Consider the following 115,343-nt stretch of genomic DNA (forward strand, 5'->3'; position numbering starts at 1 on the left):
ATTGTTCCCCTCCTTCCTTTTTATGTATGGCCGTTTAGTTGATACACATAGGCCAAAACTTCAGCTACCGCTTCAAACATCTCTTCGTTGACTTGGTCATTTACTTGTAAGTTTGCATACATCGTACGTGCAAGCCATACATTTTCAACCATTGGTATGTGATGTTCGCGGGCAATCTTTTTTATTCGTTCTGCAGCATAATCCATTCCTTTAGCTAAAACGTAAGGAGCATCTGCTTTAGCTTGATCGTATTTAAGCGCAACAGCAAAATGAGTCGGGTTTGTAATAATGACGTCTGCCTTAGGAACATCTTGAGCCAATCGCGCCATCGACATTTCCAGTTGCTTTTGCTTTCGTCTCGCTCGAATTTTCGGATCTCCTTCACTCGTCTTGTGCTCATCACGAATATCTTTTTTCGACATTCGTATTTGTTTTTCATGATCGTACCGTTGATAAAGGTAATCGGGTATAGCTAGAATGAGCAAAAGAATAGCAGCAACAATCCCCATCATTAAAGCAAGTTCCCCTACTGTAACAGCACTCACTTCAATATTTTTTTGCGACAACAATAAAACATCTTCAATGTTCATATACAAGACAATGATGACGGCTGCTCCAACAAAAACAATTTTCAGAATGGATTTCGCTAGCTCCACTAATGCTCTCGCAGAAAAGATTCGCTTAGCCCCTTTTATAGGGTCGAGCTTTTCCAGCTTAAGCTTTAGGGGGTCTGTTGTAAAAAGCGACCCTACTTGTAGAAAGCTTCCAAAAGCACCAGCAAGAACTGTAATAGCCATGAGTGGCAACACAAGTATGGCCATGTTCCACGTTAACGTTCGAAACAAACTAGCAATGTTCGGCGTAGTCACATCCATATGAAGAAAGCGTGAAAGGCTATCAAGCATCATCCCTTGTAAGCCACTAAAAATAGCTGGTCCAGCAAACAGCCATAAGATGATAAACGCTACAAAGAGCATAAGCGCTGTATTGACATCTTGACTCTTTGGAATTTGGCCTTTTTTTCTAGAATCTTGCCGCTTTTTCGGTGTTGCTTTTTCGGTTTTTTCATCAGCAAACCATTGTAAATCCATCACAAGTCTACTGTTCACCCTGATCCACCGAACCCTTCTAACAACTCCCGCATGGCAAGAATCATTTCTTTAAACAAATAGTTCATACTCATAAAGAAAACGCCGATATAAATAAAGAGAATAATAAGTCCAGCCATTAGTTTAATCGGCATACCAACGACAAACACATTCATTTGTGGAACGGTTCTAGAAACAATTCCTAAGGCAATATCAACTAAAAATAAAGAACCCACTACCGGAAAAGCCATTGAAACGCCAAAGGCAAATAGAAATCCCATTAACATAGCAACCTGCTCTACTACCGACTCTTGCGCCAGAGGTAAGAACAATTGGTCAATTGGGACAAACTCAAAGCTATACACAGCGCCGTCTAATAATAAGTGGTGACCGTCAATAATAAGTAAGTATAGTAGTGCGAATACGTATAAGTAGCTACCAGTGAGCGGACTTTGCGCACCGGTTTGTGGATCAACAACATTTGCAAGCATAAAGCCCATATGAAAATCAATTAATCCCCCGGCAATTTGCACAGCATACAAAAGCATCATTGCGACTAATCCAGTTAAAAGACCAACGAGCGCTTCTTTTATAAGTAAAATGGCGTACGTTGCATCAATTGAGACAATCGGAAAATCAACTGACATAACAAGCAGTAACGCAACCATACTAGCGATGCCGACTTTAAATGGTAGTGGAATCGTCCGGTAATTGTATAGCGGAAGCACAAGAAAAAAAGACGCAATCCGAACAAAAACAAGTAAAAACGTCGGATACAGTTGAATAAATACGTCCATTTAGCCAATATACCTAAATAAGTTGCTATAAATGCTATAGGTCATTTCCGTTAATTGCGATAGCATCCATGGCCCAAGAATGACTAACCCAACTAAAACCCCAACAATTTTTGGGATGAAAGCAAGTGTTTGTTCTTGAATTTGTGTTGTGGCTTGAAAGATACTTACGAAAAGACCTAAAGCTAACGCAATAAGTAAAAGTGGTCCGGCAACAAGCAAGACCGTCCATACACCGCTTTGAGCTAGGTTCGTTACCGTTTCAAGATTCATGAAACACGCTCCTTCCTATTGATAGCTAATGAGCAGACTCTGTACGACGAGATACCAGCCATCGACGAGAACAAATAACAAGATTTTAAAAGGTAAGGCAATCATAACTGGTGGTAACATCATCATCCCCATAGACATTAGAACACTCGCGACAATCATATCGATGACAAGAAACGGAATAAAAATAAGAAATCCAATTTGAAAGGCTGTCTTTAATTCACTAATAGCAAAGGCAGGAATAAGCGCTGTAATCGGCACATCTTCTAACGTTTCAGGTTGCTCATAGCCGCCATAGCCCATAAACAAAGCGAGATCCTTTTCTCTTGTGTGTTGTGCCATAAATTGTTTTATTGGTACAATCGCCGCATCAAGTGCCTCTTCTCCTGTAAGCTCACCCTCGGTTAACGGAATATAAGCTGTTTCATACACATCTTGTATTACTGGCGCCATAATAAAAAATGTCATAAATAGAGCCAGTCCAATTAATACTTGATTCGGTGGCGTCGTTTGTGTAGCTAACCCTTGCCGAACAAAAGAAAGAACGATAATAATCCTAGTAAAGCAAGTCATTAAAATTAATATTCCTGGTGCAATTGACAAGATCGTTATGAGTAAAACAATTTGTAGCGTCGTTGCAATGCTACCTTCATTTGTTAAGTCGACATTTAAAAACGAAAGAATAAACAAATCCATCATAGAGAGTTCGGACCTTTATCATGCATTTTTACTTTCTTTTTCAACCCTTGATTTTCTAAATTTAATCGAGAAGTCAAGATGTCTTGAAACGTTGAAGACGATTGTCGTTGGTTATCTGTCGTCTTTAACCAAGGTAAGATTTGCGTTAGTCCACCTTGTTCTCCGTCAGGCTGTTGCTTTTTAAGTATGGCTTCAATTTCATCTGGATCGTCTATTGTATCCAATAACCGCACTTGATCACTTACACCAATTACAAGCAGCTTTTCCCCAATTCGTACTAGCTGTATCGATCGATTTCCACCTAGTGAGACACCTGAAAGCAAAGACAATCCCTTTGATTCTTGAAAAGACCGTGAGCGTTTGTTTATAAACTTCAATAGTGTTACAAGTAAAAAAATAACAATAAGCAGTGCACCAATCATCTTTAAACCACTAATCCATGGAGACTCGTTAGCTACTACCGTCTCCTCCTGCTCAGCATCAGAAGAAGCACATGCTTCTGAATCCATTGCTTCCTGTACACTACAATCTTTCGCAAAGGCGTGCTCGTGCTCTACAAGGGCAAAGCAAAGCACGACCACTACGAAAAGAAACCCCTTAACCGATTGCTTTAGAAATGGCATCAATAACTCGATCAGCTTGGAAAGGTTTTACAATAAAGTCTTTTGCCCCTGCTTGAATGGCATCAATAACCATTGCTTGTTGCCCCATTGCCGAGCACATAATCACACTTGCGTTAGGATCGTACTCTTTAATTTCTTTTAGTGCGCTTATTCCATCTTTGTCAGGCATTGTAATATCCATGGTTACTAAATCTGGAGAAAATTCTTTGTATTTCTCAAGCGCTTCGTTTCCATCGTTCGCTTCAGCTACAACCGTAAAACCGTTCTTTTCTAAAATATCTTTTAACATCATTCTCATAAAAGCTGCATCATCTACAATTAAAATTTGTTTCGCCATCGTTGTTTTCTCCCTTTTTCTCAACTAATTCAAGTGATTAATTCGTTCTTTTTTACTAACGATATCTGTAATTCGAACGCCGAAATTCTCATCAATAACGACTACTTCTCCTTTAGCTATAAGTCGATCGTTTACGCGAACATCGACAGGTTCACCAGCTAACTTATCTAGCTCAATAATAGAGCCTTGTGAAATTGTTAAAATTTCTTGTATCGTTTTTTTCGTCCTTCCTAGTTCTACCTTTACTTCTAAAGGGATATCTAGGAGCATATCTAAATTTTTCATCTCGCTATCCGGTAAGTTTGGTTTTTCAAAATTAGAGAAAACCGCTTTTTCGACAAGTTGCTCTTTAGCCATAGTTGGCGTTGGTTGTTTAACACGATTTGGTTCCTCATGTTGTTGAAAGTACGTAGGTTCTTTTATTGATTCCTTTTTTTCTACATGCGTTTCTTCAGCTTCATGTGTTTCTCCTAGTAAGGCTTGCGCGTAACTTTTTCCAAATGGCACATTTATAATTTGTAATAATTGAGAGTCAATTAATTCCCCTAACTTCAATGAAAACGAAATGCCGATAAGATGATCGCCTTCCGGAACATACTCAGGCTTTTTTTGTGTATTAAAGTCGACAATTTGCACCCGAGGAGGGGAAATATCAACTCTCCTGTTAAATAATGTAGACATTGATGTTGAAGCAGATCCCATCATTTGATTCATCGCTTCTTGTACAGCACTTAAGTGCATGTCTGTTAGTGTTTCATCTGGTTTCTCACCAGTACCACCTAACATTAAGTCTGCAATAATAGCAGCGTCTTTGGTCGTAATAACAAATAAATTAGAGCCTTCAAAGCCCTCTGTATAATCAACATGAACAACGACGTGAGGATGAGGAAACAAATCATGTAGTGTAGATTGATCTATTGACGTAACAGTCGGCGTTGTGATTTCCACTTTTTGATTTAACAAGGTGGATAACGCTGTCGCAGAGCTACCAAAAGAGATGTTCCCTATTTCCCCAATGGTGTCTTGCTCCATTGGTGTAAGGATGTCAGTAATTTCAACGGTTTCATGCTCTTGGTCATTTTTCTCAGGCTCAGATGGTTCGTCTTCTTTTAACCCTTGTAATAATGCATTAATTTCGTCTTGAGAAAGAGGTCTATCACTCATCTTCCGTTCCTCCTACAATATCTGTCACCTGAATAGCCATTCTGTCTCGCTGTAAGCCTGGTTGACCCTTAAATTTCAATGCGCCACCGACATTCATATGTAAAGGTGATGATAGTTCTTGGTCTAGCGTTATTACATCATCAATGCTTAATTTTAAAAACTCTTCGATTGTAATAGCAGATTTCCCTAAATCTACAGAAACATCAATGGTCGTTTTTTTAAGCTGTCGATTCATCATTTCCTCTTCTTCTGGTGAAATGGAACGTCTTTGCTCTTGGAACCAATGATGATTCGTCAACTTGGGTAAGACATCTTCTAAAACAACATGTGGTAAACAGATCGTCATTAACCCAGACGTCTCGGCAATACTCGTCGCTAATGAGATGACTACAACCGTTTCATTCGGTGAGACCATCTGCAAAAAGTGTGGGTTAACCTCTGTTACTTCTGAAACCGGTTCAAGTTGAACGACAGATGACCACGCTTCTGCAAAACTTCGAACCATTGAATCAAACAGTCCGGACAGAATGTTCTTTTCAATATCTGTCAAATTATCAATTTTGTTAATGCTTGTTCCTCTGCCTCCAAGAACACGATCAAACATCGCATAAGCAATATTAGGATTTGTTTCAAGCAAAAATCGACCACTTAACGGTCTTGGTTCAACTACATTTAAAAACGTCATCGACGGTATAGAACGAACATACTCTTCGTAGGGCACTTGCTCCACAGAGGCAACTTGAATCTGTACAAGTGAGCGGAGCCTTGCTGAAAAATAAGTTGTTAAAATGCGTGCGTAGTTTTCATGAATGCGTGACAAGTTTCTCATCTGGTCTTTGGAAAAACGAAGGGCGCGCTTAAAATCATAGGTTCGCACCTTTTTCTCCGCTTCAACCTTTAATAAGTCTTCTGCACTCTTTTCACCGGTTGTTAATGCTGAAAGAAGTTCGTCAATCTCCCCTTGTGACAATACATCTGCCATAAGCTCACCTCTTCTCTACTGAACAACTTTAGTCGTAGTATATACCGCTTCCACACTCCCTGAATCGAGGTGCTGGTTTAATTGAGTCTTCATTTCTTCTTCTAGCTCTTGGATGCCTTCTGCACCTAACAAATCTTCTGCTGTTGTCTCAGCTAACGCTAATAAGACAACGTGCTTAACTTGAAAATTTCGCTCTTCAAGTTCTGTTAATGTGGTTGCATCATCAAGCTGAATACGAAATTGGGCGCGGATAAATTCACCGCTTTTTAAGTTTGTCGTAATTTCTTCTGTATCAAAGGAGCGTTTATTAATGTTTTCAATAGAGGCACTTGCTTGTTCTGTGCCACTTTGAAACGGACCTATCCCTAAAAGATACAGCCCTCCTACTAGAAGAGCAGCACCCATAACAATACTGAGGAAAACACCTATAATCCGTTTACTCATTCTTCATCCACTCTTTGCTGCTTATAGGAACCAACGAGTCCAATTTCTTTCATAGCTTGATTGATGTTGTTCCCTACCGTTTCTATTGAATCAGCAACAACGATTTTCTTGCCACTCACGAGTGTAATCGTTGTATCAGGATGCGCTTCAATATGCTCGATTAATAATAGATTTAAGAGCATGGAACGCCCGTTTAATCGCGTAACCGAAATCATAGTTATCTCCTATCTCTTTAGATTAACAATTTCTTGTAATATTTCATCAGATGTCGTGATTACACGTGAATTTGCCTGAAAGCCTCGTTGTGCCACAATCATTTCCGTAAATTCATCCGTTAAATCTACATTTGACATTTCTAAAAACCCACTTTGAACTTCTCCAGCTCCGTTTGTATCCGTTATGTTCGGTGCTCCAGAAGCTGCTGTAGCTGAAAATAAATTACCGCCTACCTTCGTTAACCCATCAGGATTTGCAAAAGTTGCAACTTGTAACGTTGTTCCAGGTGCATCCGAACCAACAAAGTTAATCGTTCCTTCAGAATCAATCGTCACTTCCGTTGCATCCTCTGGAACCTCAATTCGTTCACCTGCTTGATTGAGTAAATACGCTCCAGAACTATTGACAATATTATTGTTAGAATCAATATAGAAGTTTCCAGCTCGTGTATAGTACGTCTCACCATTAGATTGGACTGCGAAGAATCCAGCACCATTCATCATTAAATCTAGGCTACGACCGGTGTATTGGGCAGGGCCCTCTCCATGAACCGTATCGATAGCTCCTACAGTTGAACCTGTACCTACTTGCTGAGGGTTTACACCACCTTGGTTCGCTCCTGGTGCAAGAGCTGACTGCATCTGTTGACTCATTAAGTCTTGAAACATAACCCGCCCTTTTTTAAAACCATGGGTATTAACATTGGCGATATTATTACCGATAACATCTAACTTTGTTTGAAACCCTTTCATGCCAGATATGCCTGAATACATTGATCGAATCATGCTTATCGCTCCTTTTCTGTTTGCGTAGCTTGTGTTATTTGTAGCAAATGACCTGCTTTAATCCATTCATCACGATTAATTTCAACGATTAGTTCTCCGTTTTTATCATACTTAACAGCAGTTACTTCACCACTGCCTTCCTTGTCTTCATTTTTCCAAGTCACATGTTTGCCAATTAATTCACTTAAACTCATAAGCTGCTGACTTTTTTGATCTAAATACATATACTGCATAGTCGCATTTAGCTGAGTTAACTGTTCTAGCTGAGAAAACGTTGCTAATTGTGCAATGTATTCACGATCTTCCATCGGATTTGTTGGGTCCTGATGTTGGAGTTGAGTGATTAATAGTTTTAAGAACGCTTCTTGACCTAACGGATTGGATTGTGACTTCGCTTGTTGTTTCTGTGAAGAAAGCAATAGACTTGGATCAATTTGGGTCATATTCTTTCACTCCCCTACTTAATATAGTAGACATCCAGTCTTGAAAATCAGTTGTGTTTTTCTTTTGAGCCGCCTCCAGCAATCGTTGTTTCCTTGTCTGGTCATTTTCTTCTTGGCGCTCTTGCTGCTTTTCTTGGTCAGGTAAATCATCTTCCATCTTCACCACTTCGACTTTTGTGTCCTGTAAAGAACTAAGCTGACGAAGTTGATGAAGAGATCGATCTAAGGATTCTTTCGCCGTCTGACGTTCAGCAATAATTTTCACTACGAATCCTTGGCCTTGCTGCATAAATTGAATGGTCACTCTTCCAAGAGACTCAGGATGAAGCTTCACTAGCACCTGTTGTTGTCGATCAGCCGTATAAGTTGTTTTAGCTGCTCGAATGATTCTTAGAAGTTGTCGGGTTAATAGCGTATCGTTGGACTCTTGTCGTTTTACAGCCTCTGCTCCTACTTTGTCTGCCACCTGCTTGTCGACTACGTATCGTTCACCCGTGTGGATATAATCCTCTTTCTTTGTCGATTCTGGCGTCACTGTAGGAGGTTGACGAGGCGTTCCTGATTGAGACAACTCTTTTTGCACATATTCTTCTGTTAAGGGATGCTTCTCCATGTGGAGAGAACGAACATCCTCTCCACCTGCTTCTTCAACTAGTCCACCATTTGAATTGAAAGCCTTCTCGTCTATCGGTCTCTTACTACCAACATCTGGCGTCACTTGTTTCAATGAAGCTTTCTCAAAGTCTTGTTGCTTTTCGTTTTCTTTTTGTATCCCTTGTTGTTTACTGTTTTCTTGCTTTATGTTTTCTATTTGTATCTCTTGTTGTTTACTGTTTTCTTGCTTTGAAAGCAACTCTTCTTCCTGTTTTTCAATCATGTTCGCAGAAGCTTTTTGGGCGCGCTCATCTACTACTTGTTCAATCAATTGATTAACGTCTCTATTCAATTGTGTTGCGTCATCTTCAGTAATCAGCATAATTCCATCGGATTTATTTAATACCACTGGTTCACTAAGTTGTCTGTCAAACTTAACTGGGCGTATCTCCGTCTCTTTAGACTGCCCATCATCAACTTCCAAAGTAGACTTTAGCGTTAGTGTTGATTGTTCCAGCGTTGAATCTTGTATTATTGGACGTTTAGAAGCATTAACCGCCTTGCCTTGCTTCATTTCAATAGAGGTTTCGCTCATTTCTGCTGAAGAAAAAGTTTCCTTTTCTACTAAACGCGGTTCAGAATCTACAAGCTTATCACCATTTTTGATTGTGTCTCCCTTAAATGAATGGTTTGAAAAAGTGGATTCCTGTTTTATTTCTGTCTGGTAAAACATGTTGACCAGTTCAATTTCTTCTTGCAACGGTATTTGCGAATCCTTGTCGTATGTACTTGTTGCTTCGCCGCTGTCAAGTTGCTCTTCCTTGTTATGACTTTCCATTTGGGATGATACTTGTTCCTTGTATAAATCCATTGTTGTCGAAAATAAAGCCGTTTTTATAGATTTTGGCGAACCACGTTTCGTAAGAATAGAGCCAACTGTAGTTGAGCGGCTTTCCGGTACCGTATTTGTTTGGTGCGTCATTTTCTTAGCCACCCTCATTCGCTAATCGTTCTATTAATTCAGCTCCTTTTTCAGCTGGCAAACGTCCTATAATCGAAGCTCTAAGCGACTCATCCATGGCTTGTACATGCGAGAACGCTTCTTCAAAAGGAAGTTCATCAATAATTGCTGCCGCTCGCTTAGATGACATTTCCTTATAGGTATTAACAACAGAACGTAGTCGGTTCTCTTGATCTGTGGGACCATTCATTTGCGACGGAACGGAAGCTGATTCTTGTACACCCGTTTCTTCTTCTGACTGTTGGGAGGCACTACTCATTACCGCTAATTCATTTTCTGTTTCACGAAGTTGTGTTTGTAACTGAATAATTTCTTGTTCCAACTCTGCTATCGTTTCTTCTACTGCCTGATCCACACCCGAACGATTTTCTTGGAACAGCGATCCAACGCTTGGTAAACCAAATAATGGACCTATATAAATATAGCCAACAATAAGCAGTAGAACTAACGGTACAAGTGTAGAGACAATAAGCAATTTTGATTGTTTTCGCTTGTCTTTTTTCATCCGATTAATACCCGATTAAACTGATTTACACTTATTTCGTCCATTTGTTGCTGTTCACGTTTTCGTTCGTCCTGCTCGTATTGCTGTGCTTGTCTCTCTTTTAATCGCTCAAACTGCTTATGTGAACGAGCAGTCAATTGAAATTGCTCTTCTCGTTTTTGCATTTCCATTCGTGCGTGATCTGTCTCTTCTTTCATTTTCAAAATGACCTTCTCTAGCTGTGAAAGATAAAGGGCCGTTTGTACACATTCACTCACTTTCATTCCTAAAGCTTGATTCGATTGAACTGATTTTTCAAGGGTCTCCTTTTCTTTCAATCGTTCATATAAAGACGTTGCTGTACGTTCAAAGGAATCACGTGCCAAGTCAACTTGTTTTTTTGCTTGGATCTGGTCATGTTTCTTCACATCCATTACTTGCTGAAGAGAAAATGAAAATGTCATTATTCTTTCTTCACTCCTTCCACTAAGTGCATCATTTCAGCGAATGTTGACGAAAAATCATAACTTTCGCCAGAGCGTTGCGACAAAAACTGCAACAACTGCGGCATCGCTTCAATCGCACGGTCAATTGCCGGCGACGCACCCTGCTTATAGGCACCAAGCTGTATTAAATCTTCTGTTTCTTCATAATCAGCAAGCCAGCGCCTCATTTCTTTAGCAGCTCGTGCATGTTCATCGCTTACCAACTCACTCATTAAACGACTAACACTTTTTAACAAATGAATAGCTGGAAATTGTCCTTTATTTGCTAAACCACGATCAAGAATAAAATGACCATCTAAAATACCACGAACAGCATCAGCAATTGGCTCATTCATGTCATCCCCATCAACTAAGACAGTATAAAAGGCGGTAATTGTTCCTTTTTCGCTTGTACCTGCTCGCTCTAACAATTGCGGTAACTTGGCAAACACAGATGGTGGATACCCTTTTGAGGTTGGGGGTTCACCAATCGCTAGTCCAATTTCTCGGTGTGCCATAGCAAAACGAGTAACTGAGTCCATCATTAAGTTAACCGACATACCTTGGTCACGAAAGTATTCTGCGATAGCTGTTGCAGTTAAGGCACCTTTTACTCGCTGCAAAGGTGGCTGATCAGACGTCACGACAATTAGTACAGATTTTTTTAATCCCTCTGACCCAAGATCTCTTTCAATAAAATCCCTTACTTCCCTGCCTCGCTCACCAATAAGGGCTATCACGTTTACATCTGCATCGGACTGCTTTGCAATCATTGACATTAACGTACTTTTCCCAACGCCACTTCCAGCAAAAATGCCTACTCGTTGACCTTTACCCATCGTTAGCATACTATCAATTGCTTTCACTCCAACGCTCATTGTTTCACTAATTCGAGGTCGCGTCATTGGTGGAGGCGGTTCACTATCAGCTGGATAAAACATGTCAAAAGAATCAGTAAACCCATCAGCCGAGTCAAACGGAGTACCAACACCGTCTACTAATTTACCAATCAATGCAGGTCCTACTGGAATGGTTAGGGATTGTTTTGTTGTTTCAACTAAGCTACCTAGTTCTATATGATCAATTCGATCAAGAGGCATAAGCAACACACGATCATGGTCAAAGCCAACTACCTCTGCACGAATCTTCTTTTTTTTATCTTGCCCAGTCCATATATAACAAAGTTCACCGATAAAAGAACGTGGGCCAGAAGATTCAATCGTTAGTCCCGTCACTTTCTTCACTTGTCCGTACCATTTATAAAGTGTACTAGCCTCAACTTGATCAATTAGTTGTTTCCACATAGTCTTTTCCTATCACACGGGTTAGTTGTTGTTTTAGCTCAAGAAGTTGTGTATCTAAAGAAGCATCAAGCCGACCTGCATTTGTAACAATGACACATTCTGTTTCATTCCGTTGACCATCTGGTATAATTCGGAAATCCTGACATGCCGGTAGCTGTTGTTGGAGCTCTTCTTTTGAATGAACGAGCTTTTTGTACCATGAAGGATGTACATACACTTTGACTAATTCCATATCTTTCACTTCTTGCAAGATTTGAGCAACCATTGTAGCAAGGATACCTTCGTGTTCTAACTCACTTTTTAGTACGCGTCTTACGATGGAAAGAACCAGTTCAATTAAGAAGGGTTCATTCTTAACAATTGACTGCTCTACTTGGTCTTGAGCTTGTTCCAATAAATGATGAGCCTCTGTTAATTTCCCTTCATAAATGGACAGCGCCTGTGATTCGCCAGCACTAAAACCGGTTTCATATCCCTCTGACTGCGCTTGTAGCTTTCGCTCTTCCCATTGTTGTTCCAATTGGGTTGCTCGTTCCGCTAGTTCTACTTCAATCTGTTTAGCCCGTGCTCTTGCTTCCAGCAGAATAGACTCTGCTTCTCGGTTCGCTTGAGCTACAAGCTGCTTGCTTTCATCGAGCAACGTCTTCTCTACTTCTGTCTCCGAAACGGTTTCACTTACAGATGGTAGGTCCTGTTTGATTTCCTGGATCCCAATGGCTCGTTTTTTTGACAACTCTGTGCTTACACGAATAACATTAGACAAGGATGTCCTCTCCATTCGTTCGCGCTAAAACGATCTCTCCCATATCTTCAAGGTCACGGATTTTAGCAACAATTCTAGACTGTGCTTCTTCTACATCTCGTAAACGAACCGGCCCCATATATTCCATTTCATCTCTAAACGCCTCAGACATACGCTGTGACATATTTGAGAAGATCGATTCTTTCACATCATCACTCGCTACTTTTAAGGCTAACTGTAAATCATCGTTTTGTACGTCTCGAATCACACGCTGAATGGCTCTCTTTTCAAGAGTGACAATATCTTCAAACACAAACATCCGTTTTTTAATTTCTTCTGCTAGCTCTGGATCTTGGATATACAGGCCGTCAAGAATTGTTCGTTCTGTTGATCGATCGACTCCATTTAATACTTCTACAACGGCTCCAATGCCACCAGCCTCTGTATAGTCTTGAGTAATCGTTTGTGATAACTTTTCTTCTAATACTTTCTCGACTTGAGAAATCACTTCTGGTGAAGAGCGATCCATCATCGCAATTCTCCGCGCCACATCGGTTTGTATCATTTCTGGTAAGGATGAAATAATTTGACCGGCTTGCTTTGACGGAATATATGCTAGAACAACAGCGATTGTTTGAGGGTGCTCATGCTGTATAAAATTTAAAATTTGCGATGGATCTAGTTTTCTTGCAAAATCGAACGGTCGGACTTGAATTGTTGCCGCCAAACGGTCAATAACAGACGCTGCTTCTTCTTCACCTAACGCTTTCTCTAAAACAGATCGGGCATATCCAATGCCCCCTTGGGATAGGTATTCTCTTGCATCAACAATGGCTTTAAATTCATCTAGCACGTTCGCCTGCGTCTCTTTATCAATTTTTCGCACTGCAGAAATTTCAAGTGACAACAATTCAATTTCTTCTTCTGATAAATGCTTGTATACTTGTGCAGCTGAATCTGGACCAAGCGAAATTAACAATACTGCCGCCTTTTGTTTTCCAGTTAATTGTACGATAGCCAAGCGATCACACTCCTTTACTAATCCTCAGACAACCACGTTCTAAGTAATTTAGAAAATTCTTCTGGGTTTTGATTCGCTAATTGATTCAACTCTTTCAGTTGCTTTTTCTCTTCTTTTTCTTCTTTCTCAGTAAAGCGAATTGGCTCATCTTCTTCTATATCTAGATGGGTGCTTTGATCTTCTAACGCTATGGCATCCACTTGTTTACGGGTCCGAAGTAAAAGAACAATAAGCAAGATGATAAACAGAAGTAACGCTACAGCAGCAATGATCATCCACATTGGCACGCCTTGTGCTGGTTGCTCGTTTTCAATTTGGGCTGATTCAGCGAACGGAACCGATGAGATAGAGACTCGATTCGTTGCTGCCGGTGCCTCTTCTACTGTTGCTGGTATCGTTGTCTCAACAATTGTATTGAGCATTGCTGATAGATTGTCCATTTGCTGAGCCGGAAGTTGCATCATCCCTTCAGGTGGATTCACCATCGCCTGTATACTTACATCTCGAATCCGATAGGGGCTTTCAATAATTTCTTTGTGGATTCGATTAAATTCATAATTAATTCGTTCTTCAGTACGTTCTGACTCGCTATCTCCACCAGCAACTGTTCCCGTGTAGTTTGGAATCTCATCACCGGTACCGGTTACACCACCTTCACCGGCTCCAGTACCTTCATAAAATTCGGTAATTCGTTCCGCACTAACGGCTAGCCCTTCCATGTCCTCTTCATTAATAGGCTCTACTAAGTCTTCTGTTCGTTGTTCCTGTGTAAAATCAATGTCTGTTGTGACAGAGACAATAGCATTATTCGGTCCAACAACAGCATGAAGAAGTTGCATAATAGTTTGTTCTAAGTCTGCTTCAATTTGTTGTTTAATTTCTCTTTGAGACTCGAACGAACCAGCTGCGTATGATGAATCATCTTCTTGATATGTATAACTCGTAAAATTTGAATCTGATAAAACAATGTTTTCTACTGGTAGATTTGGTACGCTTCTTGCTATTAAGTGATAGAGTGCTTTTACTTGAGTTTGATCGAGGGATGTACCCGGAGCTAAATCCAATACAACAGCGGCTGTAGCTGACTCTTGACCTGAATTTAGCCACACGCTGTCTTCCGCCAACGTAATGACAACATTGGCATTTTGCACACCTGATATGCTGCTTATTAATCCTGCTAACTCTGTCTGCATGAGAGAGCGTTCGATGACGGTGAATTCATTGTCCGTCATACCAAATCCCATTTGCTCTTGAAAGAAACTATAATCAATGCTCCCGCTTTGCGGTAACCCTTCAGCTGCTAAATCTACTTTTAATCGATCCACTTCTCGCTCTGGAACAAGGATGGTTGTACCATCATTTGCTACTTCTGTTGTAACCCCTCTACTTTCAAGTACTTCTTGAATTTGACCAGCCTCTGCTAAAGATAGGTTGCTGTACAAAGGGGCATAATTTGTTCGAAAGCTGAGCGCAATAAGCGCAGCAATCAGTAGCATTAGGACGAATACACTTGCCACAAGTAACAGTTTCTGTGTTTTTGTTCGCTCATTCCAGTAAAGCTTTGCCTTATTTGCTATGTTCGTTACTTTTTCGTTCATGACGCCTCCACATAGGGTTTCATTATACTTGCATGCGCATCATTTCTTGATAGGCTTCTATTACTTTATTCCTTACTTCCAACGTACCTTGCAAGGCAACAGATGCTTTATTTGCCGCAATCATTACTTCATGAAGATCAATGGGTTCTTTTCTTGCCATCGCTTGTGTAGCAGCAGAAGATTGCAATTGAGCTTCATTTACTTTTGATAATGCATCCGTCAATACTTGTTGAAACGACTGATTTATAGGCACATTTTGCTTGGTAGTCGTTTTTTCATCAATTCCTAATTGAAACGGTGATTGCATGGAATGGATTTGCATTAAATTCGCTTACCTCCCAATTTCTAGTGACTTCATTAGCATCGTCTTACTTGCTTGAAGAGCTGTGACATTCGCCTCATAAGAACGAGTAGCGCTAGTCATATCAACCATCTCACGAGCAATATCGACATTTGGCTTGGCAACGTATCCTAATTCATTCGCATCAGGATGAGCAGGGTCATAAACAAGACTTGAGGGTGTTTGGTCATTAATGATGCCTGTTGCCACTACCCCTTCGCTCAATTGTTCTTTTGCTCGATTTAAGTGGCTGGAGAAAGATTGGGACTGTTGGACAACCATCTTTCTTTGGTAAGGCTGCCATTCACCATTAACAAGTTCTGCTCTCGTCGTATCTGCATTGGCAATGTTACTTGATGCTACGTCCATTCTTAAGCGTTGCATCGTTAAAGCAGAACTCGAAACGTTCATACTATCGAACATCTTCTTTCCTCCTATCTACTTCCTTTTATAGCAGTTTCTAATGATTGGAAATTACTAGATATTCGATCTACAAGTGCCTGATGGTAAAGTTGATTCTCTGCCATCTTACTCATTTGTTTATCAATATCAACACTATTGCCATTATGGTTATATTGCTGCAAACGTTCATGTAAACCTTGTGTATGAGATTGCGGCAAAGGGAAAGCCAAGTGACGTTCATTTGTTTGTTTCGCTTGAAACTCATTAGAATTTGACTGCGCCGTTTGTAGGACATTTTGAAATGAAACTGACTTCTCTTTGTAATCTGGTGTATCAACATTAGCAATATTAGACGAAATGACTTTCTGCTGATTAGCCGCAAAGTGAAGCGCCTCTTCTAAAACCGAAATCGATTGTGTTGTAAACATCATACCCTCCAATCACGTTAAAAAAGACCTACAACTTTTAAAATAAGCATATTTTTCCAGTTGCTCTACATATGATAAAATTTTACTAGTTATTTTATCTTTTGTCTAAGTACTTTTAGTTTTTTTTTGATTTTGAGCAAAAAGAACTAAGTGCAAAAAGATTTAATAAAACTAAATGCCTATAAATAAATAAGGGTACACGTCTAAAAACCTATATAAAATTTTCTATCTCTGCTAAAATAATGGGAATTATACTATAGGGATGGAAATAGGTTTTATTTTCCACCTTCTTTTTAATCCCATTAAAAAAGCGCTACAATCATTTGATTGCAGCACTCTGACTTTGACGATTTAGTTTTCTTTTAAACGATCCAATTCAACTAAGAATTTATCATTTAATACTTTAATGTACGTTCCTTTCATTCCTAAAGAACGAGATTCAATAACACCAGCACTTTCTAACTTACGTAGCGCATTGACAATAACAGAACGTGTAATACCAACACGGTCCGCGATTTTGCTTGCAACAAGTAAGCCTTCTCGACCATCAAGCTCTTCAAAAATGTGCTCAACCGCTTCAAGCTCACTGTAAGACAATGAACTAATAGCCATTTGAACAACCGCTTTGCTTCTTGCTTCCTCTTCAATTTCTTGGGTTTTCTCATGAAGGATTTCCATACCTACAACGGTAGCACCGTACTCAGCTAAAATTAAGTCATCATCACTAAAATGGTTTTCTAATCTCGAAAGAATAAGAGAGCCAAGACGTTGCCCGCCACCTTTAATTGGTACAATCGTTGTTAAACCATTTTTGAAAATGTCACGATTTTCAACAGGGAACGCTGTGTATTCACTGTCTACATCAATATTTGCTGATGTTTCTTCAATTTTGAACAGCCCTTCTGTGTACTCTTCTGGGAATTGACGCTCATCTAGCATTTTTTTCATGCGATCATTTTCAATTTCTTCTTCGATAGAAAAACCAAGAAGTTTCCCTCTTCTACTTACAACAAAGACATTTGACCCAATTGCTTCTCGCAATGTGATCGCCATTTCTCTAAAGTTTACGTGCTGACCACTTGTTTTTTGTAGCATTTCGTTAATTTTCCTAGTTCTTGTTAATAAATCCATTAAAATTCTCTCCTTAAATGTCTATAATATGAATTGACTTAAATCTTGATTCTTGGCAATGGTTCCGAGTTTCTCTTCAACATACTGTTCTGTAATTTCTAGTTGTTCCATGTTGATGTTCGGTGCTTCAAACGATAGATCTTCTAGCAGTTTTTCTAAAAGCGTGTGCAGTCTTCTTGCGCCAATGTTTTCTGTTTCTTGATTTACTTGACTTGCAATCGTCGCAATCTTATGAACAGCTTTGTCTGAAAAATGAATTTCTATACCTTCCGTTTGCAAAAGAGCTTGATATTGCTTTGTTAACGCATTATCCGGTTCTACTAGAATCCTCACAAAATCATCAACGGATAGGCTTCCGAGCTCGACTCTTATAGGGAAACGACCTTGTAGTTCAGGAATGAGATCGGATGGTTTAGCCATATGGAATGCCCCTGCTGCAATAAACAAAATATGATCTGTTTTTACAGCTCCATATTTAGTTACAACGGTTGAACCTTCTACAATTGGTAAAATGTCACGTTGTACACCTTCTCGTGAAACATTTGCACCTTGATCATTCTTCCCCGCTACTTTATCAATCTCATCTATGAATATCATGCCTACTTGTTCGGCACGTTTAATGGCTTCTTGCGTCACATCATCCATATCAATTAGCTTTTGCGCTTCTTCTTCTGTCAAAACGATCCGCGCATCAGCAACAGACATACGTCTTTTTTTCTTTTTCTTTGGAACCATATTCCCGAGCATTTCTTGCATGTTCATGCCCATTTGTTCCATACCGGCTCCACCTTGAAACAAATCCATGAAGCCTTGCGACTGTTCAGAAACTTCAATAGTCACTAATCGTTCCTCTAGTTCGCCATTTACAAGCTTATCGTACATTTTCTTTTTCAAGTTTGCACGATTTACATCTTCTTCTTCCTTCTTGTTCTCATCTTCGTCTTCTTCTTCGCCTGGAGATTGAAACAACATCTCAAACGGATTTTTATAACTGCTTTCTTTCTTTAAAGATGGAACGAGAAGGTTAATTAATTTTTTATCGGCTAGTTCTTTTGCTTGTTCACGAACGAGACCTACTCGCTCCTCTTTAACAAGCCGGACGCTAGATTCAACCAAATCACGTACCATGGATTCCACATCTCGTCCTACATAACCAACTTCTGTAAACTTTGTTGCTTCCACTTTAATGAACGGTGCACCAACAAGTTTTGCCAGCCTTCTAGCAATTTCTGTTTTTCCCACTCCTGTAGGACCAATCATTAAAATGTTTTTCGGCGTAATCTCATCTCTCATATCTTGATCTAAAAGAGTCCGTCGATAGCGATTTCTTAAAGCAATAGCAACAGAACGCTTAGCGCCTTGTTGACCTACGATATATTGGTCCAGCCGTTCCACAATTTGACTCGGTGTTAGTGAACTAGTCATCTACAGCGCACTCCTTTGTCATGATTAAGATTTAAAGCTCTTCAACAATAATTTGATCATTGGTATACACACAAATCTCTGCCGCTGTCTTTAAAGCTGCTTCTGCAATCTCTTTAGCCGATAATTGTGGAGCAAACGTTTTTAAAGCTCGACCAGCACTTAAGGCATAGTTTCCACCGGAACCAATTGCTAGAATACCATCATCAGGTTGAATAACTTCTCCAGTTCCAGAAACTAACAAAAGATCGCTTTTATCCATTACGATTAGCATAGCTTCAAGCTTTCTAAGAACCCGATCACTTCGCCATTCTTTTGCAAGCTCTACAGAAGCACGCTGTAAATTCCCGTTGTACTCTTCAAGCTTTGCTTCAAACTTTTCAAACAATGTAAATGCGTCTGCAACAGAACCAGCAAAGCCTGCAATCACGTTCCCCTTAAAAAGTTTTCTCACTTTCCGGGCAGTATGTTTCATAACAACAGCGTTTCCAAGCGTCACTTGACCATCACCAGACATAGCAAATTGTCCTTTATGTGAAACAGCAAAAATCGTTGTTGCGTGAAAAGATTCCATTGTTTCGCGCTCCTTTTTTCGCACTAGGCTCTCGGATGAGTATGTTTATAGACTGTATATAAACGCTCTTTACTGACATGCGTGTAGATTTGTGTGGTCTTTAACGATTGATGACCCAACAATTCTTGTACCGTTCGTAAGTCGGCTCCCCCATTTAACAAGTGTGTAGCAAAGGAATGTCGAATAGCATGAGGACTTATTTTTTTTTGTACAGCTGTTTGTTGAATCTTTTTTTCCACAATCTTCCGAATGCTTCGATCACTTAATTGATTCCCTCTATTATTAAGAAACAAAGCGGTTGATTCCACGCCTTCTTTTAACAATTTCGGTCTCGCTTCTTGTAAATAATCATGCAAAGCCTCTTCAGCTTTTTTGCCAAAAGGAACATAGCGCTCACGCCGGCCTTTCCCAAACACTCGAACCGTTCCACTTTGCCAGTGAACTTGTTCAAGGTGTAACAAACTACATTCTGACACACGAATACCCGTAGCATAAAGCAATTCGATAATGGCTTTATCTCGTCTATCATAAGGAGTAACTGTTGGTAGCAAGCCTAACCAATGATCCATCTCCTCTTCGTATAAGAAACGAGGCAGCTTCTTATCCTGTTTAGGAGAATACGCATGTAAAAAAGGATTTGTCGTGAGAAATCCTTCTCTTTCTAAGAATTTCCCAAAGCTGCGCAACGATGATAGTTTACGGGCAATCGTACGTTTTGAATAGCCTTCATCAACAAGATGACTAACGAAATAACGAACATCTTGATGAACAAGTTCTTCTAAATGTTTAGATGTTTTTGTAGACAAATAGGTAAATAACTGTTCAATATCTTTTGAATAGTGGGTAACTGTCCATGCTGAACAATTTTTTTCTACTTCTAAATATCGAACAAACCAACTCAGCCATTGCGCTTCCTTGGACTCCACCACATTGTCCTCCTTCTTAGAACTTATAAATTTTAACACAAGTGCGGATCATGAGGCAACAAAAGTCACATATCTTTCATAAAATTCTGAATTGACCCTAATGCCCGTTGAGCTAACGCTTCGTAGCGTTCTTTTTTGTCTTTAATCCGAACATTCATCGGCGGAACAAGACCAAAGTTCGCATTCATTGGTTGGAAGTTGTCTGGGTTTGCTGTAGTAATATACGCTGCCATACTTCCAATCATCGTTTCTTCTGGGAAAGGCACTAGTTTTTCGCCAACGCTTTGCTTGTACGCATTGATGCCAGCAGTCAACCCTGCTGCAGCTGACTCTACATATCCTTCTACGCCAGTAATTTGACCAGCGAAGAACAAATCGTCACGCATATGGGTTTGGTAAGTTGGACGCAACAGTTTTGGCGAATTCAAAAATGTATTTCGGTGCATCACACCATAGCGCACAATATCTGCATTTTCAAGACCTGGTATCATTCGAATGACTTCTTTTTGGGGTCCCCATTTTAGATGGGTTTGAAAACCAACCATATTATAAAGGGTACCAGATGTATTATCTTGTCTTAATTGAACGACTGCATAAGGTCGCTTCCCTGTTTTGGGGTCATCTAAACCTACTGGCTTTAATGGACCAAAGAGCATCGTTTTTCTTCCTCTTCCAGCCATTACTTCAATAGGCATACAACCTTCAAAGAAGATTTCTTTTTCGAACTCTTTTAATGGTACAGTTTCTGCCGCAATAAGCGCTTCATAAAAGCGATCAAATTCTTCTTCAGTCATTGGACAATTCAAATAAGCAGCCTCGCCTTTATCGTACCGGCTTTTTAAATACACTTTGTCTCGGTCAATCGTTTCAGCATCAATTATTGGTGCTGCCGCATCATAGAAATAAAGCGATTCTTCCCCTGTTAAAGCTTGTAGTTGTTCAGATAATGCTTTAGATGTTAAAGGGCCCGTTGCAATAATGGTTGGTCCATCTGGAATTGTTGTTAGCTCTTCATTAACAACGGTTACATTTGGGTGCTCCTTCACGTACGTGGTTACTTTTGCTGCAAAATCATGACGATCAACAGCTAGCGCTCCACCAGCAGGAACAGCAGCTTCATCAGCTGCTTTAATAATAACTGAATCCAATCGACGCATTTCCTCTTTTAACACACCGACGGCATTTGCAAGCGAATTCCCTCTTAACGAATTGCTACATACGAGCTCTGCAAATTGATCAGTATGGTGAGCAGGCGTTTGCTTTACAGGTCTCATTTCGTACAACCTTACTTTACCGCCACGTTGCGCGATTTGCCACGCCGCTTCACTCCCTGCCAGACCAGCGCCAACTACATGTATTTCTTTTCGCTCTGTCATCTTCATTCCCCTTTAATTCATAAAAACTATAACAGTATGTACCTTCTTATATCTTCAGTTATACCTGAAGAAATGAACAGTTATTCGTTCATAGAAACGCCTCCACTCTTCGGCAGAGTGAAGGCTTATTTGTGATCGTACTCATATCATAGTCTCTTTAGTCACGAATTTCAACTAATAGCTACTATAAAACGATGAATTTCGACATTTTACTGTTTTTCTTCCTCATAATCACATGAAGTACATGCGACGAATACACCTTTTTTTGATTTCTTTTCCACTAAAAGGCTTTCGCATTTCGGACAAGGACGGGCGATTGGTTTATCCCATGAGACAAATTCACACTCTGGATAACGATCACATCCATAAAAAATGCGACGTTTTTTACTTTTTCGCTCGACAATATTCCCTTCTTTACATGTCGGACATTTCACACCAATGTCTTTTACAATGGCTTTTGTATTTCGACAATCAGGGAAATTAGAACAAGCCATAAATTTGCCGTAGCGCCCCATTTTATAGACCATTTCATGGCCGCACTTCTCACAGTCTTCACCTGCTGGCTCGTCCTTAATTTCTACTTCTTCCATTTGTTCTTCTGCTACTTCGAGTCGCTTCTCAAAGCTTTTATAAAATTGATCAATAATCTCAATCCAGTTATCGCGTCCGTCTTCAATACTATCAAGATCTTCTTCCATTTTTGCTGTAAATTCAACATCCAAAATCTCTGGGAAAAACTCAACGATTAAATCTAATACAATTTCCCCTAGCTCTGTTGGAACAAAACGCTTTTCATCAAGAGCCACATAGCCTCTGCGCTGAATCGTATCAAGGGTTGGTGCATACGTTGATGGGCGTCCAATACCTAGTTCTTCTAACGTTTTTACCAATCGTGCCTCAGTGTAACGCGGAGGCGGCTGGGTAAAATGTTGGTTTGGATTAAGCTCTTGTTTCTCAACCATTTCATTTTCTTGTAAGTCAGGGAGAAGACGATCTTCTTCTTTTTTGTTATCGTCATTTCCTTCAATATACACTTTCATGAAACCTGGAAATTTAAGCTTAGACCCATTTGCGCGAAAAATTACACCGTTATTTTCTAAATCTACGGTCATGGTATCCATTACAGCAGGCGCCATTTCACTTGCAACAAGACGTTCCCACACTAAACGATATAGGCGTAGTTGGTCTCGAGACAGATATTCTTTCATCTGCTTAGGTTCATACATAACAGACGTTGGGCGAATGGCTTCGTGGGCGTCCTGGGTTTTCTTATCTTGCTTTTGTTTTTGCACTTCTTTCTTTGTATACTCTTCACCGTAATTTTTTTGAATATACTCAAACGTCTCTTGTTTGGCGGTATCAGAAATTCTAGTAGAATCTGTTCTCATATAAGTGATCAGACCAACTGTACCTTGCTTTCCTAAATCAATACCTTCATAAAGTTGCTGGGCAATAAGCATGGTTTTCTTTGCTCTAAAATTCAGCTTGCGAGCAGCTTCTTGCTGTAAGGAAGAGGTTGTAAATGGCGCAACAGGATTTCGTTTGCGTTCGCGTTTTTTCACTTCAGCAATACGAAAATCGGCTCCACTCAATGTATCAAGAACATGATGAACGTCTTCTTCTGTAGAAAGTGTCTCTTTGTTACCATTTATACTGTGGAATCGAGCTTCAAATTGTTCTTGCCCATAAGAAAATTGTCCTTGGATACTCCAATACTCTTCTGGTACAAACGATTGGATTTCTTTTTCTCGGTCCGTTATTAATTTAACAGCGACAGATTGAACACGCCCTGCGCTTAGTCCTTTTTTTACTTTCTTCCATAATAACGGTGAAATATTATACCCCACTAATCGGTCCAGAATTCGTCTTGCTTGTTGTGCATCAACGAGATCCATATTAATAGGTCTCGGCTGCTTAAAAGCATCTTTAATAGCATTTTTCGTAATCTCATTAAAAACAACACGACAGTCAGAGTGCTCATCAATATTTAGACTGTGAGCTAAATGCCACGCAATTGCTTCCCCTTCGCGATCCGGGTCAGCCGCAAGATAAATGCGTTTCGCTTTTTTTGCCGCAGTCTTTAATTCTTTTAAGACTGGTCCTTTACCACGTATTGTAATATACCGAGGTTCATAATTTTCTTCTACACTAACGCCCATTTGGCTTTTAGGCAAATCTCTCACGTGACCCATAGAAGCTTTAACGACATACTTCTTACCTAAATACTTACCAATGGTTTTGGCTTTAGCGGGAGATTCCACGATTACTAAATAATCGGACATGTAAAGCAACTCCCTCATCTTAGTTTCTCTATTTATGAATTAAATCTTCCTCATTATTAAACAGACTTTCCCCGTTTGTCAAACCGAACTTCATTTAATTAAGAAAATCGCTTTCGTTCGATCGATTTCGACATAAAGTTTGGCATGTATTCAAATAGCGTTTGTTCATTGTATAGACAGTATGCTCCTTGACTAATAAGCCAATTCGTCCCCTCTGATTCTGGAGAAAAAATTGACCCTGGCACTGCAAAAACTTCTCGACCTTGTTCAAGAGCTAGATCAGCTGTAATAAGAGAACCGCTTTTTCGCTTTGCTTCTATAATAATGGTGGCATAGGATAAGCCACTAATGATTCGGTTGCGTGTAGGAAAGTGCCATTTTTTCGGCTTTACGTGAGGGGGGTATTCACTGACAACGAGTAAAGACTGTGGAGAGGTATCAGTCAGAAAAGCTTGATGCTCAGGTGGATAAGGATGGAAAAAGCCTGAAGCAGTAACCGCAATTGTACAACCGCCTGCCTTTATAGCGCTTTGATGAGCTTCTATATCTACTCCTCTAGCCAGACCACTGACAATCGCACTACCTGTTTCTACAATGACCGTGGAGAGTCTTTTGACTACTTGTTTACCGTAAAGTGATGGGGTACGAGAACCAACCATCGCTACTTTCTTCATCGTTAATAAATGTTGATTTCCTTTACAATATAATAAAATAGGGGGATCGTAAATATGTGAAAGAAGGGTTGGATAGTGGGAATCTTCAATTGATAGTGGGAAAATATTGTGATGTTTCAACATTGCAACGTATTCGAAGGGGTTAGATTGGTTAAGCCACTGAACGAGCCTTTTAGCAGCTCCATCGCTTATTAAGAGGTTTTTCTTTATTTCGTTTGCGGAGGCGTTATAAATGTTCTGAATGGTCGGGTCCCAAGCTACTAAACGTTTCCAGACACTCGTTTGGCTATAAAGAAGGGCATGTACATGAATCATGCGAACATAACGATCGATGGCACTCAGTCCTTTCTAGAAATGTAGAGAAAACTCCTTACACGTATGCAAGGAGTTCATATTCTCTTAATGGGTAACGCTTTTATCGTAAATATCATTTGCTTTCAAAGATTCAATGAGTGTTTCACCCATAACAGATGGCGTTGCAGCAACACGAATGCCACATGCTTCCATTGTTTTAATCTTTTCTTCTGCTGTTCCCTTACCGCCAGAGATAATCGCGCCAGCATGGCCCATACGTTTACCTGGAGGAGCTGTTTGGCCACCGATAAAGCCAACAACAGGTTTCGTCATATTTGCTTTCACCCATTCAGCCGCTTCTTCTTCAGCCGTTCCGCCAATTTCACCTATCATAATAACCGCATACGTATCAGGATCATCATTGAAAAGAGATAACACATCAATAAAGTCTGTTCCGTTTACAGGATCTCCACCGATACCAACAGCAGATGATTGACCAATACCAGCTGTTGAAAGTTGGTGAACCGCTTCATACGTAAGTGTTCCTGAACGAGACACAACACCAATGTGGCCTTTTTTATGAATATAGCCTGGCATAATCCCAATCTTACATTCTTCTGGCGTAATGACACCAGGACAGTTTGGTCCAATTAGTCTCGTTTTCTTACCTTTCATATAGCGCTTAACGTTTACCATATCAAGTACAGGAATACCTTCTGTAATACAGATTGCTAGATCAAGCTCAGCATCTGTTGCTTCCATAATAGCATCCCCTGCAAATGCAGGTGGTACATAAATAACGGTTGCGTTCGCACCAGTCGCTTTTACTGCTTCGTCAACAGTATTAAAAACGGGAACACCTTCAATTTCAGTGCCGCCTTTTCCAGGAGTAACACCACCAACTACATTCGTACCATATTCAAGCGCTTGCTTCGTATGAAACAAACCAGTAGCGCCAGTAATACCTTGAACAATCACTTTCGTATCTTTATTAATTAAGATGCTCATTTGTCTAGCTCCACCCTTCTATTTCACTAAAGCTACAATTTTTTGTGCGCCATCGGCCATTGAATCAGCAGCTGTAATATTTAAGCCTGACTCTTTTAATAGTTGTTTTCCAAGCTCTACGTTTGTTCCTTCTAAACGAACGACTAACGGAATCTCAAGACCCACTTCTTTTGTAGCTGTAATGACGCCTTCAGCGATAATATCACATTTCATAATTCCACCGAAAATGTTTACAAAAATACCTTTTACATTTTCATCTGATAAAATGAGTTTAAATGCCTCTGTTACTTTTTCCGCTGTTGCACCGCCCCCAACGTCAAGGAAGTTTGCGGGATCACCATTGTAATGCTTAATGATATCCATTGTAGCCATAGCGAGGCCAGCTCCATTAACCATGCAGCCGATATTTCCATCTAGTGCAATATAGTTTAAATCATGTTTAGAAGCTTCAATCTCTTTTACATCTTCTTCTTCTAAATCACGTAATTCGACAATATCTTTATGACGGTAAAGCGCATTGGAATCAAAATTGAATTTCGCATCAAGCGCCATTACTTTGCCATCTCCTGTTGTAACAAGAGGGTTAATTTCTGCAATGGATGCATCTTTGTCAACAAACACTTTGTATAGACCCATCATAAATTTAACCGCTTGACCAACAAGCTCTTTCGGTATGTTTATGTTAAATGCAACACGTCTTGCTTGAAATCCTTGTAAACCGACAGCTGGATCAATGACTTCTTTAAAGATCTTTTCAGGAGTCGCTTCCGCAACCTCTTCAATCTCTGTTCCACCTTCTTCAGAGGCCATAAGAACAACGCTTGATGTTGCACGATCGACTACGAGTCCGATATAGTACTCTTTTTGGATGTCGCAACCTTCTTCAATTAGTAAGCGCTTTACTTCTTTACCTGCTGGTCCTGTTTGGTGTGTAACAAGTGTTTTCCCAAGAATTTCATCCGCATATGTACGAACGTCATCCAAATTTTTTGCGACTTTTACGCCACCTGCTTTTCCACGTCCGCCTGCATGTATTTGCGCTTTTACGACAGACACAGAAGAACCAAGTTCCTTTGCCGCTTCTACTGCTTCGTCAACAGAGAATGCTACTTTACCGTTTGGAACGGCAACTCCGTAAGAACGAAGAATTTCTTTACCCTGATACTCATGGATATTCATTCTCTCTCCAGCCTCCTGTTATATCATACACTCGACTCTCGTGTACGAGAATTTTCGTTACTAAGACGAAATCCTTTTTCATTTTAGCATTTTTTTTCATGCTTGTGGAGGGGTAAACGCTATCATTCCGACAATTTCATTTCTTTTCTTTATTATTTTTCTTTTTTTCGTTTTTTTTCTCGTCTTTGTCACCTTTTTCAAATAATTTCTTTAATCCTTTTGCCTGTTGATCTTGTTGAACTTGAGGGAACAATTGGCCAAATTCTCCTGAAAACTCTTCTTCATGATTCTGTTTGTTCGACATATACACACCTCCATTTTTCTTTTTAATATGGTTAAAATGAAAGCTTTTATGTACGTTGAACTAAATTCGTAAGTCCAATGAGGATTTTTGCATTACTTGCCTTTGCTTTAATGCAACGTATGCAAAAACGCTCCTTTTAACGAGGTCTGTCGACATATCCCAGTTATGGTTAGTCAAGCACGTATAGGTAGCTTGAATCATTGTTAAAGATTGCTCACCAACTCTCATCATATTTCCACTTTCTGGAAATTGATTTAGTTGCTGAACAATCCTATCCTGTGTTAACGGTTGCTGCTGAAGTGCATGAATCCATTTAAGATGCTCGTCTGTTAGAGACAAGTTCCACTCTTTCACGCAAAGATGAATAATGGTTTTAAAGGTAGTTAAGCTCATGCTCAATTGTTTTTTCACGGTGAACAGGTCCCGAATAAGGCTATGACTAATGGGACTTTGGCTATTGTAATAGATGTTTAGAAGCCACTCGTCTATACGAAAATATGCTGCTACAGCCGAAATGGATGAATCTGTTTGAAGAAGACGCAGTGTTAGAGCTGGTGCAGGCTTTGTTAGTTGAAACCAATAACTTTTTCCTACTACTAATTCTGCATCTATATCAGCAATAAGCTGTTGATTTTGAATGCGAATCATCGCTCGTTTTTTTTGCGGATAAAGGGCGACGATTGTTCCGAAAACGAGCTGGTTCGTCCTCCAAAGGATATTCATTTACTGATCCTTAGGATGGATACGAGACTTGCCTCGCTCAAGGACAGGCCTGAAGGTCCGACGATGTTCACTTGTCATGCCGTGTCTTTCTAATGCGTCTAAATGCTGCTTCGTTCCGTAACCAGCATGTTGCTCAAAACCATACTCTGGATAAACATGCGCTAGTTTTTCCATATAGTCATCACGCCATACTTTAGCCAGTACCGAACTCGCTGCAATGGATACACTTCTTGAATCGCCCTTAATAAGTGAACGTTGGGACGTTCCGATTGGAAGTTCAATTGCATCAAGTAATAAATAATCTGCAGCAACCCGCAATTGTTGAATCGCTTGCATCATCGCTCTTTTTGTTGCCATTAAGATATTTGTTTCATCAATTTCTTTTGCAGACAAGCTGACAATTTGATAATCTACCGCGTGCTCTTTTATGTATGCTGCATACTGTTCTCGATTTTCTTTTGATAATTTTTTGGAATCCGTTAAACCGAGCAATTTAAAATCGGTTGGCAAAATCACTGCAGCAGCTGTCACAGGACCAGCCAATGGTCCTCTTCCTACTTCATCTACACCGCAAATAGCTTGATAGCCTTGTTGACGTAGTTCAAGCTCATAGGTGCTCATATCTAGATGCATTTGCTCAATGGAAGCCATCCGCATTTGAGTGGCATCGTATCGTTTTAGTAGCGCCTGTACACCTTTGCGTTGATCTTCTCTTAGTTCGTTTACCTGTTCTCTCGTTAACTCATTGTTCGCCAATTGGCTTTTTATGGTTGTTATTGAAATCACGTTCTTCTTCTCCTTTTTATCTTTTCATCTATGATATAGTAGGAATGCACGTTTTATAGAGTAGGAGTTTATATGTATGGCATTGGCAGAAGTGATTATTCTTATTGTTATCGGTTTTATAGCCGGAGTCATTAACACCGTTTCAGCAGGAGGTTCTCTATTAACATTACCTTTACTACTTTTTATTGGACTACCTGCAACAGAAGCAAACGCTACAAATCGAGTGGCGATCGTCGCTCAAAGCATTACGTCTATCATTACTTTTAAACGAAAGCAATCGCTTCAATTAAGAAAAAATGCGACGATTTATTTAACGTCTGCTTTTGGCGCTATTTTTGGTGCTTTTTCAGCTTTGTCGATTAGTGACCGTACGTTTATCTTTATTTTAGCCCTAACGATGGTTACATCGATTTTATTTTTAATTTGGAACCCACTTAAAGCTGTCAATCGCACTGTTACACTAACGCCCTTTATGGCGTTTATAGGCGGTGCACTATCTATGGGGATCGGCTTTTATAGTGGTTTCATCCAAGTTGGTGTCGGTTTTTATATTATGATTCTCGCTATCTTACTTTATAAAAAATCATTTGCTGAGGCAACGCTTATTAAAATTATTGTTGCTGGTGTATCAGTGTCTCTCTCTCTTTTCATTTATGCAGCTAATGGACAAGTTAACTGGCTCGTCGGCATTGTTCTCGCATTAGGAAATATGGCTGGTGCACTAGTAGGTAGCCGTATTGTTTTAGGAAAACAAACTAAGTGGATTCGAATTGTTCTCATCTGTACCATCTTGTTGATGGCCGTTCGCTTGCTGTTCGAACTGTATACGTAATCCTTTCAAACACACAAAACCGAGAATGGCCATTATGTCATTCTCGGTCTATACCGTTCACTCATTCAGGCGTTGGTACACGCTCTAGCGTAATACGGCCAATTGTGCCACTTCTGAGCTCTCTTAATAGCAGTTCAGCCGTACGATCATAATCAACAAGTCCTCCACGCAACATACAGCCTCGTTTACGACCAATCTCATCAAACAGACGACCTACATCTTCACCATCTACATCATCATCAAGCTGATAACGTTTTTGTAAGAGTTCGGGATAAACGTCGAGACAATAGCGCAAAACGAATGCAGCGACATCACCATAATCAAGCAATTCATCTTTAATTGCGCCAGTCGCAGCTAATCGAAAACCAACTTCTTGATCTTCAAATTTTGGCCATAATATTCCTGGAGTATCAAGTAGATCTAAGCTTGTACCAACTTTAATCCACTGCTGTTGCTTTGTAATTCCAGGTCGATCGCCTACTTTCGCTTGCCGCTTATTGACGAGACGATTAATAAACGTGGACTTTCCGACATTTGGAATACCAAGAATAACGGCTCGAAGCGCCCGAGGCTTCATTCCTTTCGATTCCCATTTCTTATATAAATCTTTTGCTAGTGCTTGGCATGCTGGTACAATCTTTTTGATTCCTTGACCGGTTTGGGAATTCACTTCAACGACTGCATGACCTTGCTTTTCAAAAAAATGCTTCCAGCGCTCTGTTTGTTTCGGATCTGCTAAATCTGTTTTATTTAATAAAATAAGACGAGGCTTCTGCTGAACAAGCTCATCAATTACAGGGTTTTGGGATGATACGGGTATGCGCGCATCTAAGAGCTCAATGACAACGTCAATCATAGACAATTTCTCATTGATCTCTCGTCGTGCTTTTGCCATATGCCCTGGATACCATTGAATGGTTTTCATGTCTACACCTACTTACTATTCTACAATTGATATATTTTCAAATGGATAAAAGATGACATTTGCTTTTCCAATGACGTCCTCTTTTGAAACAAGTCCGATGGCACGGCTATCTTTACTTAAGCGTCGATTGTCCCCCATAACAAAGTATGATTCTTCTGGAATGGTGGTACTACCAGTAATCTCTTCCAACGTAAAATCGCCTGTTAAAAGTTGACCTTGTTGTACGCTTTTCTTTAAGCTTTCGAGATAGGGTTCTTCTACAGCCTCTCCGTTAATGAACAGGGTATCCTCTCGATAAACTAATTCATCACCTGGCACACCAATAACTCGTTTAATATAATTTTTCCCTTCAGGAGCATGAAACACAATGATATCAAACCGCTCTGGCTTCGAAAATGTATATTCAATTTGATTCACAATCATTTTGTCACCCGAATCAAGTGTTGGCTGCATTGAATGACCGTCTACCACAATTGGCGCCAACAAAAACATGCGGACGAAAACAGTTGTAATTAAAGCAATGCTGAGGATCTTTGCCCACTCTACAAGATTTGTGCGACTTTTCATCTCGTGCCCCCCTTCCTTCTATCATACCATGTTTTTTCCCATCAGGCATTTCGAATATTGAAAAGGGGTTTTTCTCATAAAAGCGTAGTGAACAGTCCCATTGTCGTACGTCATTTTTAAAAAATAGACGCCCTATTAGACGCAAAAAGAAGCGCCCCTCAAATCGAGGAACGCCTCTTCTTTAGTGGTTATATGGACTACAACCACAAATGGTACATTAACGACGAATTTCTTTAATACGTGCTTTTTTACCACGTAAGCTACGTAGGTAATAAAGTTTCGCACGACGTACGCGTCCTTGACGCTTCACTTCGATCTTTTCGATCTTTGGTGAATGTAATGGGAATGTACGTTCAACACCTACACCGTAAGAGATTTTGCGTGCAATAAACGTTTCGCTGATACCAGATCCACGACGCTTAATAACAACACCTTCAAATAACTGAATACGCTCACGAGTACCCTCTACAACTTTTACGTGAATAGAAAGAGTATCTCCTGGACGAAAATCAGGATGATCAGTACGCAACTGCTCTGTAGTGATTTCTTTAATAAGGTTGCTCATCGTATTGTTCCCTCCTTCCCTACAGACATTCTTGCTTAATCAAGCAGCAGCGGAATATCGTAATCTTGCTAATGAAAGCTCATTAGTCACAACTATTATCATAGCATAAACCATTGCCTTAGACAACCAAACAATTAAATTCTTTCAAGCTTTGGTAGCCCTAATATAGAAAAAATCATTTCTAATTGTTCCTTGACGAGCTCTGTTAGTTTTAGCCTTCTCTTTTGCTCGTCTGGTGTTGCTTTAATGACAGGACAAAGGGCATAGAAGCGATTGTATAAACTCGCTAATTCAAATGCAAATGTACAAAGTAAGTTCGGCTCTAGCTCACTAATCGAACGTTCAAATGTCCCATTCCATCCAGACACATGTTTAAGGATCGCTCGTTCAGCGTCATCTGCATCGGCAAATGACCCATCAGTTGATGTTAAATGAGCTGCTTGAGCTTTTTGCAAAATGCTATTTGCCCGTGCATATGTGTAGATTAAATAGATTCCTGTGTTGCCTGTTACTTGTGTCGCCTCGTCTAAATCAAAAATAATATCTGATGTTGTATTATAGCGCAACATATTGTATCGAATCGCAGCAAATGTTAGTGCTTCAATTGTTTCTTCATTTGCCTCTGGGCTTTGCACACGTATAGCTTCCTTCATTTCTAAAATAAGCTCACTAATTTTAATGCCTATTCCTTTTCGACCAGACATCGCATATACTGCTTTTCCTTCTACTGTTTCTAAACCTAGCTTTGCTGCCGTATTCTTACTAAGTGACACGACTCCGTAGGAAACGTGCTTTAATTGTGCAGCTTCCTTCTCATAGCCAGCCGCGTGCAAAGCTTGCTTCACCACTTTCTGTGGATACTCTTGACGGTAATCTATGACATTAATGACTGCATCTCCACGTCCAAACGGTTGTGATTGCCCGACTGCACTAGTTGTCCAAAGAGTCTCTGTTTTTGGTTTATACAAGAAATCATTCTCGAGTAAGCCAAATTTCCACATATGATAAGCAATATCTTTTACCGTATACGTTAACACACCATTAGAACGAATTAATACTTTGTCTGCTTGGTGTTCAACAGACTCCTCGCTTGCCTCTTGCTTTTCATTTGTTCGAATGACCCAGCAGCCAGCTTGAGGACCGTGCTCTTGTTTAAAAAACACTTCGCTTGTTTGTAATTTTTCAAAGGCACGATCCCAAAATCCATTGGCAACAATGTCTCGCTCCCATACTAATAAATCGTAGGTAATATCAAACTGTCCCATTTCCTCTACGTGCTCGGCAGACAACTTATCTGCGACTGCGTAGCCTAGCCAAGATATGCTGTTATTTCCTTCTTCAAGCTTATGCAATACGTCATCACGCTTATCTGTAGACAACTCCCCTTTATCGTACAACTGATTTAAAGAGGAATACACATCCCAACAATAGTCACCAAAGCGTGTTGCCGGTTTATTAGATTCTGTATGTAAAAGAGCCGTGAGGGTATCTGCTAACTGATTACCAAGATCATCTATGTAGTTATGAGTCTCAACTTCTTGATGATCCTGTTTCATCATTCGAGCTAACGTATCACCAATACATGCATTACGTAAATGACCAATATGCGCTGATTTGTTTGGATTAATCGATGTATGCTCAATGACAACTTTCTGTTTATCCACTTGTTTAGTCGTTGATGAAAAAAAATTCACCCTATCCCATGCAATAAAAAAATTAATAAACCCTGGTCGAACAACATCTATTTGTTTAACTGGCAACTCTTTCTCCACAAGCTTCTCTTTTAAATCAAGTGCAATCTCGTATGGATTTTTTTTCGCAACTCGTGCAAGCTTCATCGCAATATTCGTTGCATAGTCTCCATGAGCGAGTTGTGCAGGTTGCTCAATTTCTACCTGCACATCACCATCATACGTTTTCACAATGTCTTTAATGGTTTGCTGAAGAATCTGGCCGATTTCCATTCTGTTACTCCTTTGTATGATTATTCTGTTTCGCTTTTTAGCTGTTCAATAAAAGCTGCTTCTTCTTTTGTTAATGCATACCCTTTTAATAAATCTGGACGCCGCTTAAATGTACGGCGCAATGATTCTTCTCTCCGCCATTTCTCAATGTTTTCATGGTGACCAGATAATAGAACATCTGGTACCGCTAAACCTTGAAATGTTGCCGGTCTTGTATAATGAGGGTGCTCGAGTAATCCAGTAGAATACGAATCGGTTACGGCAGAATTTTCATTTCCAAGCACACCTGGAAGAAGACGTGTGATACTGTCAGTAACAACCATCGCCGCCAATTCGCCACCAGTAAGAACAAAATCCCCAATGGAAATTTCATCTGTGACAAGTGACGTTCGCACACGTTCATCGAATCCTTCATAATGCCCGCAAAGGAAGACGAGGTGGTCTTCTTTGGAGAGTTCTTCTGCCTTTGCTTGCGTAAAGCGTTCCCCTTGTGGGCATAGGAGCACAATTCTCGGTTTCTTTCCACCTTGTTCCGTCACATGGTTTACTGCATCAAAAATCGGCTGTGGGGTGAGCACCATGCCAGCACCGCCACCGTATGGATAATCATCTACTTTCCGATGTTTATTCGTCGTAAATTCACGAAAATCAATGGCTTGATACGTAACGAGGCCTTTCTCCTGAGCCTGTTTTAAGATAGATGACCCAAACACACCTGTAAACATTTCTGGAAATAGGGTTAAGATATCGATTCTCATACATCATCCAGTCCTTCAAGAAGATGCACTTTGACTATACCTTCGTTTAGGTTCACTTCTTTAATGACATCTTCTATATAAGGAAGCAATAAGTCTTTCTTGCCCTTGCGTTCTACAACCCATACATCATTTGCCCCAGTTTCAATAATCTCTTTAATCATTCCTAAAGAATGACCATCTTCATCGATAGCCTGACAACCAATAATTTCATGGTAATAAAATTCATTTTCTCCAAGCTCGCTTAATTGTTTTTCGGAAACGTACATATACTTCCCTTTAAATTCTTCCACTTCATTCATATTCGTATAACCTTCAAAGGTTAATAAGTCAAAATTCTTATGTTTCCGATGGCTCTTCACTTGAATTAATGTGCCTTTTTCATCTGGTGAAGACGCAACTTTTAACTGGGAGCCAATTGCAAAGCGTTCTTCGCCAAAATCTGTATTCGATAGTACACGCACTTCTCCACGAACACCATGAGTGTTTACTAATCTTCCGACATTAAACCAGTTTGTCATGTTTCTCTGTTCTCACTTTCTCTTATCTCATGAATAACACCGTCTTTAACCACAATCGTCAGCGCATTCTCAGCAGATACCCACTTTGAACCAACTTCGACATCGATGAGGACATCTGTCATTTCAAAGAACAACTCACTTCCTTCTGTCAAATGATTAAGCTGATCCATTTTAAACTGAAGCGATTGTTGTTTTTCTTGACGCCTGTTAATTTCATGATCGAATTTTTCTTTTAATGAAGGAACCATTTGCGAGGGTGTTTTCTTTTGCGCATGATGATACTGAAATTCTAACTGTTTTATTTCACGCTCTAACTGCACCTTTTCCTCTTCAAATGATCGGGTCAGTTCAGCTCGTTTCGTTGACGTTAACACGTGCTTAACAGACGCTTTTCGAATGCATTTCATCACACATTCCTCCTATGCAAAAAAAGGGTGAGGTTTCCCTCTCCCTTTTCAATCAGCAATATCGAGTCGCACACGCTCATGTTGTTTGTTCGCAGCATAAAGCACTGAACGAATCGCTTTTGCTGTTCTTCCTTGCTTTCCAATCACTTTCCCCATATCATCTGGATGTACAGAAAGACGCAAGACGGTTGTTCTTTCCTCATGGGCTTCTTCAACTTGCACAGCATCAGGGTAATCCACTAATGATTTCGCAATATGTTCAACCAAAGCTTTCATCCATTTGATCCTCCTCGGGAGTGATTATTTTGCGTTCTTTTCGTTGTGAAGCTTCTCCATAAGACCCGCATTTGAGAACAAGTTACGAACAGTATCAGATGGTTTTGCACCTTTTAACATCCACTCAAGTGCTTTGTCCTCTTTAATGTTCACTTGTGCTGGTTGAGCGATTGGGTTATACGTTCCAATTTCTTCAATGAATCGTCCATCACGTGGGAAACGAGAATCTGCAACTACTACACGGTAAAATGGGGCTTTTTTAGATCCCATACGTTTTAATCGAATTTTAACAGCCATTAGCTGTACACCTCCAAATAATATTAAACACAATTTTTAATCATATCACTAATGATACGTTCGGACAAGGTTTTTTTAAATCATTTACGATTTAAAATGGGAGTTTAAACCCACCAAGACCTTTGCCACGTTTCTTTCCTTTACCTGCCTGCATCCCTGTCATTTGTTTCATCATCTTCTTCATATCTTCAAACTGCTTTAGCAAACGATTCACATCTTGAATGGTCGTGCCGCTTCCTTTCGCAATTCGTTTCCGACGACTTCCATTAATGACAGCGGGATCACGCTTTTCGAGGGGAGTCATTGACTTCACAATCGCTTCCACTCGAACGAGCTGGTGTTCATCAACCTTTAAATCTTTCATCCCTTTTTTGTTCATTCCAGGCATCATACCAAGCAAATCTTCTAAAGGGCCCATGCTTTTTACTTGCTCAAGTTGTTCTAGGAAATCATCAAATGTAAAATCCATCGTCCGCAATTTTTTCTCAAGCTCTTTTGCTTTCTCTTCATCTACATTTGTTTGCGCCTTTTCAATTAAAGAGAGTACGTCTCCCATCCCAAGAATACGGGACGCCATACGTTCAGGATGAAACGGCTCAAGCTGATCAATCTTTTCACCCATACCTGCAAACTTAATCGGTGTATTGGTGACGGCTTTAATGGATATAGCCGCACCACCACGAGTATCCCCATCAAGCTTCGTTAACACAGCTCCGGTAACATCAAGCTGTTCGTTAAAACTCTCTGCAACGTTCACGGCATCTTGACCAGTCATGGAGTCAACAACAAGCAAAATCTCGTCCGGTTTAACCATTTCCTTAATATCGGTGAGCTCTTTCATTAACGTTTCATCAATGTGTAGACGACCTGCTGTATCAAGGATAACATAATCATGATGCTCTTCTTTTGCCTTTTGAACCGCTTGTTTTGCAATTTCAACTGGGCTCACTTGATCACCTAGAGAAAACACAGGCATATCCAGCTGTTTACCAAGGGTCTCTAATTGTTTAATGGCGGCTGGACGATAAATGTCACATGCCACTAAAAGAGGCTTTCGGTTATGATTTTTACGCAAATGATTTGCGAGCTTTGCTGTGGTTGTTGTTTTACCAGCACCTTGCAAGCCAACCATCATGACAATCGTTGGGGCCTTAGCTGCCACAGCAATTTTACTTTGTTCAGAGCCCATTAGCGCTGTTAACTCTTCATTAACGACTTTTATCACTTGTTGACCTGGCGTTAGACTTTTCATAACCTCTTGTCCTAACGCCTTTTCTTTTACACTCGCAATAAACTGCTTCACGACTTTGAAGTTAACATCTGCTTCGAGAAGGGCGAGGCGAACTTCACGCATCATATCTTTAACGTCTTGTTCACTTACTTTCCCTTTTCCGCGGATTTTGGTTAACGTATCTTGCAGGCGTGCGGCGAGTCCTTCAAAAGCCAATCCAATCGCCTCCTACGTCCTAATCAAGTTTTTCTAATTGATCCGTCAGTTCATTCAACAGTTGCCTACGATCGTCGTTTTTGGCATAGTCGCGCAACTGGGCAAATATAGAGCGACGGGCTTCAAACTTCTCTAGCAGACCAAGCTTTGCTTCATAATCTTCAAGCATGGTTTCTGTTCGTCGAATGTTATCGTACACTGCTTGGCGACTTACTTCGTATTCATCTGCAATTTCACCAAGGGAATAGTCATCTAAATAATAACGGGTCATATAGTTTTGCTGTTTATCCGTTAATAAGGGCTGATAAAAATCAAACAAGTAGTTCATGCGTAACGTTTTATCGAGCATGGTCAAATCTCCTTGTTAAGTCAATTCCCTTTACGTTTAAACATGTTACTACATCAAGCTTCTACTGTCAAGATTTTATCTTAACAACATTTTTAAGCCTCTTTTGTTTCAATCATATCTTTAAATAATCCATAGACAAATTGCTCTGCGTTAAACGGCTGGAGATCATCTTTTTGTTCTCCTAAGCCAATGAACTTCACCGGTATATCAAGCTCTTGTCTTACCGCAATCACAATTCCGCCTTTTGCTGTTCCATCAAGCTTTGTTAACACTAATCCGGTAACATCTGTTGCTTGTCCAAACGCTTTTGCTTGCGCTAACGCATTTTGTCCTGTAGTGGCATCAAGTACGAGCAATACTTCGTGCGGAGCGCCTGGCACTTCTCGCTCAATGACTCGCTTTACTTTCGCTAACTCATTCATTAAGTTTACTTTATTTTGCAGTCGTCCCGCCGTATCGCAAATAAGCACGTCTGCTTTGCGAGACTTTGCTGCTGCCACCGCATCATACATCACCGCAGCCGGATCAGAACCGGCTTGTTGTTTAATCACGGGTACACCAACCCGTTCTCCCCATACGTCAAGTTGCTCAATGGCCCCAGCACGAAATGTATCTCCCGCTGCAAGAACGACTGATTTCCCCTCGGTTTTCAAATGGTGGGCAAGCTTTCCAATAGACGTTGTTTTACCAACTCCATTTACGCCAACAACAAGAATAACCGTTAAGTCTTGCTCCTGTATGTTTAAGGATGTATCATCGCCATCTTTTTCAAGCAATCCAGCTAACTTCTCCGAGATAACCGGCTGGATATCAGCAGTATCTTTAATGTTGCGAAGCTTTACTTCCTCTTTGAGCTCATCCACCAACTCCATTACGTTCGAGACACCAACATCTGCACTAATGAGAAGCTCTTCAAGCTCTTCGAAAAAATCTTCATCTACTTTACGGTAGCGGGCAACAAGCTCATTCATTTTTCCTGAAAAGTTTGTTCTTGTTTTTTCAAGCCCTGTCTTAAATTTCTCTGTCACATCTGTTGTTTGTTGTGTCATTTTCTCTTTTAATTTTTTAAAAAAACTCATCGGCTCACCTAACTTTCTAGTAATTGTTTTGACTCCTCTAATCGAACAGAGACAATTCTCGAAACGCCTGATTCTTCCATCGTTACCCCGTATAACACATCTGCACCTTCCATTGTGCCCTTACGATGCGTGACGACAATAAATTGAGTCCGAGTCGAAAACTCTCGTAAATATTGAGCAAATCGGCTAACATTGGCTTCATCTAAAGCCGCTTCAACTTCATCCAGCACACAGAATGGAACTGGGCGAACCTGCAAGATTGCAAACAGCAACGCAATGGCGGTTAACGCTCGCTCTCCTCCTGAAAGCAAACCGAGCTGCTGTTTTTTCTTTCCAGGAGGTCGTGCAACAATATCAATCCCGGTTGTTAACGGTGCATTTGGATCAGTTAAAATCAGGTCTGCATCCCCACCACCAAATAATTTCACGAACACTTCTTGGAAATGAGTACGGATACTTACAAAAGTCGTCATGAATCGCTTACTCATCTCTTCATCCATTTCGTCAATTGCTTGGTCAAGAGATTGGCGCGCATCAAGCAGATCGGTTTTTTGAGCCGTTAAAAATTGATAGCGGCCATTAATTCGATCGTACTCATCGATGGCACCTAAGTTAATCACGCCAAGCTCTTCTATGGAGCGCCTTAGTAAAGCTAATTGTTTGCGGGAATCGTCCAAAGGCTCTCTTAACGAGTACTGTTGTTTTGCACCTTCATATGAAAGCTCATACTCTTCTCTCAGTCGATTTAAGCGATAATCTAAATCGACATCAAGACGGTTCACGCGAACTTCTAATGCCTGACTTTTTGATAGAACTGTTTCAAGCTCGTCTTGATTTCGTTTATTCTCCAATCCTAAACGTTCATACTGCTCGTTATAGAGTCGCTCTTCTTCCTGTAATGACTGGAGCTGCTTGGAAAGTGCTTCTTTTTCAGCGTTCGCATCAGCAATCAATGTTGTTAACGATTCTTTCGTTACGATCTGTTCTCCTGCAGTAGAATGCAGAAGTTGATAGTTTTCTGTTTCGATTGCTAGAACACGCTTCACTTCATCGAACTGTTTAACCGTTTCTGCTAGCTGTGTCTGGTGATACGTTAATTGTTGTCTAATTTCAGCACGCGCTACTTTTAATTCAGTTAATTCTGCTTGCCCTTTTTCTTTTGCAAGTTGTTCATGATCAAGCTGAAGCTGGAGTTCTTCGATACGCTTTTCTAATTTTGATGCCTCGGCGGCGGCACGCTGTTCGCCTGCCTCAATTTCCTTCAGACGATTTTTCGTCGCATCGCCTTCTTGCTTTTCGCTTGCTTTCAATCGTTCTAGACGTTCATACTCTCGCTTCGATTGAGTCATTTCCAGCTCTTTGTTTTGGTAACGTTCTCGTACTCGGTCGTACTCTATTGTTAAGGTTTGCTCTTTCTTTTGGAGCTCTTGAATGTTCTGTTGTTTTTCAATGCGCGCTTCTTTTAAGTTTGTTACTTGTTTTTCAAGGGATTCAATCGCATGATCAAGTTGTTTTTTCTTTCCATCAAGTTCTTCTTTTTCACGTTTTCGGCTTAACAAAGAAGATTGATTTTGTTTAACACTTCCACCTGTCATAGAACCACCAGGATTAACAATGTCCCCATCCAATGTCACGATTCGATAACGGTGATTGAATTGCTTAGCAATGCGATTTGCAGACGTTAGCTCTTCTACAATAATAGTTGTGCCAAGTAATGACTCAATGATAGGGCGATATGAATCCTCTACTTCTACAGCTTCAGAAGCCAAGCGAACAAATCCTGGTTGTCCTTTTAATCCCGTAGCAACTGCTTCAGGGATTGTACGTGGCTTAATCGTGCTCACAGGCAAGAATGTTGCTCGACCGGCGCGCTGTTCTTTTAAATAGCCAATAGCGGCACGAGCAGCCTGCTCCGTTTCAACGATGACGTGCTGCGCTTGTCCACCTAAAGCAATATCAATGGCTTTTTCGACTTTTTGCGGTACATGGATCAGTTCTGCAACTGCACCAACAACACCTGTTAGACGCTCTCTCTGTTTTAAAACTTCTTTTACACCGTGGAAAAAACCAGAAAAATCATCTTCCATTTCTTGCAACGCTTCTCTTCGGCCATCTATTTTTTGCAGGAGTTTGTACGCTTCATACAGCTTTGTCTCTTTTTTAAATAATGCTTCCTTTGCTTCTTCTTCTGATTGCAAAAGTGTACGTAAAGCATGTTTGTGTTCATCCAACTGCTGTTTCGTTGATTCAAGCTCAGTTTTGTCAAGTTCTAACCTTTGTTCTCCTGACTCAAGTAACTGTCTTACCGTTGCAAGCTCGCTTTCACTTTTATCCGAGAAACGCTGTTTTTGCTCCACTTGTTCATTTAAATAGCGACGTTCATTTCGTAAGGAAGCCTGTTCATTTAACCACTCAATATAATCCCCTTTTGCATCTTCAATATCTGCAGCAATGGTTTCCTTTGATTGAGAAAGGGACTGTTCCACCTTTTGATAGGCAGAATCAATGTCTTTACTTTTCGCCTTTAACGATTGATAGGTTTTTTCGAGGTCTTCTTTCTTTTTAGCCAGCTGCTCTTGTTCCGCTTCTTTTTGAATGAGTAACTGCTTGCTTTGCTCTTCATCCTTTTGCTTACTTCGCTGTTTCTCTTCTAAAATGCCTTTACGGCCTTCATTTTTTTCTAATTCTTCACTAACTTGAAGATAGCGTTGCTGAATGGAGGAGCTTTTCTCTCGACTCAAGCGCTGTTTTTCTCGAATCGATTCTAATTCGTCTTCGTTCACTGCAAGCTGTTTGCGTTGTTCTCCAATCATCGCTTTTAACTTTTTAAGTTCCTCTGATTGACTTTCCCACTCTGTATGTAACTGAGAAATCTCTTCTGTTGTGACAGCTATGTCAAGGTTTTCTTGCTCTTCTTTAAGGCGTATAAATTCCTTGGCGATTGCCGCCTGTTCCCGAAGAGGCTCAACCTGATCTTCTAATTCATTTAATATATCGTTTACACGATGCAAATTTTCTTCCGTTTGGTTTAACCGTTTTTCTGCTGTCTGCTTCCTAGTTTTATACTTTAATACACCTGCAGCTTCTTCAAAGATTAAACGTCGTTGTTCTGCTTTGCTACTTAATATTTCTTCAATCTTTCCTTGCCCGATAATGGAATAGGCTTCTCTCCCTAATCCAGAGTCAAGGAATAAATCAGTCACATCTTTTAAGCGACAGGTTGTTCCATTAAGTAAATATTCACTGTCGCCAGATCGGTATAGTCTACGAGTCACTCGCACTTCACTATAATCAATCGCCAAATGTTCATCTTCGTTATCTAATACAAGCGATACTTCCGCTACATTAACTGCTTTTCGCGTATCGCTTCCTGCAAAAATAACATCTTCCATTTTCGCTCCACGCAGCGACCGTGCGCTTTGCTCGCCTAATACCCAGCGGATTCCATCGGAAATATTGCTTTTTCCACTTCCGTTTGGCCCAACCACGGCCGTAACACCTTGGTCAAAATCAACTTGTATAGGCTCGCCAAAGGACTTAAAACCTTTGACTTCTATCCGTTTAAGGAACATAAACTTCCCTGCTTTCTTACTCCATACTAACTCGTTTGGTTCATTATGAACCACCCTATTCTATCATATAAAGAACCTCTCGTAATCCAGAAAACCAATTCGTAGTTTTGTTTATAGAGAAAACATGGTATCGTAAGTTTATTCTTACTAAGGGGGACTATAAAATGAGTCAATCTCTATCTATAGATGAAGTCGAGGCTTTACTTAATGATATGAAAAAAAAGCTAAACATTGTTAATGCTAGCGTCATTAAAGCAGACGCTGTTCACGATCGTAAACATCAGGATCTACTTGCCTTACATACGCACGTCATGAGACAACCATCCTTTTCCATTAGTGAACTAGATGAAATTGTTCAAGAGCTTGGCCAACTTCGGGAAGAAGAATAAAAGAAAGCTAGAAAAAAGGAGCCGAACCGCTTCTTTTCTCTAGCTTTTTTTCCAATTGAGCGCATCCAATGCTTGTTTTGCTGCTAACTGTTCCGCTTCTTTTTTGGAGCGGCCGGTTCCACTTCCGATCGTCTCATCATTTAAGCGGACGTTCGATACAAACTCACGATCATGAGCTGGTCCACGCTCTTGGACAATTTGGTATTTAATTTGACCACGATTATCTCGCTGTACAAATTCCTGAAGCTGGCTCTTAAAATCCATTTTATGGGTAAAGGCACCTTCTTTTATTTTCGGGTACATAAACCGTGATAAAAATAAGAAAACGGCATCTAGCCCTTGATCGAGATACAAGGCACCAATAAACGCTTCAAACACGTCAGCGAGTAACGCCGGTCTCGTTCTACCGCCAGTCACTTCTTCTCCTTTTCCAAGTAACACAAGCTGACCAAATTGAAGCTCTTCTGCAAACATGGCGAGAGACGGTTCACATACAATGGAAGCACGCAGCTTCGTCATATCTCCTTCACTCATCGATTTATATGTTTTAAACAAATACTGTGAAACTGCAAGCTCTAATACAGCGTCGCCAAGAAACTCCAGCCGTTCGTTATCTGATGAAGAGAAGATACGCTGCTCATTCACATAGGAGGAATGAGTAAATGCTTGAATCAACAGTTTGCGATTTTCAAATGTTAATGAAGTCCGTACGAGTAAATCGTCGAATTGACGTTTCTGAGCTTCTGTCAATTCTAAACGACGTTGCGTACGTTTTCGATCATTTGGTCTTGGTTTTCTTTGAAATTTAGATGGTTGTACCATACACTTACCTCCAGATGCTGGAGCTCAAAAAGTAAAAAGAGTTCGTTCTTCTTATTTCTTTCTCCTGTCATCATTTTAACAGATTCTTGCTGATCTTTATATGTAAAGATGTGTTAAAGAGCCCTAACAGGTTCGCTGAAAGGGCTCTCTTCAATCGGTTATGCGTTGTTATTTATGTAATCGACAACATCCTTAACCGTTGCAATTTTTTCTGCGTCTTCATCAGCAATTTCCATGTCGAACTCATCTTCAAGCTCCATTACAAGCTCCACCACATCAAGTGAGTCAGCTTTAAGGTCGTCTTTAAAAGATGCCTCAAGCGTTACTTCTGATTCTTCTACACCTAAACGGTCAACGACGATTTTCGTTACGCGCTCCATTACGTCAGCCACACTAGTCACCTCCTTTCAAAAGTACTGGCAAAGTAAAATTGTACTGACACAAGTCGTACGTGTCAAGTAGCCTTTTACGGCATTGCCATTCCACCATCTACATGAAGAGTTTGTCCAGTCATATACTTTGCATCGTCACTTGCTAAAAAGCGCACAACACGAGCAACGTCGTCTGGTTCTCCTAACATACCTAACGGGATTTGTCCAAGTAATGCCTCTTTCGCATCGCCACTTAATTCATCGGTCATATCGGTTGTAATAAAGCCTGGCGCAATGGCATTCACTAAAATATTTCTAGAGGCAAACTCTTTCGCTAGTGTTTTTGTCAACCCTATAACCCCAGCTTTTGCTGCAACATAATTGGCTTGACCTGGGTTTCCAAGCACACCAACAACCGATGCGACATTAATAATGCGTCCAGAGCGCTGTTTCATCATTTGGCGACTGACACCCTTTGCGCAAAGAAATACACCTTTTAAATTTATATCTAGCACATCGTCCCAATCGGATTCTTTCATTCGCATGACTAAATTATCTTTTGTGATCCCAGCGTTATTTACTAAAATGTCAACAGACCCAAACCGCTCTACCGTTTCCTTAATCATGTTCTTTACTTCATCTTCATTTGCAACGTTTGTTTGGATGGCGACTGCTTCTTGACCAATAGCGTTAATCTCACTAACAACTTCTTCAGCTTTCGCTTGATTTCCTGCATAGTTTACAATAATATTGGCACCGTTTTTCGCCAATTCAAGGGCTATCGCTTTACCAATCCCTCTTGATGCACCCGTCACAATTGCTGTTTTTCCAGTAAACATGGCTATTCCCCTTTCAATATTCCCAATACGTTGTCGAAGGAAGCTTGATCCTGGACAGCATGGGCTTGTACTTGGCGATTGATTTTTTTCACAAGCCCCGTTAACACGTTGCCTGGACCAATTTCAATAAATGTATCCACACCTAGCTCAATCATGCGGTTAACGCTTTCTTCAAATCGAACAGGTGAATAAAGCTGTTCTGCTAGAAGGGCTCCAATAACTTCTGGAGCATGTATTTCATCTGCCGTCACGTTCGCAATAACCGGAACCATTGGCATGGTAATGGTTGCACTATGTAAGTCACTTTCAAATTGTTCAGAGGCTGGCTTCATTAGAGAAGAATGAAAAGGACCACTAACCGCAAGCGGCAATGCTCGTCTTGCTCCTTTTTCTTTTGCCAAAGCACTTGCTTGTTCAATACCTGTCGCTGTACCTGATAAAACTACTTGGCCTGGGCAGTTTAAATTTGCCACATTCACTGCGTTACCCGCTGATGTCACCTCTTCACATATAGATTGAAGAGTGTCTTGGTCAAGCCCTAGAACAGCAACCATAGCCCCTTGACCATTAGGTACCGCCTGTTCCATTAAAGTCCCACGCTTATGTACAAGACGGACCGCCTCTGCAAAAGGCAACGCTTCACTTGCTACAAGAGCTGAATATTCACCTAAACTGTGGCCAGCAACATAGTCAGGCTGAATGCCTTCATCTTTAAATAATTGCAGCAAGGCCGTACTCATTGTCACAAGTGCAGGCTGTGCATATGCCGTTTGCTTTAACGTGTCCTCTGGTCCTTCTTTCATTAACTCACTAATGGAAAAGCCTAAAGCGGTATCCGCTTCATTTACAATAGCCGCAGCTTTTTCATTTGTTGCAAAATAATCCGTACCCATACCGACTTTTTGCGAGCCTTGACCAGGAAACAAAAAGGCTATTTTACTCATTTTCCTGCCTCCTATTTAGTAATAAATTGGCTTCAATGACAGCTACTACGTCTTGATCTACCATCTCTTTTGCCTGGCGGATTGCGTGAAAGAATGCATTCGAATCTGAAGAACCATGCGCTTTAATTACCGGTGCTTTTAAACCAAACAAGCCTGCACCACCGTATTCCGAGTAATCCATTTTCTTTTTCAAGCCGGTAAGCTTCGGTTTAAGCATTCCTGCCGCTAGCTTCGCTGAAATCGAGCTAGTTAGCTCTGTTTTCAACATTGAAAATAGCATTTTTGCTGTTCCTTCTATTGTTTTTAAAACAAGATTCCCGGAAAACCCATCACAAACGACAACATCGCAAACACCGTCAAGTAAGTCTCTCGCTTCGACGTTCCCGACAAAATGCAATGTGCTTTCATCCAATAAACGATAGGCTTCCTTCGTTAGCTCTGTTCCTTTCCCTGCCTCCGTGCCTACATTTAACAAGCCAATTCTTGGTTTTTCCACTTGATGGATTTTTTGCATATACGCATCACCAATTACAGCATACTGAAGAAGATGTTCTGCTTTTGCTTCCATATTGGCACCAACATCCAGCAACAAAAATCCATTCCCATCCTTTGTCGGTAACATAGGGGACAAAGCTGGTCGATCAATTCCTTTTTGTCGTCCAACGTAAAGCAAGCCTGCCGTCATAAGTGCGCCTGTATTTCCTGAAGAAATGCAGGCATCGGCATGTTGTGCCTTCACTTCATTTACAGCTAACACCATTGAGGCATCTTTCTTTCGTCTAACGGCCGTTGTAGGTTTATCTGTATCTAAAATAGATTCCACAGTGTGGACCATTGAAATTCTGTTGTGGGAATCCGTTAGCAACGGCTTCATTTTCGTCTCGTCACCAATTAATGTAATTTGAAGATCCGCGAACTCTTTTACAGCACGAATTGCTGCTTCTACTTGTGCATGTGGCGCATGATCGCCGCCCATTGCGTCAATTGCAATTTTCATTCATGATCAACCGCCCTCTTCCTCTGTTTCATGTTGCTTAAACATGACAAAGTCTCCATCGAATACGATTTCTTGATTCACTTTACTTGTAACTGTTACTTTTGTTCGATCTCCATGGGTATCGACAACTTCGGCCTTTGCAATGACACGTTCTCCAAGACGTACTGGTCGTTTAAAGTGAATATTTGCCTTCGCTGTTAAAACCAGCTCATTGTCCATTAATGCAACTGCGAGCGAATTCGCTTGTGCAAATAAATGATGACCGCGAGCAATACCATTTCGAGCAAATACGTGCTCTTCGTTTACTTCAAACATGGAAATCGCTTGTTTTTCAAGGACAAGATCAATAATTTCTCCAATGACTTCATCTGGGGAAAGCGAGATAACCGTATCTCGGTGCTGATAAGCAACATCTTTAATCCGTTCTCGTAATTCAGGTATATTCTTTTCCATCCGGTCTAAACGAATGGTTTGTATACTAACGGAAAAATGCTCAGACAGTGCTTCATCTGTCATAAATGGATTTTCGTTTAACAATTTACTTAATTGTAGTTGTCGTTCTTTTTTCTTTAATCGCATCGTTTGCTTCTCCATCCGTTTATCTACCATTCGTTTTATGACTAGGTACTAAGACTAGTATAAAGTTCTTTCAACAAACCTTCAAGGGTTAATCAATTTTTTCTCCTTCATATGCGCCAATTTCTTTTAAATAGCGGGCTAAATGCGCATACTCTTCATCATGCTCAAGAACATTTGACGAAATAATGACATCAGCATCTTGTCGAGCCGTTTCTAACGTCCGATAATCGTGAACCACATCTGCTAGCTTGAAGTCTGGCAATCCACTTTGTTTAGAACCAAAGAAATCTCCTGGACCTCGTAACTCCAAATCACGTTCAGATAGTACAAAACCATCTGTTGTTTCAGTCATAATACGCATTCGTTCCTTACCGACTTCTGATTTGGGCTTTGCAACTAATATACACGTTGATTGTGCGTCTCCACGCCCTACTCTACCTCGTAACTGGTGCAATTGTGCTAAACCGAAGCGATCAGCGTCATAGATCACCATAACTGTTGCATTTGGAACATTTACACCAACTTCAACAACCGTTGTAGACACAAGGAGCTGTGTGTCATTTTTAGCAAAAGCACTCATTACATCCTCTTTTTCCGCAGCAGACAAGCGTCCATGCATTAACCCTACCTGAATATTTCCTTGATAATGGTTTGCGAGCATTGTATAGAGGTCAATGGCATTCTGTACGTCAAGCTTCTCTGATTCTTCAATAAGCGGACTAATGACGTACGCTTGATGTCCGGCCATCACTTCTTTTTCAATAAATCCAAGTACTCGTTCAAATAAATCGTGAGTGACCCAATAGGTCTCAATTGGTTTTCGACCTGCTGGCAGCTCATTAAGCACCGATACATCCATATCACCAAATACTGAAATAGCCAATGTTCTCGGTATTGGTGTGGCAGTCATAAACAGCACATCAGGACTTTCCCCTTTACTTCGTAGCACTCGCCTTTGCTCGACTCCGAAACGATGTTGTTCATCAGTGATAACGAACCCAAGATTGTGGAAGAAAACATCTTCTTGTATTAATGCATGTGTTCCTACGACAATATCTATCTCACCTGTAGCAATTTTTTCAAGAAGTACTGTTCGCTTTTTGCCCTTTACAGAGCCAGCTAAGAGGGCAACAGATAAACCTAAAGGCTCAAACCAATCCGCTAACGATTTCGCATGCTGCTCTGCTAAAATCTCTGTTGGGGCCATTAAGGCGCTTTGGGCTCCAGCTTTTACAACAGCATACATACAGGCTGCTGCAACAGCAGTTTTTCCCGAACCTACGTCTCCTTGTAACAGACGATTCATTCGATAAGGAGAAGAGATATCTGCTAAAATATCGTCAACTGCCTGATTTTGTGCCCCAGTTAATGAAAATGGCAATTGTGCAAAGAATGGATCTAGTTGATCACGACTAACAATAAGCTGTCTTCCTGTTTGCAATTCACGGTGTTGTTGCTTAAATACTCGCATTCGTAGCTGGAAATAAAGCAATTCCTCATAGACGTAGCGTCTTCTCGCTTGTTTAACCAACTCCGGATGAAGCGGATTGTGGAGATGTCGAATGGTTTCTGTTTTATTTAAAAGTTTATACCGTTCCCTTATGGTTGCTGGGAGAGGTTCAACAATCTGATGTTCATACATCTCCAACGCCACTTTTATCCAACGTTGCAGTTGTTTACTTGAAATGGTGCTTGTTGCATGGTAAACAGGCTCGACGTTGCCTTGACGCTCGATTTCACCAAACTTCAACTCACTTCCGGTTATCGTTAGTCGATGGGCATCCCATTTTCCTGTTACCGTCACTGTACTCCCTAGTTGAATCTTTGTTTTTAAAAAAGCTCGATTAAAAAAAATCACCTGAACGAGCACACCATCAACAACCATACGAAAACTTAAGCGATTTTTTTTCTTACCGAAGTAGCGGACAGAAGGCTCACTTTGAATGGTTCCGATCATCGTCACTCGGTCTTCGTGAGCTACGTCTCCTGGAGATTTAAGGGAATAATCTTCATAGCGAAATGGAAAAAACTCTAAAAGGTCTTGGACGGTATAGATCCCAAGACCTCCTAACGCCTTAGCGCTTTCCTCGCCAATGCCTTTTACTGTATCTACACGTAACTGAGACAAATTCACTTCGCACGTTCAGCTGTCTTTCCAAATACAGCTGCCTCCAGTCGACGTCCAGTAGGCGTCGCAGCAAGTCCACCTTCACCTGTTTCTCGCAACGATTCTGGCATCGTCTGACCAATTCGATACATCGCTTCAATTACTTCATCACACGGAATTCTACTTTCAATTCCAGCAAGGGCCATATCAGCAGCCGTAATCGCTAGAGAAGCACCGGCGGCATTTCGTTTTACACAGGGTACTTCAACAAGTCCAGCTACAGGATCACATACCAAACCGAGCATATTCTTTAATGCAATGGCCATCCCATGAGCAGATTGCTTTGGTGTTCCACCTGCAAGCTCTACTAAAGCTGCTGCTGCCATTCCAGTAGCTGATCCTACTTCCGCTTGACAGCCTCCAGCTGCTCCTGAAATAGACGCATTATTGGCGACAACAAAGCCAAGAGCCCCACTTGTAAATAGGAAAGCAAGCTTCTCATCTTCAGTTGGATTAAATTTCCCTTCTACACCGAACAGTACACCAGGAACCACACCGGCAGATCCAGCAGTTGGGGTTGCGCAAATCGTTCCCATTGCAGCATTGACTTCATTTGTCGCCATAGCATTCGCCACTGCTAGTAGGGTTGTTTCACCACCAATCATGTTTCCTTTACGAATATATGCTGCAAGTTTCTTTCCATCGCCCCCTGTTAAACCTGAAACAGAAACGACATCTTCTTCAATCCCACGTTTTACAGCCGCTTCCATTGTGGCTAAATTAATACGCATTTTATTTAGTATTTCTTCGCGGGATTTACCTGTCACATTCATCTCTTGTTGAATCATCACTTCTGAGATTGAACACTGTTTTTCTTCTGTTAATGCAAGTAGCTCTGACACATTTCGAAACATTCGTACCCCTCCTTAGTCGTGTATTTTAGTCACATGGGTAATATGAGGTAAGTTTTCTAAAGGATGTAATATAGACTCGTCCACATTTTGATCTACTTCAATAACCATGAGCGCTTGCTCACCTTTTTCCTTCCGAGAAACCTCCATATGCCCGATGTTCAGCTGGTGTTTTGCTAATAAATTACTTACAGCAGCAATGACGCCATACCGATCTTGATGAACCACAAGGATAGCAGGATGATTCCCTGATAATCGAAGCACGAAACCGTTCAGTTCAATAATTTCAATTTTGCCTCCTCCAATGGACACACCTACAAGTTCAAACGTCTCTTCTCCTTTATACAGTTTAATGCGAACTGTGTTTGGATGGTGATCAATGGCACCTTCTTCATGAATCGAAATCGTCAGCTTTGCTTTTTCCGCTTCTTCATAGGCTTGACGAATTCGCTCATCATCCGTTTCGTAATCAAGTAGTCCTCCAATAACAGCAACATCTGTCCCATGTCCTTTATACGTTTTCGCAAATGACCCATAAAAATGTAAGTCGGCATGATCCGGCAACTGACCAAACAGCGTTCGTGCTACTTTTCCAATACGCGCAGCGCCTGCTGTATGTGAACTAGATGGGCCAATCATAACTGGGCCAATAATGTCAAACACCGTTCTATACTTCATCGTCTCGCCTCCATTAAAGAACCAAAAAGGTTGCCATCAATGACAGTTGGCAACCTTTTTGTTACTTAGAATCTACTTTTGTCATTGATAAGGAAACCGTTCCTGGCCCGACATGTGCACCAATAACCGCGCCAATCTCAGTTATGACCAACGAGTCAACGGTAAAAGCTTGCTTAATTTCTTCCGCTAATTTTTGCGCAAGCTCTTCATTAACTGCATGTGATATTCCTACTTGAACAGAGTCGCTTCCAAATTGTTCTTGCAGCAATGCCATCATCCGAGACACTGCTTTTTTCTGCCCTCGCACTTTCTCATGTGGGTATACCTCACCATCATCATTGAGAGACAAGATAGGCTTCATTTTCAAAAGGGAGCCTAACAATGCAGAGGCTTTCCCAATTCGCCCATTCTTTTGAAGAAATTCAAGCGTATCAACCATAAAATAAACATTGGTATCGTTCAGCATTTGCTCTAAACGAGCTTGACACGTTGCAAGGTCCGCACCTTGAGCCGCTAGTCTCGCAACCTCCACAACGATTATTCCAATGGCATAAGAAGCACGCTTCGAATTACACACATGAATTGTTAGTTCATTTGCTAGCGCGTCTTTAGCAATTAATGCAGCTTGTACCGTCCCACTTAATTGAGCTGAAAGATGGATAGACAAAATAGCTGATGTGTCCTCGTCTGCAATGGAACGATACAAATCTTCAAATTGCTGTGGTGATGGCTGTGATGTTTTCGGCATAACGTCTGTTTCTTTTAAACGCTTATAGAAATCACGAGGTTGAAGAGTGACGCCGTCTTCAAATTGCTCATCGCCGAAATGGACATTTAACGGGATAACAGAAATATTTAGTTCGTCAACAAGAGCGTTTGGAATATCCGCTGTTGAGTCAGTCACAACTTTCACTTTCGCCATTGAACGTTCCTCCTCATTTATTATTCAACAGAAAAGATATAGGAATAGAGTGGCTGTCCGCCTTCAACGATATCAATCTCTACATCCTCTGCATGCATTTGAAGATACGTTTCTAGTTGTTCTGTCACTTCTTCACTAGAACCCTCTCCAGTAATAATCGTAACAACTTCTGAATCATCGTCTACCATTTCACTCAGGAGGTTTGTTGCTGTTTTTACAACATCTTGACCGTTAGCCACGATTTTCTTATTAAAAATACCCATAAAATCGCCTTTTTTAATGGATTGACCGTCCATTTCCGTATCACGAACTGCATACGTCACTTCACCAGTTTTAACATCCATCATCGCCGCTTCCATCGCCGCTGCGTTTTCTTCAATATCACGACCTGGATTAAACGCTAGTAATGCAGCTAAGCCTTGTGGAACTGTTTTCGTCGGCACAACAACACAATGAACATCAGCCACTTCGGCAGCTTGTTCAGCTGACATCACAATGTTGCTATTGTTGGGCAAGATAATAACATTTTTAGCGTGAACTTGCTTAATGGCTGATACGATGTCTTCTGTACTTGGGTTCATCGTTTGACCGCCTGCAACAACCTCATTTACCCCTAAACCTTTAAAGATCTTTTCAATACCAGCACCAACAGAAACAGCTACCATAGCAAACTCTGCGAGCTCTTTTGGCTTAGAAGCTTTCTCTGCTTTTTTCATCGCATGAGAATCAGACAAATTTGACTGCTGTTCACGCATATTTTCGACTTTCACTTGAACAAGGGAACCGTATGCTTGCGCCTCAGTTACGACTTGCCCAGGGTACTCTGCATGAATGTGTATTTTTAATAAGTCATCATCTGATACAACTAATAGTGAATCGCCATACTCACTTAGCTTTAAACGAAACTGATCTTCATCATATGGGTTATGAGCCAACTGTTCGGCGTCAAACTTCACCATTACTTCTGTACAATAACCAAATTCAATCTCACTTGGATCCATGTTTTCATGCCCATCATGATGGTGTTCAGCACGAATAAAATCGTCCATTTTCGGCTCTTGTAAGATTTGTAACGATTCTCCACCTGTAAGCGCTTGTAGAAACCCGACATAAATATATAATAAACCTTGTCCACCAGAGTCAACCACACCAACTTCTTTTAAAACAGGAAGCAAATCTGGCGTACGCGCAAGGGATCGTTCGCCTTCTTTTATAACGGATGTTAAAAACAATTCAAACGCTGTTTCTTTTTTCGCTAGTTTCAAAGCGTGCTTCGCCATCTCTTTTGCAACGGTTAAAATGGTACCTTCCACAGGCTTCATGACTGCTTTATATGCAGTCTTTACGCCTGCTTCCATCGCCTCAGCAAATTGCTCCGTCGTTAATTCTTTTTTTCCCTCAAGTTCTTTTGAAAACCCGCGAAAGAGTTGCGATAGAATGACACCTGAATTTCCTCTTGCGCCCATTAATAAGCCCTTTGCAAATGCAGCTGCCACTTTACTCGCTTCATCAAGTGATGCTTGACGCACTTCCTTTACCCCTGAGGTAATGGTTAAGTTCATATTCGTACCAGTGTCTCCATCGGGTACAGGAAATACGTTAAGCGAATCTACAACTTCCGCTTTTTTCCCGAGCTCATTTGCCCCTTCTATAAACATGTGCGCAAGCTCTTGACCTTTCAGTTTCCTTGTCACCTTGTCTTCCCCCTTTACTCCTATGGATTCGTCACACGAACCCCTTGTACAAAAATATTGACTGATTCTACATCAAGTCCGAGCATTTTTTCCAAATGATACTTAACTTTTGATTGGACGTTATGCGCAACCTCAGATATTTTTGTACCATAACTGACGATAATGTACATATCTATATGGAGTTCATCTCCGTTTTCTCTCGTAATAACACCACGTCTGAAATTCTCTCTACCAAGTAGGTCACTTAACCCATCTTTAAATTGTTTTTGTGAAGCCATTCCGACAATCCCGTAACAATCGATTGCGGCACCTCCTGCAATAGTTGCAACGACATCTTGAGACACATCAATTGTGCCAAACTGAGTTTTCAATTCAATAGTCATGGTTTGCCTCCTTCAATAAAATACAGTGTGCATACGTATCAATATCTTACTATATCACCTACCATTTTAAAAGTCATTTTTTAGTCAAGGAGATTTACTTGTCTTTACTTATTGCTTTCTGTTGATGGCTATGCTAAGATACTTGGGTGACTAAGTCATCGTGATGAAAAACGAGACTGTTTTTAAGGAGGTGCCACTGACATGGCTCGTGAATGTTATATTACTGGTCGTAAAGCGCGTTCTGGAAACAAGCGCTCTCATGCAATGAATAAAACAAAGCGCCGTTGGGGTGCAAACGTACAGAAAGTTCGTATCATGGTAGATGGAAAACCTAAACGTGTATACGTTTCTGCTCGTGCACTTAAATCCGGAAAAGTAGAACGTGTTTAATCAAAAAAAACGCCTTGCAGTTGCAAAGGCGTTTTTTTTGATTAGTCTTTTTTAAACGAGCCAAGCATAACTCTAACAAATCCTCCCAAAAACTTCGGTAGCTTGATCGTATAGAATTTCATAGATCCTCCTCCTAAAGAGCATTTGAGCCGGCCCTTGCTCTAGAAATGTCGTTCGAGTACACATTACGAATAGATGAAGGTCTGACGCACCTGCTAGAGCCAATCGCCTCACTAGCTCTTTACCTATGCATAGAACTTTTTCTATCACCGAACGTGTCCACCCGTCGTTACTCTAGCGTATGCGGGAGAAAAGAAAATCAGACCTACTTTATCCTCGAATTTCTGCAATCGCTTTCTCATAGTGATCGGCTTGAAAAATGGACGACCCTGCTACTAAAATAGTCGCTCCTGCATCTACGCATGCTTTTGCCGTTTCCACATTGATACCCCCATCAACTTGTATATCGACAGGTAGTTTGTATTCATCAATTAAAGCCCGTAGACGTTTAATATTCGTTAACGTCGTTGGAATAAAGGATTGTCCGCCAAAGCCAGGATTCACCGTCATTTGAAGCACGAAGTCAACATCCTGAATAACAGGAATAATGACGTCTGCATACGTGCCTGGATTTAAGACAACCCCTGCTTTAAGCCCTGCCTGTTTAATCGAGTGAATCGTTTTATGTAAATGATTAGTTGCTTCAACGTGAACACTTATACAATCTGCTCCTGCTTTAGCAAAAAAATCAATTTGATTTTCAGGGGCTTGAACCATCAAATGAACATCAAGGGGCAGGCTAGTTAACGGGCGAATCGCTTCTACCATTTGATGACCGAACGTAATCGGTGGTACAAATTGACCATCCATTACATCTATATGAATCCAATCAGCTCCTGCATGCTCCATTTCTTTAACATTATCACCCATTCTTGAGAAATCACTGGCTAAAATAGACGGGGCTATTTTTATCATCTTTAATATCTCCTTTTCTGACTTTTTACTTCTTCTAAAAACTGGAGATAGTTGGTGTATCTCGATTGCTGAATCTCTCCCTCTTCCAACCCTCTCTTCACACCACAACCTGGCTCTTTATCATGCAAACAGCCGCGAAATTTACATTCATCCATTGCTTCAACAAATTCAGGAAAATAAAAGCGTAAATCTTCTTGCTCCATTTGCTCAAAATCTAGTGAGCTAAATCCCGGAGTGTCGGCTATTAAGCCTTGCTCGATTTCAATTAATTCGACATGGCGAGTCGTATGTTTCCCACGCCCTAAATGACTTGAGATTTCATTAGTCTCTAAATTCATCCCTGGTTTTAATAAGTTAAGTAAGGACGATTTTCCGACTCCTGACTGTCCAGCAATTACAGTTACTTTGTCTTTAATAAGTGGTGTTAACTCACTAAAGTCCAGCTCTACTTTTGAGGAAGTATACCGTACTTGATAGCCAATTTTTTCGTAAAGCGAGACAAATGATTGAATAGTCTCCTTCTCATCATCTGTAAGTAAATCCATTTTTGTTACGATTATGATTGGCAAGATCTCTTGTCTCTCTATATGAACGAGAAAGCGATCTAGAAGTGCTGCTGAAAAATCAGGTTCTTTAACAGAGAACAGTAAAAACGCTTGGTCAACATTGGCAATCGGTGGTCGCACAAGTTCATTGCTTCGTTCTTGAATATCCATAATATAGCCATCTGTTGTATTTTCCGCTTGATATTCTACATGATCTCCAACAAGGGGTGAACGCTTTTGTTTACGAAACACACCTCTTGCGCGACACTGTATGATGGTTCCTTTGTCATATACGTAATAATAGCCTGCCAATGCCTTCATAATCAATCCATTCGGCATGCAACTCCTCCTTAAAAAGGCGCGAGAAACGCGCCTTTATTCTTCATATTCATACACATCCGATTCTCGATTAAACTCATCATCGATAAAGACTTCATACGAACCTGGGTAGCTTGGGCTGACCCGTAAATCAATCGTAAAATCTGTTGTCGTCGTAATGGTTTCTTCAATAACAACCCGCTCATCACCTTGGGAATTAGCATCTGTTGCGACGATTCGCACAGCAAAGCTACGTTCCTCTGATTGATGTTCTTCTGAAACAACAACTGTTTGTGTAACTCGATAGACCGAGCTTGGCTCCTCTTCTTCTGTAGGATCTTCTACAGGATCAGCGGCTACCGGGTCCTCGACTTCTCCTTCAGGTTGTTGTGGAACTTCAGGGGTTTCATCTGGTTGATTTGGTTCAGGTCCTCGGGATAACACTATTTCAACACGATCACCTTGTTCCATTGTTGTTAAAGGTTCAGGTGATTGTCGAATAACGCGTCCTGCCGGTATATCCTCATCATGCTCGCGTTCGAACGTACCTCTTAAGCCCTCTGCATTAAAATACGCCCGAACATCTTCTTCAGTTTGATTGACGAGGTCATCTAGCTGAATGGTTTCTGGAACAGCAACAGTGAGTACCACCGTCGTATCGGCTGGAACAACGCTTGAACCATTTGATGGGCTTTGTGAAATGACGGTTCCTTCTTGGGCACTATTATCTTCTCTAGACTGCTCTTCCACTTCAAAACCAAGCTGCTCAAGCAAACGCTCCGCTTGTGTAAACGTATAACCAGAGTAGTCATCTAACGTTACTTCTTCTCTCGATGCTACGACATATAGAGTAACTTCCGATCCTTCTTTCACCGTACGACCAGCTCGTGGAGATTGATTTGCTACTTGTCCGGGTTCATATTCATCTGTTGAGATCGGCTCAACGTTTGCTATCAACCGTTGGTTTTCGATTTCATCAATTGCTTCGTTCTCTTCCATTCCTTCCACATCAGGTATGGTTGTTTCTTCTACAAAAAACACTCCACTCCACAACGTTAGCGCTAGGATAAACGCCCCTATTAATACACCAATGCCAATAATACTGATCCACAGCCATTTCTTTTTCTTTTTCGCTGGCTTTTTTGTTTGTTCTGCTTCCTTTTTTGGATCTTCTTGGTTGACTGCCTCTATTGGGACACTCTCTTGTTTTTGTACTGGAATTTCAATCGTTTTATCTTGATCTTCATTATTCGAAAAGCCAGCTACAATTGGTAGTTCTTTCGTCTTTTCTTCATCGGCCTCTTCTGATTGAGTATGCAACTGCAAGGATTGATTTGGATCTAACGCCATATCACAAGCCCAGATGACGTCTTCGGCAGAATTAAACCGTTGTGACGGGTCTTTCATCGTTGCTTTTTTTATAATGTCTTCCACACTTTGCGGAATACTCGATACTAGTTCCTTAGCCGATGGAATGTCGTTTTGCAAATGCTTAATTGCAATAGATACAGCAGTATCTCCAGAAAACGGAATTCTTCCTGTTACCATTTCAAATAGAACAATCCCTAACGAGTATAAGTCAGAACGGTACGTCACATGACCGCCACGAGCTTGTTCGGGAGATAGATAGTGAACAGATCCCATGACTGAATTTGTATGAGTAATTGTCGTGGATGTCATTGCACGAGCAATCCCAAAGTCAGTTACTTTTGCTTCCCCATCTTCGCTAATAAGAATATTTTGCGGTTTCATATCACGATGGACAATTTGCATAGCGTGGGCATGTCCTACGCCATGCAAAATTTGTTTGAAATAGTCAAGGGCAGTGGCAATATCTAAAGGACCATCTTCTTGAATGACTTCTTTTAGCGTACGGCCCTTTACATACTCCATGACAATATAATAAAGATCTTCTTCTTCTCCAACGTCAAAAATATTGACGATATGAGGATTATTCAAACTTGTTGCTGCTTGCGCTTCTCTTCTAAAGCGCTTAATGAACTGTTCGTCTTTTGAGAATTGAGGCTGAAGTACTTTTACTGCGACATGACGATCTAAAATAACATCAAGTGCTAAATAGACATTCGCCATCCCACCTCCGCCGATGCTGTCCAAAACGACGTAGCGGTCGCCAATTCGTTCTCCAATCATGCTACTCAAGCTCCTCTGTAAATCGTACTAACGCAACAGAAATATTATCTTCGCCTCCACGGTCATTCGCCCGTGCTACTAGAGACTTAGCAATTTGGGACAGCTCATCCTCACGGTTTAATTCTGTAGCTAGTTCAGTATCTTTTACTTTATCAGAAAGGCCATCAGAACAAATCATTAACAAACGAACAGCGTCAGCGGCTATGGTTTCTGTATCAACTTTCACAACAGATTCTGTGCCGAGCGCTCTTAAAACGATGTTTTTTCGCGGATGATCTTCTGCTTCCTCATGGGACAATTGACCATTTTTCACAAGTTCTGCAACAAGGGAATGATCCATCGTTTGCTGCTTTAATCCTTCTTCTGTTACTAAATACAAGCGACTATCGCCAACATGAGCGATGGCAATATAGTCTTCAGTACAAAAAGCAGCAACAGCCGTCGTCCCCATCCCTTCACAATCTTTATTTTCTTTAGCATGGGTATAGATTGCTTGGTTCATTTCAACGAAAGTTTCTTGTAGAAAAGCCTCTGCTTCTACTGCAGACAACGAAACCGGTAATTCATCCCAATTCTTCTTCATAATTCGAAGGGCTATAGCACTCGCCACGTCACCAGCTGAATGGCCTCCCATACCATCAGCAACAAACGCTAGTGTTCCCGATGAAGACGTTAAAACTGCACCATTATCCTCATTGTTCGAGCGAACTTTTCCAATGTCAGTTAAAAATGCCGTGCTCTCTACCAAATCCATCACCTCAATTTTTGAATGGCTTATCCTTGTACAACGATTACACGTGCTTTAAAGCAACCATAAAGAATCCATCTGTCTGAAAATCTTGCGGAAGAATGGTTAAACCGTATTGACCAAAACGACCCCTCTCTCTTACTTGCTTCGGTAAACGGTCAAACGCCGCCTCATCTACAACAAAAGGATGATTTGAAAGAAACGCTTCAACAACACGTTCATTCTCTTCACGGTCAACCGTGCACGTACTATACACAAGGGTACCAGTAGGCTGCACAAATTGGCTGGCGTTTGCTAAAATAAGCTGTTGTGTATGTGTAATGCGATTAATATCTTCTTCAGTTTTTGACCATCGAATGTCTGGTTTACGGCGAATAACACCTAATCCGGTACAAGGTGCATCAACAAGAACCCGGTTATAAGAATGGTCTATTCGATCTGTTAACTTTTTGGCATCTTGTGTATCTGCCGTTACATTCGGTAACTGTAAACGCGTCACCTGTTCATGAATGAGTTTAATCTTTTGCTTATGTAAATCAAAAGACGTCACACTTCCTGTTCCATTTAACGTTTCTGCTAGGTGAGTCGTTTTCCCTCCAGGAGCAGCACATGTATCTAGTACATCCATATTTTCTTCTGCTCCTACAAGAAGGCCAACAAGCATAGAAGCTTCATCTTGCGCTGTAAAATAGCCGTTCTGATAAGCGGCTGTTGAGAATGGATTGCCTTTTTTTACGATAACAGCAAGATCAGGCAGGAGCACTGAAGGAACGACTTCCACCCCTTCCTCATCTAACTTACGAATGACTTGTTCCACTGTCGCTTTCATTCGATTTACTCGCAGACTCGTTTCAGGTGGCTCGTTGTTTATGAACGCCATTGCTCTTGCCTCATCATAACTATACTGTTCTATCCACTTTTTTAATAGCCATTCAGGATGGCTTGTTTCAATGGCTAAGCGAGCCACTTCATCTTTTATGGCACTAAACGTTGGAAGGCCTTCGCGTTGAATGGAGCGCAATACACCATTTACAAGTCCACTTATTCCTTTATGTCCTCGTTTATTGGCAATGGTCACTGCTTCATGAACGATGGCCCGGTCTGGAATACGGTCTAAATAAACCATTTGGTAAACAGAAAGACGCAGTAACACATCAACCCACAACTCTCGCTTCTTCTTGCTTTTCGTTAAAAATGGCGCTAAGTAATAATCGAGTGTTAACCGTCGTGCAACCGTTCCATAAACAAGTTCTGTTAATAAACCTGTATCTTGATGGCTTAGTCCTGCTTCTTTTAATGTATGATTAACGAGTAAATGGCTATAAGCTTGGTTCTTCTCGATCTTAACTAGCGCATCCATTGCGACTTCACGTACGGTTGCTTTATCCTTCGTCATGCTGTACTCCTAAATGATTTGAAATAGTGAATTGATGCGCAAGTAAGCTGGCATCAACTGCTTTTTTTCCTGCAAGCTGAACGTTTTGTAAACAAAGAATCGTTCCTTCTCCACTTGCCACATAGATGCCTTCTTTTGATGCGCGAATAATGACCCCTGGTTGTTCTGATGTTCGTTCATCCGTTGCCATAGCTGCCCACACTTTTAAACGTTTTCCATCCATCCACGTAAATGCACCTGGCCAAGGCCGCATGCCTCGAACTTGATTAGCTAGCTGCTGTGCGGTTTTGTCCCACTGTAACTCTTCTTGTTCACGACGAATGTTTGGCGCAAAGGTTGCTTCTTCATGCACTTGTGGAACAGGATTTGCTCGTTTTTCACGTAAGTCTTCTATTGTCGGGATGAGCAACTCAGCCCCTAACTGACTAAGTTTTGCATGCATCGTGCCTACATCATCTTGGTCATGAATGGGAATGGCTTTTTTGGAAATAACATCACCAGCGTCTAGTTTTTCTTCCATATACATAATCGAGATGCCCGTTTCCTTTTCTCCATCTATTATCGCTTGGTGTATAGGCGCTCCACCGCGGTATTTTGGAAGTAACGATGCATGAACATTAATACAGCCAAGCTCAGGTGCATCAAGTAGGGCTCTCGGTACAATTTGACCATAGGCGGCTGTAACAATGAGATCTGGTTTTAAGGCTACAATGTCTGCATAGTCGTCACGAATTTTTTCTGGTTGTAATACCTGAATACCGTGCTTTTCCGCCTCTACTTTTACAGGGCTAGGTGTAAGCACACGCTTTCGTCCAACTGGACGGTCAGGCTGTGTAATAACTGCTATAACCGTATAATGGTCAAGTAATGTTTTTAAAATCGGGACTGAAAAATCCGGAGTCCCCATAAAAATAATGTTCACATTCGTCACTCCTGTCCTTACATAAAAAAGTACGGATGGACATCCATACTAATTGATAACCGTTTCGTTGTCGTATCCCGTTGATAATGGTTTAATACGGTCTCTAACGTCTCATATAATTTCGGCTCATGTTTATATTTTATCACGCATTGATAGCGATATCTATCTTTGATACGGGCAATTGGCGAGACAACAGGGCCAAGAACGACCGTATCCTTGCTTAGGGTACGTTTTAAGTATTCCGCTATTTTCCCGGATGTTTTTATTACTGTGGCTAAATCTTGATCAGAGATCGTTAGAAGAGCCATATAATAATAAGGGGGATAGCCACCTTGCTTACGTATTCTCATTTCACTTGCGAAAAATTGCTCGTAGTCGTGTTGCTTTACAAGTTGAATGCTGTAATGCTCTGGGGTGTATGATTGAACAATCACTTCTCCTGTTAATTCTGCCCGTCCTGCTCGTCCTGCAACTTGTTCTAACACTTGAAATGTCCGCTCTGCACTTCGAAAATCTGGAATATGGAGCATTGAATCTGCAGCAAGGACACCGACTAACGTGATGTTTGGAAAATCAAGCCCTTTTGCAATCATTTGTGTACCAAGTAAAATATCGCCTTTGCCTTGTCCAAATGCATCGAGTAATGCCTTATGAGAGCCTTTCTTTCTTGTTGTGTCGACATCCATTCGAATAACGGTCGCCTCTGGGAAATGTTTATACAGCTCTTCTTCGACTTTTTGTGTACCTGAGCCGAAGAATCGAATGTGTTCACTTCCACACTCCGAGCATGTTGTTGGCATTGGTTTTTCATCGCCGCAATAATGACATTTTAACGAATGCCCTTTTCGATGGTAGGTGTATGAGATATCACAATAATCACATGATGCCACATAGCCACAATCTCTACACATAACAAATGTTGAATAACCACGTCGATTTAAAAATAGCACCGATTGTTCTTTTCGATCCAACCGGTCTCGGATGCCTTGAAGCAACGCTCTAGAGAACATTGAACGATTACCATTGCGAAGCTCCTCACGCATATCCACAATTTCTACTTCAGGCATCGGCCGTGCATTTACTCGTTCTTGCAACGAAACCAACGTATAGTTGCCTTTCTTTGCACGAGCGAACGATTCAATTGATGGGGTCGCACTTCCTAATATGACTGGCGCTCGATGGATCTCTCCACGGTATTTCGCAACATCTCTTGTATGGTAACGTGGTGCTTCTTCTTGCTTATAACTTGATTCATGCTCTTCATCAACAATAAGTAAACCGAGGTTTGTAAATGGTGCAAATACAGCGGAACGAGCTCCTACAACAACACTGACTTCTTTTCTATGAATTTTCCGCCACTCGTCATATTTCTCCCCATTGGACAAACCAGAATGCATAATGGCTACTAAATTGCCGAAACGAGCTTTAAAACGATTCACCATTTGTGGAGTAAGCGAAATTTCAGGAACAAGCATAATAGCTTCTTGCCCTTTTTCCAGTACTTTAGCAATTGCTTGTAAATAGATTTCCGTTTTTCCACTTCCTGTGACACCGTGCAGTAGAATCGTTTCATATCGGTCTTCCTCAATGGGACGTGAAATCATGTGAAGTGCTTCTTGTTGCTGTGGCGTTAATAAAAGCGGCTCTGATTTGTTAAACGTATCATTGCTTGTCGGATCCCGGTACACTTCTTGTGCCCACTCACGAACCAACCCTTTGTCAAGTAATGCGTTTAGCGTCGCACGACTCGTTTTCGTTTCGCTCATCGCTTGCTGTGATGGGAAAGGCTGCTTTTTTTTCTTCAAGTATTGAATCAATTCAAACTGCTTCTTCGCTTTTCGCTGAACGGATTCAAGCTCTGAGTCAGATACATCACTAACCGTAACAACTCGTTCTGTTTTCATTTTCGTATGCGCTTTTGTTGCATATTCAATTTCAACAAGACCCGCTTCTATAGCCTTTTTCATTGTAAGAAGATGACTTGGTTCCCCTTTTTTTAACGAATCCCAATCCAATTGATTCCCATTACCAAATAAGATACGTACCTGTTCTGGCAGCTCCGTTTTTTCAACCCTTACTTGAATTTTTTTAGAGACTTTTGTCTTTAATGCCGCTGGTAGCATCGCTTGAAAAGCAGTAACTTGAAAACAAATCGTTGCCTTTGCTAACCACTTGCCAAGGGCTAGCAATTCATCGCTCAGCACCGGCACAGGATCCAGTACTTCAATGATGGCTTTCATATTTTTCACGTCACTTGTATCAGTTCGCTCCATAACAAAGCCTTGGATTTTACGCGGTCCAAAAGGTACGACAACCCGAATACCTGGCTGAACAAGCGTATCCCATTCGTTTGGAACTTTATAATCAAAGAGTCGATCTGTTTGTGCGGTAGGTACGTCTACAATAATACGCGCAATCACAAGACATCGCTTCTTTTCATATAGGCTTCAATTTCATCAAAAATATGAAGAGCCACATCTTTCTTTGATGCAAGTGGGTAACGTTTCTCATAGTGATCTTTTGCATAAACAGTCACGATATTTGTATCATGATCAAACCCTGCGCCTTCCGTTGTAATATTATTCGCAACAATGAGGTCTAGGTTTTTTCTTTCAAGCTTGTCTTTTGCGTAGAATTCAACGTCTTGCGATTCAGCTGCAAATCCAACAAGCACTTGGCTTTGCTTTAACTCACCTAAACGCTTTAACGTGTCACGGGTTTTCTTTAGCGGTAAAGACCATTGATCTGTTTGTTTCTTCCGCTTTTGATTTTCGACAATTTCAGGAGCATAATCTGCTACTGCAGCAGACTTCACAACAATATCAACGTCATTAAATCGCTTTGTCACTTCTTCATAGAGGTCTTCAGCTGATTGTATCGGCACAACATCTACACCGCTAGGAGGCTTTAAGCCTGTTGGACCCGTTACAAGCGTTACATGAGCCCCACGGTTTCTCGCTTCTGTAGCAAGGGCATAGCCTGTCTTGCCAGAAGAATAGTTCGACAAATACCGAACAGGATCGATTTTTTCCCGAGTTGGTCCTGCTGTAATCAACACCCGCTTTCCGGTAAATACAGTTTGATCTAAGCACATCAGTTGAACGAGTTCCAATAAGTCTTCTGGCTCTGCCATTCGACCTTTGCCGACCCATCCACAGGCTAAATAGCCGGCATTGGGTTCAATCACTTGAAAGCCGTACGCTTTTAATTGCTGTAAATTTCGTTGTGTGGCTGGATGGTCATACATATTAACGTTCATAGCCGGGGCAAACACAACAGGTGCTTTCGTTGCTAATAACATCGTCGTTAACATATTATCGGCAAGTCCATTTGCTACCTTTGCCACTGTGTTTGCGCTAGCAGGCGCAACAAGGACAAGGTCGGCTTGATCTGCAAGATCGATATGTGCAATTTTTGTTGAATCAGGCTCATAAAATGTATCTGTATAGACTTCGTTTCTAGACAGTGCTTGAAATGTCGTAGGGGCAATAAATTGCTTTGCAGAGTCAGTCATCACGACATAAACATTTGCCCCAGCTTGTGTGAGTTTGCTAACTAATGCCGCGCTTTTAAAAGCAGCAATTCCTCCACTTACTCCAATAACGATCGTTTTATTTTTCAACACTTTGGTCACCTCGCATAAAAAAAGCTGTCTCCTCTACTAATCACTTACTTTACAAAAGAAGTGCTTTTTAGTCTACGAAGACAGCTTGCTATTTAGTATTTACTCTTTATTGTCCATTTCGTCTTGTGACGGAACGCGATGGGTTAAACGATCTTGCACAATTTCCTCTAAAGCTAATCCAACGAATTTATACGATTTCGGTTGAGTTGCTAGAGGTACTCGACTAGCTACTTCTTTCATTTCTCGAGCACGTCTTGAAGAGACGGTCACAAGTGAGTATTTTGAATCGAGTTTTTCTAATAAGCTATCAATGGATGGATAAAGCATTATTTCTTCACCTCAACTAATTCTTGGTATTTTAATCGCTCACGACGACAGTGTTCAGCTGTAACAATTGCTTTAATGCGCTCGACAGCAAGCTCCACTTCATCATTTTCGACAACGTAGTCATACATGCGCATTAAATCAATTTCCTCTTTCGCCACATGCATCCGTTCATTAATAATATCTTCTGTTTCTGTACCTCGACCAACGATGCGATCCCGTAGTTCCTTTAAGCTTGGAGGAGCTAAGAAAATAAAGACACCTTCCGGGAATGCTTTGCGAACCTTTTGTGCTCCTTGAACTTCGATCTCTAAAATAATGTCTCTACCTGCATCAATCGTTTCTCTCACATAATCGATGGGCGTTCCATAAAAATTACCTACATATTCTGCCCATTCAAGCAACGCGTCATTTTGAATCATTTCTTTAAACTCTTCTCTTGATTTAAAAAAATAGTTGACTCCATGTTCCTCTCCAGCTCTTGGCTTTCTCGTTGTCGCAGAAACAGAGTATTCAATCGCTGTATCTTGTTTCCGAAGAGCGCCACAAACCGTCCCTTTGCCAACACCAGCTGGACCTGATAGAACGATTAATAGCCCCTTTTCTCGCTTCATCAAAATGGTTTACCTCCCGCTTTTAAGCCTCGTCAGCTTCTTCGTCTTTCGTATGTAATCGTTGAGCAACCGTTTCTGGTTGAACCGCACTTAAGATTACATGGTCAGAATCTGTCACAATGACAGCCCGAGTTCTTCTTCCGTATGTCGCATCAATTAACATATTCCGTTCTCGAGCTTCCTGCATAATGCGCTTGATTGGTGCCGATTCTGGACTGACAATCGAAATAATTCGATTTGCGGAGACAATATTGCCGAAGCCAATGTTGATTAATTTAATGGTCATTCTTCAATCCTCCATAAAAGTAAACGAGCTGCTATTCTATCACTCATTATACCAAATCTCTCTATTGTTATACGGGTAAATATCCGAGAAACTCGTACAAGATTCATGTAAGTACTAATTTTACCTTATTTCGCATGTGCCGTAAAGATCACGAAAAAGGCTGCCTGCCAAAAGAGTTATACGAAAACCTCTTGGAGCAACCTTCGCTATCATTATTGAGCAGTACGTACGTCTTGCTTTTTAAACAATTGAAACCCACCGAGAACAACGGTTGGTATAGCGGCCATACCCATAACGAGTAACCACTCTTGTAAACCTAGAGGGACAGTATGGAAAATGGGTTGAAGCTGAGGTACATAAATGACCGCAATCATGAGAAGAACTGAGATGAATACAGCTCCTACTAAGTATTTGTTTTCAAATAAATTTCTGTGATAGATGGAGTATTCGCTGCGACAATCAAACACATGTATTAATTGCGCCATCACGAGTGTTAAAAAGGCAACAGTTTGTGCTAAAATAAGTTGTTCAGGATTATTGTTGTACGTAAGTGCAAAAGCCGCGATTGTTACAACACCAATCATAATGCCCCGGCTAATAATTTTCCAACCAAGCCCACGTGCAAAGACACTTTCATTTTGTTTTCGAGGCTTCCGTTTCATAACATCTCCTTCAGCCTGATCCATACCTAATGCAATCGCTGGCAAACCATCTGTTACGAGGTTGATCCATAGTATTTGTATCGCTACTAGTGGCAGTGGCATGCCTAATATCATGGCAAATAACATCACTAAAATTTCGCCGACATTAGATGCTAACATGTAGCGAATAAACTTACGAATATTTTCGTAAATATTACGCCCTTCCTTAATCGCTTCTTTAATTGTTAAGAAATTATCATCGGCTAACACTAATTCAGACGCTTCTTTTGCAACATCTGTACCGGTGATTCCCATCGCAATTCCGATATTGGCGGCTTTTATAGCCGGTGCATCGTTTACGCCGTCCCCTGTCATTGCTACAATATGATCACGTTTTTGGAGAGCTTGAACGATCTTTAATTTATGTTCTGGCGATACTCTAGCATAAACGTAAATATCTTCTACCCTATTTTCAAGTTCTTCGACAGAAAGTGTATCAAGGGTCTTCCCATCGATGACAAGACCCCCTTCTGGTAAGATGGTTAGTTCTTTTGCTATCGCTGCTGCTGTTATTTTATGATCTCCAGTGATCATAATCGTTTTAATCCCGGCTTCACGACACTCTTGGATGGCTTGCTTTGCTTCTTCTCGTGGAGGATCGATCATACCTTGAATACCAATAAGGGTTAGATTCGACTCTGCTTCTGTCGTTGTTTTGCACGTTTCGCCTACCTTTAAAGGACGATACGCAATGGCAATCGTTCGTAGCGCTTTACTTGCCATACTATCAACAATTGCATTCACTTGCTTTCGCTCTGTCCCTGTTAAGATGTCATCTAACGTCCCTTTCTGAATACGTTCGCAATGAGCAAGAACAACGTCTGGTGCCCCTTTTGTAATAACAAACGATTGCCCCTGCTTATCCTTTACAACAACTGTCATCATCTTTCTTCCCGAATCAAAGGGAAACTCTTGAATTCGATTAAATTGCCCTTGCAAACCTTCTTGTGAATAACCTGCTTTTAAAGCAGATAAAAGGAGTGCACCCTCAGTTGGATCCCCATCTAACACAAGTGTTGTCTTCTTTTTGCGTTTTTCACGCACTTCCTTTTCTACAAGCGTTGCATTATTACAAAGCACTCCATAGCTTAATAGACGACTTACGGTCGGTTTTTTATTGGGTACTACGATCAATTCTTGTTCTTTAAACTGCCCTTCTGTTTCAAAACCATTTCCGGTAACAGTGACGTGTTCACTAGCTGTCCAAAGCTCTTTTACTGTCATTTTATTTTGTGTAAGTGTACCAGTTTTATCTGAACAAATAACAGAAGCGCACCCTAGTGTCTCAACAGCAGGAAGCTTTCGAACGATACCTCGTCGCTTGATCATTCGCTGTACTCCTAGAGCTAATGCAACCGTCACAATAGCAGGTAATCCTTCCGGAATAGCTGCGACAGCCAACGACACCCCTGAAATAAACATCGTTTGCACATCGTGACCTTGTATAACACCAATGCCAACAACAAGAGCTGTTAGTAATAGCGCAACAGCGATTAACGTCTTTCCAAGTTGCTCTAAGCGTCGCTGCAATGGTGTAACAACATTCGTTGTACCTTGAAGAAGGTGAGCAATTTTTCCCATCTCTGTCTTCATTCCTGTAGCAACTACAATGCCTGTTCCACTACCTTGGGTAACCATTGTCCCCATGAAAGCCATATTTTCTTGATCTCCTAGTGAGACGTCTGTATATTCGATAGCATGCTCATGCTTATGAGTTGGAACAGACTCACCGGTTAGAGAAGCTTCATCAATTCGTAAACCGGATACAGATATTAACCGAAGATCAGCTCCAACACGATCTCCAGCACTAATTTTCACATAATCTCCAGGTACAATTTCGCTGGATAGCACTTTCACCCATTCACGATTTCGCAAAACATTCATTTGCGGTGCCGACAGTTCTTTTAAAGCATCTAGTGACTTTTCTGCTTTTCGTTCTTGCACAAAACCTAGAATTGCATTCAGGAAGACAATACCCATAATTGTCACAGCATCAAGCATTTCGCCTATTAATCCAGATATTAACGTTGCGGCGAGTAATACGAGAACCATAAAGTCTTTAAATTGCGCCAAAAAGGTTGCCAAAGCAGACGCCTTTTCGGCTTCTTTAAGCTTGTTCAATCCATACGTACTGATTCGCTTCTTCACATTCTTATCCGTTAGCCCGTCTGACAAGCTTGCATTGGTTTTATGCTCCACTTCTTCATGCTTCATGTTATACCATTTCATGAATACACCTCACACATCTACATCCATCCTTTGTCCTCATAAACTGTACATGCTATACTTACAAGCCATCTTATTCAGCAAGTCCGAAAAACATGCTATACTTTATCAAGGAAACGAGTTGTAGAAAGTAAAGAGGTGATCACATGTCTTATGATGGCATGATGACAAGAGCTATCACATATGAACTTCAACACTTAATAGGTGGGCGAATATCAAAAATTCACCAACCATATAAAACAGAATTAATCATGACGATACGAGCAAAAGGAAAGAATCACTCACTGCTCGCTTCTGCCAATGCTCAATTCGCACGTCTTCATGTAACAACTGAAAAATATGACAACCCAAGTGAACCACCAATGTTTTGTATGCTACTACGTAAGCATCTTGAAGGTGGCTTTATTCGTTCGATTAGTCAAGACGGCTTTGATCGCGTCATCCGAATGGCTATCGCAAATAAAGATGAACTTGGCGACCAAACAGAACGCATATTGATCTTTGAAATTATGGGACGTCATAGCAATATCATTCTTACCAACCCCCACTCAGAAACAATTTTAGATAGTATAAAACACGTTCGTTTTGACCAGAGTAGCTATCGAACGGTGGGACCTGGACAAGTCTATAAAGCCCCTCCCGCCCAAGATAAAGTAAATCCATTTCAAGCGGATGCATCTGATGTTGTAAAACACCTTGACTTTAATGCTGGTAAAATGGACAAACAGCTGGTATCAGCATTTGCAGGTGTCTCTCCATTACTCGCTAAAGAAATTGTCCATCGGGCAGGCTTTGCAAACAAACAAACGGTACCACATTCGTTTGTTACGATTATGGAAGAGATTCAAAATCATCAGTACACATTCACCTTGCGAAAAGGTGCAAAAGAGACTTTTTCATACCTTTCTCTTCATCATGCAGAAGGAGAAGAACGAGTGTTTCCGACTGCTAGCGAGCTACTGGATGCGTATTACTACGGCAAAGCTGAGCGAGATCGGGTGAAACAGCAGGCTCATGATTTAGAGCGACTGTTGAAAAATGAATACCAAAAAAATATTCGTAAACAAAAAAAACTTGAGCAAACATTAACCCAAGCAGAAGAAGCGACTCAGTTTCAAAAAATGGGTGAACTGCTTACAGCGAATATTTTTGCGATTAAGCGTGGAATGACTGAAATCGAAGTTGTTGATTATTACGATGAGGCAGGCGGAACGATTATCATTGAGCTTGATCCACAGAAAACTCCTTCTGAAAATGCCCAATGGTATTTTAAAAAATACCAGAAAGCCAAAACCGCTCGATTAGAAGTTGTTGATCAGCTAGCAAAAACAGAACAAGAATTAGCGTATTTAGAATCCCTTATTCAACAAATGGACTCTGCTTCTCCACGAGATGTTGAGGAAATTCGTGAGGAATTAATGGAAGAGGGCTATGTTAAAAAGCGTCAGCAACAAGGGAAAAAGAAAAAAAAGCAAGCAGCTAACCCAACTCTTGAACGGTATCAATCTTCAACAGGAATTGAATTTCTTGTCGGCAAAAATAACCGTCAAAATGACTATCTTACGAATCGACTGGCTCGCCAAAACGAGATTTGGCTGCATACAAAAGAGATTCCAGGCTCACATGTTGTTGTTCGAGATATGAATCCTGACGAGACAACGCTAAAAGAAGCCGCTCTTATCGCTGCTTTTTTCTCTAAAGCACGGGATTCAAGCTCCGTCCCAGTTGATTATACGAAAATTCGCTACGTAAAAAAACCAAGTGGCGCTAAACCTGGTTATGTCACATACGATAACCAAACAACCCTTTTCGTCACACCAGATGAAGACATTGTGAAACAATTGAAGCTGTAATAAAAGCTCATCTGTGGCATAACAACACCATGCACAAAAAAACAAAAGAGCGCAAACGACTTCTGATTACTCGTCGTTTGCGCTCTTTTTATTCGTTTTTAATAAGCTTTTGTCAATAGGCCGAGCCCGTCAAGCACCGGTTCATGATCAATGGTGAAATAACCAGCTTCTTTTAACAATTGTGTTAACTGGTGTTCACTTTTGCGATGACGCCGCTCCGATACCGTTGCCCATTTTATAAGAAAGGCGGTTTCCTTTTCCGAAAATTGATGAGTGCTCGCATATGTATTTGCCGCTGCTATTGACATATGAGGAGCAGGATTTAATAAAAAAAGATTGCCACCAGGAGTCGTTGCTTTTCTTAGCTCATGGAGCCCTGTCTCAATAGAAGGTAGTAAAAATAGCGCACACGTTGAAAATACAAGATCATAAGTAGTGCCATTTAAAGGTAAATTCATGGCATCACCTTCAACTGCTTTTGCCTTATTCTCCATGTTAGCTTCTTTAAACAATTCATTTGCTTTCTTAACCATTTCCCTGGAAATATCTATGCCGGTTAACAATTTCGCTTCATGAGCGCCTCTAAGCAGCAGTCGACCCGTTCCGCATCCTACGTCTAAAACCGTCTTGTCTTGCCACGTGCCTGAGAACGCTTTTAGCTGTTGGTGAATCGTTGAAAGCCATTTTGTAGAAACCATTTCATCAAAAAACTGAACCAATGGATCAAATTCGCTTCCTTCCATTTTTCTCACCAGGCTACACCGCCTTTACTTTATCATTGCACCACTAGCCACTCTTCGTTTTGAGGATTGTCCCGCCATAACTCAAGCTTACGTTGCTCTTGTTCCGATATAAATCCTCTTTGTTTTGCTTGTTCAATCAGCGTTTCGTACTCACTTAACACATGGTAAGGCAGGTTCGCTTCTTGAAACTGTACTTCTGCTGCTTGCAATTGGTACGAAAAGATTGCTGCAACAAAGCAAACGTCTCCTCCACTTTCACGCACTGCTTCAGCAGCAGCAATTGAGCTTCCACCTGTAGAAATTAAGTCTTCAATAATAACTACTTTGCTAGCGGCAGCTAAATGTCCTTCAATTTTATTTTTCTTTCCATGCCCTTTTGCACTTCCTCTTACGTAAATCATTGGTAAATTGAGTTCGTCTGCTACCCAAGCAGCGTGTGGAATGCCTGCTGTAGCGGTTCCTGCAATGACTTCAGCATCAGGAGCATATTTCATTATTAATTGCGCTAACCCTTTAGCAATGTCTTTACGCACATTAGGATAGGAAAGTGTCAAACGATTGTCGCAATAAATCGGTGATTTTATTCCTGAGCTCCAAGTAAAGGGTTCATTTGGCGATAATGTTACCGCCTTGATATCTAGTAAGTGATTGGCAATTTTTTGACTCATCGTAGAGCCACTCCCTTCCAGTCTGCATTCATTTCTTTGTATACATGTAACGGATCATTCACTGTTGTTAAACTTCTCCCGACAACAATCCCCCAACTTCCAAGTGCTCTTGCTTCTGCCGGTGTGACAACTCGAATTTGATCACCATGATGATCCGTATGTCGACGAATACCTGGTGTGACAGTTAGAAAGTCAGCCCCACAGCCTTTCTGGATCAAAGGAACTTCTTTAGCGGAACAAACAACCCCATCTAAACCAGCCTCTTTGGCAAGCTGGGCGTACGAACACACAACGCTTTCTAGTGAGCCCTCAATGTGCAACTGTTGCTTAAGCATTTCTTCATTCGTGCTTGTTAGCTGTGTCACTGCAATCAGTTTCGGTCGTTCTTTTCCTGGTCTTGTACCCGCCTCTAATCCTTCAATGGCGGCTTCCATCATCACTTGACCTCCGGCAGCATGCACGTTCACCATTGAGATTTCCATTTCAGCTAACACACGCATCGTTCGGTTTACAGTATTAGGAATATCATGAAGCTTTAAATCAAGAAAAATTTCATGACCAGCGTCTTTTAATTCCTCAATCACTTTTACCCCTTCTCGATAAAAAAGTTCCATCCCAACTTTTACGTCGATTTGCTCATCTTGAAAATGCTCTAAAAATTGGCGTCGTTTTCCTCTATGATTAAAGTCTAGTGCAATGAAGAGTGGGTTTTGCATTGTTTCCAGCTCCCTCCTATAATATCTGTCACTGTATTCATTTCCAACTCATCTAACCATTGTGGCAGTTCGTCAATGATTGTCGGGCATGTATATGGATCGACGAAATTTGCTGTTCCTACTGCTACACAGCTTGCACCCGCTAGTAAAAACTCAATTACATCTTGAGCCGATTGAATCCCGCCCATCCCAATAATCGGAATGTCTACTTGCTGACTTACTTGATGAATCATACGGAGGGCTACTGGTTTAATGGCTGGTCCAGACAAGCCACCATACGTATTAGCTAGAATCGGCTGTCGCGTTTTAACGTCAATTCGCATACCTAAAAGGGTATTAATCATTGATAGACCATCTGCACCTGCGTGCTCAACTGCTTTTGCCATAGCAACAATATCACTCACGTTTGGAGACAATTTTACATAGACAGGCACTTGAGAGACAGCTTTTACTTCTCTTGTTAATTCGGCTGCTGTTTCAGGTATAGTACCAAAAGCGATGCCACCCTGCTTGACATTCGGGCACGAAATATTCAGCTCAAGGGCATGGACATTCGTTTCTGAAGAAAGCTGTGCTGCTACTTCAATATAATCGGACATTGTAGACCCGGCAATATTAGCAAGAATCGGCACATCATAGTCGTTAAAACGTGGTAATTCCTTTTCAATTACGCCAGCTAAACCAGGATTTTGTAGTCCGATGGCATTTAGCATTCCAGCTTTTGTTTCCGCTACTCGAGGAGTAGGGTTTCCAAACCGTGGCTCTGGCGTTGTTGCTTTAATGGCAATGGCTCCTAACTCATTTAAATTAAAAAATTGCGCATATTCTTTACCAAATCCAAAGCAACCAGACGCAGGCATAACCGGGTTTTTCATTTTTAGCCCTGGTAAATCTACTCGTAAACGATCCATTTACAACACAACCTCCCCTACTGGAAAAACAGGTCCATCGGTACAAATTTTTCTGTATTCGTATGCTTCACCCTTTTCAACTGCACACACACATGCAAAACAAGCGCCAATTCCACAACCCATTCGTTCTTCGAGTGAAATAAATGCTCGCTTCCCTCGATATCGCTCTGTTAGCACCTTTAACATTGGTGTTGGTCCACAAGAATAGAGAATATCAGACACTAGCTGTTTGTCATCAATTGCGTTCGTTACGAAACCCTTCATTCCATAAGAGCCGTCTACTGTCGTTACGTAGACGTCACCAAGTTCTCGAAAAGCATCTTCATAGAAAACGTCTTGTTTAGAGGCAAAACCGAGGACGGTTTTAACCGTTACGCCTTTTGCGACAAGCTGTTTAGCCAGATAATACAAAGGTGGCACACCAATACCACCACCAACTAATAGCGCAACATCGCCTGTTTTCGCTTCATTCACAGGAAACCCTTGTCCAAGTGGTCCCATTACATTTAATGATTTGCCTGTTTCATAGGTTGCTAGCCGTTTTGTTCCTGCACCACTAGCACGATAGATCATAGTCACTCGTTTTTTACTGAGATCGACATTTGCAATGCTGATTGGCCGACGTAAAAGCAAGTCTTCTGTTTCGTCAACTCGTACATGAAGAAATTGACCTGGCTCCTTCATCTGCCCAACTGTTGGTCCTTCAAGTACAAGTTCATAACTATCTTTTGCAACCTGTGTTTGGCTAACAACCGTTAGCTTGCCGTAACGATCTCTCATCTTTGTCACTCCTTCATGATTTCATGGAAAGAGTCACTTGCCTGAGGCAGTGACTCCCACGTTTTATACGGGTTGTGGCATACTTTCTGCAGCAAATGTAATGGATTCAAGTACGCTTAGTAGCGCTGCTGCTGTATCAATCGACGTAAGACAAACGACACCATTTTCAACAGATTCTCGTCGAATTCTAAAGCCATCTCTTGCTGGTTGTTTGCCTCTTGTTAGTGTATTGATTACAAACTGCGCCTCACCTTGACGAATAAGGTCAAGTAAATGTGGCTTACCTTCGTTAATTTTATTAACAATTCGAGCCGGAATTCCTACTTGTTTGAGCTTTTCCGCAGTTCCTGAAGTTGCCATAATGCTAAAACCAATTTCATGAAAACGTTTAGCAATCTCAATGGATTCTTCTTTATCTTTATCCGCAATAGTAAACAACACAGAACCATGCGTTGGAATATTCATTCCTGATGCGACCAGACCTTTATAAAGCGCCTTTTCGAGGGTTCGATCACGTCCCATCACCTCTCCAGTTGACTTCATCTCAGGTCCAAGAGTAATGTCGACACGTCTTAATTTCGCAAATGAGAAGACTGGTACTTTCACTGATACTTCCTTCGCTTCAGGGTGATAGCCTGTACCATACCCTAGCGAAGCTAATGTCTCTCCTAACATGACCCGAGTTGCAATATTTGCCATAGGTACACCGGTAATTTTACTTAAAAAGGGAACCGTACGGCTCGAACGCGGATTCACTTCTAATACATACACATCATCCTGGTGCCACACAAACTGAATGTTCAGTAGACCTATAATGTTTAGCCCACGAGCAATTTTTGTTGTCCGCTCAATGAGTCGTTCCTTTAAGTAATCAGGTACCGTTTGTGGAGGATAAACAGCGATAGAGTCCCCTGAGTGGACACCTGCTCTTTCAATGTGCTCCATAATCCCTGGGATATAGACATCTTCTCCATCCGATATAGCATCAACCTCAAGTTCTTTCCCTGTTAGATAGCGGTCAATTAAAACCGGGTGCTTCGGGTTCACTTTAACAGCTGACTTCATGTACCGTAGCAATTCCTCTTCATGATAAACGATTTCCATTGCTCGACCACCCAGCACATAAGAAGGTCGAACCAGTACAGGATAGCCTATATCCGTTGCAATTACTACTGCGCCTTCCACCGATGTTGCCGTTTTACCAAGTGGTTGAGGAATGTCCAGCTGCATAAGGGTTTGTTCAAATTTATCTCGATTTTCAGCTCGATCCATATCGTCTAGTTGAGTTCCAATAATCGTCACGCCTCTTGCCGCTAAATCAGCAGCAAGATTAATTGCCGTTTGACCACCGAATTGCACAATAACCCCTTTCGGTTGTTCTAGCTGAATAACGTTCATGACATCTTCAATCGTTAATGGTTCAAAATAAAGCTTATCCGATGTTGAAAAGTCAGTTGACACCGTTTCCGGGTTATTGTTCATAATGATTGCTTCATAACCAGCTTCTTTGATCGCCCATACTGTATGCACCGTTGCGTAATCAAATTCAATACCTTGACCAATACGGATAGGACCTGAGCCTAACACCAAAATGCTTTCTTGTTCCGTCACACTCGACTCGTTTTCATGTTCGTAGGTGCTGTAAAAGTATGGCGTAGGCGAAGCAAACTCCGCCGCACACGTATCCACCATTTTATAGACAGGCTTTACCCCGGCTGCATCTCGTAACTCGTATACAGCTTGTTCTTCTGTTTTCCATGTTGAAGCGATAAAGGAATCTGAAAATCCTGCTCGCTTTATTTTTCTTAACACATTCTCATTTGTTCGTGCTTCTTCTAACTGCTCTTCCAAGTTGACAATTCGGGCTAGCTTTCTTAAGAACAACCGATCAATCTTAGTCGTTTCATAAATGTCTTCTATGGATATGCCTTTTCGAAGGAGTGCACCGATGGCAAACAAGCGCTCATCATCCGCTTTTGATACTTTTTGAAGTAATGCATCCGCTGTTTGCTCTTCTAACGTTGAATCAATGAGATGATCGTAGCCTGCCTCCAAAGAGCGAACCGCTTTTAAAAGCGATTCTTCAAGAGATCGCCCAATCGCCATCACTTCACCGGTTGCCTTCATTTGCGTTCCTAATGTTCGATTAGCGCTTTCGAATTTGTCAAACGGCCATCTTGGAATTTTGGAAACAACATAGTCAAGAGCAGGCTCAAAGCTGGCGTACGTTGTTTCTGTTACAGGATTTTTTAATTCATCGAGATGATAGCCAACTGCAATCTTAGCGGCAATTTTAGCAATTGGATAGCCTGTTGCTTTTGAAGCAAGGGCCGAAGAACGACTAACCCGTGGATTCACTTCAATAATATAGTACTGGTCGCTGTGAGCATCGAGGGCAAATTGCACATTACATCCACCTTCAATTCCAAGAGCTCGAATAATTGAGAGGGAAGAGTTACGCAACATTTGATAATCTCGATCTGATAACGTTTGGCTTGGAGCAAAGACGATTGAATCGCCTGTGTGTACGCCTACCGGATCAAAGTTTTCCATATTACAGACAACGATGGCCTCGTCTTGAGCGTCACGCATTACCTCATATTCCACTTCTTTAAACCCAGCTATACTTTTTTCTACAAGACACTGAGTTACCGGGCTATACTTTAAGCCACTCGCAACAATTTCTTGTAAATCTTCTTCATTGTAAGCAATTCCGCCACCTGTTCCCCCTAGGGTGTAGGCAGGTCGAATAATAACAGGGAAACCAATGTGCGCTACAAATTTTTCCGCTTCGGCTAATGTATGAACGATTTCACTTTCAGGTACAGGCTCGCCAAGTAAATTCATGAGCGCTCGGAATTGTTCACGATCTTCCGCTTGTTCAATTGCACTAAGTTTTGTGCCAAGCAATTCAATATCGTATTGTTCGAGTACACCTGCGTTTTTAAGTTCTAACGCCATATTAAGACCGGTTTGTCCTCCTAACGTTGGCAGGAGACCATCTGGACGCTCTTTGCGGATTATTCTCGTTACAAACTCTAATGTTAACGGCTCAATATAAACCTGATCTGCCATCGTAGTGTCTGTCATGATGGTAGCTGGATTAGAATTGATAAGAATAACTTCATACCCTTCTTCTTTTAATGCTTGACACGCTTGAGTGCCTGCATAATCAAATTCCGCTGCTTGACCAATAACAATCGGTCCTGAACCAATCACAAGAATCTTTTTTAAATCTGTACGCTTTGGCATATCAACACTCTCCCCTATCTCAATTAAACAAGTACGTTTGTTTTCGCTGTATTCATCATCCCTATAAATCGATCAAACAAGTCGTTTGCATCGTGGGGTCCTGGATTTGCTTCCGGATGGTATTGAACACTAAACGCATCAGCGTAGCGATGTTTCAACCCTTCAACCGTTCCATCATTAACTGCTTCATGAGTTAACATAAGTTCAGTGCCTTCAATGGAATCTAAATCAACTGTATAGCCATGATTTTGGGCTGTTATATCGATTCGTCCTGTCTCTATCTCTCTTACAGGGTGATTTGAACCACGATGACCAAATCGTAATTTACTCGTTGTCGCCCCACACGCTAAAGCAAGTAGTTGATGGCCTAAACAGATGCCGAAGAGAGGAACTTCTCCAATTAAGGTTGCAACAGTTTGAATGGTTTCAGGGACATCTTCTGGATTGCCTGGTCCGTTTGAAACGAGCACGCCATCTACACCTAGACGTTTAATTTCTTGAGCTGTTGTATCATAAGGCACAACAACAACATCGCAGTGGCGTTCAATGAGCGATTGTAAAATGCCGTGCTTCATACCACAATCAATTAATGCAACCCGTTTTCCTTTTCCAGGAACATGATAAGCAGTATTAACAGACACTTGAGATACTTGGGTTGTTAATAGTGGCGAATCCTGCAACATTTTAACAACGTCTTCCACTTGAACGGATAACGAGCAAATGTAGCCTTTTACTGTTCCATGAGCACGTATTTTCCGTGTAAGCATTCGTGTATCAATTCCAGCTATTCCAGGTATGTTTTTGGCTACTAGTAAATCATGGAGAGATTCTTGCTCTCGGTAGTGACTTGGCTCGTGCTCAACTTCTCTTACAATGAGCGCAGCAATGGCTGGATTTAATGATTCAAAGTCATCTCGATTAATTCCGTAGTTTCCAATGAGTGGATACGTGAGCATCACCATTTGTCCACAGTAAGACGGATCGGAAAGAATTTCTTGATAGCCGGTCATTCCTGTATTAAAAACCACTTCTCCACTTATCTCGACATCAGCTCCGAAGCCTTCACCGATCAATACTGTTCCATCTTCCAAGATTAGTTGTTTATCCATTGATGATCCGCTCCTTTGTAAAAACCGCTTTTCCAGCTACATAGGTGGCTTGAGGTACACCTGTTACTTCCCAATGTGCAAATGGTGTATTTTTCCCTTTACTAAAGAACGTTTCAGGGTTAATAGTTTCTTTTTCCTGCAAATCAATAAGCGTAAAATCGGCAGGTGCCCCAACTGCTAGTGAGCCGTAAGGAAGGTTAAACGTTTCCGCTGGTTTCACCGTTAACCAATTAAGTAGCTGAGTTAACGTGAACCGACCAGTTTTAACAAAATGGGTATACAAGAGTGGAAAAGCCGTTTCAAGTCCAACAATTCCAAAGGGTGCTCGGTCTATAGTTGATCGTTTCTCTTCTTCTGTATGTGGCGCATGATCCGTTGCAATAAAATCAATCGTTCCATCCAACAGTCCATTTATTAAGGCTTGCTGATCTTCCTGTGCCCGCAGTGGCGGATTCATTTTAAAGTTCGTATCTTGTCCTTCAATGTCATCTTCGCATAGTAAGAGATGATGGGGTGTTACTTCTGCCGTTACGCGAATGCCTGCTTTTTTTGCATCTCGAATCGTTCGCACAGATTCTTTCGTAGAAACGTGACAAACATGGTAGTGACAATCCGCCGCCTCTGCTAGTAGCACATCTCTAGCGATATGTACCGATTCACATACCGAGGGAATACCGTTCAAGCCTTCTCTTCTTGAATAGGACCCTTCATGCACGGAGCCGCTGTTAATAAGGGAATTATCTTCACAATGGGCAACAACTGCCATATTAAGTTTAGCAGCTTCTTTCATCGCTTGAAGCATCATACCTGCTTCTTGTATACCGACACCATCGTCTGTGAAAGCGAACGCACCTGCTTCTTTTAACGCAGTAAAATCCGTTAATTCTTTCCCTAGTTGTCTTGTAGTAATGGAGGCATATGGTAAAACACGCACAAAAGCTTTTTCTTCTATACGGTTAACAAGATCCCTCATCGTTTCTTTTGTATCTGGCACTGGGCGTGTATTCGGCATAGCTGCAACCGTTGTGAATCCTCCACGAGCTGCGGCTTTTGTGCCTGTTTCAATCGTTTCCTTTTTCTCTCCACCAGGCTCTCGTAAGTGGATGTGTACATCGACAAATCCTGGGCTAATGAGACATTGACTTGCATCCACTTCTTCTGTGACGTCTGCTGTTTCTCCTACAAAATAGCCATCTTTTATATAAATGTCTTTTTGTTCCTTTTCTCCAGCTTGGTTTAGAATAAATCCGCCACTAATTTTTGTTGTCATCTCTCATCATCTCCCTTATATGCTTCACATGTTTAACGATTAAATGCTCTTTTTAATACAGCCATTCGAATGGCAACACCGTTTGCACTTTGTTTATAGATTCTTGAACGTTCACATTCAACGAGTTGGCTATCAATTTCCACACCGCGATTCACGGGTGCTGGGTGCATAATAATACTATCCCGCTTCATTTTTCTTTCCCTGTCCAGAGTTAAGCCATATTGCCCGTGGTACGCTTCCTTAGAAAAAGAATCTCCACTTCCATGTCGTTCATGTTGCACTCTTAATAACATCATGACATCTGAGCCTTTTACCGCTTCATCCATCGTGACATAACGGTAACGAGTCTGGAAGTCTCCCATCCATTCTGTTGGTCCTGCTACCGAAACCATGGCCCCTAACCGGCTTAAAATTTCTGCATTTGACCGTGCAACTCTACTATGATGTAAATCTCCAACAATGGTAACGTTTAGGCCGTCAAACTCACCGAACTCTTGCTTAATCGTTAACAAATCGAGAAGTGACTGTGTAGGATGATTCCCACATCCATCCCCTGCATTAATAATTGGAATGTCAATGTCTTTTAACTCTTCATAAAATTCATCCTTTGAATGGCGGATTACGACGGCGCTCGCTCCGATCGATTGTAATGTCCGAACCGTATCGTAAAGCGTCTCTCCTTTTTGGGTACTTGAAGACGCACTATCAAATTGCAAAATGTCGAATCCTAACTTCCGTTCAGCAACCTCAAAACTAAATCGAGTTCTTGTGCTAGGCTCGAAAAACAAATTAGCGACAAACGTTTGTTTTTTAGGGTGCCATGCTTCTCCAGCATGAAATTGTTCAGCTTGGTGAAGAAGCTCATATACCTCATCAATTTGCAATTGAGACATTGTATAGAGGCTCTCATTATGAGAGCCGTATAATTGAACCGCCATTCTTGTCAGCCTCCTTTTATTCGCTCTTTATCCCTTCTTGTTCTTGAAACAGTGGTTGTGTTCCATAGCTTACTTTTTTGTTTGGCAAAATGGCATGTAAGAGTAAACCAATAATTGTTGCTAATGACATCCCGGCTAGTTCAAACGTATCTGAGAATTGAACGGTTGCTCCTCCAATCCCTACAACCAGTATGATCGAGGCAACGACCATGTTTCTCTTTTCACCCATATCTAGCTGATTGTCAACGAGCATTCTTATTCCTGCTGAAGCGATGATGCCGAACAGCATAATTGAAATTCCTCCCATAACGGCTTCTGGAATGGAACTAATCAGTGCGGCCACTTTACCGATAAAAGCAAAGGCGATGGCTAACACGGCTGCTCCTCCGATGACAAACACACTAAATACGCGCGTTATGGCAATGACGCCGACATTTTCACCGTATGTTGTATTCGGTGGTCCACCAATACTTGCGGCAATGATTGTAGCAAACCCATCTCCCATAACCGTTCGATGCATGCCTGGTTTTTGCAGAAAGTCTTTACCGGATATTTTGCTTAGAACCATAAGCTGACCTGTATGCTCTGCTAGTGTTACAAGGGCCACTGGCGCCATAATGGCTACGATTGCCCAATTTATTGAAGGTTCATACGTATAAAACGGTATGATTAACTCTGGTACGGCAAACCAATTTGCTTCTCGTATAGGTGTTAAATCAATTAATCCTTGGCTTAAGGCGAACAAATAACCAGCGATTAAGCCGAGTAAGATAGGGATTAAATTTAGAAATCCTTTAAAGTACATGGTTGCAATAACGGCTACCGCGAGGGTAATGCCTGCAGTAGTAATATGGATCAAGCTGTACTCATCTGTACCTGGTAAATACATGGCGTTACCAACTGCAGTTGTAGCTAAACTTAAACCGATGACCATAATAACTGGCCCAACAACAATTGGTGGTAAAACTTTCTTTATCCATCCTGTTCCAGCCGCTTTAATGACAAGGGCAACGATTCCGTAAATTAACCCTGCAAAGAAACTACCGATCATGGCTCCTTCTGTACCACCAATCGCTTGTGCCGATAGGATCGGAGCGATGAAGGCAAAAGATGAACCTAAGTATGCAGGTACCTGCCCTTTTGTAATAAGTAAGAAAGCGAGCGTTCCAAGTCCACTTGAGAGAAGGGCCGTGGCAGGGCTCATATCAATTAAAAATGGTACTAATACAGTTGCACCAAACATAGCGCATAAATGTTGCAAGCTAAACAGTAGCCATTGATCAGCTCTTGGTACTTCTTGAATTCCTAATCGCATGTTTTTATCGTTCATGTCGTTTCTCCTTTTTTCCCCTCGTACTCCATAGAAAAAGCCTCCTAGTATGTCTAGGAGGCGGCAAGAAAGAAGCACAAATCAACTACTTTGTGATCTTTTTCCTCTTGCCAGCCTCACAGGACCATCTTTAAAGAGGATCTATACAATTGTTACTTCATCGATTTCATCGACTTCTTTTAATTTCGCAGAGATTCGCTCTTGCTTTGACGTTGGCACGTTTTTCCCAACATAATCAGGACGAATGGGCAATTCCCGGTGTCCTCGATCAATTAATACAGCCAGTTGGATAAGTGACGGTCTCCCTAAATCAATTAACGCATCAAGAGCAGAACGAACTGTTCGCCCTGTATAAAGAACATCATCCACAAGAATGACCGTACGACCATTGATATCAACTGGAATATCCGTACCTTGTAATATCGGTTCGTGATCACTCGTTTTCGGTGTTAAATCATCTCGATAAAGGGTAATATCCACTTCACCAACAGGAACGTCTTGCCCTTCAATTTCTTTAATTCGCTGAGCCAACCGATTGGCAAGATAAATGCCTCGTGTTTTTATTCCGACTAACACACAATTCTCCACGCCTTTGTTACGTTCAATCACTTCATGTGACATCCTTGTAATAGCCCGGCGCATTGCATCCTCATCAATAATCATTCTTGCCATCTAATTCCCTCCCTACGAAAAAATCCCTAGCTGTCCTTAAAGGAGCAGCTAGGGATTTAGACAGACGCATCCAAATTCACCGACTCCTTGCTAGCCTCACAGGACTATGCTTAAAGGACATTTTCTCTTCTTACGTAGTATGCATCATTTGTTTCTTTTTGTCAATCTTGTTTTCGCAAATCTTCCAGTAGTCCAACCATATCTGCAGGCAACGGAGCAGAGAAAAGACAATTCTCGCCAGTGCGCGGATGAACGAAGCCGAGTGTTTCAGCGTGTAATGCTTGGCCTTCAATTGGTAACGTCTTTTTATAACCGTATTTTGGATCTCCAGCAAGCGGGTGTTCAATATAATGGAAATGAACACGAATTTGGTGAGTCCGACCTGTTTCTAGTTCACACGTTACATACGAATATGCTTGGAACGTCTCTTCAAGGGTAAAATGGGTGACAGCTGGTTTGCTGTTCTTATCGGTAACAGCCATTTTTTGCCGATCCTTTTGATCTCTTCCAATCGGTGCATCAATGGTTCCTTTTTTATGAGAAAGCACACCATGTACAATTGCTTTATAATGACGAATCGTTGTTTTATTCATTAGTTGTTGAGATAAATGTTCATGAGCATGATCATTTTTTGCTGCCACAATTAGACCAGACGTATCTTTATCAATGCGATGTACAATCCCCGGGCGAGCTTCACCATTAATGCCTGATAGATCATTACAGTGGTAAAGAAGTGCGTGTACCAGCGTTCCCGTATAATGACCAGGTGCTGGATGAACCACCATTCCCCTTGGCTTATTCACAACGATAACGTCCTGATCCTCATAGACTACGTCAAGAGGAATGTTCTCGGCTTTTATTTCCGTTGACTGAACTTCGGGTTCCTCAAGCGCAATAGTGTCTTCTTCTTGGACTTTATAATTGGCTTTTACAAGCTGATTGTTTACTTTCACATGTCCATCTTGAATCCATTTTTGAACATGGGTTCTTGATGTGTCTCCGTGTAGCGATACAATTACTTTATCAATTCGTTCGTTTTGTTGCGTTTCATCTATAATCCATTGTTTCATATTAGTTCTTGCTCTCCTTCTTTTCACGCCTAGATTCAAGTAGTAAATTGATTAAAAATAACCCGACACCAACTGTTAAAGCAGAATCGGCAATATTAAAGATCGGGAAGTTTCCGAATGTATCAATGAAATCAACAACCTCTTGGCGGAAAAGACGGTCAATAAAATTACCAATGGCACCACCTAAAATAAGCCCCAGCGCCCATTTTAATAATGTGTGCTTTTTTGCTTCCGTTTGGATAAGATAAATAATCACGCCGACCATTACAACGGTAATAATGTAAAACAACCACATTTGCCCTTGTAAAATGCCGAATGCCGCCCCTGAATTTCGATGAGAGAAAATATGAAAGATATTTTCAATAACGGTGATTCGTTCACCAAGCATCATGTTTTCAACGACAAGCCATTTCGTCAACTGATCGAATCCAATAATAATAATCGCAATTATGTAAGCCATTCAATATCCTCCACTACGTAATAGGCTTAGTGTAGCATAAATATAGAAAAAAGTCTTTGTCGATTCCATGCACGAATAAGCTAGCCTACTGCTTTTAAACTAAATGCAATGAAGCCTCACTAGATAAGGGAGACTTCAAAAAAGCGGTGGGGCTATTTCTTATTGATTTCGTTGACGATAGGCTTGATAATGTTCATTTTGTTCAACATGGACACTATCTGGTCCATGATAACCGTCAATTCCTGTGGAAAGGAACCCTTCAAAAGATTCAACGCCATTCGCTCCGTATAGATCTGTATCTCCTGTTTCCTCTTCATATTCAAGTGAAGTATCGTTAAAACGTGCTACTTGTTGATAGGCACCTTCCCCGTCAAATTCTGTTTCCCGCTCCTCTTCATCGTGATTATAGTTTTCAAACCCACCCAAGACATCCTCTTCTGCTGGACGATCAGAAGGAACTCCCGTTTGTTTAATGAAAGCTACCGTCCTCGCTTCAGGATAGGCTCGCAAACGTTCTTCTGGTATAGCCCCTCCTGTTTTTTCGCATATGCCATAAGTCCCGTTATCAATCTTTTCAAGTGCATCTTCAATATCGTGTAACGCTTTTTCTGCGTGATTGAATAAAGCTTCATCCTTTTCTCGCTCAAATAGTTCCGTACCGTTATCGGCAGGATGGTTATCATAATTTGACAGTTCGTCTTGCCGTTCAGTACGATCATGAGAGGATTGATGCTTTAGAAGTTCTTTTCTTCTCTGTTGTAGTTGCTCTTTAAACCACGTTGTATCCACTAAGATCACTCCTTTTTCTTAGGATGACCTATTTTTAAGAATGGTTGAGCGGCAAATAAATCCATCACAAAAAAACAGAAGACGTTAGTGGCATGTTTATCACTGACGTCTTCTGCTTAAACGTTACTACGCTTTTATGTACCGTTATGATTTGCTTTCTTGCTCTTCAAATTCCTTCAACAATTCTTCTTCATTGAATTCGTCATCGCTTCCGGCAAATTGTTCCCAGTCATCGGTTTGAAGCATTTCCATTTGGGCTTCAATTAACATTTTAAAACGCATTTTGTAAACGGAGGCTTGCTTTTTAAGCTCTTCCATTTCCATCATTACTTTTCTTGATTTGCTCAGCGCTTCATTCACAATACGGTTAGCGTTCTTTTCTGATTCCTTAACGATTAGTTGCGCTTCTTTTTGCGCGTTTGAACGTAAGTCATCTGCCGCTTCTTGCGCCACCATAATGGATTTATTTAACGTTTCCTCGATATTGTGAAAATGAGCTAGTTTTTCGTCTTGCGTATTGACTTGCTCAAACAATTCTTTCTTTTCTCGAAGAACAGCTTCATAATCTTTAATAATTTGATCTAAAAATTCGTTTACCTCATCTTCATCATAACCACGAAACGAGCGTGTAAATTCCTTATTATGAATATCTAACGGTGTTAATGGCAACCGTCCCACCTCCATGAAATCCTGATTCTTTTCTTCATTCGACATTCCCCGAAAAATACCTTCTTAAAACTACAAATTTCGCCTCTAAACCAGAATTACTTCTTTCTTCCTACTGTTAAACGTACCTTATCTTTCTTCGTTTGTCCATTTTCTTCTAATACTTTTGCACGACCATACCCTCTTAATGAGAGATAATCGCCAACAGACAAACTGTACGAAGACTGATCAATTGGCTTCCAATTGACTTTAACGTATCCCTTTGTAATCGCTTCGACACTTTTCGAACGAGAGAGATGATACACTGCAGCAAGAACCGTATCTAAACGCCATGATGAAACAAGTACGTGATCCCTTTGCCAGCTTTCTTCTTCAACTTCAAAGATGTCTGCTTCTTCAAGTGTAATGGATGTTTTACCAACTTGGTCAAGAGTCGCACGCACATACACTGCTGTATCAACAGCTGTTGCAAACGTAAACGAGTCTTCCTGAACGATAATGTCACCAAACTTTTCACGCTTTAAACCGCTATTCATAAGGGCGCCAAGCACATCTCGGTGAGAAAGGGTAACAAATTTTGAGGAGAACGTTGCTTTTAAGAAAGCCAACTCCCATTTTGGTTCCTCACCACTTAAATAGCTCGGTCTTATAATCGCTCTTTTTCGCTCACAACCTGATGATCCACCATTAAAAAGTAGCTCACAATCAGAATGTTTACCAATTAATGAAGCTAGAATATCTTGTTGTCTGGGATCAAGAAAATCCGTCAGCCGCTCTTGATGATACAAGGTGACGGACTCCACTAGGTCGTTTACTTGATCAATAAAAGGACGTTCTTCTGGTCGAAAGTGTTCGTACATTGACATGGCTCCTTATAATAAGCCCATAATCCATTGCTGAACTGGTCCTAGTCCTCTAACGGCTAAATTAAGAAGAAAGATAGCCACAATTGGAGATAAATCAATCATGCCAATAGGCGGGATAATATTTCTGAAAATTCCTATGTATGGCTCTACAATGCTACCAAGGAATTCACCGAAAGCGGAATCTCTTCCCCCTACCCAAGACATCACGATATAGATCAAAATCGCAAAAAAGTATCCTAAAGCTAAGTAGCGTATAAGATTAAATATAAAATTCACAAACAATTCCATCTTGCTGTTCTCACCTACCTTATCAATCACAATTGATTGGCAATATCACTAATTGATCCTGATATTTCCACATTATCCGGCGCACAAATAAAAATGCTTGCTCCGATTTTTTGGATGTCTCCTCCAATAGCATATACGGTTCCACTTAAAAAATCTACTACCCGTAATGCTTGATCATGTTCCATTCTTTGTAAATTAATAACGACTGTTTTCCGATTTTTTAATTGATCGGCAATGTCTTGACTTTCATCATATGAACGCGGTTCAATGAGAGTCATTTTCGCATGCTGCTGAACACTTTTTAAACTAACGATATTTGATTGCGCGTCTTTTTCTTTTAATTCACTACCTTGAAAACGATTTGGCATCGCCCGCTCCTCTTTTTCCGGCTCATCGACATAGCGTTCGACTTCTTCGACATGGTCATCTAAATTAAAGTAAGTTTTAAACTTTGACTTAAAGCCCATTTCCATCCTCCTTATTCGGACACTTGCTCATTACCTACTAGAATGGTTCCAATGCGAATATACGTTGCACCTTCTTCTACTGCCACTTCAAAGTCATTTGACATGCCCATTGATAGCTCTGTGCAAGGAGCGTGTACATATTCTTTATCAGCAATACGCTGTTGCAGTTGTTTTAAGGCTTTAAAATGCGGACGCGTTTCTTCTGCATTTTCCGCATACGGTGCCATTGTCATTAATCCGATTACTCGGATACGATCATATTCAGCCAACGCCTTTATAAACGAATCGACTTCTTCTGGAGCTAGTCCACTTTTAGACGTTTCTCCTGAAACATTAACTTGTACGAAACAGTCAAGTGTCTTTTCTCGTTCGACTAAGCGCTTTTGCACTTCTTTTGCCAAACTTAACCGATCAAGAGAATGAAGAACACTTATGTGTCCGATGACATCTTTGACTTTGCGCGACTGAAGCGAACCAATGAAGTGCCAAGTTGCGTCATCGCCAATAACTGCTTTTTTCTCAAGCAATCCTTCTAGACGATTCTCGCCAATATGAGCGATGCCTGCTTTAATGGCTTCATTCGCTGTTTGAATGGATACATATTTCGTCACAGCGATAACATGAATCTCTTCTACTCGTCTTCCTACTTTCGACGTAGCTCTCTCCATACGCTTTTTTAACGCGTCATATTGTTGTTCAACCGTTGCATTCATCATTCAACCACCTTCTTCATTCCAATCATACTCATCATTCTACCTGTTTTTCCTTGGTCTTGTCGATGAGAAAAGAAAGCATTGTCTCTAAATGTACAACGATCTGATTCAATAATATGGGCAGACAGAACCCCTGCTTGTTCAAGCAAATAGCGATTTAACGCAGGTAGATGAAGCTGAAAATGATCTGATCCAGTAGGTGTATAAATCCCTTTATGGTTCGAAGGCAATTGTTCGTCTACTCGGTCTATGACCGTACGATCCACTTCATACTTTTGTTGTGAAATACACGGCCCAATGAGAACATAGATATCAGTGATCTGTACGTGGTGTTTCTCGACCCATTCTTTCACCATTTTGGGTCCAATTTGATCAACCGTGCCTTTCCAACCAGCATGGCATAAACCAATGATCTGATTCTTAGGTGAATAAAAATAAAGCGGGACACAATCAGCATACAAACTCGTTAGCAATATATCCGTTTCTCTTGTGTAAAGTCCATCTGTCTCGTTTATCGCGGTACAAAGAGATCGTGCACCTCGACCTCGATCAGCCCTTGTCACTTCTTTAATAACCGAAGCATGTACTTGTTCAGATCCAACCCAATAATCAAGAGAAAAACCTACATCTTTGGCAACGCGTTCACGATTTTGAACCACAGCATTAACCGAGTCTCCTACATGAAACCCCATGTTTAACGTTTTATAAGGAAATTCGCTAACGCCACCATTACGAGTTGTGAAGCCAGCAAACAACTTTTGGTCTAATCCATTAAATTGTTCTTCATATTCAACTCGTTCAGACAACCGCTGCCAGTTTGCTTTCATCTCTGCATGCTCCTTTTTGTATTCCTCGCTTTATTTTACCATAATGAATCTCTAGAATAAATGTTTACGAATAGGGATCTTTTCTTTCCATTGCATGCTCAGCTGAAGGAACAGATTGCTTGTATCGTTCTGGAAGCTCAACTAGGATGACATCAGAGCCAATTTTCACTATATTTTTCCAAGGTATCACGGTTTCGCCTGCATCTCTATTTCCTAAAAACGTCATCATTTTTCCTTGATTTGATATGATAATGGCTTCAATTCTCCCTGTTTCTAGATTAATATCTAAATCATTTAAATGGCCAAGCCGCTTACCGTTTTCCATGTTAACAATGTCTTTAGCTGATAGCTCAGATATTTTCATCATTGTACATCCTCCTCACTAATTACTATATGCGCACCCATAATTACTTTATGAACAAAAAAGCCGCTGTTGCACACAGCGGCTTTTCTCATGATTCAATATGTTTATTCATCTGATGAATAGCACCTTTTTCAAGCCGTGATACTTGTGCTTGAGATATACCGATTTCATCTGCCACTTCCATCTGCGTTTTCCCTTGAAAGAAGCGCATATTTAAAATGACTTTTTCTCGGTCATTTAAACGAACCATCGCTTCCTTAAGTGCAATTTCTTCCACCCAATTGACATCCTTGTTTCGTTCATCACTTATTTGATCCATGACAAAAATTGGATCTCCTCCATCGTTGTAAATCGGTTCAAATAACGAGACAGGATCTTGAATCGCATCAAGCGCAAAAACAATGTCTTCTTTCGGCACATCTAATACAGCTGCAATTTCTTGAACAGTTGGTTCATTTTCACGTTTCTTTTCTGCCATCATCTGATCCCGAACTTGTAATGCTTTATAAGCAATATCTCTTAATGAACGTGATACACGAATAGGATTATTATCCCTTAAGTACCGGCGTATCTCACCAATAATCATTGGCACTGCATACGTAGAAAACTTAACATTTTGACTTAAATCGAAGTTATCAATCGATTTCATTAAACCAATACAACCGACTTGAAATAAGTCATCCACGTTCTCGCCACGGTTATTAAAGCGCTGAATGACACTAAGGACTAAACGAAGATTTCCATTTATTAACGTATCTCTTGCTGGCTCATAACCAGACTGGAGCTGTGAAAATAATTCTCGCATCTCCATATTTTTTAAAACCGGCAGTTTGGATGTATCTACTCCACAGATTTCTACTTTATTTCGAGCCAAATTCTTTACCCCCTAGACGGAAGATGATGTCAAAAAAAGTATCTCCCTGGGAAAAAAATTTATGCACTCTGTTGAAGTAGAAATTTGTTAAAAATAGACACTACCCTTGTCACGACACTGCTAAAAAATAGAAATTATTTTTTTACGCTACACCATTTTATTAAATTCTTTTTGCAGTCGTTTAATAATTCGTTTTTCTAAACGGGATATGTAGGATTGCGAGATACCCAGCATATCCGCGACATCTTTTTGTGTTTTTTCTTCTGTTCCAGTTAAGCCGAAACGTAGTTCCATTATTTGTTTCTCACGGTCTGACAATGTATGAAGAGCTTTGACAAGCAATCGACGATCAACTCTTTCTTCTATCCCCTTCGTAATAATGTCCTCTTCTGTTCCTAGTACATCAGAGAGCAACAGTTCATTCCCATCCCAATCAATATTTAACGGTTCGTCAAAAGACACTTCTGAGCGCGTCTTATTGTTACGACGCAAATACATAAGAATCTCATTTTCAATACAGCGAGAGGCATACGTGGCTAACTTAATTTTCTTTTCAGGATTGAATGTATTAACGGCTTTAATTAGCCCGATAGTACCAATGCTAATCAAGTCTTCTATATTAATTCCGGTGTTTTCAAACTTTCTAGCGATGTATACGACTAAGCGGAGATTACGTTCAATTAAAATCGAACGTACAGCTTCATCACCACTCGGTAGCTTTAGTAGGAGCTCTGCCTCTTCTTCTTTTGATAACGGTGGTGGTAAGGCTTCACTGCCACCAATGTAATAAATTTCATCTTCCTTTAAGCCAAACTTTCTTAATAGGCGATAGATGAACAATCTCCATTTCATTTTTATCATCGCGTCCTCCTTAGCTTACTTGTGATATAACAAGCTGTGGGTGAATAATCGTTTGATAATGCCCTTCAGGCGACAATGCTTCCCCATACAGCCCTAACAACACACGCTTTGTGACAAATTGTTCACCGTCATAATAGATCGTTACTTGATCCGGTTTAAAAGCTGTTAAGTATGGTTGTTTTTGGCCAACCGCCTTAAATGGTACTAATCGAATTCGATGCATAAACGGATGATTTTCTTTTGTTGACATTGTTAGCATGTCATCTGTTTGCTGCTTACCAAGAAATGGATGTAAAAGATCTGCTTCAATAATCATAACGGGTGTTCTCGTTAATGGGTCTTTTAATTGGTTTCCAGTGTCGACTAGCCCCCTTGCCTCAAATCTAAAGTCATCAATAACAATTTCAACTGTTGCCATGTCATTTGCTTGAACTTTCTTTATCTTGAATGTATCAACTTGTTGTTTACTAAACCAAAAAACGAGAGGAAAACCAATCAGAACTAGAGCCCAGCTAATCGTACTTCCACCAAACCCTGGTAGATGACTCGTTAAATCTAATTCACTTTGAAAAAAGTAATGCATGGCAAAAAGCCCGCCGCCAGTAACAAAAGTTAGAAAAAAGAAGCCTGCTAGATTTTGTACGAAATAAGTAAAGCGTATGTATCCAAACGCAATGAATACAATCATACAAGAATAAAAAAACTTTACAATTGGGTTCATAAAGAATGTCACGTAAGGCGTAAACATAAAGAAAACCACAAGGGATGCAACCAGTGATGCCATTCCTATACGAACATAGTTTTTCTTTCTTTTTAACAATAAGGCGGTGCCAATAATAAGGAGAAAATCAATGCCTAGATTCAGTAGCCAGATTAAGTCTAGATAGATGATCATGAACGTTCCTCCTGTATTAATAAAATTTAGTATAGTAGATAGAAAGAAGGAAGTCTGTCATTTCATGGCAAAGACAAGCCTGTTATTTTGAAAGCTTTTGACAAACGTTGTCCTTTCTCTTTTCACCTTTAAAAAGAAAAACAAAAAAAGACCTACTACCGTATAAAGCTGGTAGCAGGTCTTTTCCATTATCGATTTCTTCTATTTCGGAGAAACGTTGGAATATCAAGTGTATCTGTTTGTTCTTCAGAATTGGCTTTTTGCTTTGAATCTACAGATTTTGATTCAACTGGTTTTGACGATGTCGGCTTTTGAGCAGACGGGCGTGACTGTGGCTTTCTTTCTGCTTCTTCAAAGCCCGTCGCAATAACCGTTACGACAATCTCGTCTTTTAAATTCTCATTAATAACAGATCCAAAAATCATATTAACCTCTTCGTCGCAAGCTTCAGACACAATTTCTGCGGCTTCATGCACTTCGTAAAGGCTTAAGTTCGTTCCACCAGTAATGTTCATCAACACACCTTGAGCACCATCGACGGATGTTTCAAGCAATGGACTAGAGATGGCTTTTTTTGCTGCTTCTGCAGCACGATTCTCACCAGTTGCTACACCAATCCCCATTAAAGCAGAACCTTTTTCACTCATCACCGTTTTAACATCCGCAAAGTCAAGGTTAATCAATCCAGGTGTCGCAATTAAATCAGAAATTCCTTGTACACCTTGTCGAAGAACGTTATCCGCTTCACGGAACGCTTCTAGCATTGGCGTATTTTTATCGACAATCTCTAGCAGTCGGTCGTTTGGTATAACAATTAACGTGTCGACTTTTTCTTTTAATGCAACGATACCAGATAACGCTTGATTTTGACGCTTACGCCCTTCAAACGTAAATGGTCGTGTGACTACACCTACCGTTAGTGCACCAATTTCCTTTGCAACTTCGGCGATCACCGGTGCAGCACCTGTTCCAGTACCTCCACCCATTCCAGCTGTAATAAAGACCATATCCGCCCCATCAAGGACTTCTTCTAACTGTTCACGACTTTCTTCAGCCGCTTTTTTGCCGATATCAGGATTTGCACCTGCACCTAGGCCTCTTGTTAGTTTTCCACCTAGCTGTAGTTTCTTTTCAGCTTTTGATAGGTGTAGTGCTTGTGCATCTGTATTAACGGCGATGAATTCAACGCCTTGTAGTCCGTTTTCAATCATTCGATTAACAGCGTTCGAACCACCGCCACCACATCCAATGACTTTTATTTGTGCTAATTGTTCCATGTCCATTTCAAAATCAAACATTTCGTTGTCCCCCTAACCATACTGGCAGTCAGCTGCTCTTCATTAATCAAAAAATGTCTTAAACCAAGATTTCATCTTGGATTCTTTTTTCTCTTCTTGCGGTTGCTCAACTTCTTTACGCTTGCTTCTTTTGGAAGTTGCTACTGGGTTCGCTTCTTCTTGATTCACTTCTGACTGGGAAAAAGCAGCTGCAATTTCCTTGCCTTGCACACGTCCATTTTTGTGTGCAAAATGAATTAACCCAATACTTACTGTATAGCGCGGCTCACGCACCCCAATATAATTCGGGATGGCAACACGGACATTTCCTTCAAGCATGTCTTTTGTTAATTCAAGAACACCCGGCATCATCACAGCTCCACCGGTCAATACAAAGCCACTTGGAAATTGCTTAAATCCTAACCGAACCAATTCTTTTGCACATAGTTCAATAATTTCTTCTACTCTTGGTTCAATAATACCTGCTAATTCTTGCTGTGTAATTGTATGCCTTTCATTTGAACCGATCTTTTGAATGGTAATCTGTTCTTCTGTAGATGCTTCTGGTACAAAGGCATGTCCATGTTTGCATTTAACGCGCTCTGCCTCTTCGGTTGTGAGCTTTAATCCAACAGCTAAATCATTTGTAATGTGATCGCCGCCGATCGGTAAAACAGATAGTGCAACAAGTGAACCTTGTTCAAAAACGGATACGGTTGTTGAACCGCCTCCAATCTCAATCACACAAACACCTAAACTTTTTTCATCTTTTGAAACAGCTACAGATCCTGTTGCTAAAGAGTTTAAGCTTATTTCAGCAATTGAAAGACCGGCGCGCTCCACACACCTTAACAAATTATGTAAGACGGTTTTTGAACCTGTTATTAACGTTCCTTCCATTTCCAGACGAACGCCAATCATTCCACGAGGGTCAGTAATCTCATCAAGCCCATCCACGATAAATTGTTTTGGAATCACATCAATCACTTCTCTCTCAGGAGGAATTGACATGACTTGTGATGCATCGATGACTCTACGAACATCTTCTACGTTTATTTCTCGATCTGGACTGGAGACAGCGACTACTCCATGACAAGGAGTTAATTCAATGTGACTGCCATTCACTCCGACCACAACATGTTCAATTTTTATGCCAACCATACGTTCCGCTTGCTCCACTGCCCGCTTAATTGACTTAACCGTCTCATCTATATCGACGACGGCTCCTTTCTTAATTCCTTCAGAAGGAACACTACCGACACCTAAAATGTTAATTGACCCTCCAGCAATTTCCGAAACAACGACTTTTACTGAAGAAGTTCCAATGTCTAAACTTACATACGTTTCATTACTCACCAATGGCACCTCCTCATCTGCACAATCATGGTGTTCAACTTTAATAGTTTCATTTTTTTTATTCACACAAGCAGTATTCGACAAGTGTTAGTAGAATCCTTTAATTCTCGTAGCATTATGTATGTTTTAAGGCTCTTGCTCTTTAGTCTACACCATGTTCTTACAGGTGAAAAGGCAAAACCTCTAGCAATCCTTTATTAAGAATGTGTTACATAGAGTACCGAACCTGATCACGAAAGCTTTTAACCGTAAAAACAGCAGAAACACAAGGAAATAAGAGTAGAAAAATCCTTCAAAACTCCTACTCCTGAGCCGTATCATTTTCCCTAAAATAGGGACTCATTTTCATATAGAGGACACCATCCTGTGCTCCATCGATTTGTGTATGCACTTGCGGATAAGACTGCATATACTCTGCAAATGAAGATAAATCTGTACGTACTTCCATTCCATCTGTCATATAAAGGGTTAATTCCTCTGGTGCATCCTCAGTAGGCGTATACATAATTTCCGAGATTCGACTAACAATCTCTGGCGCTGTTTGCATTAATTGTTCGCCAATTGTCTCTCTCAATGATTCTTCAGTAAAATCCACCAATATAGGTGCGTCTCCAACAAGTTGACTATCATGTACAGTGTCTAAGATTTGCCCGTTTTTTAAAAGGGGCAAATAACCTTCCTCACTATACACATAAGCAACCCGGGGATACTCCTTTACCTGTATAAAAAGAGAAGATGGCAAACGACGGCTTATTTCAATGGACTCCACTTCTTTTAATTGTGCAGTTTGCTCGATTCGAGTGTTCCGATCGATATTCCAAATATTCATTCCTTCACTTAAACCGCTAGCTTCAAGAACCTCTTCATCTGTTAACAGCTGATTACCACTCACTTGTACGGATTTCACTTCACTCAATGGACTTTGGAAGTACACAAGTACCATCATTAAGACAAAGAACAATACGACTATACTTAATAAACGCTTGTTCGCTTTGCGTCGTCGCTTTTCCTGTAGAGTCGGAATTCTTTCGTTTACAGAAATGACTTTCTCATCATGACTCACATTCATTCCTCCAACTACTTCATTCAGCTGATGAGTGAATACAAGCAAATTAATCTTAGACCTGCTTCTATTCCCTATTTTACTTTTTTAAAACCTATTTTACTGTTGTTTTCTGCATTTTATCATATATTTCCTTTACAATTCTATGAATAATAAATAGAGAGTTCAAAAAAACGAACTCTCTACATGTATCGACACCATTTATCCATTTGTTTAAGGTACATTATTAGCGAGTATGTCTACTAATATTAATTAGCAGACCAATTGACATCAGCATGAGTGTTAAGGATGAACCACCGTAGCTTAAAAGTGGCAGCGTAATGCCGGTAACAGGCATTAAACCAGTAACAACGCCGATGTTTATCATTACTTGAATAACAATCATCGTTACAATACCTGCGGCTAAGAAACTACCAAATAAATCAGGAGCACCTAAAGCAATTCTTACGCCACGCCAGAAAATAATACCAAATAAAAGCAACACAAATAAACCGCCTAAAAAACCTAGTTCCTCTGCTAAAATAGCAAAAATAAAATCGGTTTGTGGTTCTGGCAAATAAAAATATTTTTGCCTACTTTCACCTAAACCCATTCCTAGTAACCCTCCTGGGCCAATGGCTAATAAAGACTGGATAATCTGAAAGCCACTTTCCATTGGATCTGCCCAAGGGTCTAGAAAAGACGTAATCCGTTTAATCCGATAAGGAGCGCTAATGATTAGAACGACAAATCCTGCCACACCAATTAAAAACAAGCCCATAAAATGCTTTACTCTTGCTCCCGCAATAAAAATCATGGCAACGCACGTTCCTACCATAACAGTACCAGTCCCTAAATCTGGCTGGAGCATAATCATTCCAAAGGCAACCATCACAAAAGCGAGCGCCGGTAATAACCCTTTTCTAAACAAGACAATTCGCTTTTGATTCACCGCTAAAAAGTTTGCCAAAAAAATAATCATGGCAATTTTCATAAATTCTGATGGTTGAATCGAAAATGCGCCAATTCCTAGCCAGCTTCTTGCCCCACCTCTAACAAGACCAACACCAGGAATGAGTACGAGCACAAGCAAAATAAAACAAATAATTAGTAACAGCTTTGAATACGTACGCCACGTCCAGTAATCGACTCGAGAAATAAAAAACATCAAGAGGACGCCTACACTTCCAAAAAATAATTGTCTTTTAGCAAAAAACAACGAATCGTTAAAGCGATAGGTTGCCCATGCTTCACTTGCACTGTATACCATAATTAAGCCAACGCTAAGCAAGACAATCGTTGCAACAATTAAGATATAATCGGGCGCCTGTCTTTCTTTATTCATTGTTCACCCCCAGCAAGTACCCTACTACCTCACTATATGAATGAGGTAAAGAAAACATGTCCAAAACATTTGTACATGCTTGAAAGTGTTGTAAAGAAAAAAAGAGGCTGGGACATAACGAAAAGTAGTATTTGAAAAGACGAATAGTCTAAACTATGCTGAGTAGCACCGCTACAGGAGAATCCTTCGCTCATATTCATATAAAACAAACGACGAACGTTCCTATTTTCAGGAATGTTCGTCATTTTGGTCTGTCTATCTACTTTTGTCCCAGCCTCTTTACCTTATTCCATTAATTGACTGTTACTTAATTGTGAAACAGTAGCTAAAAACGCATCTCCCCGTTCTTCAAACGTCGAGTACTGATCCCAACTTGCACATGCTGGAGAAAGTAGAACAACGTCCTTTACGTTTGAATGTTCAAATGCTTTTGTCGCTGCATCTCGTACATCAATAGCCTGTACAACGTTAATTCCTAATTTGTTCCCTAAAGCTGTTAATTTTGTTTTTGTTTCACCAAAAACGACGAGCGTTTTCACATGGGTTAAACTTGGGCTCAGTTCATCAAACTCATTCCCACGATCCAAACCACCTGCCAGTAAAACAATATCTTGCTTAAAGGAGGCTAATGCAGCTTGTGTCGCCAAAATGTTTGTCGCCTTTGAATCGTTATAGACTTTACGCCCATGAACGTCACCAACGAACTGAAGTCGATGTTTCACGCCAGTAAACGTTGTTAGTACGGTTTTTATTTGCGCATTGGTCCCACCAGCTAATTTTGCCGCTGCAACAGAAGCAAGCATATTTTCAATATTATGAGCTCCTGGTAAAACAATTTCATCTAGTGGGCAAATGCGTTCTTCGCGAAAATAAATCGCATTATCCTTTATATAAGCACCTGTTGGCAACTCTAATTTCGTTGAAAAAGGAACAAGAGTCGCCTTTGATTGCTGAACATGCTTGGCAACGATGGGATCATCCGCAGAATAAACAAGATAATCCTCTTTCGTCATGTTTTCATACACTTTCGCTTTTGCTTCTATATACAATTCCTTTGACCCATGGTAATCCAAATGAGCATCAAACAAATTAAGCCAGACGGCCACTTTAGGTTTAAATTGCTCCGTACCCATTAATTGAAAACTTGACAGTTCAAGTACCATCACATTCTCTTTTGTTGCTTCTAAGGCTACACTTGTCGCTACAGTTCCTATATTACCAGCAATTAAAGGTGTTCTTTCACTATGCTCAAGCATGGCATGAACGAGAGTCGTCGTTGTTGTTTTTCCGTTTGAACCGGTTATTGCGACAATCTCTGCTTCAGCAATGCGATAGGCAAGTTCGACTTCAGTCCATATAGGAATATTTCGATTCATGGCTTCAGTGATTAAGAGGTTGGAATAAGGAATGCCAGGGTTTTTTATAATTAAACTAGTTGTATCAAGTAAGTGAAGTGGATGACCTCCACAGACAACTTCAATCCCTTTTTCCTCTAGTGCATCCACTTCTTTGCTTTCAGCTCTTGGTTTTCCATCATTTACTGTCACAATAGCACCTAATTTATGAAGAGCCACTGCTGCAGCCATGCCACTTTTTGCTAAACCAAGCACAAGCACCTGCTTTTTATTTACATGTGGGAAAGGCTTCATGTTAACCACACTCCAATGTAAATTCCCATAATGGCAAAGACTACGCCTAGTAACCAGAACGTGACAACTACACGCCACTCTGACCACCCGACTAATTCATAATGATGATGAAGCGGACTCATCTTAAAAACACGCTTGCCAGTTGTTTTAAATGAAATAACTTGAATAATAACGGATAAGGTTTCAATGACGAACACGCCACCAATAATGATGAGCATAAGCTCCATCTTAGTCAAAATGGCAATACCTGCAATGGCTCCTCCTAACGCTAACGAACCCGTATCACCCATAAAAACTTTTGCTGGATGAGCATTAAATACAAGAAACCCAAGGAGAGCCCCAGTAATAGCCGTTGAAAATAAAGCTGCATCAATAAAGCCAGTGCTCCAAGCTAGTATCGCAAATGCGGCAAAAGCAATGGCGCCAGTCCCTGATAATAAGCCGTCTAAACCGTCTGTTAAGTTTACTGCGTTACTTCCAGCAAGCAGCATAATCACAACAAGTACAGCATAAAACCACCCTATGTCAAGACCGATGTCTGTTCCAGGAATGGATACTATTGTATCTAGTTCAATGTAAAGTAATCCTACATAAAATAAGCCAGCGATAATCAGTTGCCCAACTAATTTCTGTTTTGATGTTAATCCAAGGTTATGTTTGCGTGCGACTTTTAAATAGTCATCAAAAAAACCAACGACCCCATAGCCGATTGTAACAAGCATAAGTAATAACAATTCTGGTGTAAATTCAAAAAAGACAAAACCAATTAATAGGGATGTCACTAAAATCGATAAGACAATGACAATTCCGCCCATTGTCGGTGTACCGCTTTTCTTTTGATGTGATTTCGGTCCTTCTTCACGAATGCTTTGCCCAAACTTTAAACGCCTTAAAAACGGAATAAAAAGAGGACAAAGGATGACCGCGAATAAAAAGGATAACGATAGGACAATAAGTAACGTCCACTCTTCCATTTTCTAAGCGCCTCCTTTGACAGCCGATAACACTTGCTCCAAAGCAAGACGACGTGATGCCTTCAGCAATACAACGGTGTCATGATTCAAAAGGGGTCGAATGGTTTCAGCTACATCTGAAACGTTCTCAACATGTTCAACCGCAATCGCCCCGTTTTGTTGTTTTACTTCATCATATATCCAATAGCCTTTTTCACCGACACAAACAACGTTGGTAATCGGTGTATCAATCGCACTTACCACACTTCTATGAAGCGCTTCTTCATCTGGACCTAGTTCATAAATATCACCTAATACAACAATTCTTCTCTTAAATTCAGGTAATGATTTAATCGTTTCAATTGCCGCCTTCATTGAACTAGGGTTTGCGTTATACGCATCATTAATGAACGTTGATCCATTTGGTCCTGCTACTTTCTCAAGACGCATACCCGTAATCGTAACGTTTGCTAGTCGTTCTTTGATCGTTTCCGGTGCAAAGCCAACTTGACGCGCAATCCATATGCCATAAGCAGCATTCTTGACGTTGTGCTCACCTAATAGAGGCAAATACCAATCCTTTTCATCTAGAAATGAAAAAGTAAAGCCATCTTCTTTAGGCTGAAACGTTGCGATTGCTTCCTTATTTTGATGATTAAACCCAATTGAAACGGTTTTCTCTTGCTGAAATCCATTTAATAAAGGTTCATCTCCATCTAGCACAAGGAAGCCGTCTTGTTTTAACCCATCTAACATTTCCATCTTTGCGCTTGCAATCCCCTGTCTTGAACCTAAATGCTCGATATGGGCTTCTCCAATATTTGTCACAATAGCTAAATCTGGCTTTGCAAGTTTTGAGAGAAAAGAAATTTCCCCGGCATGGTTCATCCCCATCTCTACAACGGCAAATTTACATTCTTTAGGCATTGAAAGCAACGTTAATGGAACTCCGATATGATTGTTTAAGTTTCCAGCAGTTCGATGGACGAATGGTTCACCACCAAGAAGTTGGAATACAATATCTTTTGTGGTTGTTTTTCCGTTTGAACCTGTTATCCCAATCACATATGGATTGATTTCATCTCGATAGAGCTGAGCCAATTCTTGTAGAGCATGTAGCGGGTCATCCACGAAATAAAGCTGAAACGACGCTGGTATTGACGTAGGCACAGGCTCCTGTTCTTGCCAGATTGCCGCTATCGCTCCAGATGCAATCGCCGAGTCGAGATAATGGTGTCCATTAAACCGTTCACCACTAAGCGGAACGAATAAAGCTGCGTTTGAATCTTTTCGCGAATCGGTTGTGACACTATGAAAAGAAACCGGTCCATCCTGTAGACGTGTCCGCTTCGCAACAGATTCAACTAGTCTTGCTTCAATCATTTTATCCGCTCCTTTAATGCAGCCCTCGCTACTTCACGATCATCAAAATGCGTACGTTCTCGACCGACCTCTTGATAGGTCTCATGGCCTTTACCGGCTATAATGATTATGTCATTCGTTTTCGCTTGTTTCATCGCGTAGTGGATCGCCTCTGAACGGTCTACAATTAAGCGATACTGATCTCGATCTAATCCAGCCGTCATCTCTTGTAATATCGTGGTTGGATCTTCTGTTCTCGGGTTATCGGATGTGAAAATGGTCTCGTCTGCATATTTCACAGCAATTTCACCCATAATAGGGCGCTTCGTTTTATCCCGGTCTCCCCCACAACCAACCACTACTCGAATCTGGTTATTCGCAAAGTCTTGTACGGTTTTCAACACATTCTCTAAGCTATCTGGTGTATGAGCATAGTCTACAATAACAGCAAAATCCTGACCAGAGTCTATCGCCTCAAATCTACCAGCTATACCTTCAATGCTTTCTAAGCCTTGTTGAATCGCTGAAAGAGAGATGTTTGATACATAGGCAGCTGATACAGCAGCTAGAACGTTGTAGACATTAAACAGCCCGATTAAGCGTGTTTGGACTTCAATCGATTCACCAAATACAGTCAGCGTAAATGTGGTTCCAGTTGCAGCAGCCCGAATGTTAGACGCCATGACGTCCGCTTGTTTTTTAATTCCGTACGTTATAATATCAGCTGTCGTCATTTGAATTAGTTGATCTGCCACTTGATCGTCGCCATTAAAAATGGCCGTTTTTCCTTCATAAGTGTTTCCAAGTTGTGAAAACAGTAAACTCTTTGCATACATATAGTGATCCATTGATTGATGGTAATCAATATGGTCTGGTGACAAGTTTGTAAAGATGGCAATATCAAAGTCACACCCACGTACTCGACCTAAGTGAAGAGCATGAGAGGATACTTCCATTAATGCCGTATCAACCTGTTTGTCGACCATTTCCTGAAACCTTTGTTGCAAAACGAGTGATTCAGGCGTCGTGTTCTTTGTTTCGATATACACATCGTCTATTTTTGTGTACATCGTGCCAATTAACCCAGTTGTACGATTTTGACCTTTAAACAACTGCTCTAAAATGTGCGTAACCGATGTTTTACCGTTCGTACCAGTTACACCAATGAGTTGTAATTTCTTGGTCGGATGATCGTAAAAGCGATTCGACAGTTGCGCCATTGTTCGCTTTGTATCACGAACCACGAAAACTGGAATTGGTACATCTAACGGGCGTTCTGAAACAATAGCAACTGCCCCTTTTTCATAAGCACTTTGTGCAAAATCATGACCATCCACAGTATAGCCATTAATGCAGAAAAACAACGTGCCTGGACGGACTTCTCTTGAATCCATTTCAATATGATGAATGTCAACTGTCGCTTCCTTTACATTTAACGTATTCATGCCTCTTATACCATGAAGCAATTCGCTTAATTTCATTTTTATTGCCTCCAACGTTCAACAATCAATCTTATCCACGTTTATTTGTTTAAAAGATGAATGAGTAATAAAACACACGTCTCTTATTTTAGTCGTTCTCATTCGTTTTGTCACCCATATAGACACGGATTGTTGAATCTTTTGGAACCCTTGTACCTGGTTCAGGTGCTTGTCGGGCGACAGCTTCCCCTTCACCAGATGCTGAGAGGCGCAATTCATAATGAGATTCATAAATGTCCCTCTTCGTTCGCCCTAACAAATTTGGTACTTCTACTAAACCTTCTTCATCCCATTTAAGTTCTTTTTCAATTTGATCTTTTCTTTTTTCAACACCCATTGCTTCTAAGCTATCCCCGATAATCTTCCCAGCGATTGGAGCGGAAACTTGGCTACCATATTGAACGGCTCCTTTAGCATTATCAATTGCCACATACACAATAATTTCTGGGTCATCCATTGGGGCTACACCAAGAAATGATAGGATATAGTTGTTCTCTAGATAACGACCATCTTTAGCTTTTTGAGCCGTACCTGTCTTTCCACCAACACGGTAACCATCGACAAAAGCTTTTCCACCTGAGCCTTTGGCAACAACATTTTCCATCGCATAGCGAACTTTTTCAGATGTTTCAGGCGAAATGACTTGTCGTTTCATCACCGGATTGTTTCGTTCAACAACCTCCCCTGTGACATCATCTACCCACTCTTTTGCAATGTAAGGTTCGTACAAATAGCCTCCATTGACGGCGGCTGCGACTGCCGCCACTTGTTGAATCGGCGTTACTGCAACCCCTTGGCCAAAGGCCGTTGTTGCTTGCTCTAACGGACCTACACGTTCACGATTAAACAAGATGCCTTTCGCTTCACCTTGTAAATCAACGCCGGTCTTTTGACCGAACCCGAAGTCTTCAATATAATCAAACAATCGATCAGTACCTAAGCGTTGACCAAGTTCAACAAATCCTGGGTTACATGAATTTTGCACAACTTCTAAGAACGTTTGTGAACCGTGCCCTCCTCGTTTCCAACAGTGGAGCTTTGTACCTGCTACATCTACGTAACCAGGGTCGTAGAAGTGATCATTGTCTAAATCAACGACATCCTCTTCTAACGCCGCTGCAAGGGTAATTAATTTAAACGTTGAACCAGGCTCATACTGCATCCAGACAGGCTTATTTTGATTGTATATTTCAGCTGGGACATCTCGATAGTTTTCCGGGTTAAAGTGTGGTCGACTGCTCATTGCTAGAATCTCACCATTTTTTGGATTCATCGCAATGGCTATCGCTCCATCTGGATTATACTTGGCTTCTGCAATATCTAACTCCCGTTCCACAATCGTTTGAACACGACTATCAATTGTTAATTTTAAATTTAAGCCATTAATTGGAGCTGTATATTCATCAGCTAAATTTGGCATTTTTGTATTTTTAGCCGTTGAATAAAAGGATACATACCCCTCTGTACCTTTTAACTTTTCATCATAGACGAATTCTAAACCTGTTAGACCTTGATTGTCGATGCCTGCAAATCCAAGTACATGGGATAAATAACTCCCAAAGGGATAGTGACGCTTCGAGTCTTCTGCTATATAAATGCCTTCTATATTTAAACTTCGCACCTCTTGCGCTGTTTGTTGGTCCATTTTTTGTCCTTCTGGGCGAATATACACTTTACTTTCTTTTTTCGTTAAATCTTCGTATACCTCGTCCTTATTTGCATTTAATACGGATGCTAATTTTTCTGCTGCATCTGCAGGGTCTTTTACCTGTCTTGGAAAAACAATAATGGAAGGCGTGCTAATATTCGTTGCTAATTCGACGTCATTTCGATCTAGTATATCGCCTCGCTTTGGTTCAAACGGAATATCTCTCCCCCAAGAATCCTCTGCTTTTTCAGTAAGCCATAAACCTTGTCCGAACTGAACATACCCTAAACGTGCTCCAATGACTGTAAATACGACAATTCCTACAACAAATAACAATAGCAGCCGTTTTCTGACTGTTACATTTGAAACGCGCACGGCTCTCCCCCACTTTCGTTTATCAACATCCTGTCCTATGGTTAACCCTATGAACAAAGACAACTATTTAGAACAAGCTCACGTGGGCATCAGTTCCTATCAAAAGCAAAACAAAGAAGACTTAACCGTGGTTAAGTCTTCTTTGTTTTCTTTAGTCCTTTTTAAGAATCATCTTCCGTTTCAGTTTGGTCTTGTTCTTCTTCCATTTCTTCTACCTCTTCTGGAACTGTCGATTCCAAATGGACTTGGAGGGCTTCCCCTTCCGAAATGGGCGTTCCAGCAACTGGGCTTTGTTGAACAACATAGCCATTACCTGAATAATCAAGCTCTAAATCAAGGATATTGGTCATTTTTAATACATCTCGGCGTGACCAACCACGCATATCAGGCAACGCTCGGCTTTCCCCATCTGTAATTAAGAGAATAGGCTCATCGTTCAAAACACGCACACCTTCTGCTGGTTCTTGATAGTCAATGCGATCACCTTCACCAACAACAATTACTTTTTTATCCTCTAAAAGCTCGGTTGCATAGGTTGTTCGTTCACCTACGACGTTAACCATATCAAAACCGCTTTCTTCTGCTTCCTCTAGTAATTCTTCTTCGTTTGGTTCTAAATCCAAATAGACCATACTACTTTGCATCACTGCATTAAAGATCATAGAAACAGGATCATTCCCTGATTGCTCAGTCGTTAAATTGGGCTTCGTTACCGATACGTAAACGACAATTTCAGGGTCCTCATAAGGTGCCATGCCTAAAAAGGAGTATAAATATTGCCCATGGCCATTTAAATAACCACCTTGCTCCGCAATTTGCGCCGTCCCCGTTTTTCCAAGAACATCTACACCTTGAATATCGTACTTACGCCCTGTACCATATTCTTCTGTCACGACACCACGAAGCAAATCACGAACGTGAGCCGCTGTTTCTGCAGAAATAGGCTCACCAACCACTTCACTGCTGCCTTCTTGAAGGACTTTCCCTTCATCATCCTTAATTTCTTGAACAATATACGGTTTCATCATCTTTCCACCGTTTGCAATAGCCGTAGCCGCTTGAACAAGCTGAATAGGAGTCATAGTGGACGTTTGACCAAAGGCGGTTCTTGCAGCATCTGAGCGTCTTCCTTTTTCAAGTTTACCGGCACTTTCTTGACTTAAATCAATCCCTGTGGACTTGGAGAAACCAAAATCTTCTAGATACTGATAAAAAGGTTCAATCCCTAGATCCTCTAACACGAGTTTGGACATCAATACATTCGAAGAACGATGAACGCCCTCTTCATACGAAATCTCTCCCCACCCTTCTGGGTTTACATCTCTAACAGGGTTACTATGCAAATCAATTTCATACTCACCTGATTGAAAATAGTGATCGTCTTGAAAATAACCTTCTTCAATGGCGGCTGCCACTGTAAACATCTTTAACGTTGATCCAGGTTCAACTGCATCTGCAACTGCATAATTTAAATAGTTTTCAATTTGCCCATGTTGATTTGGGTTAAAGCTTGGTCGATTCGACATTGCCAATATTTCACCTGTTTTTGCATCGGCAGCAATGGCTGTCATCTTTTCAGGGCTAAACTCTAATTCAACTTGCGACATGGCTTGCTCCATAGACGCTTGAATTCGTGTATCTAGAGTTAGTTGCACAGAAGCACCGTCCGATGGTAGCGTAATGTTTTCAGCTGGAGAATTTAAGCGTCCTAAACGGCTATATTCAATTGAGCCATCCGTTGAAGCTAAAAATTCATCAAGTCGTCCTTCTAAGCCAATGCTTCCAATATCTTCGTTAATGCTTTTTTGACCGATTACATGAGATGCAAACGTTTGATTCGGATAATAGCGGCGGGTTGCTTCTTCAAGCTGGATGCCCGGCAGTTTCAAATCTTGAATCGTTTCTTTCGTTTCAAACGATAGATAGCGAGAAGTTGGTCCTAATTCAATTTGATAGCGACCCTCGTCTTTTCCGTCTGTGAGCATCCTCGTTAATTCTTCTACTTCTAGTTGAATAATTGGCGCAAGTTGTTCAGCTGTTCGTTCAATATCTTCTATATAGTTGCCTTTTCCTTGATTTTCAGAGAGCACGGCAAGAACATGATAAGCAGGAATATCTTCAGCTAGCACGCTTCCATGACGATCCGAAATGCTTCCTCTTTCACTTGGCAAAACCTCTGATCGTGAGTAGCGTTCTTCTGCCATAGCGACAAGGTCATTACCTTTGACCTCTTTTGTTAGTTGTATATAAGCAATGCGACCAACTAAAACAACAAAGACAGCTAAGAACAGAAATAACAAGACAACGGCTCTCTTATTTGTCACGGCGCGTTTAATTTCCATTTCAGTCCCTCCTTTTCACTTAGTAAAGAAAAAACTAGTTCATAGTGAACTAGTTCATCCCTTGTTCTTTCGCTCGACGCATAACATTCTCTGGCGCACTCTCTTCTGCTAGAATGGTCTTAAGCCCGTCATTTTCAACAGTGATTTTGTTCACTTCCGTTTGTTCGGTTTGCAAAGTTGTACTCAACCCATAAAGGTTGGAATAATTATGTACAATGAGGCAGAGCATAGCAAAAAGTACGATAGCTAGAAATGTCGCAATGACTTTCTCTCCTAATGTAATCCTTGCACGGTAACGAATCACTTGTTTTTCTTTTTGCACCGCCCGTTCTTGCGGTTGAGTATACGATTGTCTAGCTAACATACTTTATCCTCCTTTTAATCAAGCCTACAATTTTTCTATCACGCGTAACTTAGCTGATCGCGAGCGGTTGTTCTCTTCTAGTTCGTTGTCTGAAGCTACAATTGGCTTTCTTGTTACTAAAGTGAAAGGAGCTTTTTTATCATCTGGTATAATGGGCAACCCTTTCGGTAGATCTGGAATAGTCGTTTTCTCTTTAAACACTTGCTTGCATAAGCGGTCTTCTAAAGAATGAAAGGTAATAACGGCGAGTCGCCCCCGTTCATTCAACAGCTCTAATGCATCTAGCAATCCATCTTCAAATGCTCCCAATTCATCATTAACAGCAATTCGAATCGCTTGAAACGTACGCTTAGCAGGATGCCCACCTGCACGACGAGCTGGTGCAGGAATAACATCTTTTATGATCTCAACTAACTCCGCTGTTGTTTCAATCGGCTTCTTTACACGTTCACTTTCAATTTTACGCGCTATTTGCTTTGCAAACTTCTCTTCTCCATACCTTGAAATAATGGAAAGTAGCTTTTGAAACGGCCATTCGTTTACCACTTCTTTTGCCGTTAATGGAGCACGCTGGTCCATTCTCATATCGAGTGGCGCATCCTGATGATAACTAAATCCTCTTTCCGCTTCATCTAGTTGAGGAGATGAAACACCTAAATCAAACAACACGCCATCGACCTTCATTACCCCATGGGCTGCTAGTTCTTCTTTTAAATAGCGAAAATTACTCCGAATAAACGTTACGTTATGTAGATGATCCTTCATTACTTCTTTTGCATGATTTAATGCAACTTCATCTTGGTCAAATGCGTATAAATGACCTGTTTCAAGTTGCTCTGCTATTCGCTTTGAATGACCTGCTCCACCTAATGTACAATCCACATAGATGCCATCTTTTTTTATATTCAACTGTTGGACTGACTCTTCTTTTAATACGGTTGTATGTAGAAACATCTTGCACCTAATTCCTTTTTTCAATTTACGTTAACGTTATAAGTCAAAGTCAACGAGGTTTTCTGCAATTTCAGCGAAAGAGTCTTCAGAATCTGATACATACTCTTCCCAAAGTGTCTTACTCCATACTTCAACACGACTCGATACGCCAATAACAACACACTCTTTTTCTAATTTAGCATATTCTCTTAAATGATTTGGGACATTTATTCTTCCTTGTTTATCCAATTCACATTCAGCTGCTCCTGAAAAAAAGAATCGTGTAAATGCCCGGGCATCTTTTTTCGTAAATGGGAGTTCTTTTAATTGCCCTTCAAGCTTGTCCCACTCTGACTTCGGATACACAAACAAACAGTGATCTAAGCCTCTCGTTACAACAAATGAAGGACCAAGTGGCTCTCTAAACTTGGCAGGAACGATCATGCGGCCTTTATCATCTATAGAATGCCGATACTCGCCTAAAAACATACTCTGCCAACCTCCCACCACTTTGTACCCTAAACTTACCACAAACCCCCACTTTGTACCACTCTGATCTTCTCATTTCCACAGAATAAAAAAAAATCCTGCATTCCTGCAGGATTTTCAGTAGATTTTTTTATTGACAAAGGTAGACACCATTAGATGTAAATCAAAAGATGACGACGCGGATGTTGCTCTAATTCATTGAGCAAGCGTTGAACAATGTCACTACCTGTTACGTTAAGAAGAACGATTGGGTTTAACATACGTTCTTGTGGACTCGATTGAGGTCGTAACCAACAAATGGCCTCATCATACTTGTTTAATTCTGTTTCATACCTTCGCTTAATCTCTTTCGTCATAAACGTTTCCAAACGAGTTAATTGATCTTGGATAAACGCTTTGTTTTTCAAACTAATATCATATAACGTCTCGTTCATTTCTTTTGCAAGCTCTCTTAATGGCTGATGAGCTTGCTCCATTTGCTCTTGCGCCCGCTTAATATACGTTTTAATTTCAAATGAGTGCTGAGCATCAAGCCACTGTTGCTTTAAAGTTTCACCGTTTCCTTCTATATAAAAAACTGGATCTTCGCCTTGTTCAACTAAGTGTTTTTCAACATGGCGTGGAATAATCGTTGCCGACATACGTTGCATAACAGGTGTTACGTGAAACTGAAATAAAGAGAAGCTCTCTTTTAACGTTCCCCAATAGGCCAATTCGCCTGGACCTGCAACAAACGCTACCGTCGGTAACAACCATTCCTGCATCAATGGGCGAGTGACAACGTTATTGCTAAACCTGCTTGGGTGTTTTTCTACCTCTTCGACTAATTCATCCTTTGTAAATGTTAGTGAATGATCAGCCATATAGAAGACACCGTCACTATAGTTTAAGCGATACCGCTTTCCGTCTACAGTATAAAAAAGATGCGCATTTTCTTGATCCGTTCCAATCGGTTTTCCGTAGCCTTGTGTGGCAAAGCGGGTTTCCCCTTCTATTTGTGCTGCCTGTAGCTCCTCCACGTGTAAAATTAACGATTTAAAAAAAGGTTTCTCTATTTCTCTTAATACATCATCATCACTATCTAGATAAAGCAACCCTTCCTCAGCAAACAAGTCGTGCATCATACTCATAAAGAAATCTACGTATGTTTTTGACTCAGCTGCACAATTCTCTACCTTTGCTTTTAATTCAGTCGTGTAGGCCGTTTCAGGTAATGATGAAAAAAGTTCTTTTATGAAATCGTGCAATTCACTTTGCGGCAAATGCTTTTTTGATGCTGCCGTGCCGTCTACCTCGTCTGCAAGCAACCGTTTTTTCCATTTATGTTCCTCTTTTTTATAAATTGTCCGTACTTCATCCAAATCATGGTCTTCTCCAGCAATCCAAAACAACGGGACAACAGGTCGTTGTAATTCTTTTTCGTACGTTTTGGCAAGTATAATGACCGACATTGCTTTATATACACTGTATAAAGGACCTGTAAAAAGCCCTGCCTGCTGTCCACCCACGACAACGAGTGCATCTTCATGTTTTAATTTATGTAAATTTTCGTCTAGTTTGTTTCGATTGGGCAATCCTTTTGTCCGGTTTTCTACATACGTCACAAGCTCTTGTTTATGAGAAAAACGACGTTCACGTAAATCTTGACATCGTTTTTGAAGCCACTGCGTATCCGATGGCATGTAAGAAAAAAAGTCTTTAATGGGCTCTAGACCTTTCTCGTAATCGGCAGCAAAGCCTTTTAACGTCTCCTTACTAAGCTCCTCCATTTTCATCGCTTAAAATCTCCTCACCATGCATTTTCCATATCCGCTTTCCATCATAGCAAAAACAACAAGTACAACCAAATAAGTTGCTTCAAGATTTTTTATTAAGAGCCTTTTGTTTTCCTTTCAGCATCGTGTAAACGAGCTGAAGAGTTGGCATCAGAATGCCACGAGTTTCCCCTCTTTTTAAAATGTAGCCAACAATGGCCTCTAATTCAAGTGGGCGGTTATGAATGAGATCGGTTAACATAGATGATTGATTCTCTTTCGTATCCTTACAAAGACGTTCTACTTCCACCCATTTTTCCTCTCGATCGCTCCGTTCTAGTGCCTCTATAATCTCAGTAAAACAAGAGCGCATGGCTTGTTTATAGTGCCCATTCTCTACGAGTTCACCGTTCCTCACATGCAACAAAGCAGTTAATGGATTTATACATGCGTTAAGGATTAACTTTGATTCAAGCATTTCTTGGTAGTCATCTCTCCATAAAACAGTCCATACATCTTGGTTAAAAAGTGACCCCCACTCAGCTTTCCCTGCAGATGAGGTTCCGCGAAAAGGAGCGATTTTTATTCTTCCTTCCCCTTTAACCGACACACGATTTTTTTGTTCTTTTTCTTTTAAGAGTCCATATTCAACTACTCCGACATATGTTGGGCTAGTCATGGTCTCAATCCATTCTAGGTGCCCCATGCCATTTTGAAGAAATAACCAGTTCGTGTGTCGGTGCCCTACATGTTTATAATCAAGCAATACCTGTTCTACTTGATACGACTTTACACACACAATGACACCATCAAAATCCTTTGTATTAGACGGGTTCATTTGTATATCAGTTATGATCGTCTTTTGATTCTTTTTATATAGATGAATACCCTCGTTTTCAAATAACGATTGTTCTTGTTGATTTTTAAGATAAAGGGCGACTTCCACCCCTTGTTGTTTTAAGGATGCAGCCACGAATAACCCTACTGCACCTGCTCCGATAACGGCCACCTTCATCGTCAACACCACCAGTTCATTCAATAACGTCTATTATACGTGTTCTTATAGGATTGTAAAATCAGCTAATGAAGGTTTTTTAATGCGCTTTCATTCATTTTATAGTAAAATAGTAGATGAAATCATCAGTGGAGCAGGAGGATTATACACAATGATTAAAGTAGAACGATTGCTAATTAATTATAAGACGTTAGAAGAATTTACAAATTTTCGTGACTATGGTGCAGCTGAACTGTCAATGAAAGACGATCTTAATCAAAGCATCGTGGAGAATGATAGCGAGTCTCCTTTTTATGGCATTTACTATGGCAAAAAACTTGTTGCCCGTATGAGCCTCTATCAAATTGATGGAGACTTTGATCAGTATTTTGATCCTCCCCAAGATTATTTAGAATTATGGAAGTTAGAAGTATTAGAGCCTTATCGTGGTAAAGGGTATGGAAGAGCACTTGTTGATTTTGCTAAAGAGTTTGAAATTCCAGTTAAAACAAATGCGCGTCAAAGTACAGGTGACTTTTGGTCGAAGCTAGGATTTGAACCTATTACGTACCGTGAAGAGCGTGATAGAGGTGAAAGCCCCTACGTTTGGTTCCCTTCAGGCGTGTATGAGCAAAAGAAACCGAAAGAAAAACAATCACAAGAATAGGAAAAAAACAGCCGCGTGTATGCACGTGGCTGTTTTTATAATGATTTTTCAAGTAACGTATGATTGGTCAGTTTTCGAGCTCGATCCATAATTTCAAGCAGAGAGCGATAGTCTTGTGTGATAACACTCTTCTCCTTCTCTACTTTCTCTAGTTGCTCTTTTAACTTTTCATTTTCTGCTTTTAATACACTTGCTTCATAAGCGGCTACTTGTTTTTCTTTCATGGATTGCAAGTAATCAATAACCGCTTCTAAATCTAACGTTTGATCAGATGTCGTTTGGTGTACGTGTTGGAGTGTTTCTGCTGTTTTTTCCTCTTCTTGCTGTAGCACGAAGTTCGACTCCGATTTGGCTTTTTCCTTCTTTAGCACCGTTCGTTTTTTCTTTGCCATATTGACTTCAGCTGTGTATTTCTTTCGAATGGTTGAGTTCCATCTAAACCCACAAGCTGCACTTGTACGTGAAAGCGCTTCTGCTACTTCTTCAAACGCTGCTAGCTGCGTACTGCCTTCTCTAATATGACGCAAAACGGTGTCAGCTAAAAGTAAATCATCTTCATGCGACCAGGCATCTTGACGATTTGCTGTCATGTTTAGCCCCTCCCTTTCCTAATTCTCTTAAACCGTATTAAAGTGTATGCTTCCAACGACCAAAATAGACGTTTCTATTAAATCATCATCTCCAAGTCTACTCCTACTTATACAAAAAAAAGAAAGCCATCGGAATGGCTTTCTTTTTATTTTGAAGCTACTTTTTCACCTTTGTAAGAACCACACGCTTTGCAGACACGGTGAGATAGTTTATACTCTCCGCAATCTGGGCATTCTACCATACCTGGTACTTCTAATTTAAGATGTGTACGACGCTTGTTTTTTCTTGTTTTAGATGTTCTTCTAAATGGAACTGCCATGTTTGTTACACCTCCTTAAAATTAAATCGAAGAAAAGCGATTATTTTTCATCGAAGAATTTCGCCAAGTCAGCAAGTCTTGGGTCTATCTGGTCACTGTTCTTCTCGTCTGAAACCAATTCCCAATCCTCCCCAGAAGAAGGAGCAGCTGTTTCGGTTGGTTTATCAGCGAACACTTGCATAGGAATCTCTACAAGAATACGCTCTTGTATCATATGAGATAAATCAATCACATCGCCAGAATACGTAAAGACATCTTCTTCATTTAAATGAGAAGGTGGCATTTCACCTTCTGGTACATAGTGAGCTTGACCCTTTATTTCATATGGCCATTCGACGTCCGCTAACGTTCGGGAACAAGGTAAAACCAAATGCCCCTTTACGACAAACTGAAATGTAAACACATTTCTATTTGCAGTTGCTGTCCCTTTTAAGGAAACAAGACTTGCGGCACGAACATCCTGGTGTTCTTTTAATTGATCTTCCAACAGTACATTTTCATCAAAATGAAGCGATTCATATCGCGCTTGTTGAAGAGCTTGAACGGTCCATTTCATGTATCCTCACCTCATAGGCAACAAAAATTATTATAAGTCTCAACGACTCGAATGTCAACCTTATTTCTTTACAGTAAAAGCCGTTTATTCCGAGCCATTATTCTTGTATAATGTAGCCAAAGACGCCTACTATGTAGTGTATCATGTGAATGTTTTCTATGCAAAAAAAGGAGGAATGTCATGAAAGCCGTTGGTCTTGTCGTTGAATACAACCCGTTTCATAACGGTCACCTTTATCATGTTGGCAAAGCAAAAGAGGACGCTGGAGCGGATGTAGTCATTGCGGTTATGAGCGGCTCGTTTTTACAGAGAGGAGAGCCTGCCCTCGTTTCAAAACATGTCAGAGCAGAAATGGCGCTTCAAGCTGGCGTTGACCTTGTTGTTGAACTCCCTTATGGCTATTCCGTTCAGACTGCTCCGTACTTTGCAGAAGGGGCCGTTCGCCTGCTAACAGCATTACAATGTGCGAACCTTCATTTTGGAAGTGAAGAAGGCGACATTGACCGATTTCTTCAACTTCTTGCTTTTATGAAGAAAAACGATCACGCTTATCAGCAACAGACAAAAGAATTTCTAAAAAAAGGCTATGCTTATCCGAGAGCGAGCGCAGAAGCATTTGCCCTCCTTCACGGTTCAAGTACGCAGCTATCGTTAAATGAGCCAAACAATATTTTAGGCTTTCATTATGTTCAACAAATAGATGCTCAAGCATCTTCCATGGAGCCATTAACAACCTTACGCATCGCAGCAAGCTACCATGATGAGAATATGGGGGAAGGAACGATTGCCAGCGCAACAAGCATTCGTAAAGCATTGTTACATAAAAAAAATGTGGAGTACGTCCTCCCTGCTTCAACAGCAAGGTTACTTGACCACTATAAACAAAGTCATGGCCATGTCCACTTTTGGGAAGACTACTTTCCTTACTTAAAGTATCAAATCCTCACGCGAACACCTGCTGAGCTGAAACAAATTGCTGAGTGTGGAGAAGGATTAGAATACCGATTAATTGAAACAGGAAGGCAAGCGAATTCCTTTTCCGATTGGCTATCACGATTAAAAACAAAACGGTATACGAAAACGAGGTTACAACGCTTATTTGTTCATT

The 115,343-nt window shown here is 40.8% G+C and carries 121 protein-coding genes (2 of these 121 only partly in view); 6 read left to right on the forward strand and 115 right to left on the reverse strand.

What is annotated here, in order from left to right:
• The 35 genes from flhA to rnhB all read right to left on the reverse strand — a co-directional run.
• Nucleotides 1–2: a 2-nt sliver of a flagellar biosynthesis protein FlhA gene (gene flhA / locus E2L03_RS01740; RefSeq protein ID WP_038480708.1), read on the reverse strand. 2,038 nt of this gene lie to the left of the window's left edge; a 2-nt sliver of its 2,040-nt coding sequence is all that appears in the window; the start codon is cut by the window's left edge — 2 of its three bases fall inside, at nt 1–2; its stop codon lies beyond the left edge, outside the window.
• Between the two features lie 18 nt (nt 3–20).
• Complete coding sequence (gene flhB / locus E2L03_RS01745) at nt 21–1,109, reverse strand: flagellar biosynthesis protein FlhB (protein ID WP_236702337.1); 1,089 nt, start codon at nt 1,107–1,109, stop codon at nt 21–23.
• On the reverse strand, nt 1,106–1,885 hold the full coding sequence (gene fliR / locus E2L03_RS01750) for a flagellar biosynthetic protein FliR (RefSeq protein WP_134258495.1): 780 nt from the start codon (nt 1,883–1,885) through the stop codon (nt 1,106–1,108). The genes flhB and fliR overlap by 4 nt, the downstream gene beginning before the upstream one ends.
• On the reverse strand, nt 1,886–2,155 hold the full coding sequence (gene fliQ / locus E2L03_RS01755) for a flagellar biosynthesis protein FliQ (RefSeq protein WP_038480712.1): 270 nt from the start codon (nt 2,153–2,155) through the stop codon (nt 1,886–1,888).
• 15 nt (nt 2,156–2,170) lie between these two features.
• Entirely contained in the window at nt 2,171–2,848 is a 678-nt protein-coding gene (gene fliP, locus E2L03_RS01760; protein WP_371836640.1) for a flagellar type III secretion system pore protein FliP, read from the reverse strand.
• Nucleotides 2,848–3,432, reverse strand: coding sequence for a flagellar biosynthetic protein FliO (locus E2L03_RS01765; protein WP_051667545.1), 585 nt, complete (start codon nt 3,430–3,432; stop codon nt 2,848–2,850). Before E2L03_RS01765 ends, fliP begins: the two co-directional genes overlap by 1 nt.
• Nucleotides 3,433–3,448: 16 nt before the next feature.
• Nucleotides 3,449–3,811: a response regulator gene (locus E2L03_RS01770; RefSeq protein WP_038480718.1), complete on the reverse strand. Its 363-nt coding sequence runs from the start codon at nt 3,809–3,811 to the stop codon at nt 3,449–3,451.
• A 24-nt stretch (nt 3,812–3,835) separates the two neighbouring features.
• Complete coding sequence (gene fliY / locus E2L03_RS01775) at nt 3,836–4,975, reverse strand: flagellar motor switch phosphatase FliY (RefSeq protein ID WP_038480723.1); 1,140 nt, start codon at nt 4,973–4,975, stop codon at nt 3,836–3,838.
• Nucleotides 4,968–5,957: a flagellar motor switch protein FliM gene (fliM, locus tag E2L03_RS01780; RefSeq protein ID WP_095150385.1), complete on the reverse strand. Its 990-nt coding sequence runs from the start codon at nt 5,955–5,957 to the stop codon at nt 4,968–4,970. Before fliM ends, fliY begins: the two co-directional genes overlap by 8 nt.
• A 15-nt stretch (nt 5,958–5,972) precedes the next feature.
• Complete coding sequence (gene fliL, locus E2L03_RS01785; RefSeq protein WP_038480728.1) at nt 5,973–6,401, reverse strand: flagellar basal body-associated protein FliL; 429 nt, start codon at nt 6,399–6,401, stop codon at nt 5,973–5,975.
• Nucleotides 6,398–6,616 carry a flagellar FlbD family protein gene (locus E2L03_RS01790; RefSeq protein ID WP_038480731.1) on the reverse strand — a complete coding sequence of 73 codons (219 nt, stop codon included), beginning with the start codon at nt 6,614–6,616 and terminating at the stop codon, nt 6,398–6,400. The genes fliL and E2L03_RS01790 overlap by 4 nt, the downstream gene beginning before the upstream one ends.
• A gap of 9 nt (nt 6,617–6,625) precedes the next feature.
• Complete coding sequence (gene flgG / locus E2L03_RS01795; protein ID WP_124742214.1) at nt 6,626–7,402, reverse strand: flagellar basal body rod protein FlgG; 777 nt, start codon at nt 7,400–7,402, stop codon at nt 6,626–6,628.
• A gap of 2 nt (nt 7,403–7,404) precedes the next feature.
• Nucleotides 7,405–7,845, reverse strand: coding sequence for a flagellar hook assembly protein FlgD (gene flgD / locus E2L03_RS01800; RefSeq protein ID WP_055735306.1), 441 nt, complete (start codon nt 7,843–7,845; stop codon nt 7,405–7,407).
• A complete protein-coding gene (locus E2L03_RS01805; RefSeq protein ID WP_166740167.1) occupies nt 7,832–9,433 on the reverse strand; it encodes a flagellar hook-length control protein FliK in 1,602 nt (533 codons plus the stop codon). Before E2L03_RS01805 ends, flgD begins: the two co-directional genes overlap by 14 nt.
• A complete protein-coding gene (locus E2L03_RS01810; RefSeq protein WP_038480743.1) occupies nt 9,426–9,965 on the reverse strand; it encodes a magnesium transporter MgtE N-terminal domain-containing protein in 540 nt (179 codons plus the stop codon). Before E2L03_RS01810 ends, E2L03_RS01805 begins: the two co-directional genes overlap by 8 nt.
• Entirely contained in the window at nt 9,962–10,408 is a 447-nt protein-coding gene (gene fliJ / locus E2L03_RS01815; RefSeq protein ID WP_134258498.1) for a flagellar export protein FliJ, read from the reverse strand. Before fliJ ends, E2L03_RS01810 begins: the two co-directional genes overlap by 4 nt.
• Nucleotides 10,408–11,733 carry a FliI/YscN family ATPase gene (locus E2L03_RS01820; RefSeq protein WP_038480748.1) on the reverse strand — a complete coding sequence of 442 codons (1,326 nt, stop codon included), beginning with the start codon at nt 11,731–11,733 and terminating at the stop codon, nt 10,408–10,410. The genes fliJ and E2L03_RS01820 overlap by 1 nt, the downstream gene beginning before the upstream one ends.
• Nucleotides 11,714–12,496, reverse strand: coding sequence for a flagellar assembly protein FliH (fliH, locus tag E2L03_RS01825; protein WP_038480750.1), 783 nt, complete (start codon nt 12,494–12,496; stop codon nt 11,714–11,716). The genes E2L03_RS01820 and fliH overlap by 20 nt, the downstream gene beginning before the upstream one ends.
• Complete coding sequence (gene fliG, locus E2L03_RS01830) at nt 12,489–13,496, reverse strand: flagellar motor switch protein FliG (RefSeq protein ID WP_038480753.1); 1,008 nt, start codon at nt 13,494–13,496, stop codon at nt 12,489–12,491. The genes fliH and fliG overlap by 8 nt, the downstream gene beginning before the upstream one ends.
• Nucleotides 13,497–13,513: 17 nt before the next feature.
• Complete coding sequence (gene fliF, locus E2L03_RS01835) at nt 13,514–15,094, reverse strand: flagellar basal-body MS-ring/collar protein FliF (RefSeq protein ID WP_095150388.1); 1,581 nt, start codon at nt 15,092–15,094, stop codon at nt 13,514–13,516.
• Nucleotides 15,095–15,116: 22 nt separating this feature from the next.
• Complete coding sequence (gene fliE, locus E2L03_RS01840) at nt 15,117–15,416, reverse strand: flagellar hook-basal body complex protein FliE (RefSeq protein ID WP_055735300.1); 300 nt, start codon at nt 15,414–15,416, stop codon at nt 15,117–15,119.
• Between the two features lie 9 nt (nt 15,417–15,425).
• Nucleotides 15,426–15,857 carry a flagellar basal body rod protein FlgC gene (gene flgC / locus E2L03_RS01845; protein ID WP_038480762.1) on the reverse strand — a complete coding sequence of 144 codons (432 nt, stop codon included), beginning with the start codon at nt 15,855–15,857 and terminating at the stop codon, nt 15,426–15,428.
• A gap of 11 nt (nt 15,858–15,868) precedes the next feature.
• Entirely contained in the window at nt 15,869–16,264 is a 396-nt protein-coding gene (gene flgB / locus E2L03_RS01850; RefSeq protein WP_051667546.1) for a flagellar basal body rod protein FlgB, read from the reverse strand.
• Between the two features lie 351 nt (nt 16,265–16,615).
• Nucleotides 16,616–17,395, reverse strand: coding sequence for a GTP-sensing pleiotropic transcriptional regulator CodY (gene codY, locus E2L03_RS01855; RefSeq protein ID WP_038480768.1), 780 nt, complete (start codon nt 17,393–17,395; stop codon nt 16,616–16,618).
• 21 nt (nt 17,396–17,416) lie between these two features.
• Nucleotides 17,417–18,820 carry an ATP-dependent protease ATPase subunit HslU gene (gene hslU / locus E2L03_RS01860; protein WP_038480771.1) on the reverse strand — a complete coding sequence of 468 codons (1,404 nt, stop codon included), beginning with the start codon at nt 18,818–18,820 and terminating at the stop codon, nt 17,417–17,419.
• Nucleotides 18,821–18,851: 31 nt separating this feature from the next.
• Nucleotides 18,852–19,391, reverse strand: coding sequence for an ATP-dependent protease subunit HslV (gene hslV, locus E2L03_RS01865; protein ID WP_035396960.1), 540 nt, complete (start codon nt 19,389–19,391; stop codon nt 18,852–18,854).
• A gap of 23 nt (nt 19,392–19,414) precedes the next feature.
• A complete protein-coding gene (gene xerC / locus E2L03_RS01870; protein ID WP_166740168.1) occupies nt 19,415–20,320 on the reverse strand; it encodes a tyrosine recombinase XerC in 906 nt (301 codons plus the stop codon).
• Nucleotides 20,321–20,382: 62 nt separating this feature from the next.
• On the reverse strand, nt 20,383–21,693 hold the full coding sequence (gene trmFO / locus E2L03_RS01875) for an FADH(2)-oxidizing methylenetetrahydrofolate--tRNA-(uracil(54)-C(5))-methyltransferase TrmFO (protein WP_095150389.1): 1,311 nt from the start codon (nt 21,691–21,693) through the stop codon (nt 20,383–20,385).
• 209 nt (nt 21,694–21,902) lie between these two features.
• The gene (gene topA / locus E2L03_RS01880; RefSeq protein WP_038480781.1) at nt 21,903–23,975 is read right to left on the reverse strand and encodes a type I DNA topoisomerase; all 2,073 of its coding nucleotides are present in this window, start codon (nt 23,973–23,975) and stop codon (nt 21,903–21,905) included.
• 98 nt (nt 23,976–24,073) lie between these two features.
• A complete protein-coding gene (gene dprA, locus E2L03_RS01885; RefSeq protein ID WP_134258499.1) occupies nt 24,074–24,964 on the reverse strand; it encodes a DNA-processing protein DprA in 891 nt (296 codons plus the stop codon).
• An 84-nt stretch (nt 24,965–25,048) separates the two neighbouring features.
• Nucleotides 25,049–25,951 carry a succinate--CoA ligase subunit alpha gene (gene sucD / locus E2L03_RS01890; RefSeq protein ID WP_055735863.1) on the reverse strand — a complete coding sequence of 301 codons (903 nt, stop codon included), beginning with the start codon at nt 25,949–25,951 and terminating at the stop codon, nt 25,049–25,051.
• 18 nt (nt 25,952–25,969) lie between these two features.
• Nucleotides 25,970–27,130 carry an ADP-forming succinate--CoA ligase subunit beta gene (sucC, locus tag E2L03_RS01895; protein ID WP_038480787.1) on the reverse strand — a complete coding sequence of 387 codons (1,161 nt, stop codon included), beginning with the start codon at nt 27,128–27,130 and terminating at the stop codon, nt 25,970–25,972.
• Between the two features lie 136 nt (nt 27,131–27,266).
• Nucleotides 27,267–27,434 (reverse strand): hypothetical protein, encoded by a 168-nt coding sequence (locus E2L03_RS20185; RefSeq protein ID WP_166740169.1) that lies wholly within the window; start codon nt 27,432–27,434, stop codon nt 27,267–27,269.
• A 60-nt stretch (nt 27,435–27,494) separates the two neighbouring features.
• A complete protein-coding gene (locus E2L03_RS01900) occupies nt 27,495–28,157 on the reverse strand; it encodes a hypothetical protein (protein ID WP_134258500.1) in 663 nt (220 codons plus the stop codon).
• Nucleotides 28,158–28,943 carry a ribonuclease HII gene (gene rnhB, locus E2L03_RS01905; protein ID WP_055735861.1) on the reverse strand — a complete coding sequence of 262 codons (786 nt, stop codon included), beginning with the start codon at nt 28,941–28,943 and terminating at the stop codon, nt 28,158–28,160.
• 76 nt (nt 28,944–29,019) lie between these two features.
• Between rnhB and E2L03_RS01910 the strand changes: the two genes are divergently transcribed.
• Complete coding sequence (locus E2L03_RS01910) at nt 29,020–29,775, forward strand: sulfite exporter TauE/SafE family protein (RefSeq protein ID WP_038480796.1); 756 nt, start codon at nt 29,020–29,022, stop codon at nt 29,773–29,775.
• Nucleotides 29,776–29,836: 61 nt separating this feature from the next.
• Here the strand turns inward: E2L03_RS01910 and ylqF are convergent, their stop codons facing one another.
• The 13 genes from ylqF to smc form a co-directional block, all read right to left on the reverse strand.
• The gene (gene ylqF, locus E2L03_RS01915; protein WP_038480799.1) at nt 29,837–30,700 is read right to left on the reverse strand and encodes a ribosome biogenesis GTPase YlqF; all 864 of its coding nucleotides are present in this window, start codon (nt 30,698–30,700) and stop codon (nt 29,837–29,839) included.
• A gap of 15 nt (nt 30,701–30,715) precedes the next feature.
• A complete protein-coding gene (gene lepB / locus E2L03_RS01920; RefSeq protein WP_038480802.1) occupies nt 30,716–31,267 on the reverse strand; it encodes a signal peptidase I in 552 nt (183 codons plus the stop codon).
• A gap of 217 nt (nt 31,268–31,484) precedes the next feature.
• Nucleotides 31,485–31,832, reverse strand: a complete 348-nt coding sequence (gene rplS, locus E2L03_RS01925) for a 50S ribosomal protein L19 (RefSeq protein WP_035396938.1) — start codon at nt 31,830–31,832, stop codon at nt 31,485–31,487.
• Nucleotides 31,833–31,966: 134 nt separating this feature from the next.
• Nucleotides 31,967–33,796, reverse strand: a complete 1,830-nt coding sequence (locus tag E2L03_RS01930; protein WP_134258501.1) for an arginine--tRNA ligase — start codon at nt 33,794–33,796, stop codon at nt 31,967–31,969.
• A 20-nt stretch (nt 33,797–33,816) separates the two neighbouring features.
• Nucleotides 33,817–34,554 (reverse strand): tRNA (guanosine(37)-N1)-methyltransferase TrmD, encoded by a 738-nt coding sequence (gene trmD / locus E2L03_RS01935; RefSeq protein WP_124742222.1) that lies wholly within the window; start codon nt 34,552–34,554, stop codon nt 33,817–33,819.
• Nucleotides 34,551–35,072: a ribosome maturation factor RimM gene (gene rimM / locus E2L03_RS01940; RefSeq protein WP_124742223.1), complete on the reverse strand. Its 522-nt coding sequence runs from the start codon at nt 35,070–35,072 to the stop codon at nt 34,551–34,553. Before rimM ends, trmD begins: the two co-directional genes overlap by 4 nt.
• The gene (locus E2L03_RS01945) at nt 35,069–35,479 is read right to left on the reverse strand and encodes a YlqD family protein (RefSeq protein WP_124742224.1); all 411 of its coding nucleotides are present in this window, start codon (nt 35,477–35,479) and stop codon (nt 35,069–35,071) included. Before E2L03_RS01945 ends, rimM begins: the two co-directional genes overlap by 4 nt.
• A 48-nt stretch (nt 35,480–35,527) precedes the next feature.
• Nucleotides 35,528–35,755, reverse strand: a complete 228-nt coding sequence (locus tag E2L03_RS01950) for a KH domain-containing protein (RefSeq protein ID WP_035396933.1) — start codon at nt 35,753–35,755, stop codon at nt 35,528–35,530.
• A 24-nt stretch (nt 35,756–35,779) separates the two neighbouring features.
• On the reverse strand, nt 35,780–36,052 hold the full coding sequence (gene rpsP, locus E2L03_RS01955) for a 30S ribosomal protein S16 (protein ID WP_035396932.1): 273 nt from the start codon (nt 36,050–36,052) through the stop codon (nt 35,780–35,782).
• Nucleotides 36,053–36,143: 91 nt separating this feature from the next.
• Nucleotides 36,144–37,499, reverse strand: coding sequence for a signal recognition particle protein (gene ffh, locus E2L03_RS01960; protein ID WP_038480818.1), 1,356 nt, complete (start codon nt 37,497–37,499; stop codon nt 36,144–36,146).
• A 19-nt stretch (nt 37,500–37,518) separates the two neighbouring features.
• Nucleotides 37,519–37,848 carry a putative DNA-binding protein gene (locus E2L03_RS01965; protein ID WP_038480821.1) on the reverse strand — a complete coding sequence of 110 codons (330 nt, stop codon included), beginning with the start codon at nt 37,846–37,848 and terminating at the stop codon, nt 37,519–37,521.
• Between the two features lie 92 nt (nt 37,849–37,940).
• Nucleotides 37,941–38,927, reverse strand: a complete 987-nt coding sequence (ftsY, locus tag E2L03_RS01970; protein WP_038480824.1) for a signal recognition particle-docking protein FtsY — start codon at nt 38,925–38,927, stop codon at nt 37,941–37,943.
• A gap of 8 nt (nt 38,928–38,935) precedes the next feature.
• Complete coding sequence (gene smc, locus E2L03_RS01975; RefSeq protein ID WP_134258716.1) at nt 38,936–42,499, reverse strand: chromosome segregation protein SMC; 3,564 nt, start codon at nt 42,497–42,499, stop codon at nt 38,936–38,938.
• A gap of 164 nt (nt 42,500–42,663) precedes the next feature.
• Here smc and E2L03_RS01980 point away from each other — a divergent pair, with 164 nt between their 5' ends.
• Entirely contained in the window at nt 42,664–42,888 is a 225-nt protein-coding gene (locus E2L03_RS01980; RefSeq protein ID WP_051667548.1) for a DUF1128 family protein, read from the forward strand.
• A gap of 39 nt (nt 42,889–42,927) precedes the next feature.
• Here E2L03_RS01980 and rnc read toward each other — a convergent pair whose 3' ends face one another.
• The 12 genes from rnc to E2L03_RS02040 all read right to left on the reverse strand — a co-directional run bounded on the left by rnc (nt 42,928) and on the right by E2L03_RS02040 (nt 54,135).
• The gene (rnc, locus tag E2L03_RS01985) at nt 42,928–43,710 is read right to left on the reverse strand and encodes a ribonuclease III (protein ID WP_038480830.1); all 783 of its coding nucleotides are present in this window, start codon (nt 43,708–43,710) and stop codon (nt 42,928–42,930) included.
• 158 nt (nt 43,711–43,868) lie between these two features.
• On the reverse strand, nt 43,869–44,102 hold the full coding sequence (gene acpP / locus E2L03_RS01990) for an acyl carrier protein (RefSeq protein ID WP_035396930.1): 234 nt from the start codon (nt 44,100–44,102) through the stop codon (nt 43,869–43,871).
• Nucleotides 44,103–44,176: 74 nt separating this feature from the next.
• Entirely contained in the window at nt 44,177–44,920 is a 744-nt protein-coding gene (gene fabG, locus E2L03_RS01995) for a 3-oxoacyl-[acyl-carrier-protein] reductase (RefSeq protein WP_055735854.1), read from the reverse strand.
• A 2-nt stretch (nt 44,921–44,922) separates the two neighbouring features.
• Nucleotides 44,923–45,864, reverse strand: a complete 942-nt coding sequence (fabD, locus tag E2L03_RS02000) for an ACP S-malonyltransferase (protein WP_134258502.1) — start codon at nt 45,862–45,864, stop codon at nt 44,923–44,925.
• Complete coding sequence (plsX, locus tag E2L03_RS02005; RefSeq protein WP_055735852.1) at nt 45,857–46,861, reverse strand: phosphate acyltransferase PlsX; 1,005 nt, start codon at nt 46,859–46,861, stop codon at nt 45,857–45,859. Before plsX ends, fabD begins: the two co-directional genes overlap by 8 nt.
• A 6-nt stretch (nt 46,862–46,867) precedes the next feature.
• Entirely contained in the window at nt 46,868–47,440 is a 573-nt protein-coding gene (fapR, locus tag E2L03_RS02010) for a transcription factor FapR (RefSeq protein WP_038480842.1), read from the reverse strand.
• Between the two features lie 88 nt (nt 47,441–47,528).
• Nucleotides 47,529–49,574: an ATP-dependent DNA helicase RecG gene (gene recG, locus E2L03_RS02015; protein ID WP_134258503.1), complete on the reverse strand. Its 2,046-nt coding sequence runs from the start codon at nt 49,572–49,574 to the stop codon at nt 47,529–47,531.
• Entirely contained in the window at nt 49,571–50,461 is an 891-nt protein-coding gene (sdaAA, locus tag E2L03_RS02020) for an L-serine ammonia-lyase, iron-sulfur-dependent, subunit alpha (RefSeq protein WP_038480848.1), read from the reverse strand. The genes recG and sdaAA overlap by 4 nt, the downstream gene beginning before the upstream one ends.
• Nucleotides 50,462–50,473: 12 nt before the next feature.
• Entirely contained in the window at nt 50,474–51,136 is a 663-nt protein-coding gene (gene sdaAB, locus E2L03_RS02025; RefSeq protein WP_038480850.1) for an L-serine ammonia-lyase, iron-sulfur-dependent subunit beta, read from the reverse strand.
• A 61-nt stretch (nt 51,137–51,197) separates the two neighbouring features.
• Nucleotides 51,198–52,058, reverse strand: a complete 861-nt coding sequence (locus E2L03_RS02030) for a fatty acid kinase binding subunit FakB (protein WP_038480853.1) — start codon at nt 52,056–52,058, stop codon at nt 51,198–51,200.
• 20 nt (nt 52,059–52,078) lie between these two features.
• Nucleotides 52,079–53,716: a fatty acid kinase ATP-binding subunit FakA gene (locus E2L03_RS02035; RefSeq protein ID WP_134258717.1), complete on the reverse strand. Its 1,638-nt coding sequence runs from the start codon at nt 53,714–53,716 to the stop codon at nt 52,079–52,081.
• Nucleotides 53,717–53,772: 56 nt separating this feature from the next.
• Nucleotides 53,773–54,135 carry an Asp23/Gls24 family envelope stress response protein gene (locus tag E2L03_RS02040; protein ID WP_035395148.1) on the reverse strand — a complete coding sequence of 121 codons (363 nt, stop codon included), beginning with the start codon at nt 54,133–54,135 and terminating at the stop codon, nt 53,773–53,775.
• Nucleotides 54,136–54,336: 201 nt separating this feature from the next.
• On the opposite strand from E2L03_RS02040, the gene rpmB reads away from it, so the two are divergent.
• Nucleotides 54,337–54,525, forward strand: coding sequence for a 50S ribosomal protein L28 (gene rpmB / locus E2L03_RS02045; RefSeq protein ID WP_035441949.1), 189 nt, complete (start codon nt 54,337–54,339; stop codon nt 54,523–54,525).
• 41 nt (nt 54,526–54,566) lie between these two features.
• Here the strand turns inward: rpmB and spoVM are convergent, their stop codons facing one another.
• From spoVM to E2L03_RS02110, 13 genes are all read right to left on the reverse strand, one after another.
• Nucleotides 54,567–54,647, reverse strand: coding sequence for a stage V sporulation protein SpoVM (gene spoVM / locus E2L03_RS02050; RefSeq protein WP_035395149.1), 81 nt, complete (start codon nt 54,645–54,647; stop codon nt 54,567–54,569).
• 208 nt (nt 54,648–54,855) lie between these two features.
• Nucleotides 54,856–55,500 carry a ribulose-phosphate 3-epimerase gene (gene rpe / locus E2L03_RS02055; RefSeq protein ID WP_055735849.1) on the reverse strand — a complete coding sequence of 215 codons (645 nt, stop codon included), beginning with the start codon at nt 55,498–55,500 and terminating at the stop codon, nt 54,856–54,858.
• Nucleotides 55,501–55,502: 2 nt separating this feature from the next.
• Nucleotides 55,503–56,384 (reverse strand): ribosome small subunit-dependent GTPase A, encoded by an 882-nt coding sequence (gene rsgA / locus E2L03_RS02060; RefSeq protein WP_038480865.1) that lies wholly within the window; start codon nt 56,382–56,384, stop codon nt 55,503–55,505.
• Between the two features lie 36 nt (nt 56,385–56,420).
• Nucleotides 56,421–58,514 (reverse strand): Stk1 family PASTA domain-containing Ser/Thr kinase, encoded by a 2,094-nt coding sequence (pknB, locus tag E2L03_RS02065; protein WP_134258504.1) that lies wholly within the window; start codon nt 58,512–58,514, stop codon nt 56,421–56,423.
• Between the two features lies 1 nt (nt 58,515).
• Nucleotides 58,516–59,268 carry a Stp1/IreP family PP2C-type Ser/Thr phosphatase gene (locus E2L03_RS02070; RefSeq protein WP_124742229.1) on the reverse strand — a complete coding sequence of 251 codons (753 nt, stop codon included), beginning with the start codon at nt 59,266–59,268 and terminating at the stop codon, nt 58,516–58,518.
• A gap of 37 nt (nt 59,269–59,305) precedes the next feature.
• The gene (rsmB, locus tag E2L03_RS02075; RefSeq protein WP_038480873.1) at nt 59,306–60,658 is read right to left on the reverse strand and encodes a 16S rRNA (cytosine(967)-C(5))-methyltransferase RsmB; all 1,353 of its coding nucleotides are present in this window, start codon (nt 60,656–60,658) and stop codon (nt 59,306–59,308) included.
• A complete protein-coding gene (fmt, locus tag E2L03_RS02080) occupies nt 60,645–61,565 on the reverse strand; it encodes a methionyl-tRNA formyltransferase (RefSeq protein ID WP_038485779.1) in 921 nt (306 codons plus the stop codon). The genes rsmB and fmt overlap by 14 nt, the downstream gene beginning before the upstream one ends.
• A 32-nt stretch (nt 61,566–61,597) precedes the next feature.
• Complete coding sequence (gene priA / locus E2L03_RS02085; RefSeq protein ID WP_124742230.1) at nt 61,598–64,000, reverse strand: primosomal protein N'; 2,403 nt, start codon at nt 63,998–64,000, stop codon at nt 61,598–61,600.
• Nucleotides 63,997–65,205 (reverse strand): bifunctional phosphopantothenoylcysteine decarboxylase/phosphopantothenate--cysteine ligase CoaBC, encoded by a 1,209-nt coding sequence (gene coaBC / locus E2L03_RS02090; RefSeq protein ID WP_134258505.1) that lies wholly within the window; start codon nt 65,203–65,205, stop codon nt 63,997–63,999. Before coaBC ends, priA begins: the two co-directional genes overlap by 4 nt.
• 99 nt (nt 65,206–65,304) lie before the next feature.
• Complete coding sequence (rpoZ, locus tag E2L03_RS02095; RefSeq protein ID WP_038480880.1) at nt 65,305–65,532, reverse strand: DNA-directed RNA polymerase subunit omega; 228 nt, start codon at nt 65,530–65,532, stop codon at nt 65,305–65,307.
• Nucleotides 65,532–66,143 carry a guanylate kinase gene (gmk, locus tag E2L03_RS02100; protein WP_038480882.1) on the reverse strand — a complete coding sequence of 204 codons (612 nt, stop codon included), beginning with the start codon at nt 66,141–66,143 and terminating at the stop codon, nt 65,532–65,534. Before gmk ends, rpoZ begins: the two co-directional genes overlap by 1 nt.
• 22 nt (nt 66,144–66,165) lie before the next feature.
• On the reverse strand, nt 66,166–66,429 hold the full coding sequence (remA, locus tag E2L03_RS02105) for an extracellular matrix/biofilm regulator RemA (protein WP_035395155.1): 264 nt from the start codon (nt 66,427–66,429) through the stop codon (nt 66,166–66,168).
• Nucleotides 66,430–66,641: 212 nt separating this feature from the next.
• Complete coding sequence (locus tag E2L03_RS02110; protein WP_134258506.1) at nt 66,642–69,359, reverse strand: cation-translocating P-type ATPase; 2,718 nt, start codon at nt 69,357–69,359, stop codon at nt 66,642–66,644.
• 143 nt (nt 69,360–69,502) lie between these two features.
• Here E2L03_RS02110 and E2L03_RS02115 point away from each other — a divergent pair, with 143 nt between their 5' ends.
• Complete coding sequence (locus E2L03_RS02115; RefSeq protein ID WP_134258507.1) at nt 69,503–71,209, forward strand: Rqc2 family fibronectin-binding protein; 1,707 nt, start codon at nt 69,503–69,505, stop codon at nt 71,207–71,209.
• Between the two features lie 98 nt (nt 71,210–71,307).
• Here the strand turns inward: E2L03_RS02115 and E2L03_RS02120 are convergent, their stop codons facing one another.
• The 39 genes from E2L03_RS02120 to E2L03_RS02310 form a co-directional block, all read right to left on the reverse strand.
• Nucleotides 71,308–71,952, reverse strand: a complete 645-nt coding sequence (locus E2L03_RS02120) for a class I SAM-dependent methyltransferase (protein ID WP_078440094.1) — start codon at nt 71,950–71,952, stop codon at nt 71,308–71,310.
• Nucleotides 71,953–71,984: 32 nt separating this feature from the next.
• The gene (gene pyrE, locus E2L03_RS02125) at nt 71,985–72,620 is read right to left on the reverse strand and encodes an orotate phosphoribosyltransferase (protein ID WP_038480894.1); all 636 of its coding nucleotides are present in this window, start codon (nt 72,618–72,620) and stop codon (nt 71,985–71,987) included.
• Complete coding sequence (pyrF, locus tag E2L03_RS02130) at nt 72,617–73,336, reverse strand: orotidine-5'-phosphate decarboxylase (protein WP_038480897.1); 720 nt, start codon at nt 73,334–73,336, stop codon at nt 72,617–72,619. The genes pyrE and pyrF overlap by 4 nt, the downstream gene beginning before the upstream one ends.
• Nucleotides 73,309–74,247 (reverse strand): dihydroorotate dehydrogenase, encoded by a 939-nt coding sequence (locus E2L03_RS02135; protein ID WP_134258508.1) that lies wholly within the window; start codon nt 74,245–74,247, stop codon nt 73,309–73,311. Before E2L03_RS02135 ends, pyrF begins: the two co-directional genes overlap by 28 nt.
• Nucleotides 74,248–75,027 carry a dihydroorotate dehydrogenase electron transfer subunit gene (locus tag E2L03_RS02140; RefSeq protein WP_055735839.1) on the reverse strand — a complete coding sequence of 260 codons (780 nt, stop codon included), beginning with the start codon at nt 75,025–75,027 and terminating at the stop codon, nt 74,248–74,250.
• 63 nt (nt 75,028–75,090) lie between these two features.
• A complete protein-coding gene (gene carB / locus E2L03_RS02145) occupies nt 75,091–78,279 on the reverse strand; it encodes a carbamoyl-phosphate synthase large subunit (protein ID WP_038480905.1) in 3,189 nt (1,062 codons plus the stop codon).
• A gap of 23 nt (nt 78,280–78,302) precedes the next feature.
• Complete coding sequence (locus E2L03_RS02150; protein ID WP_134258509.1) at nt 78,303–79,388, reverse strand: carbamoyl phosphate synthase small subunit; 1,086 nt, start codon at nt 79,386–79,388, stop codon at nt 78,303–78,305.
• A complete protein-coding gene (gene pyrC / locus E2L03_RS02155) occupies nt 79,381–80,658 on the reverse strand; it encodes a dihydroorotase (RefSeq protein WP_134258510.1) in 1,278 nt (425 codons plus the stop codon). Before pyrC ends, E2L03_RS02150 begins: the two co-directional genes overlap by 8 nt.
• A gap of 32 nt (nt 80,659–80,690) precedes the next feature.
• Nucleotides 80,691–81,596, reverse strand: coding sequence for an aspartate carbamoyltransferase catalytic subunit (locus tag E2L03_RS02160; protein WP_095150404.1), 906 nt, complete (start codon nt 81,594–81,596; stop codon nt 80,691–80,693).
• Between the two features lie 16 nt (nt 81,597–81,612).
• Nucleotides 81,613–82,926 carry a solute carrier family 23 protein gene (locus E2L03_RS02165; RefSeq protein ID WP_038480913.1) on the reverse strand — a complete coding sequence of 438 codons (1,314 nt, stop codon included), beginning with the start codon at nt 82,924–82,926 and terminating at the stop codon, nt 81,613–81,615.
• Nucleotides 82,927–83,067: 141 nt separating this feature from the next.
• Entirely contained in the window at nt 83,068–83,598 is a 531-nt protein-coding gene (gene pyrR / locus E2L03_RS02170; RefSeq protein WP_038480916.1) for a bifunctional pyr operon transcriptional regulator/uracil phosphoribosyltransferase PyrR, read from the reverse strand.
• A 161-nt stretch (nt 83,599–83,759) separates the two neighbouring features.
• On the reverse strand, nt 83,760–84,668 hold the full coding sequence (locus E2L03_RS02175; RefSeq protein WP_134258511.1) for an RluA family pseudouridine synthase: 909 nt from the start codon (nt 84,666–84,668) through the stop codon (nt 83,760–83,762).
• Nucleotide 84,669: 1 nt separating this feature from the next.
• Entirely contained in the window at nt 84,670–85,128 is a 459-nt protein-coding gene (lspA, locus tag E2L03_RS02180; protein ID WP_038480922.1) for a signal peptidase II, read from the reverse strand.
• A 159-nt stretch (nt 85,129–85,287) separates the two neighbouring features.
• Nucleotides 85,288–85,917 (reverse strand): TraR/DksA C4-type zinc finger protein, encoded by a 630-nt coding sequence (locus E2L03_RS02185; RefSeq protein WP_134258512.1) that lies wholly within the window; start codon nt 85,915–85,917, stop codon nt 85,288–85,290.
• Between the two features lie 144 nt (nt 85,918–86,061).
• Nucleotides 86,062–86,586 (reverse strand): DivIVA domain-containing protein, encoded by a 525-nt coding sequence (locus E2L03_RS02190; RefSeq protein WP_038480928.1) that lies wholly within the window; start codon nt 86,584–86,586, stop codon nt 86,062–86,064.
• Nucleotides 86,587–86,681: 95 nt separating this feature from the next.
• Complete coding sequence (locus tag E2L03_RS02195) at nt 86,682–87,443, reverse strand: YlmH family RNA-binding protein (RefSeq protein WP_055735832.1); 762 nt, start codon at nt 87,441–87,443, stop codon at nt 86,682–86,684.
• A gap of 12 nt (nt 87,444–87,455) precedes the next feature.
• Nucleotides 87,456–87,767, reverse strand: a complete 312-nt coding sequence (locus E2L03_RS02200; RefSeq protein ID WP_437183212.1) for a YggT family protein — start codon at nt 87,765–87,767, stop codon at nt 87,456–87,458.
• Nucleotides 87,764–88,204 (reverse strand): cell division protein SepF, encoded by a 441-nt coding sequence (locus E2L03_RS02205; protein ID WP_124742239.1) that lies wholly within the window; start codon nt 88,202–88,204, stop codon nt 87,764–87,766. Before E2L03_RS02205 ends, E2L03_RS02200 begins: the two co-directional genes overlap by 4 nt.
• An 11-nt stretch (nt 88,205–88,215) precedes the next feature.
• Nucleotides 88,216–88,917 carry a YggS family pyridoxal phosphate-dependent enzyme gene (locus E2L03_RS02210; protein WP_134258718.1) on the reverse strand — a complete coding sequence of 234 codons (702 nt, stop codon included), beginning with the start codon at nt 88,915–88,917 and terminating at the stop codon, nt 88,216–88,218.
• The gene (pgeF, locus tag E2L03_RS02215) at nt 88,917–89,744 is read right to left on the reverse strand and encodes a peptidoglycan editing factor PgeF (protein WP_134258513.1); all 828 of its coding nucleotides are present in this window, start codon (nt 89,742–89,744) and stop codon (nt 88,917–88,919) included. The genes E2L03_RS02210 and pgeF overlap by 1 nt, the downstream gene beginning before the upstream one ends.
• Nucleotides 89,745–89,808: 64 nt before the next feature.
• Nucleotides 89,809–90,111 (reverse strand): YlmC/YmxH family sporulation protein, encoded by a 303-nt coding sequence (locus E2L03_RS02220; RefSeq protein WP_038480939.1) that lies wholly within the window; start codon nt 90,109–90,111, stop codon nt 89,809–89,811.
• Between the two features lie 85 nt (nt 90,112–90,196).
• Nucleotides 90,197–90,982 carry an RNA polymerase sporulation sigma factor SigG gene (gene sigG, locus E2L03_RS02225; protein WP_038480942.1) on the reverse strand — a complete coding sequence of 262 codons (786 nt, stop codon included), beginning with the start codon at nt 90,980–90,982 and terminating at the stop codon, nt 90,197–90,199.
• A gap of 147 nt (nt 90,983–91,129) precedes the next feature.
• Nucleotides 91,130–91,843, reverse strand: coding sequence for an RNA polymerase sporulation sigma factor SigE (sigE, locus tag E2L03_RS02230; protein ID WP_038480945.1), 714 nt, complete (start codon nt 91,841–91,843; stop codon nt 91,130–91,132).
• A 10-nt stretch (nt 91,844–91,853) separates the two neighbouring features.
• Nucleotides 91,854–92,738 carry a sigma-E processing peptidase SpoIIGA gene (gene spoIIGA, locus E2L03_RS02235; RefSeq protein ID WP_038480948.1) on the reverse strand — a complete coding sequence of 295 codons (885 nt, stop codon included), beginning with the start codon at nt 92,736–92,738 and terminating at the stop codon, nt 91,854–91,856.
• A gap of 188 nt (nt 92,739–92,926) precedes the next feature.
• Entirely contained in the window at nt 92,927–94,036 is a 1,110-nt protein-coding gene (gene ftsZ / locus E2L03_RS02240) for a cell division protein FtsZ (RefSeq protein WP_055735827.1), read from the reverse strand.
• 42 nt (nt 94,037–94,078) lie between these two features.
• Nucleotides 94,079–95,374, reverse strand: a complete 1,296-nt coding sequence (gene ftsA / locus E2L03_RS02245; protein ID WP_038480954.1) for a cell division protein FtsA — start codon at nt 95,372–95,374, stop codon at nt 94,079–94,081.
• A 298-nt stretch (nt 95,375–95,672) separates the two neighbouring features.
• Nucleotides 95,673–96,434: a cell division protein FtsQ/DivIB gene (locus E2L03_RS02250; RefSeq protein ID WP_197196504.1), complete on the reverse strand. Its 762-nt coding sequence runs from the start codon at nt 96,432–96,434 to the stop codon at nt 95,673–95,675.
• A 226-nt stretch (nt 96,435–96,660) separates the two neighbouring features.
• A complete protein-coding gene (gene spoVE / locus E2L03_RS02255) occupies nt 96,661–97,758 on the reverse strand; it encodes a stage V sporulation protein E (protein ID WP_038480960.1) in 1,098 nt (365 codons plus the stop codon).
• Nucleotides 97,759–98,042: 284 nt separating this feature from the next.
• Nucleotides 98,043–99,407, reverse strand: a complete 1,365-nt coding sequence (gene murD, locus E2L03_RS02260; RefSeq protein WP_134258515.1) for a UDP-N-acetylmuramoyl-L-alanine--D-glutamate ligase — start codon at nt 99,405–99,407, stop codon at nt 98,043–98,045.
• Nucleotides 99,404–100,381, reverse strand: coding sequence for a phospho-N-acetylmuramoyl-pentapeptide-transferase (gene mraY / locus E2L03_RS02265; protein ID WP_038480966.1), 978 nt, complete (start codon nt 100,379–100,381; stop codon nt 99,404–99,406). Before mraY ends, murD begins: the two co-directional genes overlap by 4 nt.
• A gap of 3 nt (nt 100,382–100,384) precedes the next feature.
• Nucleotides 100,385–101,743: a UDP-N-acetylmuramoyl-tripeptide--D-alanyl-D-alanine ligase gene (locus E2L03_RS02270; RefSeq protein ID WP_134258516.1), complete on the reverse strand. Its 1,359-nt coding sequence runs from the start codon at nt 101,741–101,743 to the stop codon at nt 100,385–100,387.
• On the reverse strand, nt 101,740–103,203 hold the full coding sequence (locus E2L03_RS02275; RefSeq protein ID WP_134258517.1) for a UDP-N-acetylmuramoyl-L-alanyl-D-glutamate--2,6-diaminopimelate ligase: 1,464 nt from the start codon (nt 103,201–103,203) through the stop codon (nt 101,740–101,742). The genes E2L03_RS02270 and E2L03_RS02275 overlap by 4 nt, the downstream gene beginning before the upstream one ends.
• A gap of 88 nt (nt 103,204–103,291) precedes the next feature.
• On the reverse strand, nt 103,292–105,226 hold the full coding sequence (locus tag E2L03_RS02280; RefSeq protein WP_134258518.1) for a stage V sporulation protein D: 1,935 nt from the start codon (nt 105,224–105,226) through the stop codon (nt 103,292–103,294).
• Nucleotides 105,227–105,387: 161 nt separating this feature from the next.
• Nucleotides 105,388–107,568, reverse strand: a complete 2,181-nt coding sequence (locus tag E2L03_RS02285; protein WP_134258519.1) for a penicillin-binding transpeptidase domain-containing protein — start codon at nt 107,566–107,568, stop codon at nt 105,388–105,390.
• Between the two features lie 49 nt (nt 107,569–107,617).
• Nucleotides 107,618–107,932, reverse strand: a complete 315-nt coding sequence (locus E2L03_RS02290; protein ID WP_134258520.1) for a hypothetical protein — start codon at nt 107,930–107,932, stop codon at nt 107,618–107,620.
• Between the two features lie 24 nt (nt 107,933–107,956).
• Nucleotides 107,957–108,886 (reverse strand): 16S rRNA (cytosine(1402)-N(4))-methyltransferase RsmH, encoded by a 930-nt coding sequence (gene rsmH / locus E2L03_RS02295; RefSeq protein ID WP_134258521.1) that lies wholly within the window; start codon nt 108,884–108,886, stop codon nt 107,957–107,959.
• Nucleotides 108,887–108,922: 36 nt separating this feature from the next.
• A complete protein-coding gene (gene mraZ / locus E2L03_RS02300; RefSeq protein WP_035395175.1) occupies nt 108,923–109,354 on the reverse strand; it encodes a division/cell wall cluster transcriptional repressor MraZ in 432 nt (143 codons plus the stop codon).
• A gap of 152 nt (nt 109,355–109,506) precedes the next feature.
• A complete protein-coding gene (gene bshC, locus E2L03_RS02305; RefSeq protein ID WP_051667554.1) occupies nt 109,507–111,129 on the reverse strand; it encodes a bacillithiol biosynthesis cysteine-adding enzyme BshC in 1,623 nt (540 codons plus the stop codon).
• Between the two features lie 82 nt (nt 111,130–111,211).
• Complete coding sequence (locus E2L03_RS02310; RefSeq protein WP_208394324.1) at nt 111,212–112,147, reverse strand: 2-dehydropantoate 2-reductase; 936 nt, start codon at nt 112,145–112,147, stop codon at nt 111,212–111,214.
• 127 nt (nt 112,148–112,274) lie between these two features.
• Here E2L03_RS02310 and E2L03_RS02315 point away from each other — a divergent pair, with 127 nt between their 5' ends.
• Nucleotides 112,275–112,769 carry an N-acetyltransferase gene (locus E2L03_RS02315; protein ID WP_038480985.1) on the forward strand — a complete coding sequence of 165 codons (495 nt, stop codon included), beginning with the start codon at nt 112,275–112,277 and terminating at the stop codon, nt 112,767–112,769.
• Nucleotides 112,770–112,804: 35 nt separating this feature from the next.
• Here E2L03_RS02315 and E2L03_RS02320 read toward each other — a convergent pair whose 3' ends face one another.
• From E2L03_RS02320 to E2L03_RS02330, 3 genes are all read right to left on the reverse strand, one after another.
• Nucleotides 112,805–113,359, reverse strand: coding sequence for an RsfA family transcriptional regulator (locus E2L03_RS02320; protein ID WP_134258523.1), 555 nt, complete (start codon nt 113,357–113,359; stop codon nt 112,805–112,807).
• A gap of 146 nt (nt 113,360–113,505) precedes the next feature.
• The gene (rpmF, locus tag E2L03_RS02325) at nt 113,506–113,679 is read right to left on the reverse strand and encodes a 50S ribosomal protein L32 (protein ID WP_035395180.1); all 174 of its coding nucleotides are present in this window, start codon (nt 113,677–113,679) and stop codon (nt 113,506–113,508) included.
• A 40-nt stretch (nt 113,680–113,719) separates the two neighbouring features.
• Nucleotides 113,720–114,235, reverse strand: a complete 516-nt coding sequence (locus E2L03_RS02330; RefSeq protein WP_134258524.1) for a YceD family protein — start codon at nt 114,233–114,235, stop codon at nt 113,720–113,722.
• 180 nt (nt 114,236–114,415) lie between these two features.
• On the opposite strand from E2L03_RS02330, the gene E2L03_RS02335 reads away from it, so the two are divergent.
• Nucleotides 114,416–115,343 carry the 5' portion of a nucleotidyltransferase gene (locus tag E2L03_RS02335; protein WP_055735816.1) on the forward strand. It continues 293 nt past the right edge of the window, so only the first 928 of its 1,221 coding nucleotides appear in the window; it begins with the start codon at nt 114,416–114,418; its stop codon lies off the right edge, out of view.

The sequence above is a fragment of the Shouchella oshimensis genome, from assembly GCF_004375095.1.
GTDB lineage: Bacteria > Bacillota > Bacilli > Bacillales > Bacillaceae_D > Shouchella > Shouchella oshimensis.

Excerpts from the sequence above, each read along its gene's own strand:
- fliR (WP_134258495.1), bottom strand. The coding sequence starts at position 1,885 with ATGGACGTATTTATTCAACTGTATCCGACGTTTTTACTTGTTTTTGTT.
- fliQ (WP_038480712.1), bottom strand. The coding sequence starts at position 2,155 with ATGAATCTTGAAACGGTAACGAACCTAGCTCAAAGCGGTGTATGGACG.
- fliP (WP_371836640.1), bottom strand. The coding sequence starts at position 2,848 with ATGGATTTGTTTATTCTTTCGTTTTTAAATGTCGACTTAACAAATGAA.
- E2L03_RS01770 (WP_038480718.1), bottom strand. The coding sequence starts at position 3,811 with ATGGCGAAACAAATTTTAATTGTAGATGATGCAGCTTTTATGAGAATG.
- fliY (WP_038480723.1), bottom strand. The coding sequence starts at position 4,975 with ATGAGTGATAGACCTCTTTCTCAAGACGAAATTAATGCATTATTACAA.
- fliM (WP_095150385.1), bottom strand. The coding sequence starts at position 5,957 with ATGGCAGATGTATTGTCACAAGGGGAGATTGACGAACTTCTTTCAGCA.
- fliL (WP_038480728.1), bottom strand. The coding sequence starts at position 6,401 with ATGAGTAAACGGATTATAGGTGTTTTCCTCAGTATTGTTATGGGTGCT.
- E2L03_RS01790 (WP_038480731.1), bottom strand. The coding sequence starts at position 6,616 with ATGATTTCGGTTACGCGATTAAACGGGCGTTCCATGCTCTTAAATCTA.
- flgG (WP_124742214.1), bottom strand. The coding sequence starts at position 7,402 with ATGATTCGATCAATGTATTCAGGCATATCTGGCATGAAAGGGTTTCAA.
- flgD (WP_055735306.1), bottom strand. The coding sequence starts at position 7,845 with ATGACCCAAATTGATCCAAGTCTATTGCTTTCTTCACAGAAACAACAA.
- E2L03_RS01810 (WP_038480743.1), bottom strand. The coding sequence starts at position 9,965 with ATGAAAAAAGACAAGCGAAAACAATCAAAATTGCTTATTGTCTCTACA.
- fliJ (WP_134258498.1), bottom strand. The coding sequence starts at position 10,408 with ATGACATTTTCATTTTCTCTTCAGCAAGTAATGGATGTGAAGAAACAT.
- E2L03_RS01820 (WP_038480748.1), bottom strand. The coding sequence starts at position 11,733 with ATGTGGAAACAACTAATTGATCAAGTTGAGGCTAGTACACTTTATAAA.
- fliF (WP_095150388.1), bottom strand. The coding sequence starts at position 15,094 with ATGAACGAAAAAGTAACGAACATAGCAAATAAGGCAAAGCTTTACTGG.
- fliE (WP_055735300.1), bottom strand. The coding sequence starts at position 15,416 with ATGCAAATCCATTCCATGCAATCACCGTTTCAATTAGGAATTGATGAA.
- flgC (WP_038480762.1), bottom strand. The coding sequence starts at position 15,857 with ATGTTCGATAGTATGAACGTTTCGAGTTCTGCTTTAACGATGCAACGC.
- flgB (WP_051667546.1), bottom strand. The coding sequence starts at position 16,264 with ATGTTTACAACACAATCGATTTCGGTTTTAGAAGAGGCGCTTCACTTT.
- codY (WP_038480768.1), bottom strand. The coding sequence starts at position 17,395 with ATGGATTTATTAACAAGAACTAGGAAAATTAACGAAATGCTACAAAAA.
- hslU (WP_038480771.1), bottom strand. The coding sequence starts at position 18,820 with ATGACTAGTTCACTAACACCGAGTCAAATTGTGGAACGGCTGGACCAA.
- hslV (WP_035396960.1), bottom strand. The coding sequence starts at position 19,391 with ATGGAATCTTTTCACGCAACAACGATTTTTGCTGTTTCACATAAAGGA.
- trmFO (WP_095150389.1), bottom strand. The coding sequence starts at position 21,693 with ATGACAGAGCGAAAAGAAATACATGTAGTTGGCGCTGGTCTGGCAGGG.
- topA (WP_038480781.1), bottom strand. The coding sequence starts at position 23,975 with ATGTCCGATTATTTAGTAATCGTGGAATCTCCCGCTAAAGCCAAAACC.
- dprA (WP_134258499.1), bottom strand. The coding sequence starts at position 24,964 with ATGATTCATGTACATGCCCTTCTTTATAGCCAAACGAGTGTCTGGAAA.
- sucD (WP_055735863.1), bottom strand. The coding sequence starts at position 25,951 with ATGAGCATCTTAATTAATAAAGATACGAAAGTGATTGTTCAAGGTATT.
- sucC (WP_038480787.1), bottom strand. The coding sequence starts at position 27,130 with ATGAATATCCATGAGTATCAGGGTAAAGAAATTCTTCGTTCTTACGGA.
- E2L03_RS20185 (WP_166740169.1), bottom strand. The coding sequence starts at position 27,434 with ATGTCGAACAAACAGAATCATGAAGAAGAGTTTTCAGGAGAATTTGGC.
- E2L03_RS01900 (WP_134258500.1), bottom strand. The coding sequence starts at position 28,157 with ATGAATATCCTTTGGAGGACGAACCAGCTCGTTTTCGGAACAATCGTC.
- E2L03_RS01910 (WP_038480796.1), top strand. The coding sequence starts at position 29,020 with ATGGCATTGGCAGAAGTGATTATTCTTATTGTTATCGGTTTTATAGCC.
- ylqF (WP_038480799.1), bottom strand. The coding sequence starts at position 30,700 with ATGAAAACCATTCAATGGTATCCAGGGCATATGGCAAAAGCACGACGA.
- lepB (WP_038480802.1), bottom strand. The coding sequence starts at position 31,267 with ATGAAAAGTCGCACAAATCTTGTAGAGTGGGCAAAGATCCTCAGCATT.
- rplS (WP_035396938.1), bottom strand. The coding sequence starts at position 31,832 with ATGAGCAACCTTATTAAAGAAATCACTACAGAGCAGTTGCGTACTGAT.
- E2L03_RS01930 (WP_134258501.1), bottom strand. The coding sequence starts at position 33,796 with ATGGAAATCGGCCAGATTCTTCAGCAAACCATTAAAGACATTGTGAAA.
- trmD (WP_124742222.1), bottom strand. The coding sequence starts at position 34,554 with ATGAGAATCGATATCTTAACCCTATTTCCAGAAATGTTTACAGGTGTG.
- rimM (WP_124742223.1), bottom strand. The coding sequence starts at position 35,072 with ATGACAAACTGGTTTAATGTCGGAAGATTAGTAAACACTCATGGTGTT.
- E2L03_RS01945 (WP_124742224.1), bottom strand. The coding sequence starts at position 35,479 with ATGAAATGCATTCGAAAAGCGTCTGTTAAGCACGTGTTAACGTCAACG.
- E2L03_RS01950 (WP_035396933.1), bottom strand. The coding sequence starts at position 35,755 with ATGAAAGCTTTGGTTGAACATATTGCGAAATCATTAGTGGATTACCCT.
- rpsP (WP_035396932.1), bottom strand. The coding sequence starts at position 36,052 with ATGGCTGTTAAAATTCGATTAAAACGTATGGGATCTAAAAAAGCCCCA.
- E2L03_RS01965 (WP_038480821.1), bottom strand. The coding sequence starts at position 37,848 with ATGCTCGATAAAACGTTACGCATGAACTACTTGTTTGATTTTTATCAG.
- ftsY (WP_038480824.1), bottom strand. The coding sequence starts at position 38,927 with ATGAGTTTTTTTAAAAAATTAAAAGAGAAAATGACACAACAAACAACA.
- smc (WP_134258716.1), bottom strand. The coding sequence starts at position 42,499 with ATGTTCCTTAAACGGATAGAAGTCAAAGGTTTTAAGTCCTTTGGCGAG.
- E2L03_RS01980 (WP_051667548.1), top strand. The coding sequence starts at position 42,664 with ATGAGTCAATCTCTATCTATAGATGAAGTCGAGGCTTTACTTAATGAT.
- rnc (WP_038480830.1), bottom strand. The coding sequence starts at position 43,710 with ATGGTACAACCATCTAAATTTCAAAGAAAACCAAGACCAAATGATCGA.
- fabG (WP_055735854.1), bottom strand. The coding sequence starts at position 44,920 with ATGTTTACTGGAAAAACAGCAATTGTGACGGGTGCATCAAGAGGGATT.
- fabD (WP_134258502.1), bottom strand. The coding sequence starts at position 45,864 with ATGAGTAAAATAGCCTTTTTGTTTCCTGGTCAAGGCTCGCAAAAAGTC.
- plsX (WP_055735852.1), bottom strand. The coding sequence starts at position 46,861 with ATGAAAATTGCAATTGACGCAATGGGCGGCGATCATGCGCCACATGCA.
- fapR (WP_038480842.1), bottom strand. The coding sequence starts at position 47,440 with ATGCGATTAAAGAAAAAAGAACGACAACTACAATTAAGTAAATTGTTA.
- sdaAA (WP_038480848.1), bottom strand. The coding sequence starts at position 50,461 with ATGTTTCGAAATGTGTCAGAGCTACTTGCATTAACAGAAGAAAAACAG.
- sdaAB (WP_038480850.1), bottom strand. The coding sequence starts at position 51,136 with ATGAAGTATAGAACGGTGTTTGACATTATTGGCCCAGTTATGATTGGC.
- E2L03_RS02030 (WP_038480853.1), bottom strand. The coding sequence starts at position 52,058 with ATGGCGAAAGTGAAAGTTGTGACTGACTCAACAGCGGATATTCCAAAC.
- E2L03_RS02035 (WP_134258717.1), bottom strand. The coding sequence starts at position 53,716 with ATGTTTATAGAAGGGGCAAATGAGCTCGGGAAAAAAGCGGAAGTTGTA.
- E2L03_RS02040 (WP_035395148.1), bottom strand. The coding sequence starts at position 54,135 with ATGACTATTGAATTGAAAACTCAGTTTGGCACAATTGATGTGTCTCAA.
- rpmB (WP_035441949.1), top strand. The coding sequence starts at position 54,337 with ATGGCTCGTGAATGTTATATTACTGGTCGTAAAGCGCGTTCTGGAAAC.
- spoVM (WP_035395149.1), bottom strand. The coding sequence starts at position 54,647 with ATGAAATTCTATACGATCAAGCTACCGAAGTTTTTGGGAGGATTTGTT.
- rpe (WP_055735849.1), bottom strand. The coding sequence starts at position 55,500 with ATGATAAAAATAGCCCCGTCTATTTTAGCCAGTGATTTCTCAAGAATG.
- rsgA (WP_038480865.1), bottom strand. The coding sequence starts at position 56,384 with ATGCCGAATGGATTGATTATGAAGGCATTGGCAGGCTATTATTACGTA.
- pknB (WP_134258504.1), bottom strand. The coding sequence starts at position 58,514 with ATGATTGGAGAACGAATTGGCGACCGCTACGTCGTTTTGGACAGCATC.
- E2L03_RS02070 (WP_124742229.1), bottom strand. The coding sequence starts at position 59,268 with ATGGATTTGGTAGAGAGCACGGCATTTTTAACTGACATTGGAAAAGTT.
- rsmB (WP_038480873.1), bottom strand. The coding sequence starts at position 60,658 with ATGACGAAGGATAAAGCAACCGTACGTGAAGTCGCAATGGATGCGCTA.
- fmt (WP_038485779.1), bottom strand. The coding sequence starts at position 61,565 with ATGGGGACTCCGGATTTTTCAGTCCCGATTTTAAAAACATTACTTGAC.
- rpoZ (WP_038480880.1), bottom strand. The coding sequence starts at position 65,532 with ATGCTTTATCCATCCATTGATAGCTTATTAGAAAAACTCGATTCAAAA.
- gmk (WP_038480882.1), bottom strand. The coding sequence starts at position 66,143 with ATGAAGCGAGAAAAGGGGCTATTAATCGTTCTATCAGGTCCAGCTGGT.
- remA (WP_035395155.1), bottom strand. The coding sequence starts at position 66,429 with ATGACCATTAAATTAATCAACATTGGCTTCGGCAATATTGTCTCCGCA.
- E2L03_RS02110 (WP_134258506.1), bottom strand. The coding sequence starts at position 69,359 with ATGAAATGGTATAACATGAAGCATGAAGAAGTGGAGCATAAAACCAAT.
- E2L03_RS02115 (WP_134258507.1), top strand. The coding sequence starts at position 69,503 with ATGTCTTATGATGGCATGATGACAAGAGCTATCACATATGAACTTCAA.
- E2L03_RS02120 (WP_078440094.1), bottom strand. The coding sequence starts at position 71,952 with ATGGAAGGAAGCGAATTTGATCCATTGGTTCAGTTTTTTGATGAAATG.
- pyrE (WP_038480894.1), bottom strand. The coding sequence starts at position 72,620 with ATGAGTCAAAAAATTGCCAATCACTTACTAGATATCAAGGCGGTAACA.
- pyrF (WP_038480897.1), bottom strand. The coding sequence starts at position 73,336 with ATGCAAAACCCACTCTTCATTGCACTAGACTTTAATCATAGAGGAAAA.
- E2L03_RS02135 (WP_134258508.1), bottom strand. The coding sequence starts at position 74,247 with ATGGATCGTTTACGAGTAGATTTACCAGGGCTAAAAATGAAAAACCCG.
- E2L03_RS02140 (WP_055735839.1), bottom strand. The coding sequence starts at position 75,027 with ATGAGAGATCGTTACGGCAAGCTAACGGTTGTTAGCCAAACACAGGTT.
- carB (WP_038480905.1), bottom strand. The coding sequence starts at position 78,279 with ATGCCAAAGCGTACAGATTTAAAAAAGATTCTTGTGATTGGTTCAGGA.
- E2L03_RS02150 (WP_134258509.1), bottom strand. The coding sequence starts at position 79,388 with ATGGATAAACAACTAATCTTGGAAGATGGAACAGTATTGATCGGTGAA.
- pyrC (WP_134258510.1), bottom strand. The coding sequence starts at position 80,658 with ATGACAACAAAAATTAGTGGCGGATTTATTCTAAACCAAGCTGGAGAA.
- E2L03_RS02160 (WP_095150404.1), bottom strand. The coding sequence starts at position 81,596 with ATGGCGGTTCAATTATACGGCTCTCATAATGAGAGCCTCTATACAATG.
- E2L03_RS02165 (WP_038480913.1), bottom strand. The coding sequence starts at position 82,926 with ATGAACGATAAAAACATGCGATTAGGAATTCAAGAAGTACCAAGAGCT.
- pyrR (WP_038480916.1), bottom strand. The coding sequence starts at position 83,598 with ATGGCAAGAATGATTATTGATGAGGATGCAATGCGCCGGGCTATTACA.
- E2L03_RS02175 (WP_134258511.1), bottom strand. The coding sequence starts at position 84,668 with ATGAAACAATGGATTATAGATGAAACGCAACAAAACGAACGAATTGAT.
- lspA (WP_038480922.1), bottom strand. The coding sequence starts at position 85,128 with ATGGCTTACATAATTGCGATTATTATTATTGGATTCGATCAGTTGACG.
- E2L03_RS02195 (WP_055735832.1), bottom strand. The coding sequence starts at position 87,443 with ATGTACGAACACTTTCGACCAGAAGAACGTCCTTTTATTGATCAAGTA.
- E2L03_RS02205 (WP_124742239.1), bottom strand. The coding sequence starts at position 88,204 with ATGGGCTTTAAGTCAAAGTTTAAAACTTACTTTAATTTAGATGACCAT.
- E2L03_RS02210 (WP_134258718.1), bottom strand. The coding sequence starts at position 88,917 with ATGAATGCAACGGTTGAACAACAATATGACGCGTTAAAAAAGCGTATG.
- pgeF (WP_134258513.1), bottom strand. The coding sequence starts at position 89,744 with ATGAAAGCAAACTGGCAGCGGTTGTCTGAACGAGTTGAATATGAAGAA.
- E2L03_RS02220 (WP_038480939.1), bottom strand. The coding sequence starts at position 90,111 with ATGATGAAAATATCTGAGCTATCAGCTAAAGACATTGTTAACATGGAA.
- sigE (WP_038480945.1), bottom strand. The coding sequence starts at position 91,843 with ATGATAAAAATGAAATGGAGATTGTTCATCTATCGCCTATTAAGAAAG.
- spoIIGA (WP_038480948.1), bottom strand. The coding sequence starts at position 92,738 with ATGATCATCTATCTAGACTTAATCTGGCTACTGAATCTAGGCATTGAT.
- ftsZ (WP_055735827.1), bottom strand. The coding sequence starts at position 94,036 with ATGTTTGATTTTGAAATGGACATGGAACAATTAGCACAAATAAAAGTC.
- spoVE (WP_038480960.1), bottom strand. The coding sequence starts at position 97,758 with ATGAATAAAGAAAGACAGGCGCCCGATTATATCTTAATTGTTGCAACG.
- murD (WP_134258515.1), bottom strand. The coding sequence starts at position 99,407 with ATGAAGCCTTTCCCACATGTAAATAAAAAGCAGGTGCTTGTGCTTGGT.
- mraY (WP_038480966.1), bottom strand. The coding sequence starts at position 100,381 with ATGGAAGAGTGGACGTTACTTATTGTCCTATCGTTATCCTTTTTATTC.
- E2L03_RS02270 (WP_134258516.1), bottom strand. The coding sequence starts at position 101,743 with ATGATTGAAGCAAGACTAGTTGAATCTGTTGCGAAGCGGACACGTCTA.
- E2L03_RS02275 (WP_134258517.1), bottom strand. The coding sequence starts at position 103,203 with ATGAAATTAAGCGAATTGCTTCATGGTATAAGAGGCATGAATACGTTA.
- E2L03_RS02285 (WP_134258519.1), bottom strand. The coding sequence starts at position 107,568 with ATGGAAATTAAACGCGCCGTGACAAATAAGAGAGCCGTTGTCTTGTTA.
- E2L03_RS02290 (WP_134258520.1), bottom strand. The coding sequence starts at position 107,932 with ATGTTAGCTAGACAATCGTATACTCAACCGCAAGAACGGGCGGTGCAA.
- rsmH (WP_134258521.1), bottom strand. The coding sequence starts at position 108,886 with ATGTTTCTACATACAACCGTATTAAAAGAAGAGTCAGTCCAACAGTTG.
- mraZ (WP_035395175.1), bottom strand. The coding sequence starts at position 109,354 with ATGTTTTTAGGCGAGTATCGGCATTCTATAGATGATAAAGGCCGCATG.
- bshC (WP_051667554.1), bottom strand. The coding sequence starts at position 111,129 with ATGAAAATGGAGGAGCTTAGTAAGGAGACGTTAAAAGGCTTTGCTGCC.
- E2L03_RS02315 (WP_038480985.1), top strand. The coding sequence starts at position 112,275 with ATGATTAAAGTAGAACGATTGCTAATTAATTATAAGACGTTAGAAGAA.
- E2L03_RS02320 (WP_134258523.1), bottom strand. The coding sequence starts at position 113,359 with ATGACAGCAAATCGTCAAGATGCCTGGTCGCATGAAGATGATTTACTT.
- rpmF (WP_035395180.1), bottom strand. The coding sequence starts at position 113,679 with ATGGCAGTTCCATTTAGAAGAACATCTAAAACAAGAAAAAACAAGCGT.
- E2L03_RS02330 (WP_134258524.1), bottom strand. The coding sequence starts at position 114,235 with ATGAAATGGACCGTTCAAGCTCTTCAACAAGCGCGATATGAATCGCTT.